The organism is Streptomyces diversicolor (assembly GCF_057537855.1).
Map to the genome: position 1 here is coordinate 1 of NZ_BAAJXA010000037.1, position 98773 is coordinate 98773.

70 protein-coding genes, 1 other RNA gene and 2 pseudogenes are annotated in these 98773 nt (G+C 71.9%); 36 read left to right on the top strand and 37 right to left on the bottom strand.

Annotation, left to right across the window (positions count from 1 at the left end; all coding sequences use genetic code 11):
- Nucleotides 1-55: 55 nt before the first annotated feature.
- The 5 genes from AC27LF_RS33920 to AC27LF_RS33940 are packed head-to-tail and all read right to left on the bottom strand — an operon-like array spanning nucleotide 56 to nucleotide 5705.
- On the bottom strand, nucleotides 56-1366 hold the full coding sequence (locus tag AC27LF_RS33920; RefSeq protein ID WP_479662392.1) for a DUF58 domain-containing protein: 1311 nt from the start codon (nucleotides 1364-1366) through the stop codon (nucleotides 56-58).
- Nucleotides 1366-2355 carry an AAA family ATPase gene (locus AC27LF_RS33925; protein WP_479662391.1) on the bottom strand — a complete coding sequence of 330 codons (990 nt, stop codon included), beginning with the start codon at nucleotides 2353-2355 and terminating at the stop codon, nucleotides 1366-1368. Before AC27LF_RS33925 ends, AC27LF_RS33920 begins: the two co-directional genes overlap by 1 nt.
- Complete coding sequence (locus AC27LF_RS33930) at nucleotides 2355-3551, bottom strand: DUF4350 domain-containing protein (protein ID WP_479662390.1); 1197 nt, start codon at nucleotides 3549-3551, stop codon at nucleotides 2355-2357. Before AC27LF_RS33930 ends, AC27LF_RS33925 begins: the two co-directional genes overlap by 1 nt.
- Nucleotides 3548-4330 (bottom strand): DUF4129 domain-containing protein, encoded by a 783-nt coding sequence (locus AC27LF_RS33935; protein WP_479662389.1) that lies wholly within the window; start codon nucleotides 4328-4330, stop codon nucleotides 3548-3550. The genes AC27LF_RS33930 and AC27LF_RS33935 overlap by 4 nt, the downstream gene beginning before the upstream one ends.
- A gap of 4 nt (nucleotides 4331-4334) precedes the next feature.
- Nucleotides 4335-5705: a hypothetical protein gene (locus tag AC27LF_RS33940; RefSeq protein WP_479662388.1), complete on the bottom strand. Its 1371-nt coding sequence runs from the start codon at nucleotides 5703-5705 to the stop codon at nucleotides 4335-4337.
- Nucleotides 5706-5845: 140 nt separating this feature from the next.
- Here AC27LF_RS33940 and mtnA point away from each other — a divergent pair.
- From mtnA to AC27LF_RS33975, 7 genes and pseudogenes are all read left to right on the top strand, one after another.
- Nucleotides 5846-7027 (top strand): annotated as a pseudogene (gene mtnA / locus AC27LF_RS33945) (S-methyl-5-thioribose-1-phosphate isomerase).
- A gap of 127 nt (nucleotides 7028-7154) precedes the next feature.
- The gene (gene mtrA / locus AC27LF_RS33950; RefSeq protein ID WP_191870552.1) at nucleotides 7155-7844 is read left to right on the top strand and encodes a two-component system response regulator MtrA; all 690 of its coding nucleotides are present in this window, start codon (nucleotides 7155-7157) and stop codon (nucleotides 7842-7844) included.
- 1 nt (nucleotide 7845) lies between these two features.
- Entirely contained in the window at nucleotides 7846-9912 is a 2067-nt protein-coding gene (gene mtrB / locus AC27LF_RS33955) for an MtrAB system histidine kinase MtrB (RefSeq protein ID WP_479660285.1), read from the top strand.
- On the top strand, nucleotides 9902-11734 hold the full coding sequence (locus AC27LF_RS33960; protein ID WP_479660286.1) for an LpqB family beta-propeller domain-containing protein: 1833 nt from the start codon (nucleotides 9902-9904) through the stop codon (nucleotides 11732-11734). Before mtrB ends, AC27LF_RS33960 begins: the two co-directional genes overlap by 11 nt.
- 339 nt (nucleotides 11735-12073) lie before the next feature.
- On the top strand, nucleotides 12074-12907 hold the full coding sequence (locus AC27LF_RS33965; protein WP_479660287.1) for a ComF family protein: 834 nt from the start codon (nucleotides 12074-12076) through the stop codon (nucleotides 12905-12907).
- A 311-nt stretch (nucleotides 12908-13218) separates the two neighbouring features.
- Nucleotides 13219-13911 carry a ribosome hibernation-promoting factor, HPF/YfiA family gene (gene hpf, locus AC27LF_RS33970; RefSeq protein WP_404038205.1) on the top strand — a complete coding sequence of 231 codons (693 nt, stop codon included), beginning with the start codon at nucleotides 13219-13221 and terminating at the stop codon, nucleotides 13909-13911.
- 203 nt (nucleotides 13912-14114) lie between these two features.
- The gene (locus tag AC27LF_RS33975; protein WP_479660288.1) at nucleotides 14115-14858 is read left to right on the top strand and encodes a response regulator; all 744 of its coding nucleotides are present in this window, start codon (nucleotides 14115-14117) and stop codon (nucleotides 14856-14858) included.
- 3 nt (nucleotides 14859-14861) lie between these two features.
- Here AC27LF_RS33975 and AC27LF_RS33980 read toward each other — a convergent pair whose 3' ends face one another.
- Both AC27LF_RS33980 and AC27LF_RS33985 read right to left on the bottom strand, forming a co-directional pair.
- Nucleotides 14862-16037: a winged helix-turn-helix domain-containing protein gene (locus tag AC27LF_RS33980; protein WP_479660289.1), complete on the bottom strand. Its 1176-nt coding sequence runs from the start codon at nucleotides 16035-16037 to the stop codon at nucleotides 14862-14864.
- A 130-nt stretch (nucleotides 16038-16167) separates the two neighbouring features.
- Nucleotides 16168-16749, bottom strand: a complete 582-nt coding sequence (locus AC27LF_RS33985; RefSeq protein ID WP_479660290.1) for a GNAT family N-acetyltransferase — start codon at nucleotides 16747-16749, stop codon at nucleotides 16168-16170.
- 372 nt (nucleotides 16750-17121) lie between these two features.
- Here AC27LF_RS33985 and secA point away from each other — a divergent pair, with 372 nt between their 5' ends.
- Nucleotides 17122-19938, top strand: a complete 2817-nt coding sequence (gene secA, locus AC27LF_RS33990) for a preprotein translocase subunit SecA (protein ID WP_479660291.1) — start codon at nucleotides 17122-17124, stop codon at nucleotides 19936-19938.
- Nucleotides 19939-20282: 344 nt separating this feature from the next.
- Here the strand turns inward: secA and AC27LF_RS33995 are convergent, their stop codons facing one another.
- Nucleotides 20283-20855 (bottom strand): Rv3235 family protein, encoded by a 573-nt coding sequence (locus AC27LF_RS33995; protein WP_479660292.1) that lies wholly within the window; start codon nucleotides 20853-20855, stop codon nucleotides 20283-20285.
- Nucleotides 20856-21184: 329 nt separating this feature from the next.
- Here AC27LF_RS33995 and AC27LF_RS34000 point away from each other — a divergent pair, with 329 nt between their 5' ends.
- Nucleotides 21185-21697: a DUF6912 family protein gene (locus AC27LF_RS34000; RefSeq protein ID WP_479660293.1), complete on the top strand. Its 513-nt coding sequence runs from the start codon at nucleotides 21185-21187 to the stop codon at nucleotides 21695-21697.
- Nucleotides 21698-21764: 67 nt separating this feature from the next.
- Complete coding sequence (locus AC27LF_RS34005; RefSeq protein ID WP_479660294.1) at nucleotides 21765-22430, top strand: HAD family hydrolase; 666 nt, start codon at nucleotides 21765-21767, stop codon at nucleotides 22428-22430.
- Between the two features lie 59 nt (nucleotides 22431-22489).
- On the opposite strand, the gene AC27LF_RS34010 is transcribed toward AC27LF_RS34005, so the two are convergent.
- Nucleotides 22490-23056, bottom strand: coding sequence for a DJ-1/PfpI family protein (locus AC27LF_RS34010; protein ID WP_479660295.1), 567 nt, complete (start codon nucleotides 23054-23056; stop codon nucleotides 22490-22492).
- Nucleotides 23057-24205: 1149 nt separating this feature from the next.
- On the opposite strand from AC27LF_RS34010, the gene AC27LF_RS34015 reads away from it, so the two are divergent.
- The 3 genes from AC27LF_RS34015 to AC27LF_RS34025 all read left to right on the top strand — a co-directional run bounded on the left by AC27LF_RS34015 (nucleotide 24206) and on the right by AC27LF_RS34025 (nucleotide 31239).
- Nucleotides 24206-29146, top strand: a complete 4941-nt coding sequence (locus tag AC27LF_RS34015) for an NAD-glutamate dehydrogenase (RefSeq protein WP_479660296.1) — start codon at nucleotides 24206-24208, stop codon at nucleotides 29144-29146.
- Between the two features lie 151 nt (nucleotides 29147-29297).
- Nucleotides 29298-29774: a GtrA family protein gene (locus AC27LF_RS34020; RefSeq protein WP_479660297.1), complete on the top strand. Its 477-nt coding sequence runs from the start codon at nucleotides 29298-29300 to the stop codon at nucleotides 29772-29774.
- Nucleotides 29755-31239, top strand: coding sequence for a hypothetical protein (locus AC27LF_RS34025; protein WP_479660298.1), 1485 nt, complete (start codon nucleotides 29755-29757; stop codon nucleotides 31237-31239). The genes AC27LF_RS34020 and AC27LF_RS34025 overlap by 20 nt, the downstream gene beginning before the upstream one ends.
- 22 nt (nucleotides 31240-31261) lie before the next feature.
- On the opposite strand, the gene AC27LF_RS34030 is transcribed toward AC27LF_RS34025, so the two are convergent.
- The 4 genes from AC27LF_RS34030 to AC27LF_RS34045 all read right to left on the bottom strand — a co-directional run bounded on the left by AC27LF_RS34030 (nucleotide 31262) and on the right by AC27LF_RS34045 (nucleotide 37118).
- Nucleotides 31262-32926, bottom strand: coding sequence for a glycosyltransferase family 2 protein (locus AC27LF_RS34030; RefSeq protein WP_479660299.1), 1665 nt, complete (start codon nucleotides 32924-32926; stop codon nucleotides 31262-31264).
- Nucleotides 32923-35118, bottom strand: a complete 2196-nt coding sequence (locus tag AC27LF_RS34035; protein ID WP_479660300.1) for a CDP-glycerol glycerophosphotransferase family protein — start codon at nucleotides 35116-35118, stop codon at nucleotides 32923-32925. Before AC27LF_RS34035 ends, AC27LF_RS34030 begins: the two co-directional genes overlap by 4 nt.
- A gap of 217 nt (nucleotides 35119-35335) precedes the next feature.
- On the bottom strand, nucleotides 35336-36211 hold the full coding sequence (locus AC27LF_RS34040; RefSeq protein WP_479660301.1) for an ABC transporter ATP-binding protein: 876 nt from the start codon (nucleotides 36209-36211) through the stop codon (nucleotides 35336-35338).
- The gene (locus AC27LF_RS34045) at nucleotides 36204-37118 is read right to left on the bottom strand and encodes an ABC transporter permease (protein ID WP_479660302.1); all 915 of its coding nucleotides are present in this window, start codon (nucleotides 37116-37118) and stop codon (nucleotides 36204-36206) included. The genes AC27LF_RS34040 and AC27LF_RS34045 overlap by 8 nt, the downstream gene beginning before the upstream one ends.
- A 188-nt stretch (nucleotides 37119-37306) precedes the next feature.
- Between AC27LF_RS34045 and AC27LF_RS34050 the strand changes: the two genes are divergently transcribed.
- Nucleotides 37307-37933 (top strand): TetR/AcrR family transcriptional regulator, encoded by a 627-nt coding sequence (locus AC27LF_RS34050; RefSeq protein WP_479660303.1) that lies wholly within the window; start codon nucleotides 37307-37309, stop codon nucleotides 37931-37933.
- Nucleotides 37934-38149: 216 nt separating this feature from the next.
- On the opposite strand, the gene AC27LF_RS34055 is transcribed toward AC27LF_RS34050, so the two are convergent.
- Both AC27LF_RS34055 and AC27LF_RS34060 read right to left on the bottom strand, forming a co-directional pair.
- Nucleotides 38150-39724 (bottom strand): glycosyltransferase family 2 protein, encoded by a 1575-nt coding sequence (locus AC27LF_RS34055; protein ID WP_479660304.1) that lies wholly within the window; start codon nucleotides 39722-39724, stop codon nucleotides 38150-38152.
- 42 nt (nucleotides 39725-39766) lie between these two features.
- On the bottom strand, nucleotides 39767-41029 hold the full coding sequence (locus AC27LF_RS34060) for a glycosyltransferase 87 family protein (protein ID WP_479660305.1): 1263 nt from the start codon (nucleotides 41027-41029) through the stop codon (nucleotides 39767-39769).
- Nucleotides 41030-41201: 172 nt separating this feature from the next.
- Here AC27LF_RS34060 and AC27LF_RS34065 point away from each other — a divergent pair, with 172 nt between their 5' ends.
- Entirely contained in the window at nucleotides 41202-42806 is a 1605-nt protein-coding gene (locus AC27LF_RS34065; protein ID WP_479660342.1) for a glycosyltransferase family 39 protein, read from the top strand.
- Nucleotides 42807-42981: 175 nt separating this feature from the next.
- Here AC27LF_RS34065 and AC27LF_RS34070 read toward each other — a convergent pair whose 3' ends face one another.
- Nucleotides 42982-43467 (bottom strand): MarR family winged helix-turn-helix transcriptional regulator, encoded by a 486-nt coding sequence (locus tag AC27LF_RS34070; RefSeq protein WP_479660306.1) that lies wholly within the window; start codon nucleotides 43465-43467, stop codon nucleotides 42982-42984.
- A gap of 128 nt (nucleotides 43468-43595) precedes the next feature.
- Here AC27LF_RS34070 and AC27LF_RS34075 point away from each other — a divergent pair, with 128 nt between their 5' ends.
- Nucleotides 43596-44009: an organic hydroperoxide resistance protein gene (locus tag AC27LF_RS34075; protein ID WP_479660307.1), complete on the top strand. Its 414-nt coding sequence runs from the start codon at nucleotides 43596-43598 to the stop codon at nucleotides 44007-44009.
- A 54-nt stretch (nucleotides 44010-44063) separates the two neighbouring features.
- Here AC27LF_RS34075 and AC27LF_RS34080 read toward each other — a convergent pair whose 3' ends face one another.
- The 9 genes from AC27LF_RS34080 to AC27LF_RS34120 form a co-directional block, all read right to left on the bottom strand.
- Nucleotides 44064-44195, bottom strand: a complete 132-nt coding sequence (locus AC27LF_RS34080) for a hypothetical protein (RefSeq protein WP_479660308.1) — start codon at nucleotides 44193-44195, stop codon at nucleotides 44064-44066.
- A gap of 71 nt (nucleotides 44196-44266) precedes the next feature.
- A complete protein-coding gene (locus AC27LF_RS34085; protein ID WP_479660309.1) occupies nucleotides 44267-45541 on the bottom strand; it encodes a hypothetical protein in 1275 nt (424 codons plus the stop codon).
- Complete coding sequence (locus AC27LF_RS34090) at nucleotides 45538-47775, bottom strand: bifunctional glycosyltransferase/CDP-glycerol:glycerophosphate glycerophosphotransferase (protein WP_479660310.1); 2238 nt, start codon at nucleotides 47773-47775, stop codon at nucleotides 45538-45540. Before AC27LF_RS34090 ends, AC27LF_RS34085 begins: the two co-directional genes overlap by 4 nt.
- A gap of 6 nt (nucleotides 47776-47781) precedes the next feature.
- Nucleotides 47782-49992, bottom strand: a complete 2211-nt coding sequence (locus AC27LF_RS34095) for a bifunctional glycosyltransferase/CDP-glycerol:glycerophosphate glycerophosphotransferase (RefSeq protein WP_479660311.1) — start codon at nucleotides 49990-49992, stop codon at nucleotides 47782-47784.
- 166 nt (nucleotides 49993-50158) lie between these two features.
- Nucleotides 50159-52420, bottom strand: coding sequence for a bifunctional glycosyltransferase/CDP-glycerol:glycerophosphate glycerophosphotransferase (locus AC27LF_RS34100; RefSeq protein ID WP_479660312.1), 2262 nt, complete (start codon nucleotides 52418-52420; stop codon nucleotides 50159-50161).
- Nucleotides 52421-52589: 169 nt separating this feature from the next.
- Nucleotides 52590-53498 carry a carbohydrate ABC transporter permease gene (locus AC27LF_RS34105; RefSeq protein WP_479660313.1) on the bottom strand — a complete coding sequence of 303 codons (909 nt, stop codon included), beginning with the start codon at nucleotides 53496-53498 and terminating at the stop codon, nucleotides 52590-52592.
- A complete protein-coding gene (locus AC27LF_RS34110; RefSeq protein ID WP_479660314.1) occupies nucleotides 53495-54838 on the bottom strand; it encodes a carbohydrate ABC transporter permease in 1344 nt (447 codons plus the stop codon). The genes AC27LF_RS34105 and AC27LF_RS34110 overlap by 4 nt, the downstream gene beginning before the upstream one ends.
- 7 nt (nucleotides 54839-54845) lie before the next feature.
- A complete protein-coding gene (locus tag AC27LF_RS34115) occupies nucleotides 54846-56231 on the bottom strand; it encodes an ABC transporter substrate-binding protein (RefSeq protein WP_479660315.1) in 1386 nt (461 codons plus the stop codon).
- A 155-nt stretch (nucleotides 56232-56386) separates the two neighbouring features.
- On the bottom strand, nucleotides 56387-60085 hold the full coding sequence (locus AC27LF_RS34120; protein ID WP_479660343.1) for an FHA domain-containing protein: 3699 nt from the start codon (nucleotides 60083-60085) through the stop codon (nucleotides 56387-56389).
- Nucleotides 60086-60489: 404 nt separating this feature from the next.
- Between AC27LF_RS34120 and AC27LF_RS34125 the strand changes: the two genes are divergently transcribed.
- The 4 genes from AC27LF_RS34125 to AC27LF_RS34140 all read left to right on the top strand — a co-directional run bounded on the left by AC27LF_RS34125 (nucleotide 60490) and on the right by AC27LF_RS34140 (nucleotide 66306).
- Nucleotides 60490-62163 carry a serine/threonine-protein kinase gene (locus AC27LF_RS34125; protein WP_479660316.1) on the top strand — a complete coding sequence of 558 codons (1674 nt, stop codon included), beginning with the start codon at nucleotides 60490-60492 and terminating at the stop codon, nucleotides 62161-62163.
- Nucleotides 62164-62426: 263 nt separating this feature from the next.
- Complete coding sequence (locus AC27LF_RS34130; RefSeq protein WP_479660317.1) at nucleotides 62427-63659, top strand: serine/threonine-protein kinase; 1233 nt, start codon at nucleotides 62427-62429, stop codon at nucleotides 63657-63659.
- A 628-nt stretch (nucleotides 63660-64287) separates the two neighbouring features.
- The gene (prfB, locus tag AC27LF_RS34135) at nucleotides 64288-65394 is read left to right on the top strand and encodes a peptide chain release factor 2 (RefSeq protein ID WP_479660318.1); all 1107 of its coding nucleotides are present in this window, start codon (nucleotides 64288-64290) and stop codon (nucleotides 65392-65394) included.
- 312 nt (nucleotides 65395-65706) lie between these two features.
- Nucleotides 65707-66306: a hypothetical protein gene (locus AC27LF_RS34140; RefSeq protein ID WP_479660319.1), complete on the top strand. Its 600-nt coding sequence runs from the start codon at nucleotides 65707-65709 to the stop codon at nucleotides 66304-66306.
- 113 nt (nucleotides 66307-66419) lie between these two features.
- Here the strand turns inward: AC27LF_RS34140 and AC27LF_RS34145 are convergent, their stop codons facing one another.
- Complete coding sequence (locus AC27LF_RS34145) at nucleotides 66420-66626, bottom strand: hypothetical protein (RefSeq protein WP_121893961.1); 207 nt, start codon at nucleotides 66624-66626, stop codon at nucleotides 66420-66422.
- Between the two features lie 291 nt (nucleotides 66627-66917).
- Here AC27LF_RS34145 and ftsE point away from each other — a divergent pair, with 291 nt between their 5' ends.
- From ftsE to ssrA, 5 genes are all read left to right on the top strand, one after another.
- A complete protein-coding gene (gene ftsE, locus AC27LF_RS34150; RefSeq protein ID WP_361289025.1) occupies nucleotides 66918-67607 on the top strand; it encodes a cell division ATP-binding protein FtsE in 690 nt (229 codons plus the stop codon).
- Nucleotides 67608-67645: 38 nt separating this feature from the next.
- A complete protein-coding gene (gene ftsX / locus AC27LF_RS34155) occupies nucleotides 67646-68563 on the top strand; it encodes a permease-like cell division protein FtsX (RefSeq protein WP_479660320.1) in 918 nt (305 codons plus the stop codon).
- Nucleotides 68564-68630: 67 nt separating this feature from the next.
- Nucleotides 68631-69803, top strand: coding sequence for a S41 family peptidase (locus tag AC27LF_RS34160; protein WP_479660321.1), 1173 nt, complete (start codon nucleotides 68631-68633; stop codon nucleotides 69801-69803).
- Between the two features lie 58 nt (nucleotides 69804-69861).
- The gene (smpB, locus tag AC27LF_RS34165; protein ID WP_479660322.1) at nucleotides 69862-70347 is read left to right on the top strand and encodes an SsrA-binding protein SmpB; all 486 of its coding nucleotides are present in this window, start codon (nucleotides 69862-69864) and stop codon (nucleotides 70345-70347) included.
- Between the two features lie 93 nt (nucleotides 70348-70440).
- Nucleotides 70441-70839: a transfer-messenger RNA gene (ssrA, locus tag AC27LF_RS34170) on the top strand.
- 113 nt (nucleotides 70840-70952) lie between these two features.
- Here the strand turns inward: ssrA and AC27LF_RS34175 are convergent.
- The 6 genes from AC27LF_RS34175 to AC27LF_RS34200 form a co-directional block, all read right to left on the bottom strand.
- The gene (locus tag AC27LF_RS34175; RefSeq protein WP_479660323.1) at nucleotides 70953-71963 is read right to left on the bottom strand and encodes a LacI family DNA-binding transcriptional regulator; all 1011 of its coding nucleotides are present in this window, start codon (nucleotides 71961-71963) and stop codon (nucleotides 70953-70955) included.
- Nucleotides 71963-74230, bottom strand: coding sequence for an alpha-xylosidase (gene yicI, locus AC27LF_RS34180; protein WP_479660324.1), 2268 nt, complete (start codon nucleotides 74228-74230; stop codon nucleotides 71963-71965). The genes AC27LF_RS34175 and yicI overlap by 1 nt, the downstream gene beginning before the upstream one ends.
- Nucleotides 74231-74239: 9 nt before the next feature.
- Nucleotides 74240-75064, bottom strand: coding sequence for a carbohydrate ABC transporter permease (locus tag AC27LF_RS34185; protein ID WP_479660325.1), 825 nt, complete (start codon nucleotides 75062-75064; stop codon nucleotides 74240-74242).
- A complete protein-coding gene (locus AC27LF_RS34190; RefSeq protein ID WP_479660326.1) occupies nucleotides 75061-76071 on the bottom strand; it encodes a carbohydrate ABC transporter permease in 1011 nt (336 codons plus the stop codon). Before AC27LF_RS34190 ends, AC27LF_RS34185 begins: the two co-directional genes overlap by 4 nt.
- Complete coding sequence (locus tag AC27LF_RS34195; protein ID WP_479660327.1) at nucleotides 76068-77360, bottom strand: ABC transporter substrate-binding protein; 1293 nt, start codon at nucleotides 77358-77360, stop codon at nucleotides 76068-76070. Before AC27LF_RS34195 ends, AC27LF_RS34190 begins: the two co-directional genes overlap by 4 nt.
- Before the next feature lie 153 nt (nucleotides 77361-77513).
- Nucleotides 77514-78809: an MFS transporter gene (locus AC27LF_RS34200; RefSeq protein WP_479664461.1), complete on the bottom strand. Its 1296-nt coding sequence runs from the start codon at nucleotides 78807-78809 to the stop codon at nucleotides 77514-77516.
- 407 nt (nucleotides 78810-79216) lie between these two features.
- Between AC27LF_RS34200 and AC27LF_RS34205 the strand changes: the two genes are divergently transcribed.
- The 4 genes from AC27LF_RS34205 (at nucleotide 79217) to AC27LF_RS34220 (ending at nucleotide 85556) form a co-directional block, all read left to right on the top strand.
- Nucleotides 79217-80188 (top strand): LysR family transcriptional regulator, encoded by a 972-nt coding sequence (locus tag AC27LF_RS34205; protein ID WP_479660328.1) that lies wholly within the window; start codon nucleotides 79217-79219, stop codon nucleotides 80186-80188.
- Nucleotides 80189-81310: 1122 nt separating this feature from the next.
- Nucleotides 81311-82042, top strand: a complete 732-nt coding sequence (locus AC27LF_RS34210; RefSeq protein WP_479660329.1) for a hypothetical protein — start codon at nucleotides 81311-81313, stop codon at nucleotides 82040-82042.
- A complete protein-coding gene (locus AC27LF_RS34215) occupies nucleotides 82042-84228 on the top strand; it encodes a bifunctional polysaccharide deacetylase/glycosyltransferase family 2 protein (RefSeq protein ID WP_479660330.1) in 2187 nt (728 codons plus the stop codon). Before AC27LF_RS34210 ends, AC27LF_RS34215 begins: the two co-directional genes overlap by 1 nt.
- Before the next feature lie 110 nt (nucleotides 84229-84338).
- Nucleotides 84339-85556: an acyltransferase family protein gene (locus tag AC27LF_RS34220; RefSeq protein ID WP_479660331.1), complete on the top strand. Its 1218-nt coding sequence runs from the start codon at nucleotides 84339-84341 to the stop codon at nucleotides 85554-85556.
- 76 nt (nucleotides 85557-85632) lie between these two features.
- On the opposite strand, the gene AC27LF_RS34225 is transcribed toward AC27LF_RS34220, so the two are convergent.
- On the bottom strand, nucleotides 85633-85914 hold the full coding sequence (locus tag AC27LF_RS34225) for a hypothetical protein (protein WP_479660332.1): 282 nt from the start codon (nucleotides 85912-85914) through the stop codon (nucleotides 85633-85635).
- 21 nt (nucleotides 85915-85935) lie between these two features.
- Nucleotides 85936-90735 carry an RHS repeat-associated core domain-containing protein gene (locus AC27LF_RS34230; RefSeq protein ID WP_479660333.1) on the bottom strand — a complete coding sequence of 1600 codons (4800 nt, stop codon included), beginning with the start codon at nucleotides 90733-90735 and terminating at the stop codon, nucleotides 85936-85938.
- Between the two features lie 313 nt (nucleotides 90736-91048).
- Here AC27LF_RS34230 and AC27LF_RS34235 point away from each other — a divergent pair.
- From AC27LF_RS34235 to AC27LF_RS34265, 7 genes and pseudogenes are all read left to right on the top strand, one after another.
- Nucleotides 91049-91279 (top strand): annotated as a pseudogene (locus AC27LF_RS34235) (acyltransferase family protein); the annotation flags it as partial.
- A gap of 205 nt (nucleotides 91280-91484) precedes the next feature.
- Nucleotides 91485-92132, top strand: a complete 648-nt coding sequence (locus tag AC27LF_RS34240; RefSeq protein ID WP_479660334.1) for a hypothetical protein — start codon at nucleotides 91485-91487, stop codon at nucleotides 92130-92132.
- Nucleotides 92120-93157, top strand: coding sequence for a hypothetical protein (locus tag AC27LF_RS34245; RefSeq protein WP_479660335.1), 1038 nt, complete (start codon nucleotides 92120-92122; stop codon nucleotides 93155-93157). Before AC27LF_RS34240 ends, AC27LF_RS34245 begins: the two co-directional genes overlap by 13 nt.
- A 126-nt stretch (nucleotides 93158-93283) precedes the next feature.
- On the top strand, nucleotides 93284-93601 hold the full coding sequence (locus AC27LF_RS34250; protein ID WP_479660336.1) for a hypothetical protein: 318 nt from the start codon (nucleotides 93284-93286) through the stop codon (nucleotides 93599-93601).
- Nucleotides 93602-93654: 53 nt separating this feature from the next.
- Entirely contained in the window at nucleotides 93655-94857 is a 1203-nt protein-coding gene (locus tag AC27LF_RS34255) for a hypothetical protein (protein ID WP_479660337.1), read from the top strand.
- 46 nt (nucleotides 94858-94903) lie between these two features.
- Nucleotides 94904-95581: a hypothetical protein gene (locus AC27LF_RS34260; protein ID WP_479660338.1), complete on the top strand. Its 678-nt coding sequence runs from the start codon at nucleotides 94904-94906 to the stop codon at nucleotides 95579-95581.
- A 31-nt stretch (nucleotides 95582-95612) separates the two neighbouring features.
- Nucleotides 95613-96275, top strand: a complete 663-nt coding sequence (locus AC27LF_RS34265) for a hypothetical protein (protein ID WP_479660339.1) — start codon at nucleotides 95613-95615, stop codon at nucleotides 96273-96275.
- A 59-nt stretch (nucleotides 96276-96334) separates the two neighbouring features.
- Here AC27LF_RS34265 and AC27LF_RS34270 read toward each other — a convergent pair whose 3' ends face one another.
- The 3 genes from AC27LF_RS34270 to AC27LF_RS34280 all read right to left on the bottom strand — a co-directional run bounded on the left by AC27LF_RS34270 (nucleotide 96335) and on the right by AC27LF_RS34280 (nucleotide 98769).
- The gene (locus AC27LF_RS34270; protein ID WP_479660340.1) at nucleotides 96335-96859 is read right to left on the bottom strand and encodes a hypothetical protein; all 525 of its coding nucleotides are present in this window, start codon (nucleotides 96857-96859) and stop codon (nucleotides 96335-96337) included.
- Between the two features lie 357 nt (nucleotides 96860-97216).
- Entirely contained in the window at nucleotides 97217-98137 is a 921-nt protein-coding gene (locus tag AC27LF_RS34275; protein ID WP_479660341.1) for a MauE/DoxX family redox-associated membrane protein, read from the bottom strand.
- 11 nt (nucleotides 98138-98148) lie between these two features.
- Entirely contained in the window at nucleotides 98149-98769 is a 621-nt protein-coding gene (locus tag AC27LF_RS34280; RefSeq protein WP_479660345.1) for a cell wall protein, read from the bottom strand.
- Nucleotides 98770-98773: the final 4 nt, after the last annotated feature.

The window sequence follows — 98773 nt, forward strand, 5'->3', positions numbered from 1 at the left end:
CAGGGCCCGACCCGTTCGGGCCCTTTCTTCTTTCCGTTCCTTTTCGGATTCCCTTTCAGAGTCGTCCGGCCGCCTTCAGAGCGAGATAGGCGTCCGCCAGAGCCGGCGCGAGGTCGTCCGGTGTCGCGTCGACGACCGTCACTCCATGGCGGCGAAGCTGCTCCGCCGTGCGATGCCGTTCGGTCTGTGCCTGGGCCGCGGCGGCGGCCTCGTAGACCGCATCGACGTTCCCACGGGCGGTCGCCATGCCGGCGATATGAGGATCGGCCACCGACGCCACCAGGACCGTATGGCGCTGGGTGAGCTGCGCGAGCACGGGAAGCAGGCCCTCCTCGACCGGCGCCGCGTCGAGAGTGGTGAGAAGGACGATCAGGGAGCGGCGCGGGGCCGTACGGAGCGCCATGGCGGTGAGGCCACGCGCGTCGGTCTCCACGAGTTCGGGCTCAAGCGTGGCCATCGCGTTGACCAGGGACGGCAGCACATCGCGTGCGGTACGTCCCTGGACCAGGGCGCGCGGTCGGCGGTCGTAGGCGAGGAGGTCCACCCGGTCGCCTGCGCGGGAGGCGAGCGCCGCCAGGAGCAGGGCGGCGTCCATGGAGGCGTCCAGGCGTGGGGCGTCGCCCACGCGGCCCGCCGAAGTGCGGCCGGTGTCCAGGACCAGCAGGATGTGCCGGTCGCGTTCCGGACGCCAGGTGCGTACGGCCACCGCGGTCTGGCGCGCCGTGGCCCGCCAGTCGATGGAACGGGTGTCGTCGCCGGGTACGTAGTCCCGCAGGCTGTCGAACTCCGTGCCCTGGCCCCTGATCAGCACGCTGGTGCGGCCGTCCAGTTCGCGCAGCCGGGCGAGCTTCGACGGGAGGTGCTTGCGGCTGGCGAACGGCGGCAGGACCCGTACCGTCCAGGGAACCCGGTGGGCTCCTTGACGGGAGAACAGGCCGAGGGGGCCGTAGGAGCGGATCGTCACACGGTCGGCGTGGCGGTCGCCGCGGCGCGTGGGGTGCAACCGGGTCGTGATGCGCCGGCGCTCGCCCGGGGGCACGGTGAAGCGGTGGCGGGAGGCATCGATCTCCGTGCCGGGCTGCCAACTGCTCGGTGGCCAGGCGTCCCGCAGTCGGGCCCGGAGCGGGCGGCGCGAGGGGTTGGTGACGGTCAGCGTCACGTCGGCGGTCTCGCCCAGTCGCGCGGATGTGTCGCCGGAACGGGCCAGGACCAGGCGTCGTACGGGCGCCGCGAGGGCGAAGTCGCAGGCGCAGGCCACGGCCAGCGGGCCGTTGACCGCGAGGATGCCCGTCCAGCCGGGATCCCAGATGCCGACGGGTACGGAGCCGAGGGCCGCCAGCAGGGCGGCGCGTCCGGTGAGCGGCATCAGCGGGGAACCGGGACGTGCGCGAGGATCGCGTTGATGACGGAGTCGGCCGTCACGCCCTCCATCTCGGCCTCGGGGCGCAGTTGCACGCGGTGCCGGAGGGTCGGCAGGGCCAGGGCCTTCACGTCGTCGGGGATGACGTAGTCGCGGCCGGTCAGCCAGGCCCAGGCGCGGGCGGTGGCGAGCAGGGCGGTGGCGCCGCGCGGGGACACGCCCAGGGCGAGGGACGGCGACTCGCGGGTCGCGCGGCAGATGTCCACGACGTAGGCGGTGATCTCGGGGGAGACGGTCGTCTTGGCGACCGAGGCGCGGGCGGCTTCCAGGTCGGCCGGGCCCGCGACGGGGCGCACGCCGGCGGCGCGCAGGTCGCGCGGGTTGAAGCCGGCGGCGTGCCGGGTGAGGACGTCGATCTCGTCCTGCCGGGCGGGCAGCGGGATCGTCAGTTTGAGCAGGAAGCGGTCGAGCTGCGCTTCGGGGAGCGGGTAGGTGCCCTCGTACTCGACCGGGTTCTGTGTCGCGGCGACCAGGAACGGTTCGGGCAGCGGCCGGGGAGTGCCGTCGACGGTGACCTGGCGTTCCTCCATGGCCTCCAGCAGGGAGGACTGGGTCTTCGGCGGGGTGCGGTTGATCTCGTCGGCGAGCAGGAGGTTGGTGAAGACCGGGCCGGGCTGGAAGGAGAACTCGGCGGTGCGGGTGTCGTAGACGAGGGAGCCGGTGACGTCGCTCGGCATGAGGTCGGGGGTGAACTGGACGCGTTTGGTCTCCAGTTCCAGGGCGGACGCGAGGGCGCGCACCAGCAGCGTCTTGGCGACGCCGGGGACGCCTTCGAGCAGGACGTGTCCGCGGCACAGCAGGGCGACGACGAGGCCGGTCACGGCGGGGTCCTGGCCGACCACGGCTTTGGCGATCTCGGCACGCAGGGCCTCCAGGGAGGCGCGGGCGCCGCCCGCATCCCCGGCGGTCGCGGCGTTGTCAGTGGTCGGGTCCATCATGGACGGCGTACCTCACTTTCGAGGGCGTCGAGTCGGTCGGTGAGCGTGATCAGGGCTGCGTCATCGGCGGGCGGAGGCCCGAAGAGGAGGGAGTGCAGGGCCCGTCCGTCGCCGTGGAGGTGGCTGGACAGGGCGGGCAGCAGGGCTTCGGGCGCGTGCGCCTGGGCGACGGGGACGCCGACCAGAGGGGCGAGGCGGGTGCGGGTGGTGGAGCGAAGAGCGGCGGCGGCGCGGTCTCGGGCGTCGGCCTTGCGGTAGAGGCGGGCGCGGCCTTCGACGGTCTCGGAGGCGCGGATCGCGACGGGGAGTCTTTCGGGCACGAGGGGACCGAGTCGGCGTGCCCGCCAGAAGGCGGCGAGGAGCGCGGCGACGAACAGTTGCAGCGTGCCCCACAGCCAGCCGGAGGGGAGCAGGTCGAGGAAGTCCTTCTGGTCACCGGTGTTGGTGGCCGAGGTGTCGGCGAGCGAGGGGAGGTACCAGACCAGATGGGGGCGGGAGCCGAGGAGTTGAAGCGCGAGCGAGGCGTTGCCCTGCTCGTCGAGGCGGTCGTTGTAGAGGATGTCGGGCGCGCCGAGGACGACGGTGTCGCCGTTCCCGGAGGCGTCGGGGACGTGGACCAGCGTGGCCAGGCGCTCGCTGGGGTAGCAGGAGTCGGCGTCGAGGCGGGTGGTGGTGTAGCGGATGCCGCCGGTGTCGGCCGCGCCCGCGCGTACGGCGGCGGGCAGGTCGCACCCGGGGGAGAGCGTCGACCCGAAGCTGGTGGCGGGGTCCGCGGTCACACCGGGCACGAGCCGTTCCACGGAGGAGCTGCCGGCGGCGACGAGGAGGGTGCGCCCGCCGGACCGGGCGGTCGCGGAGTGCAGTGCGCTCTGCTGGCCGGGCGTGAGCAGGTCGGGCACGGCGATCAGCAGGGTGGTGTCCGGGCCGGCCGCGGTGCGGGCCTCGTCCAGGGTGGTGACCACGCGGGTGGACACGCCGCGGTCGGCGAGCAGTTCGGCGACCGCGCGGCTTCCGTAGGGGTCGGCGGAGCGGGGGTCGAGGGCGCCGTGCCGGGCGTCGGAGCGGATGACGGCGATCGCGACGGCTCCGGCGAGCAGCAGCAGGAAGGCGAGGGCGATGCCTCGCGTGCGGGTCAACACCTGGCGGGCGGTGGGCGAGGCCGAGGTGGAGGGAAGGGTGGCCCCGGTGGTCATTCGGCGGCCCCCCGGCGGCTGTGGTGGGCCGTGCTGTGGCTGCTGACGGCGAGGGCGGGTTTGCTGCGCTCCAGGTCGCGGTCGAGTCCGGCGAGCCGGTCGTACGCCTGTCGGTCCGCTCGGCGGCCGCCGTACGTCACGTCGTCGAAGTCGCGGGCGGCGGCGTGCAGCCGGTCGGTGTGGGCGGGCAGGGCGCGGCCGGCTTCGGAGGCCGCCTCGTCGGCGGTGCGGCCGGGGCGGACGTCGAGCAGGGCCCGTTCTTCGAGGGCGCGGACGATGGCCCGCATGCGCTCCTGGACGGCCTGGTTCCAGTGGCCCTGGGCCGCGTGCGCTTCGGCGGCGGCGCGGTGTTCCGCGGCGCTGCGCGGGCGGTCGTCGAAGAGGGCGGGGGCGGTGGCCGGGCGCCGCCGCGGGGTGCCAAGGCGCCACCACAGGGCGGCCAGTACGGCGATGACGGCCAGGACGACGACGATCAGGCCGAGTGTTCCCCCGGGGGTTGCCGAGGCGGCGGTGTCGAGGACTTTGCCGAGCCAGTCCCAGACGGCGTCCATGGCCCGCTGGAGCAGGCTGGGGTCGTTCTCGTGGTACATCCGCTTGGCCAGCTCGCGTCGGGCGGCCTCCCGCGCGGGATCGCGTCCGACGGTCACCGGCGGCTCGTCGCCCGAACCGGCCACTGACAGTACGGCCGTGTCGGCCGCCCGGAGCAGGCCCCGGACGGCCGCGTCGGCCGCGCGCGGCAGGACCGGCGCCGTGCTGAGAAGGTCCCCCGCCCGGATCACCGCGTCAGCTCCCCGGGGTGGCGCCGGGCGCGGTCACGCCGTAGTCCTGGACACCGGCCGCGCGGGCCAGTTCGAGGTCGAGGGCTTCACGGCGGATGCGCTGGTCGATGTAGAGGAGCACGCTGACACCCGCGTTGATCGGGAAGGTGATCGTGGAGCCGATCACCGAGCCGATGCCGCTGACGATGAGGAACGTCCAGCCGACGTTGCCGGTGCCTTCGAGGAAGCTGGAGAAGCCGTCACCGCTGAGCGCCGCGGCGATCAGGGCGAAGGGGATGACGATGATCGACGCGACGATGTTCGCGATGATCGCGGCGAGCAGCTGGATGCCGAAGATGCGCCACCAGGAGCCGCGCACGAGCTTGGCGGAGCGGCCCATCGACTTCAGGATGCTCTGCCGTTCCAGCATCAGCGCGGGCGAGGCCAGAGAGTAGCGGACCATGAGCCAGACCACGACGACGGCCGCCCCGAGCAGGCCGAGGACGAGGAGCGCGGCGGTGGCGCCGCCCCCCGCGCCGGCCGCGGCCACGATGATGCCGGGCAGCGCGCCGCAGAGCAGGATGCCGGCGGCGATGAGCGGCAGCAGGAAGACCAGGCCGAACAGCCTCGGGACCTGCGGGCGGGCGTCGCGCCATGCCTCGCCGGTGGTCACGGCCCGGCCGAGGACGGCCCGGCTGGTCACGGTCGTCAGCAGGGCGGTGGCGATGATGGTGCCGATGGAGGAGATCAGCAGGACGGCGACCGAGCCGAGCATCGCCTCGCCCATGGCGCGGGAGACCTCGCCGAGGGTGGCGCTCGGGTCGTTGAGGGCGTCGGTGCTCGCGGTGTCGTTCAGGACGAGGCCCTGGAAGAGGATGACGACGATCTCCGTGATGACCGCGATGGTCAGCGAGATGCCCAGGACGGTGCGCCAGTAGGTGCGCATGGTGGAGACGGCGCCGTCGAGGATTTCGCCGACACCGAGCGGGCGCAGGGGGATCACTCCGGGCTTGGCCGCGGGCGGGGGGCCGCCCCAGCCGGCGCCCCAGGCTCCGTAGCCGCCGGGCCCCCCGTAGCCACCGCCCCCGTAGCCACCGTATCCGCCCTGGCCACCGGGGCCGCCGTAGCCTCCCTGACCGCCGCCCCAGCCCGGGCCGGGCGGCGGAGGCGGCGGGGCCTGGCCCGGGGCCGGGGCGCCCGTGGGCGCGGACCACTGGCCGGGTGGCGGCTGCTCCTTGGACCACTGCGCACCGGAATCCTGCGGGTCTGCGCCCGGCTGGTCGACGGGCTGTGCGGGCCCCGGCCGGTCGGCGGGGTCGGCAGGGCCGGACGCGCCGGGTTCCTGCCCGTCGGACGGGGCGGATCCGGGCGAGGCCCAGCCCGGAGTGTCGTTCATCGAAGCTCCTTCTCGGTGCCCGTCCGCGGGTGCGGCGGCAGGTTGGCAGCCATCGTGCCATGGGGCGGTGACCACGGGACCGGCCGCGGTGGGGGCTGCGCACCTTCAATTGTCCGTGGGGTACGGGGCAGACTGACCGCATGGCTGATCAGGACGCGCACACCGGCGAGGGCAGGCACGCGACCGGGATACCGGCGATCCGCTGGGAGGAGCCGCCCGAAGGTCCCGTACTGGTCCTTCTCGACCAGACCAGACTTCCGGCCGAGGAGGTCGAGTTCGTGTGCACGGACGCTTCGGCCCTGGTCGGCGCGATCCGGTCGCTCGCCGTGCGCGGGGCGCCGCTGCTCGGCATCGCGGGGGCGTACGGCGTCGCGCTCGCCGCCGCGCGGGGCTTCGACGTGGACGAGGCCGCGGACGCGCTCCAGGGTGCCCGGCCCACCGCGGTGAACCTGTCCGTCGGGGTGCGCAGGGCGCGGGCCGCTCACCGGGCCGCACTCGCCGCGGGCGCTGGCCTCGGCGTCCTCCCGGTGCAGGTCCCGGGCGGCGGCCAGCGCGGCGGCCGCCGCGCTGGCCGCCGCCCGGGACCTGCACCGGGAGGACGCCGAGGCCAGCGCCCGGATGGCCGGGCACGGGCTGGCGCTGCTGGACGAACTGCTGCCCGGCGGCGGGCACCGGATCCTCACGCACTGCAACACCGGGTCGCTGGTGTCGGGCGGGGAGGGCACCGCGTTCGCCGTGGCGCTCGCCGCGCACCGGGAGGGACGGCTGCGCCGGTTGTGGGTCGATGAGACCCGTCCCCTGTTGCAGGGGGCGCGGCTGACGGCGTACGAGGCGGCGCGCAGCGGCATGGCGTACACCTTGCTCACCGACAACGCGGCCGGTTCGCTGTTCGCGGCGGGCGAGGTGGACGCGGTGCTGATCGGGGCGGACCGCATCGCGGCCGACGGGTCGGTGGCGAACAAGGTGGGCAGCTATCCGCTGGCGGTGCTCGCCCGCTACCACCACGTGCCGTTCATCGTGGTGGCGCCGGTGACGACGGTGGACCTCGACACGTCCGACGGGGCGTCCATCGAGGTGGAGCAGCGCCCCGGGTACGAGGTGACCGAGATCACAGCGCCGCAGGTGCCGGTCGGGGGACCTGGCGGCGGGATGCCGGTGGCGCCGCTGGGGGCACAGGCGTACAACCCGGCGTTCGATGTGACGCCGCCGGAGCTGGTGACGGCGATCGTCACCGAGGCGGGCGTGGCCTCGCCGGTGACGGCCGCCTCGGTCGCGGAACTGCTCTCCGGTCACGTCGTGCAGCGGCTGGAGACATGAGGTAAGGGGCGGGCGCTCACCCGGCGGTAGTAGCCGCCCGTGACGAGGGCAGACAGTGACGGGCTGGTACGACTATCGTCACTGGCCGGTGACCTTGTTCACCTGCGCCGCCTTCGCCGTTATGAGAATGGGATGATGTCGTTTATGAAGGGACGTGTCCTTGTCGTCGACGACGACACCGCACTGGCCGAGATGCTCGGCATCGTGCTGCGTGGTGAAGGTTTTGAGCCGTCTTTCGTGGCCGACGGTGACAAGGCGCTCGCCGCTTTCCGTGAGACCAAGCCCGACCTGGTGCTGCTCGACCTGATGCTGCCCGGCAGGGACGGCATCGAGGTGTGCCGGCTGATCCGGGCGGAGTCCGGCGTGCCGATCGTGATGCTCACCGCGAAGAGCGACACCGTCGACGTGGTCGTGGGGCTGGAGTCGGGCGCCGACGACTACATCGTCAAGCCGTTCAAGCCGAAGGAACTGGTGGCCCGGATCCGGGCCCGGCTGCGCAGGTCGGAGGAGCCGGCGCCGGAGCAGCTCACCATAGGCGACCTCGTCATCGACGTGGCCGGGCACTCCGTGAAGCGGGACGGGCAGTCGATCGCGCTGACGCCGCTGGAGTTCGATCTGCTGGTCGCGCTGGCCCGCAAGCCGTGGCAGGTGTTCACCCGCGAGGTCCTGCTGGAGCAGGTGTGGGGCTACCGGCACGCGGCGGACACGCGGCTGGTGAACGTGCACGTGCAGCGGCTGCGGTCCAAGGTCGAGAAGGATCCGGAGCGGCCGGAGATCGTGGTGACCGTCCGTGGTGTCGGTTACAAGGCCGGACCGAGCTGACGTGTCCGGGGGCGGTGCCGCTTCGGCTCCCGGCCGGCCCGGGAACCGTCCGGGGCGGCCTGCCGGCCGCAAGACGGCCGGGTCGCGCTGGGGGCGCCTCCTTGAGGGCGGGCTGTTGCAGGGCGGGGTGCAGGGCAGCCCGGTGCTGCGGCTGTTCATGCGCTGGGTGCGCCGGCCGCTGTTGCCGGTCATGCGGCTGTGGCGGCGCAACATCCAGCTCAAGGTCGTCGTCACGACGCTGCTGATGTCGCTGGGTGTCGTTCTGCTGCTCGGCTTCGTCGTCATCGGGCAGGTGCGCAACGGCCTTCTGGACGCGAAGGTGAAGGCGTCGCAGAGCCAGGCCACCGGCGGGTTCGCGGTGGCCAAGCAGAAGGCCGACGAGGCCGCCAGCAGCACCGGTGACGACGCCTCGGCGGTCGACAGCCGGCAGTCGCAGAACGTCATCCAGTGGATGAGCGACCTCGTCGAGTCGCTGTCCAGCGGCGGCCAGGGCGCCTTCGACGTGGTGACACTCCCGGCGGGCGACGAGAGCGGCGGCGGACGCAGCCCGCGCGGCTCCGGATACGTCGACCCGTCCGCCAGCGTGCCCGTGGACCTGCGCACACGGGTCCACACCAGTACGACCGCGGCCCAGAGCTACACCCGCATCGTCTACAGCAACGGCAAGAACTCCCAGCCCGCGCTCGTCATCGGCAAGCAGGTCAACGACCCGAACGGGGACCCGTACGAGCTGTACTACCTCTTCCCGCTGTCGCAGGAGGAGAAGTCGCTGAGCCTGGTCAAGGGCACGCTCGCGACCGCCGGGCTCTTCGTCGTCGTACTCCTCGGGGCGATCGCGTGGCTGGTGGTGCGGCAGGTCGTGACGCCCGTGCGGATGGCGGCCGGGATCGCGGAGCGGCTGTCGGCCGGGCGTCTTCAGGAGCGGATGAAGGTCACCGGCGAGGACGACATCGCGCGCCTCGGCGAAGCCTTCAACAAGATGGCGCAGAACCTGCAACTGAAGATCCAGCAGCTGGAGGACCTGTCGCGGATGCAGCGGCGGTTCGTCTCCGACGTGTCGCACGAACTGCGCACCCCGCTGACGACCGTGCGCATGGCCGCCGACGTGATCCACGAGGCGCGCGAGGACTTCGACCCGGTGACCGCCCGGTCGGCGGAACTGCTCGCCGACCAGCTGGACCGTTTCGAGTCGCTGCTCGCCGATCTGCTGGAGATCAGCCGATTCGACGCGGGCGCGGCGGCGCTGGAAGCCGAGGCGATAGACCTGCGCGAGGTCGTACGGCGGGTCGTCAGCGGGGCCGAGCCGCTTGCCGAGCGCAAGGGCAGCCGGATACGCGTCGTCGGCGACCAGCAGCCCGTGGTCGCGGAGGCGGACGCCCGGCGTGTGGAGCGGGTGCTGCGCAATCTCGTCGTCAACGCCGTGGAGCACGGTGAGGGCAAGGACGTCGTCGTCAAGCTGGCGGCGGCCGGCGGAGCGGTCGCGGTCGCGGTGCGCGACTACGGCGTGGGGCTCAAGCCCGGCGAGGCGACCCGGGTCTTCAGCCGCTTCTGGCGCGCCGATCCCGCACGCGCGCGTACCACCGGCGGCACGGGCCTTGGCCTGTCCATCGCCCTGGAGGACGCACGGCTGCACGGCGGCTGGTTGCAGGCGTGGGGCGAGCCGGGCGGCGGATCGCAGTTCCGGCTGACGCTGCCGCGTACCGCCGACGAGCCGCTGCGGGGCTCGCCCATACCCCTGGAGCCGAAGGACTCGCGGCGCAACGCGGGACAGGGCGAGGCCGGCCCGCCGAGCGACGACGACAAACGGGCCACGGTGCCGGCCCAGTCCACGGGCGGCCAGGTGCCGCCGCTGCCCCCGCACGCCCCGCTCCCGCAGCGGCTGGCCACGGTGGCACCGACCGCCGACCCGACGGCGCTGCCCGGCAGCGGCGCGCGCGTCGTCTCCCGGCCCGGCGCAACCCTGCGGCACCGGGACGAGGTGCCGGCCGCGGACGCGGAGCCGGACACGAACCGCGCGACGGCCGCGGAGGATTCGAACACCGCAGGGGAGGCATTTCGTGGGCGCTGACCGTGAAGGGGGCGGCCGGCGTCGGCCGGGGCGCGCGGTGGTGTACGCCGCCTGTGGTGCCGTACTGCTGGCGGGGTGCGCCTCGATGCCGGACGGCGGTGATCTGCGGGACGTCGAGTCGACGCCCCGGCAGGACACGCAGGTGCGCGTGTTCGCCATGCCGCCCCAGGAGAACGCGGCGCCGGGGGAGATCGTGCAGGGCTTCCTGGAGGCGCTGACCAGCGACGACCCGGGATACGACACGGCCCGCAAGTATCTGACCCCCACCGTCGCGCGCAAGTGGCGGCCCGAGCAGTCCACCACGGTGCTCGCCGACGCGCCGAGCACCGTCGTCGACCACGGCGGCGGCGGGCGGGAGGACCCGAGCAGCCTCACCTACACGCTGGCCGGGAGCAGGGTCGCCACCGTCGACGCGCAGCAGGCGTACGCGCCCGCCGAGGGGGCGTACGCCAAGCGGCTGCACCTGACGCGGGACGCCAAGAGCGGGCAGTGGCGCATCGACGCGCTGCCGCAGGGCGTCGTGATGGGCAAGTCCGACTTCCAGCGGAACTACACCTCGGTCAACAAGTACTACTTCGCCGCGCACACCACGGTCGGGGCCGACGGGCAGCCGGTGGCCGTCGCCGACCCGGTCTATCTGCGCAAGCGGGTGGACCCGATGACGCAGGTGGTGCGCTCGCTGCTGAACGGGCCCACGACGTGGCTCGGGCCCGGGGTCCGGTCGAGTTTCCCGGCCGGTACGGCGCTGCAGAAGGGCGCCGGCGCGCTGACGCCCGACGACCAGAACCGGCTGACGGTGCCGCTGAACGCGACGGCAGCCCGGGCCGGGGCGGCCGAGTGCCGGGAAATGGCGACCCAACTGCTGTTCACCCTGCAGAACCTGACGCCCACTGTGGACACGGTCGAGTTGCAGGGGCCGGATGAGCGGACGCTGTGCGACCTCACCGAGGAGCGGGCCGAGTCCGTCGCCTGGCACGGCGCCGTGAAGGGACCCGACTACCTGTACTTCCTCGACGACAAGCACCGGCTGGTCCGGATAGCGGGCACCAGCACGAGCACCACCGCCGTGCCGGTGCCGGGGCCGCTCGGCGACGGCAGCAAGCAGTTCGCGTCCGTCGCGGTCTCGCGGGACGAACACACCGCGGCCGGGGTCGGCAACGACGGGAAGTCGCTGTACGTGGCCTCGCTGACGCCGGACGGTTCGCTCGGCGAACCCCTGGTGACCAGCAGCGGCGCCGGCGAGACCGACCGGCTGGCCACGCCGAGCTGGGACGCCCGCGGTGACCTCTGGGTGGTCGACCGCAATCCCCGCGACCCGCGGCTGCTCCTGCTGGAGCAGGGCTCGGGGAAGCCGCAGTCGGTGCGGACCCCGGGGCTGTCCGGCCACATCGAGGACGTCCGGGTGGCCGCGGACGGGGTGCGGATGGCGCTCGTCGTGGAGGAGGGCGACAAGCAGTCACTGCTGGTCGGGCGGATCCAACGGGACGACGGCTCCGGGCAGGGGCCCGCCGTCCTCGAACTGCGCTCCGCTGCACCCGGGTTGGAACAGGTCACCGCCATGTCGTGGGCCGGGGACGGCAGGCTCGTCGTGGTCGGGCGCGAGCAGGGGGGCGTGCAGCAGATGCGGTACGTGCAGGTCGACGGGTCGGCGCCGGGGAGCCAGGCGCCCGCGGCCCTGACCGGGGTGAAGGCGATCACCGCGTCCGAGGACGACCGGGTGCCGCTGGTGGCTTACTCGGAGGACGGAATCGTGCGGCTGCCGTCCGGCGCGCAGTGGCAGAAGGTGGTCAAGGACGGATCGGCGCCGATCTATCCGGGGTGAGGCTCCTCGGGGATGCGGTCTGTACCGGATGCGGGGTGAGGTCTGTCGGGGGTGAGGCCCGTCGGGGTGAGGTCTGAACTGGGGTGAGGTCTGAACTGGGGTGCGGTCCGTACTGGGTGCCGTGTGCAGCGGCCGGCTCGGTCTGCTGTCTCGGACCGTCCGTGCTCGCACTCGTCCCCGACGGGTCGGCCACCTCGCCCCGGCCGCGTTGGGCTGTTCCCTGGTCCCATGGGCTGTTCGCTTGTGTGGGTGACGGCCGTGATGACCTGCGGGGAGTTGTCCACAGGGAGTTTTCCACAGGGGTGGCCGGTCGGCCCGGTCGTTGGCACAGTGGTGGCCATGCGGGGGTGGTGGCAGGACCTCACCGACCTGGTGCTGCCGGCCGAGTGCTCCGGCTGCGGCAGGCCCCGCACGGTGCTCTGCGAGCAGTGCCGTGCCGCCCTGAGCGGGGCCGCGCCGAGCCGGGTGCGGCCGCAGCCGGAACCGCCCGGGCTGCCGGTGGTGCACGCGGCGGCTCCGTACGCGGACGAGGTGCGGGCGACCCTCCTCGCCCACAAGGAACGCGGCGCGCTGGCACTGGCGCGCCCCCTGGGCGCCGCTCTCGCCCGAGCGGTGCGCGCGGGGTCCGGGCGGCGGGATGTCCCCCTGCTGCTCGTGCCGGTGCCGTCCGCGCGGTGGGCGGTGCGGGCGCGGGGTCACGATCCGGTACGGCGGATCGCCCTCGCGGCGGCCGGTGAGCTGCGGCGCGGCGGACGGCGTGCGCGCGTGGTCGGGGTGCTGCGGCAGCGGCGGGCCGTGGCCGACCAGTCGGGACTCAGCTCCCGTCAGCGGCTCGGCAATGTCGCGGGCGCGCTGGAGGTGACGGCGGGCGGTGCCCGGCTGCTCGCCGGGGGCCATCTCGTTCTGGTCGACGATCTGATGACGACCGGTGCCTCCCTGGCGGAGGCGGCGCGTGCCGTACGGGAGGCGGTCGGCGAAGCCGGCGGGAGAAGGATTGTGTACGGGCGTGCAGGTCGGGAAGGAAGGGAGGAACAGATCGGCGGATCAACGGAAGAGAGCCGCAACGCGGGAAACGGAGGAGCGGGAATGGCGAGCCGGAACGATGCCGGGCGGTTGATCCGTGCGGCAGTGGTCGCGGCCCCGCCGGATTCCTTCGAAATGAGCCGGAACTGACCGCGGATGTGCGTCGTTGCAGGTAGTGAGAGGGTCTATTCACCTGAACGGAGGTACGCCGCAGTAGAGGGTGACGACATCCGTCCGGGCGAGATATGTTCGGTTGTGAGGGAAAGCCGCAGGCCATACCTCCCATATCCGAATGCCGTGCTGCGGTGGACCGTAATGACCCGCGCCGGCGTGGTGGAGATCTTGCCCATGGGGGAGGAGGTGGACGTCACCGAGTCCGAGGCTCCGGGGTTCACCGGGGCCTGGTGCAAAAGGGAGATGCTCCGCCACCGCAGCGGAGCGATCCGGGAACGGAGTTCTGCGTGGACATCGTCGTCAAGGGCCGCAAGACCGAGGTGCCCGAGCGGTTCCGCAAGCACGTGGCCGAGAAGCTGAAGCTGGAGAAGATCCAGAAGCTCGACGGCAAGGTGATCAGCCTCGACGTCGAGGTGTCCAAGGAGCCCAACCCCCGACAGGCCGACCGTTGCGACCGAGTGGAGATCACGCTCCGCTCCCGCGGTCCGGTGATCCGGGCGGAGGCAGCGGCCAGCGACCCGTACGCGGCACTGGACCTGGCGGCGGAGAAGCTGGACGCCCGGCTGCGCAAGCAGCACGACAAGCGGTTCTCCCGCCGCGGCGCGCGCCGTATTTCGGCCGCCGAGGTCCCCGACCATGTCCCGGGAGCGGCGACGCTCAACGGGAACGGCCACCCCGTCCAGGAGGAAGAGACGGACGGAGTGCCCACGAAGAAGGTCGGCTCCCTCGAAGTACAGGGCGAAGGCCCGCTCATCGTCCGCGAGAAGACCCACGTCGCCTCCCCGATGACCCTCGACCAGGCCCTCTACGAGATGGAACTGGTCGGCCATGACTTCTATCTGTTCGTCGACTCCGAGACCAAGGAACCCAGTGTCGTCTACCGGCGGCACGCCTACGACTACGGCGTCATCCACCTGAACACGGACCCGATGGTCACTCGGGCGGAATCCCCCGCGGCAGGGGGCACGCTGGGCGGCTGACGCACCCGGCCGGCGGTTGAGCGGGTGCCCCTGGAGCGCGTGTGCGCCCCCAGGGGCACCGGTGTGCGACCACTTCGCGCCCCGCGTGTCACCGCGGTGTCGTCCCGGCATGAAATCATGGCCGCATCGGCCCAACCGGTGGGCCGTTGCCTTGGGTTGGCGATGGCACAGGACCACAGCCACAGCCTTCAGGGGGAGGAACGATGGCGGACAGCTTCGGACCGATGCGGGAGGGGGATGCCGACGACGTCGTCGGCATGGGCCCGGACGCGGGCTCTCCACGCAAGGAGCCGATCAGAGTCCTGGTCGTCGACGATCACGCCCTGTTCCGCCGTGGCCTGGAGATCGTGCTCGCCGCCGAGGAGGACATCCAGGTCGTGGGGGAGGCGGGCGACGGCGCCGAGGCCGTCGACAAGGCCGCCGATCTGCTGCCCGACATCGTGCTGATGGATGTGCGGATGCCCAAGCGCGGCGGGATCGAGGCATGCACCTCCATCAAGGAAGTGGCACCCAGCGCCAAGATCATCATGCTGACGATCAGCGATGAGGAGGCCGACCTCTACGACGCGATCAAGGCGGGCGCCACCGGATATCTGCTCAAGGAGATCTCCACGGACGAGGTGGCCACGGCCATTCGCGCCGTCGCGGACGGACAGTCGCAGATCAGCCCGTCCATGGCGTCGAAACTGCTCACCGAGTTCAAGTCGATGATCCAGCGCACCGACGAGCGCCGGCTGGTGCCGGCGCCGCGGCTCACCGACCGCGAACTCGAAGTGCTCAAACTCGTGGCCACGGGGATGAACAACCGTGATATCGCCAAGGAGTTGTTCATCTCCGAGAACACCGTGAAGAACCATGTGCGCAACATCCTGGAGAAGCTGCAGCTGCATTCCAGGATGGAGGCCGTGGTCTACGCGATGCGGGAGAAGATCCTGGAGATCCGCTGAGGCTCAGCCGAGCAGACGGGCGAGTTCGCCGGCCAGCGCCTCGCGGAGACCGGGTGCGTCCACCCGTACCACCCGTACGTCCGTGCAGCTCACCCAGCTCGCCGCCTCGACCAGGGCCTGGGCGACGGCCGGGACCGCCTTCGCGCCGTCCAGGGTGACCTGCTTGGCGACCAGGGTGCGTCCCTCGCGGGCCGGGTCGACGCGCCCGACGAGCCGGCCACCGGCCAGCACCGGCATGGCGAAGTAGCCGTACACCCGCTTCGGCTTCGGGACGTAGGCCTCAAGGCGGTGGGTGAAGCCGAAGATCCGTTCTGTGCGGGCGCGCTCCCAGATCAGGGAGTCGAACGGGGACAGCAGCGTGGTGCGGTGCCGGCCCCGCGGGGGCGTCTCCAGGGCCGCCGGGTCCGCCCAGGCCGGCTTGCCCCAGCCCTCCACCGTGACCGGGACCAGGCCCGAGTCCGCGATCACCGCGTCGACCTGCTCGCCCTTGAGCCGGTGGTAGTCGGCGATGTCCGCGCGCGTGCCGACGCCGAGGGACTGGCCCGCGAGGCGGACCAGGCGGCGCAGGCACTCGGTGTCGTCCAGCTCGTCGTGCAGCAGGGTGTCCGGGATCGCGCGCTCCGCCAGGTCGTACACCCGCTTCCAGCCGCGGCGCGCCACGCACACGACCTCCCCGTACATCAGCGCGCGTTCGACGGCGACCTTCGAGCCGGACCAGTCCCACCACTCGCTGGTGCGCTTCGCGCCGCCCAACTCCGTGGCGGTGAGCGGCCCTTCGGCCCGGATCTGCTTGATGACCTGCTCGTAGGTGCCGTCGGGCAGTTCGTGGTTCCAGTGCGGGCGGTTGCGGTAGGCGCGGCGGCGGAAGGCGAAGTGGGGCCACTCCTCCACGGGGAGGATGCAGGCGGCGTGGGACCAGTACTCGAATGCGTGGGTGTCCGTCCAGTAGGCGTTCTCCACGGCCTTGCGGCCGACCGCGCCGAGCCGGGCGTAGGGGATCAGTTCGTGCGAGCGGGCGAGGACCGAGATGGTGTCGAGCTGGACCGCGCCGAGGTGGCGGAGGACACCGCGGACCCCGGCCCGGCGGTCGGGAGTGCCGAGGAAGCCCTGGGCCCGCAGGGCGATACGGCGGGCTTCGTCGGCCGAGAGGTCGGTGGTGGGGCGCGGAAGGGTCGTCATGGGTTCGCAGCGTATGGGGTGGGTCTGACAATGGGCCCGGGACGGGGGTGGGCCGCGTCCGGGGCACGCCGTCGGCAGAGGCGGGAGCCGTGGGCTGGGGCTGGGCCGGGTGGCGTGCGGCGGTCGGCTGTCAGCGGGTCCGTTGCGGAGCGGGCAGGTACGGCGCGGCCGACGGCAGTCCCAGGTCGGACGGGAGCAGCGAGCCCACCCAGCAGTCCCGGCGTACGCCCTTGTTGTTCGTCGCCGAGCGCAGCGTGCCCTCGACGGTGAAACCCGCCCGCTCGGCGACCGCGCGCGAGGCGTGGTTGCCGACCTCGGCACGCCACTCCACGCGGTCGATGGCCAGGCGGGTGAAGGCCCAGCGGGCGACGGCGAGGGTGGCCTCGGTGACGTAGCCCTGGCCGCGGTGCTCCTTCGTGGACCAGAAACCCACCTCGGCGACGCCCAGGGCGCGCATCGTCAGGGCGAGCATGCCCGCCAGCTCCCCTTCGGCAAGGAAGAGGCCGAAGGTGAACATCGAGTCGTTCGCCCAGCCGTCGGGGACCGTCCGCTCGGTGAAGCCGCGGGCGTGCTCGGGCAGATAGGGCGAGGGGAACTGGGAGATCCAGCGCTGGAGGTCGGGGTCCTGCGCGGCGGTGAGCACCGCGTCGGTGTCGGGCGGGCCGGGGGAGCGCAGGACGAGCCGGTCGGTGGTGAGGGTGACGGGGTCCATCGGGAGATTCTGCTCGGGCGCCCGCGCCGGCGCCATCCCTGTGGCGCGCGCCGTGCAATCCCCGAGGTCCGCGCCCGCGCCGTCCCGGTGGCCCGCGCGGTGTGACCGTGTGCCCGGGGTGTCGTCGCTGCCGTGGGTGAGCAGGTGATCACAGTTCGCACAAATCCCCGGTCGGACGCGGCACTATCCGCGCATCCCGGCCGTTGTCCTCTATGAAAAGAGCCTGTGAAGGCGTCGGCCGATCAGCAGCGGACGACCGTAGCCCCGCCGGGCCTCCCGGCGTGGGCGGGTCCTCGCATACGATGGCCGTTGCTCAGTACGTCAAACGGAAACCGACCGTCCCAGGCCCGACCGGCAAGGAGACCAGCCCCCGTGTCCGTCCTCTCGAAGATCATGCGTGCAGGCGAAGGCAAGATCCTGCGCAAGCTGCACCGCATCGCGGACCAGGTCAACTCCATCGAAGAGGACTTCGTCGACCTCTCCGACGCCGAGCTGCGGGCCCTCACCGATGAATACAAGCAGCGGTACGCCGACGGGGAACCCCTGGACGACCTGCTCCCCGAGGCGTTCGCCACGGTGCGCGAGGCCGCCAAGCGCGTCCTCGGCCAGCGGCACTACGACGTGCAGCTGATGGGTGGCGCCGCCCTCCATCTCGGCTACGTGGCCGAGATGAAGACCGGTGAGGGCAAGACGCTCGTCGGCACGCTGCCCGCGTACCTCAACGCCCTCTCCGGAGACGGCGTCCACCTCATCACGGTCAACGACTACCTGGCCGAGCGTGACTCCGAGATGATGGGCCGCGTTCACAAGTTCCTCGGCCTGACCGTCGGCTGCATCCTGGCCAACATGACGCCGGCCCAGCGCCGCGAGCAGTACGGCTGCGACATCACGTACGGCACGAACAACGAGTTCGGCTTCGACTATCTGCGCGACAACATGGCCTGGGCCAAGGACGAGCTGGTCCAGCGCGGCCACAACTTCGCCATCGTGGACGAGGTCGACTCCATCCTCATCGACGAGGCCCGTACGCCGCTGATCATCTCCGGCCCCGCCGACCAGGCCACCAAGTGGTACGGCGACTTCGCCAAGCTGGTCACGCGCCTCAAGCGCGGCGAGGCGGGCAACCCCCTCAAGGGCGTCGAGGAGACCGGTGACTACGACGTCGACGAGAAGAAGCGTACGGTCGCCATCCACGAGCCCGGCGTCTCCAAGGTCGAGGACTGGCTGGGCATCGACAACCTCTACGAGTCGGTGAACACCCCGCTCGTCGGCTATCTGAACAACGCCATCAAGGCGAAGGAACTGTTCAAGAAGGACAAGGACTACGTCGTCATCGACGGCGAGGTCATGATCGTCGACGAGCACACCGGCCGTATCCTCGCCGGCCGCCGCTACAACGAGGGCATGCACCAGGCGATCGAGGCGAAGGAAGGGGTGGACATCAAGGACGAGAACCAGACGCTCGCCACGATCACCCTGCAGAACTTCTTCCGCCTCTACAAGAAGCTCTCCGGCATGACCGGTACGGCGATGACCGAGGCCGCCGAGTTCCACCAGATCTACAAGCTCGGCGTGGTCCCGATCCCGACCAACAGGCCGATGATCCGCAAGGACCAGTCGGACCTGATCTACCGCACCGAGGTCGCCAAGTTCGAGGCGGTCGTGGACGACATCGCCGAGAAGCACGAGAAGGGCCAGCCGATCCTCGTCGGCACGACGTCCGTCGAGAAGTCGGAGTACCTTTCGCAGCAGCTCAGCAAGCGCGGCATCCAGCACGAGGTGCTGAACGCGAAGCAGCACGACCGCGAGGCCACCATCGTCGCCCAGGCCGGCCGCAAGGGCGCCGTCACCGTGGCGACGAACATGGCCGGCCGTGGTACGGACATCAAGCTCGGCGGCAACCCCGAGGACCTGGCCGACGCGGAGCTGCGGCAGCGCGGCCTCGACCCCGAGGAGCACATCGAGGAGTGGGCCGCCGCGCTGCCCACCGCCCTGGCCAAGGCCGAGCAGGCCGTCAAGGCCGAGAAGGAAGAGGTCGAGGAGATCGGCGGCCTGTATGTGCTGGGCACCGAGCGGCACGAGTCCCGCCGCATCGACAACCAGCTGCGCGGTCGTAGCGGCCGTCAGGGCGACCCGGGCGAGTCCCGTTTCTACCTGTCCCTCGGCGACGACCTGATGCGTCTGTTCAAGGCCCAGATGGTCGAGCGCGTGATGTCGATGGCGAACGTGCCCGACGACGTGCCGATCGAGAACAAGATGGTCACGCGCGCGATCGCGTCGGCCCAGTCGCAGGTCGAGCAGCAGAACTTCGAAACCCGTAAGAACGTTCTGAAGTACGACGAAGTCCTCAACCGCCAGCGCGAGGTCATCTACGGCGAGCGGCGCCGCGTCCTGGAGGGCGAGGACCTGCGCGAGCAGGTGCAGCACTTCATGGACGACACGATCGACGCCTATGTCGGAGCGGAGACCGCAGAGGGCTTCCCCGAGGACTGGGACCTGGACCGGCTGTGGGGCGCCTTCAAGCAGCTCTACCCGGTGAAGGTCAGCATCGACGAACTGGAGGAGGCGGCCGGCGACCGGGCCGGGCTGACCGCCGAGTTCATCGCCGAGTCCATCAAGGACGACATCCACGAGCAGTACGAGGCCCGCGAGGCGCAGCTCGGCTCCGACATCATGCGTGAGCTGGAGCGCCGGGTCGTGCTGTCGGTGCTCGACCGCAAGTGGCGTGAACACCTCTACGAGATGGACTACCTCCAGGAGGGCATCGGCCTGCGCGCGATGGCGCAGAAGGACCCGCTGGTCGAGTACCAGCGCGAGGGCTTCGACATGTTCACCGCGATGATGGAGGGCATCAAGGAGGAGTCCGTCGGCTACCTGTTCAACCTGGAGGTCCAGGTCGAGCAGCAGGTCGAGGAGGTTCCGGTCGAGGACGCCGAGCCGGTGGCCGAGGGCGTCCAGGACGCGGTGCCGGCCCAGGCGGGCTCCCGCCCGGAGATCCGCGCCAAGGGGCTCGACGCCCCGCAGCGCCGCGGCCTGCACTTCTCCGCGGCGACCGTGGACGGCGAGGGCGGCATCGTCGAGGGCGACTTCACCTACGACGAAGACGAGCCGGTGCGCTCCGAGTCCGACGGTCTGACGCGGGCCGAGCGCCGCAGGCAGGCCAAGGGCGGTCGACGCCGCAAGAAGTGACGGCGCCCAGGACGCCGTAGCGTCCCGACGGGCCGGCCCATCCCCGGATGGGCCGGCCCGTCGGCGTTCCCCCGAACCCCGTCCCGGTTCGGCAGGGTCCCGATGGGCGCGGGGCTGTGTCGGCATACGGCTCCGCCGCGAGGCGAGCGACGCCTGTCGCGGAGCGCGTTCCGCACCCAACCACACGACCGCGCCCCCTCAGGGGTGCGGGGAACTGCGCGCCCAACCACAGACCGCCCTGCACTCGACAACGCGTCTGCACCCGGACGGGGTGCGGAGAGCTGGGCAAACCGTCACAAACGCTCTCGCATCCGACGACACCGCACCGTACGTCCAGCGGAGCGTCAGTCGGCGGTGTGCGGGGTGCGGGGGCCGCCCAGTTCCACCGCTGTGCAGCGCCAGCGCAGGTCCGGGCCCTGTTCCAGGCGGAACGCCATGGCGCGCAGCTGGTCGCCTGCGCCGATGCGTGCGAACGCCTCGATGGCGCCCCGGCGGGGGACGTAGTAGCCGATGTCCCGGACGACCGGGCGGGTGCCGCGGGTGCGCAGGGGCCCGCGCTCCGCGAGCCGGGCCAGCTCGTCGTAGGCGCGCCCGGCGGTGTGCCGGAGCATCCAGTGCACGGGGCGCTGACCGCTCAGGACGGCGAGCAGCCGGTCGGCGAAGAGGTCCGTGGGACGCGGCGGCAGGGGCGCGCCGGGTGCCACAGGGCCGGTGGGGGCGTCGGGTACGGCGGCGGGCGGGACGGCGGCGGGCGTGGCCGTGCGGTGGTGGGTCGCACGGGGTGCCGGGGTACGTGTCGTAGAAGTGCGTGTCGTGGGAGTTCGGGGCGGGGTGGTGCCGGGGCGGCGGGGGTCGCGGCGGCCCGGCGGGCGGGTGCCCGGGCGGCGCTGGGCGGTCCTGGTCATGACCTTGTTCATGGGGTCCCCGTTCGGCGGGCCCGGCGGATACCGGGCGGTAACTTGCTGGTGGGGACCTTGTACGGGGCCGTGGGCGGCCCGGGCAAGCAAGCGCGGGCCCGCGTCGAGGGCGTGCGAAATTCACCTATCCGAGTGAGAAAAGGGGCGAAAACCCGGCAAATTTCGAGGCGGGGCCGGGTGACCCCACGGGCGCCGGGTGGACGGGTCCGCGCGCCCGGGCAGGGACCCGAAAGGGGACGCGCGCACGTATCCTGAAGGCCGCCCGGGAGCGCGGGACCGCCCTCGCCGGGCCCCAGCGGAGCCTTTGACCACGAAAAGAGCGGCCAGCCATGCGCGTCTACGTCCCCCTGACCCTCCCCGGTCTCGCCGAGGCGCACAGGACGGGCGAGCTGGGGGCCGAACAGCTCGTCGCGTACGCCGTCACGCCCGCGCTGCGCGAGTGGTACCTCTCCGACGACATCGAGGAACTGGAGTACGCGGCGCTGAACCGGGCCGCGCTGGCCTCGCTGCGGCAGCTGGCGGCGGACCCGGGCGCGTCGCGCCGCCGGGTCGTGGTCGCCGTCGACGTGCCCGACGGCGCCGCGATGCCCGACCCGGACCGCGGGCTCGACCCGGCCGCGCTGGGCGAGGTGCTGGTGACCGGTCCTGTGCCGCTGGCCAAGGCCGCGGCGGTGCACGCCGACGCGGCCGACGCCGAGGACGACGTGGCCGCGGCGGTCACGGCGCTCCCGGCGGCGGACGACGGTGACGACGACGCGCAGTTCGTCGTCGACGGGGCCGAGGACCACGAGCTGCTGTGGTACGCGACGCAGGAGATCCCCGCCCTCGTGGGCCTCGCGTAGCGCACTGTATCCGGCTGTGACCTCGCTGTTCGCCCGATTGTCAGTGGCGGCGGGTACGTTCTTCGGCATGGGGATGCACGCAGGCGCCCACATCGTGTGGGACTGGAACGGGACGTTGTTCCACGACAACGAGGCGATCGTCGGGGCGACGAACGCCGCTGCCGCCGAGCTGGGGCTCGCGCCGATCACGCTGGAGCAGTACCGGGCGATGTACTGCGTTCCGGTGCCGAAGTTCTATGAGCGGCTGATGGGACGGCTGCCCACCGAGGCGGAGTGGGAGGTCATGGACGTGGTCTTCCATCAGTACTACAGCGAGCACCGGGTCCGGTGCTCGCTCACCGAAGGGGCGGCGGACCTGCTGACGCAGTGGCGGTCGGCGGGCCGCAGCCAGTCGCTGCTGAGCATGTACGGGCACGATGAACTGATACCGCTGGTGCGCGGGTTCGGGATCGAGACGCACTTCCTACGGGTCGAGGGGCGGACCGGCCCGTCCGGGGGCAGCAAGGCGGAGCACATGGTCCGGCACCTGGAGGCGCTGAGCGGTGTGGACCCGGAGCGCACGGTGGTGATCGGGGACGCCGCCGACGACGCGGTGGCGGCACGGCACGTGGGGGCGCGGGCCGTGCTGTACACCGGGGGCTCGCACAGCCGCGCCAGCCTGGAGGCCATGGGCGTGCCCGTGGTGGACACGCTGGACCAGGCCGTGGCGGAGGCGGAGCGGCTGGCGGCCTGACCCGGTGCGGGTGCGCCTCCGCGGGTTCCGCCGTCGGGGCCGGGTTCTGCGGACGGGGCTCAGCTCACCGGGGCCTTCGTGCGCAGTACGGTCAGGAACTCGCGCATCCAGCGGGAGTGGTCGGGCCAGGCGCGGGCGGAGACCAGCGTGCCGTCCACGACCGTCTCGGCGTCCTGGAAGGTGGCCCCGGCCGCCTGCATGTCGAGTTCGAGTGCGGGGTAGGCGGTGACGCGCCTGCCGCGGAGGGTGTCGATCGCGGCGGTCAGCAGGGGGCCGTGGCAGATCTGGGCGACGGGCTTGTCGGCGTCGAAGAACGACTTGAGGATCTTGCGGAGTTCGGGGTCGTTGCGGAGATATTCGGGTGCCCGGCCGCCGGGGATGACGAGGGCCGCGTACCGGCCGGGGTCGACGTCGGCGAAGGCAAGGTCGGCGGGCCAGGTGTAGCCGGGCTTCTCGGTGTAGGTGTCGAAGCCGGGTTCGAAGTCGTGCACGACGAACTGGAGCTGCTTGCGGCTGGGGGCCGCGATGTCGACGTCGTAACCCTCCTCGCGCAGGCGCTGGTAGGGGTACATGACCTCCAGTGACTCCGCTGCGTCGCCGGTCACGATGAGGATCTTCGGGGGCATGGCGGGCGGCTCCTCTCGGGCGTGCGCCGGCCCCGCGGGCGCTTTCCGTGGGCGGCGGCGCGCTGTTCCTGAGCAACGTGCCTCCAGCGTGCCGCGCCACCAAGGCATCCCGCCAGTTCCCGGCCCCAACGGCACCGCGGCGGCGGGGCGGCCGGACGGCGCGCGGCGGGGCCGGGCGGCGGATCGCAGCGGCGCGGAGTGCTCGGCGCGGGGCCCGGTGAGGCGGGTCCGGGGCAGATGCACCCGGGCGGGGCGGGGCGGGACCGGGGCAGCGCGGGTGCGCGGTGTGGGGCGCGCGGCGCGGGGCGGCGGGGCCGGGGCAGATGCACCCGGGCGGGGCGGGGTGGGGGCTGAGGCGGGCAGGGGGCCGGTCTCAGGGAAGGGGGCGCTCGGGTTCGGGGGCTCGGGTCCGGGGCGAGGGCTTCGTTCCGCCATCGTGGCCGGAACTCGGCCCCCGGATGCGGTTTCCCGCGGCCGCACCGGCGGGCCGCACCGGCCGGGGAGCGGGCGGTTGCCCACCGGTCGGCGGCGCCGGTCCGAGTCCACCCGGTCCGGCGCGGTCCGTCAGGTCCCGTCTGTGCCGGCGCCGGGGCGAGCCCGTCAGGTCCGGTTGCGGTGCCTTCCGAGCGCCGTGGGGTGTCGGGGGTGTGGGTGGGCCGTGGGGGCCGGGGCTCTGTGAGGCGAGGGAGGCGTGAATACGTTGATTGTGGCGGGTTTGGGCTGTGCAGAACGTCAAAGATTGGTGCTTGGTTTTGTACACATACGGCTCATGACGAGCCCGGGGTGAGGAGCGATAGCCTTGTGGCGTGATCAGCGCGATAGCTCGCGGGGGCACAGTTGTCGCCCCTGCCCTGCGCCCGAAGAGCACGGACGACATCCGTGACCGGGCGGCGGTCGCTGGTCCTCACGGGCGGGAGCGGGGCACAAGGCCCCCCGAGGCCCCACGCACATCCCGGGTCACGACGCGACAGAGAGCAGCGTCACACTGGTCGGGTGCGTGGATATTGGCCGAATACCCCCCCTTCTTCTCACCTTGCGGCATAGCGTCGGAGACAACCGGACACCCCGGGCCGTGGCGTTACGCCGGAGGGGAAGAGACCGTACTTCCTTCTACGTCACGCAACGGCGCGCGACAGGAGCCAGAGGACAATGCAGACCAAGCTGGACGAAGCCAAGGCCGAGCTGCTCGAACGGGCCGCCCGGGTAGCTGAGAACAGCCCGGTCGGGGGGCACCTACCGACTGGGACGACGGACGAGGGCACCTGGGACCACGAGTCCGTGCTCGCGTTCCTCCAGCGCTACTACCTGCACACCGCCCCGGAGGACCTCGGCGACCGCGACCCGGTCGATGTCTTCGGAGCCGCGGTCTCCCACCACCGACTCGCCGAGAACCGCCCGCAGGGCACGGCCAACGTCCGGGTCCACACCCCCACCGTCGAGGAGAACGGGTGGACCTGCAGCCACACCGTCGTGGAGGTCGTCACCGACGACATGCCCTTCCTCGTCGACTCCGTCACCAATGAGCTGACCCGCCAGGGACGCGGCATCCATGTCGTCATCCACCCGCAGTTCGTCGTCCGGCGGGACCTCACGGGCAAGCTCATCGAGGTCCTGGCCGCACCGCCCACCGGCGACCTCCCGCACGACGCGCACATCGAGTCCTGGATCCACGTCGAGATCGACCGTGAGACCGACCGTGCCGACCTGAAGCAGATCACCGCCGATCTGCTGCGTGTCCTGTCCGACGTCCGCGAGGCCGTCGAGGACTGGGAGAAGATGCGGGAAGCGGCGCTGCGCATCGCCGAGGGCCTGACCGAGGAGCCGGTCCCCGCGGATCTGCCCGGCCCCGAGGCGCAGGAGGCCCGCGAGCTGCTGCGCTGGCTGGCCGCCGATCACTTCACCTTCCTCGGGTACCGCGAGTACCAGTTGCACGGGGACGACTCCCTGGCCGCCGTGCCGGGCACCGGCCTCGGCATTCTGCGCTCCGACCCGCACCACTCCGCCGAGGAGGGCCATCCGGTCAGCCCGTCCTTCGAGCGGCTTCCGGCCGACGCCCGGGCCAAGGCCCGCGAGCACAAGCTGCTGGTGCTGACCAAGGCCAACAGCCGGGCCACGGTGCACCGGCCGTCGTACCTGGACTACGTCGGCGTCAAGAAGTTCGACAAGGCCGGCAACGTGGTGGGCGAGCGCCGCTTCCTCGGCCTGTTCTCCTCGGCCGCCTACACCGAGTCGGTGCGCCGCGTGCCCGTCATCCGGCGCAAGGTGGACGAGGTGCTGAGGGGCGCCGGGTTCTCGCCCAACAGCCACGACGGCCGCGATCTGCTCCAGATCCTGGAGACCTACCCGCGCGACGAACTGTTCCAGACGCCCGTCGACGAGCTGCGCTCCATCGCCACCTCGGTGCTGTATCTGCAGGAGCGCCGGCGGCTGCGCCTGTACCTCCGCCAGGACGAGTACGGGCGCTACTACTCCGCGCTGGTCTACCTGCCCCGCGACCGCTACACCACCGGCGTCCGGCTGCGGATCATCGACATCCTCAAGGAGGAGCTGGGCGGCACCAGCGTCGACTTCACCGCCTGGAACACCGAATCGATTCTCTCCAGGCTGCACTTCGTCGTCCGGGTCCCGCCCGGCACCGAGCTGCCCGAGCTGTCGTACGCGGACCGGGAGCGGATCGAGGCCCGGCTGGTCGAGGCCGCCCGCTCCTGGGCCGACGGGTTCGCCGAGGCGCTGAACGCCGAGTGCGGCGAGGAGCGCGCCGCCGAGCTGCTGCGCCGCTACAACAACGCCTTCCCCGAGGGCTACAAGGCCGACCACACTCCGCGCGCGGCGGTCGCCGACCTGGTCCACCTGGAGCGGCTGAGCGACGAGGCGGGCAACGACTTCTCGCTCAGCCTCTACGAGCCGGTCGGGGCGGCACCCGACGAGCGCCGGTTCAAGATCTACCGCAAGGGCGCCGCGATCTCGCTGTCCGCGGTGCTGCCGGTGCTCAACCGGCTCGGCGTCGACGTCATCGACGAGCGGCCCTACGAGCTGCGCTGCGCGGACCGCACCGCCTCCTGGATCTACGACTTCGGCCTGCGCATCCCCAAGTCCCTGGGCGGTGTCAACGGCGACTACCTGGGTGACGACGGCCGCGAGCGCTTCCAGGAGGCGTTCGCCGCGACCTGGACGGGCAAGGCGGAGAACGACGGCTTCAACGCCCTCGTCCTCGGCGCCGGGCTGACCTGGCGGCAGGCGACGGTGCTGCGCGCGTACGCCAAGTACCTGCGGCAGGCCGGCTCCACCTTCAGCCAGGACTACATGGAGGACACCCTCCGCACGAACGTCCACACCACGCGGCTGCTCGTCTCGCTCTTCGAGGCGCGGATGGCGCCGGAGCGCCAGCGCGCCGGGCACGAACTGGTCGATGCCCTGCTGGAAGAGGTCGAGGCCGCCCTCGACCAGGTGGCGAGCCTCGACGAGGACCGCATCCTGCGCTCGTTCCTCACCGTCATCAAGGCGACGCTGCGCACCAACTTCTTCCAGGACGCGGGCCGTGGCCGGCCGCACGACTACGTGTCCATGAAGTTCGACCCGCAGGCCATCCCGGATCTGCCGGCGCCGCGCCCGGCGTACGAGATCTGGGTGTACTCGCCGCGGGTCGAGGGCGTGCACCTGCGTTTCGGCAAGGTCGCGCGTGGTGGTCTGCGCTGGTCCGACCGGCGTGAGGACTTCCGTACCGAGATCCTCGGCCTGGTCAAGGCGCAGATGGTGAAGAACACTGTCATCGTGCCGGTGGGCGCCAAGGGCGGCTTCGTCGCCAAGCAGCTGCCGGACCCGAGCGTGGACCGGGACGCGTGGCTGGCCGAGGGCATCGCCAGCTACAAGACGTTCATCTCGGCGCTGCTCGACATCACCGACAACATGGTCGCGGGCGAGGTCGTGCCCCCGGAGGACGTCGTCCGGCACGACGAGGACGACACCTATCTGGTGGTCGCGGCCGACAAGGGCACGGCGACGTTCTCCGACATCGCCAACGAGGTCGCCCAGTCCTACCACTTCTGGCTCGGTGACGCCTTCGCCTCCGGCGGCAGCGCGGGCTACGACCACAAGGGCATGGGCATCACCGCCCGCGGCGCCTGGGAGTCGGTGAAACGGCACTTCCGCGAGCTGGGTGTGAACACGCAGGCGGAGGACTTCACGGTCGTCGGCATCGGCGACATGTCCGGTGACGTGTTCGGCAACGGCATGCTGCTGAGCGAGCACATCCGGCTGGTCGCCGCCTTCGACCACCGGCACATCTTCATCGACCCGGAGCCGGACGCGGCCGTCTCCTACGCCGAGCGCCGCCGGCTGTTCGAGCTGCCCCGCTCCAGCTGGGCCGACTACAACACCGGGCTGCTGTCGGCGGGCGGCGGGATCTTCCCGCGTACCGCGAAGGCGATCCCGGTGAACGCGCACATCCGCGAGGCCCTGGGCATCGAGCCCGGCGTCACCAAGCTGACCCCGGCCGACCTGATGAAGGCGGTCCTGAAGGCGCCGGTCGACCTGCTGTGGAACGGCGGCATCGGTACGTACGTCAAGTCGAGCGGCGAGTCCAACGGCGATGTCGGCGACAAGGCCAACGACGCCATCCGCGTGGACGGCCGGGACCTGCGGGTCAAGGTCGTCGGCGAGGGCGGCAACCTGGGCCTGACCCAGCTGGGCCGCATCGAGTTCGCCGCGCACGGCGGGAAGATCAACACCGACGCGATCGACAACAGCGCGGGCGTCGACACCTCGGACCACGAGGTGAACATCAAGATCCTGCTCAACGGCCTGGTCACGGACGGCGACATGACGGTCAAGCAGCGCAACAAGCTGCTCGCCGAGATGACCGACGAGGTCGGCGCCCTGGTGCTGCGCAACAACTACGCGCAGAACACGGCGATCGCCAACGCGTTGGCCCAGTCCAAGGACATGCTCCACGCCCAGCAGCGGTTCATCCGCCATCTGGTGCGCGCGGGCCATCTCGACCGGGCGCTGGAGTTCCTGCCGACCGACCGGCAGATCCGCGAGCGGCTGGGCCAGGGGCAGGGCCTGACCGGCCCGGAGACGGCCGTCCTGCTGGCCTACACGAAGATCACGGTCGCCGAGGAGCTGCTGCACACCTCGCTGCCGGACGACCCGTATCTGCGCGGCCTGCTGGACGCCTACTTCCCGAAGGCGCTGCGCGAGCGGTTCCCGGAGCGGATCGGCAGCCACCCGCTGCGCCGTGAGATCACCACGACCGTGCTGGTCAACGACACGGTGAACACGGGCGGTACGACCTATCTGCACCGGCTGCGGGAGGAGACCGGCGCCTCGCTTGAGGAGATCGTCCGGGCGCAGACCGCGGCCCGTACGATCTTCCGTTCGGCGCCCGTGTGGGACGCGGTGGAGGACCTGGACAACCAGGTCGAGGCGGCCGTGCAGACCCGGATCCGGCTGCACTCGCGCCGTCTCGTCGAGCGCGGCACGCGCTGGCTGCTGAACAACCGGCCGCAGCCGCTGGAACTCGCCGAGACCGTCGCCTTCTTCGCGGAGCGGGTCGAGCAGGTCTGGCAGCAGCTGCCGAAGCTGCTGCGCGGCGCGGACCTGGAGTGGTACCAGCACATCTACGACGAGCTGACCGGCGCCGGCGTCCCCGACGAACTGGCGACCCGGGTGGCCGGGTTCTCCTCCGCGTTCCCGACGCTCGACATCGTCTCCGTGGCCGACCGCATGGGCCGCAAGCCGCTGGACGTCGCCGAGGTGTACTACGACCTCGCCGACCGCCTCGCCATCACCCAGCTGATGGACCGGATCATCGAACTGCCCCGTGCGGACCGCTGGCAGTCCATGGCCCGCGCCTCCATCCGCGAGGACCTGTACGCGGCGCACGCGGCGCTCACCGCGGACGTCCTGGCCGTCGGCAACGGCACCTCCACGCCCGAGCAGCGGTTCAAGGCGTGGGAGCAGAAGAACTCGGCGATCCTGAGCCGGGCCCGCACCACCCTGGAGGAGATCCGCGGTTCGGACTCCTTCGACCTCGCCAACCTGTCGGTGGCGATGCGGACGATGCGGACGCTGCTGCGCACGCACTCGTAGGCCGCGCGGCGGGCACCGCCGTACGGCGCGCAGGGCGCCCCGGGTCGTACACGACCCGGGGCGCCGCGTTTTCTTGCCGACACCTGGTCAAAAACCTGCGGTGAATTTACCGTTTCCTGCTAATCGGGATGTGTCGGATATGGTCTGCGGTGTGACAGCGAATCTCACCACAGTCCATCCGGCCACGGCCCTGCCCGCCGCCCCCGCCCGGCCGGTCGCGCGCGTCGTGCTGGAAGTCGTGAAATTCGGGATCGTCGGCGGCAGCGGTGTCCTGGTCAATTTCCTGGTCTTCAATCTGCTGCTGCACGGCCTGCGTTGGCCGGCGATGACCGCGACGGTGCTGGCCAGCTGTATCGCCATGGCCACGAATTACATCGGCTTCCGCTATTTCGCCTATCGGGACCGGGCGCGGCGCACCCGCCGGCAAATCGCACTGTTCTTCGTTTTCAGCGGGCTCGGCGTGGTCATGGAAAGCGGCCTGTTCTGGCTCGGATATCACGGCCTCGGGCTGCACGGTCCGTTCGAATCCAACGCCGTCAAGGCGCTGTCGATCGTCCTCGCCTCCGCCTTCCGCTTCCTCGTCTACCGCACCTGGGTGTTCCAGCAGGATGCGCGCCGCGCGGCCTGACGCCGGTACGGTGACGGCCGGCCGGGCCCTGCCGGGAGCCGCCGCCGCGCTCGTCCTCGTCCTGCTGCTCCTCGTGATCGTCCGTCTGCCCTGGGCGGGCGATCTCGGCATGCACGCGGCGACCGTGGAACGGCTCAGGCACAGTCTGCTGCACCCCGGCAATCCGCTGGTCGACGCGGATACGCCGAGCCCCTACTACTCGCCGTGGGCGCTGGTGCTGGGCGCCCTCGCCAAGGCCAGCGGTCTTTCGGTGTTCGTCGTGCTGCGCGTCGGCGCGCTCGCCGGCCTTGCCCTGCTGGTCACGGGGGTGTGGCGGTATGTGCGCACGCTGAGCGGCCATCCGGCGGCGCCCGCCCTCGCGGTGCTGTGCCTGCTGTTCCTGTGGGGGCCGCTGCCACTCAACTGGAGCGGCTTCCTAGGGCTGAACTCCCTCGCGCTGACGGTGTCCTACCCGAGTGTGTTCGCGCTCGGGCTGTCCTTCCACTTCTGGGCGTGGCTGGCGCGGGCGCTGCGCGCGGACGCCGGGTGGGGGACATGGCTGGGGCTCGGGGCGCTGTGGGCGCTGATCCTGCTGGTCCACCAGTTCTCCGGGGTCGTGGCGTCGCTCGGGGCGCTCGCCGCGGTCGTCGCCGCACGGCCGGGCCTGCGTGCGCTGTCGCGGCTGGGCGCGGGGCTGCTGCTGGGGCTGGCGGTGCTGTGGGCGTGGCCGTACTACGACTTCTTCGCGCTGTTCTCGGCCGGCGCCGACCTGGAGGCGGTGCACCGGCCGCTCTACCGGCATCTGCCGGGCCGGTTCGCTCTGCTGCCGCTCGGTCTTGTGGCGCTGGGGCTGCGTGCGCGGCGGGACCGGTGGGACCCCCTGGTGATCTTCTTCGTGCTGGGGGCGGTGGTGTTCGCGGCGGGCGGGGTGAGCGGTCACTACTCGTGGGGCCGGGCGCTGCCGGCGGCGCTGATCCCGGCGCAGCTCGCGGCGGCCCTCGAAGCGGTCTCGGCCGGGCGGCGGGCGGTGCGGACGGCGTGGGCGTGCGGGCTCGGCGCCGCGCTGCTCGTGGGGGCCTGGGCCCAGGCGGGCACCGTGGGGTATGTGGTGGGGCGGGCGGCGCTGCCCGGGGTGGTCGCGGCGAAGTACCGGGCGCCCTGGACGGGTTACCGGTGGATCACCCCCTGGGTGAGATACGGGGATGTCGTCATGGCGCGCACCTTCCCGGCGCGGCAGATCCCGGCGTACGGGGCGTACACGGTCGCGCCGGGCTACCCGGATGTGTTCCTGGCCGACGCCGGCCGGCGGGACGAGGCCGTGCGCCGCTATTTCGCCGCCGGGACGACGGACGGGGTGCGCGAGCAGATCGTGCGGGAGTACGGGGTGCGCTGGGTGGTGGACCGGGCGCCCGGCGGGGTACGGGACCCCAGGCTGCGCAGAGTGGCCGAGGGCCCGGCCGGGCAGGCACTGTACGCCGTGCGCTGACAAGCCGCACGGGGTGTGCGGGTCAGTGCAGGGCGCCGGCCAGCAGGCGGGCCGCGCGGCGCAGTGGTGGGCGGTTCAGCCGTCGTACCAGCGGGCGGGTCAGGCGGTCCGTCACGCCCGCGGGACGCCAGCGGATCTGCAGCCGGCCGGGGTTGCGGCCCTCCGGTTCGACGGTGAGGTCGTGCGGGGCGGCGCCGGAGTGGTAGCCGACGCGGGTGGTCAGGGCGGGGAAGGCCGGCGGGGCCAGCAGGAGCGACGTGTGGGCCAGCCCCTGGTGCTCGATGCGCAGCAACGGGTGGCGTACGCCGGCGAATCCACGCAGCGGGACGGGGGCCGTCGCCAGGTCGAGCCGGACCTGGCCTTCGAAGACGCCCGGGCGGACGGGGGTGAGCCGGAACGGCGCGGTGAGGCGGCGCCGGCCGGGGGCCAGCAGCAGGGCCGCCCGCTGCGGGCCGACGGGAAGCCGCAGCCCGGGGTCGTAGGTGCGGATCCGCAGGCTCAGACCGGCACCGGGTTCGGGCGTCAACTCCGTTATCTCGTGCCGGAACTGGGCGCTCGGGAACGGGCGTGAGTCCAACTCCAGGTCGGTCACGTCCAGTTCGCGCCGGGACCGGTCGGCCGTCGGTATCCGGTCGCCCCAGTAGGTGCCGCCGCCTTCCGGGTCCGTCGTCACCCGCCGCGGGGCGACCGGGTGTCCCAGGCCGTGTGCGGCGAGCCGGGCCTCGGACAGCCGTCCCTCGCGGACCAGTTGGAGGACGACCCGTTCCGGGCGGGGCAGGCGGGCGAACGCGCCGGGCGCGAGCGTCGAGACGTACGGGACGGTGATCTCCGCGAAGGCCCGCAGCCAGTCATCGTCCCGGTAGGGCAGGTCTCCGGCGTACATCCGGAAGTCGTGTTTGAGGAACTTGTAGTCCTTGTCCTCCCGCAGGGCCGCGTGGCCGCTGTCCGTGAGGAAGGCGTCGATGAGGCGCTGCACGTGGATGCGGTCGCGGACGTTGTCCAGCTTGTGCCGCTGGTTGGAGATGGACGCCGCGTCGGCTGCCGCGTACGGCGCTATGTACCAGAGGTACACCGGTTCCGGAATGATCGTGAACGCCTTCGCCAGGCAGTACGCCTGCGCCGAGAACAGCTGGTCCTCGTAGTGGATGCCCTCGGGGAAGCGCAGATCGTGCCGGTCCAGGAAGGCCCGGGCGTACATCTTGCTCGTCGACAGGTGCTCGAAGAACAGGCGCGGGTCGTCCTCGATGCCCTCCAGGGTGCGGCGTTCGGCCACCAGGTGCGGCATCCACGTCGAGCGGCGGCCCCCGTCGACCCGTATCCGGCGCACCGCGCCCATCGCGAAGTCGATCTCCCGTTCGCGGTGCGCGGCCAGCAGCAACTCGACCGCGTCGTCCGGGAGTTCGTCGTCGCTGTCGAGGAACATCAGATACGGCGCCCGGGCGGTCTCCAGGGCCCGGTTGCGCGGGGCGCTGCATCCGCCGCTGTTGCGGGGCAGCCGCAGCCAGCGGACGCGGTCGTCCTGCGCGGCGAGCGCGCGTGCCACGAACGGGGTCTCGTCGGTGGAGTGGTCGTCGCTGATGATGATCTCGATGTTCGCGTGGGTCTGCCGGCGCAGCGAGGCCACCGCTCTCGGCAGTCGTGCGGCGTCGTTGTAGACGATCACCGTCACCGTGACGTCGGGGGTCATGCCGTTGCCTCCTCGGGGCTCGGTGCGGGGGTGCGGTCCGCGAGCGGGACCACCGGCGGCAGCGCCTGCTCGTTCTCGCCGAGGAACACCCGGCGGACGACCCGTTCGGCGGCGTGCCCGTCGTCGTACTCGCAGAAGCGGCGCCGGAACGCGGCCCGCGCCTTCGCCGCGGCCTCGTCCCGCCACGCGCCCGAGGCGAACACCTCCGCCAGGTCCTCCTGGGTGCGGGTCACCTGGCCCGGTGCCTCGGCCATCAGGTCGAAGTAGACCCCGCGGGTGGTCGCGTAGGTCTCCCAGTCGTCGGCGTAGATCACGATGGGGCGGTCGAGGTTGGCGTAGTCGAACATGATCGACGAGTAGTCCGTGACGAGGGCGTCGGCGGCCAGGCACAGCTCCTCGACGGGGTCGTAGGAGGAGACGTCGATGATCCGGCCGGTGCGGCGCAGCCCGGTCAGGGCGGCGGCCGTGTCGTAGAAGTAGTGGGCGCGCACCAGCAGCACCGTGTCGTCGCCGAGCCGGTCGGCGAGGGCGGCGAGGTCGAGGCGGGGGGTCCAGCCGGCCTCGTAGTCGCGGTGCGTGGGGGCGTACAGGACGGCGGTCCGGCCCGGGGCGATGCCCAGGCGGTCGCGGACCGCGCGGACGTCGGCGGCGCCGGCGCGGTAGTAGACGTCGTTGCGCGGATAGCCGTAGTCCAGGGAGGTGTAGCGGGACGGGTAGGCGCGCTCCCACATCCGGGTGGAGTGGCTGTTCGCCGAGACGCTGTAGTCCCACTTGTCGACGCGGGCGAGCAGGGCGGCGAAGTCCATGCCCTGGGCGGCGGTCGGGTGCCGCATCTGGTCCAGGCCCATCCGCTTGAGCGGGGTGCCGTGGTGGGTCTGGAGGTGGATCGCGTCCGGGCGTTTGACCACCGCGTCGGGGAAGTTGACGTTGCTGGTCAGGTACTTGGCCGTGGCCAGCACCTCCCAGTAGCGGCGGGTGCCGGGGACCACGTGGTCCGTACCGGGCGGCAGCAGCGGGGCGTTGTCCCTCGTCACCACCCACACCGGGTGGATCCACGGGGCGTGCCGGGCCAGTTCGGCGGCGACGGCGGCCGGGTTGCAGGCGACTCCGCGGGCCCAGTAGGCGGAGAAGACCGCGAGATCGGGGTCCACCCGGCGGCCGAGGGCCCGGCGGTACTGCTGGTCGCGGAGTTTCGCGCCCAGTCGGCGCCGCTGGGTCCGCACCGCGGTCCGGGCCGCCCGGCGGGTGCGGTTGGCGGCCTGGAAGGCGCGGTACTTGGTGTACGCGCCCTCTTCGAGGAGGCCGCGGCGTACGCCTTCGAGGCCGCCCGGGCGGCGGTGGCCCGGCGGGCGGCGGCGGACGGCCGCCAGGGAGGCCCGGCGGAAGAACTCGCGGGCCACGGGCTCGGGCATGCCCTCGCGGGCGAAGGTGCGCAGCAGGTCGCGGACCATGACGTCGTAGAGGACCGCGCGGGTGGTGGCGGGGCGGTCCTGGGCGAGCGTGAGCAGCGTCTCGTAGCGGTCCACGAGGGCGTAGCGCTGCTCGGCGGTGACGGGCGGCAGGCTCTCGGGGCGCGGCACGCGGTGCTCGTACCCGACCTGGTTCAGGCAGGCGACACGGCGCGCGGCCAGCAGGGCGGCGTACGCGGTGTACGCCTCGTCGCCCGCGGTGAGCCGTTCCTCGTGGGCCCGCCAGAAGTCGGCGCGCAGCACGCGGGTGCCGAGCAGCGGGGTGAGCCGCAGCAGGTCCGCGGCGTCGTCGAGGGCCAGCTCGGCGCGGCCGGCCCGGGCCAGCAGCCGGCCGTCCGCCGGGCGGGTGCCGGCGGTGTGCCAGGTGCTGCGGACGTGGTCGAGGAGCAGCACGTCCACGGTGTCCGGGAGTTCCGCGGCGCGTTCGGCGACCGTGCGTACGGCGCCCGCGGGCAGGCCGTCCTCGGCGCGTACGAAGTGCAGCCAGCGGCCGGTCGCCCGCGCGGCCCCCACCGCCCGGGCCGCCGCGTCGCCGGTGCCGTCCGGCAGGGGCACCACCACCGTCTCCGGGGTGTGTCCCTCGGCCGTCTGACGGGCCCAGTCGCCGACCGCGGCCACGATCACCTCGGCGTCCGGCAGGGGGCGCGCGGCCAGGGAGTCGAGCAGTTCGGCCAAGCGGCCCCGGGTGTCGGGGCCGTGGACGATGACGCTCAGCTCGGGCATCGGGTGGACTCCTTCGCCTCGTCGTCTCCAGGCCGCACCTTTCAGGTCATAGTGTCACCGATCGGAAGAAGGGGGCGGCCCGAGTTGCGCCGGCCGTGGGTCGGCGGGGTGTGCCGGCCGTGGGTCGGCGGGGTGTGCCGGCCGTGGGGCGGCAGGGTGTGCCGGCCGTGGGTCAGGAGGTGCGTCGGCTGTGGGTCGGGAGTCCTCCGGCCGTGGGTCAGGAGGGCAGGGCGATCTTCGTGTCCTGCGCCGGTACCGGTGCCTTCTTCTGCGGCTTCGGCGCGGCCTTGGCCGGCTTCTTGGGCGTCTTGTCGCCGGTGAACGCCTCGTACTCCTTCATGACCTCCTCCGTCGGCCCGTCCATCCGCAGCTCGCCGCGCTCCAGCCACAGAACCCGCTCGCAGGTGTCGCGGATCGACTTGTTGTTGTGGCTGACCAGGAACACCGTGCCCGCGTGCCGGCGCAGCTCGCGGATGCGGGCCTCGGAGCGCTTCTGGAAGGACCGGTCGCCGGTGGCCAGCGCCTCGTCGATCAGCAGGACGTCGTGGTCCTTGGCGGCGGCGATGGAGAAGCGCAGCCGGGCCGCCATGCCGGAGGAGTAGGTGCGCATCGGGAGGGTGATGAAGTCGCCCTTCTCGTTGATGCCGGAGAAGTCGACGATCTCCTGGTAGCGCTCCTTGATCTGCTCGCGCGACATGCCCATGGCGAGGCCGCCGAGGAAGATGTTGCGCTCGCCCGTCAGGTCGTTCATCAGGGCCGCGTTGACGCCGAGCAGCGAGGGCTGGCCGTCGGTGTAGATGTGGCCGTTCTCCACCGGGAGCAGGCCCGCGACGGCCTTCAGCAGCGTCGACTTGCCGGAGCCGTTGGTGCCGATCAGGCCGATGGCCTCGCCCTTGTACGCGACGAACGACACGCTCTTGACCGCGTGCACCTTGCGCACACCGGCCGCCTTCTCGGTCTGCTTGCGGCGCAGGATGCGGTTGAGTGCGGCGGTCGCGGTGCCGCGGCCCGCGCCGGTGCCGTTGACCCGGTAGACGATGTCGACGCGGTCGGCGACGACGGTGGGGATGCCGGAGTTCTCGTTCTCAGCCACGGCCGTAGGTCTCCTCAGCCTTCCAGAAGTAGATGAAGCCGCCGACGCCGACGAGCAGCGACCAGCCGGCCGCCACCGCCCACACGTGCGGGGGCAGCTGGCTCGCGTGGAAGCTGTCGATCAGCGCGAACCGCATGAGGTCGATGTAGACGGCGGCCGGGTTGGCCTCCAGCAGGGTGGTCACCGCGCGCGGCAGGTCGTTCTTGGCGGCCAGCTTGTCGATGCTCCACATGACGCCGGAGATGTACATCCAGGTCCGCAGCACGAACGGCATCAGCTGGGCGATGTCCGGGGTCTTCGCGCCCATCCTGGCCATGATCATCGCCATGCCGGCGTTGAAGGTGAACTGAAGGACCAGCGCGGGCACCGCCAGCACCCAGGAGGCGGCGACCGGCACGCCGAAGCACAGCAGGATGACGACCAGCGCGGCCATCGAGAACAGCAGCTGCTGGAGCTGCTGGAGGCAGAAGGAGATCGGCAGCGCGGCCCGCGGGAAGTGCAGGGCGCGCACGAGGCCGAGGTTGCCGGAGATCGCCCGGGTGCCCGACATGATCGAACTCTGGGTGAAGGTCCAGATGAACACGCCCGTGACCAGGAACGGGATGTAGTCCGGGACACCGTGCTTGGTGCCGAGCAGCACACCGAAGATGAAGTAGTAGACCGCCGCGTTCAGCAGCGGGGTCATGACCTGCCAGAGCTGGCCGAGCTTCGCCTGGCTGTACTGCGCGGTGAGCTTGGCGGTGGAGAAGGCGGCGATGAAGTGGCGCCGTGCCCACAGCTGGCGGATGTACTCGGGCAGGGTGGGGCGGGCGCCGCTGACCGAGAGCCCGTACCGGGCGGCGAGCGCCGCTGGGTCGTCGTCGGCCGGGGCCGTCGTCGGGGGCGGTGTGTGGAGGACCTGGCTCACATCCGCTGCTTTCGCTCGGGGGGGGGTGGGGGTGGTGCGTCCGGGCGGTGGTCCGGCCCTCCGTGTTTCCTTGCAGTTCTCTTCACGTTCTCTTACGTCGGGACGGCACCGTATCGTCGCAACGTGAGCGTAGGACGTGTGGACGTCGGAACGCAACCGTTTCGTCGTAACGCCCTATGCTGGACGCCATGACGACGAATGCCGACGAGCCCGGCGCGCGGCCCCGCCGACGGACGCCCGCAGGCGCCGCCGTCCTGCGCGAGGACGTGACCGAGGCCATCCGCGCCGCCGTCTTCGAAGAACTCGCGTCCGTCGGGTACGCCCGGATGTCCATCGAGGGCATCGCGCGCCGTGCGGGCGTCGGCAAGACCGCCGTCTACCGCCGCTGGCGGTCCAAGCTGCACCTGGTCCTCGACGTGGTCTCGGCGGTCGCGGTGATGGGGCTGCCGGCGCCGGACACGGGCTCCCTGGAGGGTGACCTGCGGCTGCTCTACGAAGTGACGTCCCGCGCCCTGCGCCACCCCGTGGCCTCGCAGATCATCCCGGACCTTCAGGCCGAAGCCGCGCGCAACCCGGAGATCGCCGAGGCCATGCAGAAGGCTCTGCGGGACGGGCAGGAGGGGGTTGCCAGCACGATCATTTCGGCGGCGGAGCGGCGGGGGGAGATCCGGAGCGGGGTCGATCGCGAGCTGGCGCTCGATCTGATCTCCGGGCCGCTGTACTGGCGGTCGGTGGTGATTCGCGCTCCGAAGCTGCCCAAGGGGTATCTGGCGTCGCTCACTCGTGCCACTGTGGGGGCTCTGCGCGCGCTTTGACGTTGCTCTGGCTCGGCCGTTGTCTGTCTGCGGCTGGGTTGTGGTTTTTGCGCAGTTCCCCGCGCCCCTGGGTGCGTCTTGGGTGCGGCCCCTCTTTTGTCTGCGGGAGCGTAGGGCTTTGTCGCGCAGTTCCCCGCGCCCCTATCGGGGCGTCTTGGGGGTGGCCGTCGTTTGTCTGCGGCTGGGTTGGGGCTTGTCGCGCAGTTCATCGCGCCACTAAGTCTGAAGGGCGCGGTGTAGGCGGGCTTGGGCGAGGGAGAGGGCTCCTCGGGCGCCTGGTGCGATGCGTAGGGACAGGGCGCCGGAGTGGGTGGCGTATGGGTGGATCAGCAGGATGCCGTGGCGGGCGCTCGGCAGGGCGCGGCGGCGCAGCAGCCCGGCGCCCGTCGCCGCGTGCGCCGTCATGTCGCGGTGCGTGCCGTCGGCGAAGCGGACGCGCAGCCGCAGATCCCAGGTGCCCGCGCCGAGCCCGGCCGGCTCGACGCGCACGGCGGCCGACCAACCGCCGTCCGGCGCGGGCGTGAACGCGGCGGTGCGGCGCTGGGCCGGGCGCCCGTCCGTCCGGGACCGCCACTCCACCGCCACCTCCGTGGGGCCCGCCCGCGCCACCCGCCCGTACAGCTCGTGCAGGCGCAGCCGCAGCAGCGTGGTACGCGCGCGTGGCCGCAGTTCCGCGTCCACGGCGAGCGGCAGGAGGCCCATGGGCCGGGTCAGCAGCGGGGCGAGGCCGACTTCGGGCAGATCGTCGGACCAGACGGGCGTGCCGTCAGGGCCGCGGGCGTACGGCGGGCACAGCCGAGCCGGACGGGCGGCGAGCTCCTTGATGCGGCCCAGGTCCCGCGGCTGCGGGGACGCCAGGACGACCCGGGCGAGCAGCCGGCCGGGCGCGGTCGTCTCGCGCTCCCAGTCGGCCGGCTCGTACTGCTCCAGATACGCCCGGGTGTGCGCCCACCATGCGCGCCGGTAGGCCGGGTCGCGCAGCTCCAGATCGCGCGCGTACATGCGCAGTTCGTGGTCGAGGAACTTGGCCCGTGCCGCCCGTGCCAGCTCCTTGTGCCCGGCGCCCAGCAGGATGTCGTGGGCCAGTGCGCAGGCACGGGTGCGTGCCCGCCAGTTGCCGATGTCCGCCCGGTCGAGGGAGAGCGACAGCCGGTCGGCCGCGCGCCGCACGTGCCACACGTACACCGGGTCGGGCACCAGGGCGATGCGCGGCGCGGCGGCCAGCACGCGCGCGGTGAACACGAAGTCCTCGTAGAGGAAGCGGCCTTCGGGGAACCGGATGCCGTGCTCGCGCAGGAAACCGGTGCGGTAGAGCTTGTTGACGCAGAGCGTGTCGTGGACCAGCCGGGGGCGCAGCAAGGGGTGCGCGACGACGGCGTGCGCCGCGTACAGGGACTCCTGCCAGGGGCGTTCGCGTCCGGACGGCAGTTCGCGGCGCACGCACAGGCCGCCCGCCACCTCGGCGCCCGCCCCGGTCGCCGCCCCGAGCAGCGCGGCCACCGCGCCCGCGGGCAGTACGTCGTCGCTGTCCAGGAACATCACGTACGGGGACGTCACCGCGTCCAGGCCGTCGTTGCGGGGGCTGCCGCAGCCCCCGCTGTTGACCGTCCGGCGCACCACCGTCAGCCGGGGATCGTCCGCGGCCAGCCGCGCCAGCAGCTGCGGGCTGTCGTCGGTGGAGCAGTCGTCCACGGCGACGACCTGCCGGACGGCGGGCCCCTGCGCGAGTGCCGACCGGACCGCGTCCGACACATGGGCCGCGTCGTTGTAACCGATGACGACGACGCTCACCCCCGTGGGCCGCGGAGTCGTGGGAATGTCCGTGATCTCTCCTCAGGGGGTGCTCAGTGCCCGGTGCGGAACACGCTCGCGGCCGGTCGGGGAGCCGACGGCGGTCGCGGCGGGCGCGGGCAGTGGCCGGGTGGCGCGCCACAGCCGGACGAGGGAGAGCCCGGCGGCGGCCACCAGCAGGCCGTTGCGCAGCAGCATCAGCAGGGAGCCGGTCCAGGTGCAGTGGATGACCTCGCCGTACAGCGTGGGATACACGACGGCGCTGACCGCGCTCGCCGCCACCACCAGCGCGGCGACCGGGCGCTGGGCGGTGTGCCGTGAGGTCAGGCAGACGGCGGCCAGGCCGAGCAGCCAGACCATGTACTGCGGGCTGATGACCCGGCTGGTGATCGTGAACAGCAGCACGGCGCACAGGGCGGCGTCGAACGCGGTCGCCTCGTTCCAGCGCCGGGCCCGCACCCGCCACAGCAGCAGGACGCAGCAGGCGGCGGCCGTGAGCGCGAGGCAGACCCCGGCGACCGCGGAGACGTGCGGGCCGGTGAACTCCATCGCGCCGTACCGGTACCGGACCCGGCCGGACCAGCCGGCGTGCCGGGCCAGGCTGAGCGCCGTACCGCCCAGGGACTCGATCTGCACGCCCCGGCCGCTCTGCTGCCGCAGGAAGGACAGCGGCTCGGCGAACAGGAGCGCGAACAGTCCCAGGGCGACGGCGCCGGTCCCGGCGGCCCATGTCCAGGCGGACCGCGTCGGCCGTTTCCGGGGGGTGCCCAGCAGCACCAGCACCGGCCACACCTTCACCAGCGCGCCCAGCGCCGCGAACACCCCGCACATGCGTGTGGAGCGTGACAGCGACAGCAGGGAGATGACGGCGAGGGCGGTGACCTGGACGTCGTACCGGGCCAGCGGGAGGTGCAGCAGCAGCGGCAGGCCGGCGGTCCACAGTCCCGCCCCGAGCAGGCTGCGGCCCGGCCGCGTGCCCGCGCGGGCCAACGCCAGCACGATCACCGCGTCGGCGGCGAGCGTGAGGGCCACGAACGCCTGGAAGTACGTCAGTCCCGGCAGCAGCCCAGGGGACAGCAGCACCGCGCCCGCGCCCGGCGGGTACTGCCACAGCGTGTCGTGCGCCGGGAAGGCGCCGTGCGACAGGAGCCCGTACCAGTGGAAGTACAGGCGCCACACCTCGCGGGCCACCGCGCCCCGGCCGAGCAGCGGCGTGGTGTCGTGCGCGAGCAGCCACAGCATCAGCGCGCGGGTGGTCAGCCAGAGTGCGGCGAGGGACACGAGGGGGAACTGACGGCGGTTCATCACCAGGGAGCGTAAGCCGCGCGGATGGTGTATTCATGCCGATACGCCGTCATTGACCGGCAAAGGTTGGCTAATCGCAAAAGATCGGACCGTGGTGAACATCGGGCGTCTGCTGATCCGGCCGTCGAGCCGTGTCCGTCGTGCCGCGGTCGTGGCCGTCCCCGCGACTGTCATGCTCGTGCTCGGGCTGTGGGGGCTGGACCGCGGCGGCATGTGGCGTGACGAGGCCGTCACCTTCCAGGTGGCGCGCCGCTCGATACCGCAGATCTGGCGGCTGCTGCACGACGTGGACGCGGTGCACGGGCTGTACTACCTGGTGATGCACGCCGTCATCGCGCCCCGGCCCGGCGAGGTGCTGCTGCGGCTGCCCTCGGTGTGCGGCGCGGCGGCGGCCGCGGCGCTGGTCGCCGCGCTCGGCGCCCGGCTGATCAGACCGCGGGTCGGACTGTGGGCCGGGCTGCTGTACGCCGTCACGCCGATGGTCGGCCACTACGCCCAGGAGGGCCGCTCGTACGCGCTGGTCGCGGCCGGCGCCGCGGGCGCGACGCTGCTGCTCGTACGGGCGGTCGGCGCGCCCCCCGGTCCGGGTGAACCCGGCGGGCGAGGACGGGACGCCGACGGGCGAGGGCGGGACGTCGGCGGGCGGGGGCGGGACGTCGGCTGGCGGGGACGGGGCGGCCGGGTCTGGTGGGCGTACGGCGCCGTCCTGGGCGTCACCTGTCTGCTGCACGAGTTCGCTGTCCTGCTGCTGCTCGCCCACGCCGTGACGCTGGCGCTGGCACGCGTGGCGCGCGGGGTGTGGTGCCGCTGGGCGTGTGCGGCCGGGGCCGTCGTCCTCGCGCTGCTGCCGCTGGTGGTCGTCTCGCACGCGCAGTCCGCGCAGGTCGCCTGGTTGCGGGAGCCCGGTCTGGGCAGCGCGCTGGCCCTGCTGCGGGCGTTCGCGGGGCCGACGCCCGCGGTGTACTGGACGTGCCTGGCGCTCGCGGCGGTGGCGCTGACCCGGCTGGTCGGCCGGCGCGGCGAGCTCACCTGCGCGGCGGTCGCGCTGCCGCTCGCGGTGGTGCCGCCGGTGACGCTGATGCTCGTCTCCCGGTTCTCCCCGCTGTACGTCGACCGCTATGTGCTGTACGCGCTGGCCGGGGCGCCGCTGCTGGTGGCGGCCGGGGCGGACCGGGTGGCCGGCTGGCTGGGGCGCGCGGGGTCCGGGTGGCTGGGGCGCGCGCGGGCCGGCTCACCGCTGCTCGCGCTCGCCGGCGCCCTCGCCGTCGCCGTGGCGCTCGTCCATCAGCTCCCGTTGCTGCGCGCGGACCGCTCCGCGGACCACCGCCCCGACAACCTGGCGGCCGTCTCGCGCGTCGCGGCCCGCGAACTGCGGCCCGGTGACCCGGTGTTGTTCGTGCCGGGGCAGGCGCGGGCCACCGCGCTTGCGTATCCGGCGGGCTTTCGCGGAGTGCGGGACGTGGCCCTCGCGACGGGGGCGCCCGCGTCGGGCACGCTGTACGGCACGGAGGTGGACGCGAAGGCCCTGCGGCGCAGGCTCGCGGGGCTTGACCGGGTGTGGGTGGTCGCCGACCGGTACGCCGTGGAACGGCCGGGTCACCCGCGCAACTCCCTCGACCGGCTCAAACTCTCCGTCGTCACACAGGAGTTCGCGTTGCGCGAGCAGTTGGTGCGGGGCCGGGTGCTGTTGCGGCTCTACGTCCGCCGCACGCTCGCCACCGAGCCGCCGGTGGCACCGGCGGGCCCTCAAGTGCCGCAGCGTCCGGAGCGCTGGTGAGCGGGTGAGGGCGGTTCGCCAGCGCCCCGAAGGGGGCGCGGGGCCGTATCGATATGCGGCTTAGCCGCGATGGGGGTCCCCCCTGTTCGAGCGAAGCCGAGAACGTGGGGGAACGACCAGCCACGACGGTGCCGCGGACAACCGACGGCACAGCGCGGCACATCCGGCCGAGCGCTCAGCGGGGCTCCGGTGGCGCCTTCAGGACCGCGGCGTCCAGCGCGCTGGTGAGGCGGTCCAGACGCTCGCGCAGCTCGCTGATCTCGGCGGGGTCGAAACCGGTCGCGGCGGCGATGCCGCGCGGCACCCGGAGCGCCTGCTCGCGCAGCGCCGCGCCCTGTTCGGTCAGCCGCACATCCACCGACCGCTCGTCGCGCGAGCTGCGCTCCCGCCGGACGAGACCGGCCGCCTCCAGCCGCTTGACCAGGGGTGACAGCGTCCCGGAGTCGAGCCGCAGCAGTTCGCCCAGCTTCTTGACGGGCAGGTCGCCCCGCTCCCACAGCACCAGCATCACCAGGTACTGCGGATAGGTGAGTCCGAGGTCCTTCAGGAGCACGCGGTAGAGGCCGTTGAAGGCGCGGGACGCGGCGTGCAGGGAGAAGCAGATCTGCTGGTCCAGTCGGAGCCAGTCCGCCTCGGCGGCGGGGGTCTCGGTGGCGGTCATGGCTCCAGGATAGCCCGACGCGCCATTTAGTTGTGCACAATTTAATTGTGTGCTCTACTTGTGGTCGTGAGGGCGGCAGGAAAAGGAGCCGCCGGACCACGAACGCGACTTCAAGAGGGATGGTTTCCATGGACGCGCTCTACACCGCCGTCGCCACCGCCACCCACGGCCGCGAGGGCCGCGCCGTCTCCTCCGACGGCCGGATCGACCTCGCCCTGGCCCTGCCGGCGGAGATGGGCGGCAACGGCCAGGGCAGCAACCCGGAACAGCTCTTCGCCGCCGGCTACGCGGCCTGCTTCGGCAGCGCTCTCGGCGTCGTCGGCCGCCAGGCCAAGGTGGACGTCAGCGACGCCGCGGTGACCGCCGAGGTCGGCATCGGCAAGCAGGGTGAGGGCTTCGCCCTGAAGGTGACCCTGCGGGTCGAACTGCCCGACACCGTCGACGCGGACACCGGCCGCAAGCTGGTCGAGCAGGCCCACCAGGTGTGCCCCTACTCCAACGCCACCCGCGGCAACGTCCCGGTGGAGCTGGTCATCGAGTGAACCGGGGGAACCGGGCGGGCCTGCACGGTCAGCAGGCCGGCACGGTGGCACCCGTCAGTAGGTCAGCGTCATCGCCAGCCAGAACAGCAGGACGAAGGGCTGGTAGGGGCTCGGCCGCCGGAGACGGCCTGCGCGTAGCGCGGTGGTCCCGCGCACGGGGCGCGGGACCAGGACGCCGAGGGTCACCGGAGGGCCGGGACACGAACGAGGCGGGGCATTTGCCGAGTGATCGCCCGGGTGAGCGGCCGTGCCGCTGCTCACCTCATCGAGTGAGCCGGCCGCCGGCCGGGCCCCTGCGCGGGCAGCGGCAGCGTCCGCCTGAGCACCGGCTCCAGCAGCAGCGGCACCCCGACCACCGGCAGCAGCCAGGCCAGCACGATCAGCCGTTCGCCCCAGATGTTGATGTCCGGATGGCCCGCCTGGGTGAGGAACCCGGTGGCCGCCGCGGCCAGCAGGAAGCAGCCGAACGCGGGCCGGCGCAGCGCGCCCCACAGCCCGGCCGCCAGCGCCGCCACGAACAGCGGCTGCTGCGCCTGCCGCCGCGCCCACTCCAGCCAGAAGTTGCCCTGAAGATGCAGGAACTCCGGCCACGGGCGGGCCCGGTCCGGCCGGGCGAAGTGATCGGTGAGCAGGTCCTGCATGCTCTCGGACTCGGCCGGATAGTGCAGCAGCCGCGCCAGCAGCATGGTGCCCAGCGCCGCACAGCACCCCACCACGGTGATCGCCACGGCCCCGCGCCCCGGTGCCCGCCCGCGTCGCCGCCGCAACACGACGACCGTGGTGCCCGCGACGGCGAGGGTCAGCCCGAGGAACAGCGACTGGGAGTGCTTGACCGTGAACAGTGCGAGCAGCCCGCCACCGGCCAGGGCCGTGGCCGCCCGGACCCGGCCGGTCAGCGCCAGCGCACACCCCCACACCGCGGCCAGGGTCAGCGCCAGCATCAGGCCCTCGGTCATCGGCCGCATCGCCGTCGTGCCGCAGGGCAGGACGTAGTACAGCGCCTGCCCGGTCAGCGCGAGCGGCACGGACACCGCCAGGGTGCGCAGGATCAGAAAGACGAGGACACCGCCCGCCGCCGCGACGAGCACGCTCGCCGTCCACACGCCCCAGGTCACGCCCAGCGTCGTGACGAACGGCAGCAGGAACACCGGGTAGCCGGGCCGCACCTCGAAGATCCGCTTGAGCCGGGGCTTCATGAACGGCGGGATGTGCCCGTCCGTCTGCCCGGCCGCGAGCCGCCGCTCGACCCGCCCCAGCGCGTCGGCCCGGCACTCGGCGACCACCCGGGAGGTGGGGTCAGGCCGGTGGAAGCGCACCACGTCCACGCTCTGCCCGCGCCGGGCGAGCGAGGCCCGGCCCGCGCAGGCCCAGTCGATGGCCGCCGCAGCGGCCTCCCGCTTGTCCGCGCCGCCCAGCGTCAGCGCGTACGCCACGTAGTTCTTCGAGTCGGGGGTGTCCCGGCCGGTGACGGAGGCGAGTTGGAGCAGCGCGAACACGGCGGCCAGGAGCAGCACCCAGGTGCGCGCCCTCATGTCGACGCCAGCAGGCCGCGGCCGGCGGCCGGGCCGGGCACCCGGACGGCATCGGGCTCCGGCGTCCAGCCCGTCTCGCCGAGCATCAGGGTCCGTACGACGCGTTCGGCGGCCCGTCCGTCGTCGAACTCACAGAAGCGGGACCGGAATCGGTCCCGGAGCCGGGCCGACTCGGCGTCCCGCCAGCGCCCGGAGGCGAACAGCGCGGCCAACTCCTCGTAGGAACAAGAGACATGGCCGGGCGCTTCGGTGGTGATGTCGAAGTAGGCGCCGCGGCTCGCGGTGTGGGCCGGCCAGTCGTCGGCGTGGACGACGATGGGCCGGTCGAGGTTGGCGTAGTCGAACATCAGGGCGGAGTAGTCGGTGATCAGTGCGTCGGCGGCGAGCATCACCTCCTCGACGTGCGGTTCGTCCGTGGCGTCCACGACCACTCCGCGCCGGTGCAGTTCGGTGAGGCCCATCCCGCGGGCGGGGCCGGTGGCCAGGGTGGGGTGCAGTCGTACGACGAGGGTGTGGTCGTCGCCGAGGTCGGCGGCGAGGCGGGCGAGGTCGATGCGGTCGACGTGGCCGCCGCGGCGGTAGTCGCGGCGGGTGGGCGCGTAGAGCACGACGCGGTGGTGGGCGGGGATGCCGTGCCGTGTGCGGAAGGCGTCCCCGGCCAGGGTGCTGGTGGGGTCGAGGGCGGCGCGGACGAGGATGTCGTTGCGTGGGCTGCCGGTGCGTGCCGAGGCGAAGTGGCAGGGGTAGGCGCGCTCCCACACGCGTTCGGAGTGGCGGTTGGCGACGAGGCTGTGGTCCCAGCGGTCGGCCCGGCGCAGCATCTGCGGCACGTCGACGCCGAGCCGGGCGCCGGGCTTGTCGAGCAGGTCGGCGCCCATGTACTTGAGCGGGGTGCCCTGATGGGTGTGGATGTGCACGCTGCCGGGCCGTTTGACCAGCGTGCCGGGCCAGTTGACGTTGTTCACGAAGAACGTGGCCCGGGCGGCCAGCCGGTGGTGGGCGGGGGAGTCGAGCAGCACATGCTCCACGTCGTCCGGGACCAGCGCGCGGTCCGTGGCGTCCCGCACCACCCACACGCCCCGCAGCCGCGGGGCGATCTCCCGCGCCTTGTAGTACACGGCGGCCGGATCGCCGAGCACCCCGCGGTGCGAGAACGCCGAGTACAGCACCAGGTGCGGGTCCAGCGGCCGGCCGGCGTGCACCGCGAAGACGCCCCGCTTGACCCGCCCGGCCGCGGCCCGCCTGACCTGGAGCCCGCGCCGCGCCAGCTCCCGGCCGGCCCGCCCCGCCTGCCGCCGCGCCACATAGACCGGGTACGGGCCGGTCAGCACGGAGACCTCCCCGTCGACGCGGGCCCCCTCGGGGGTGTGACGGCGGAACAGTTCGGCCGTGCGCCGGAAGAACTCGGCTTTGTCGGCGGGGGGCAGCCGGTCGGGTTTGGCGAGGATGTCGAGGCAGTGTTCGCCCATCTTGCGGTGCAGGAACGGCCGCCAGGCGGTGAGTTCGGGGTGCTGGTCGACGTAGGCGAAGACCCGCTCGTACTGGTCGTGGACGTCGAAGTGCTTGCGGCTGGTGGTGGACAGGATGTTGCCCTGGCGGCGCTGGCGGTAGTTCAGGCAGATCCGGTCGAGCACCGCGATGCGCCGGGCGCTGAGCATCACGGGGAAGGTCCAGGGGGTGTCCTCGTAGTAGCCGGGCGGGAAGCGGAAGTCGTGCTGGGCCACGTATGCGCGGCGGTACGCCTTGTTCCAGACCACCATCAGCAGGTCCAGGATGCGGGGGTGTTCGGCCGCCGTGAAGGTGCCGTCACCGGCCTCGGTCAGCACGTGGGCGAGGACGTTGCGGCGGGTGCCGCCCCACCAGTAGGTGCGGGCGTAGTCGAAGACCAGGACGTCCGGGTCGTCGGCTTCGGCGAGCCGGTCGGCCATGGCGCCGAGGGCGCCGGGTGTGAGGGTGTCGTCGCTGTCGAGGAACAGCAGGTAGTCGCCGGTGGCGTGGGGCAGTCCGGCGTTGCGGGCGCGGCCGAGGCCGACGTTCTCGGGCAGGTGCAGCACGGTCACGCGTGGGTCGCGGTCCGCGTACTCGTCCAGGATCGCGCCGCAGCCGTCCGGCGAGCGGTCGTCCACGGCGATCACCTCGAAGTCGGCGAAGGACTGCTCCAGGACCGAGTCGAGGCACTCGCGCAGGAAGCCCTGCACCTTGAAGACGGGGACGATGACGCTGAAGCGGGGCACTGCGGGTCAGCTCCTTGCGGGGGTCACGGCGGCCGGGGCGGGGACGCGCTCCGCGAGCGGCGTCACGGGCGGGATCGCCTCCGGTGACTCGCCGAGCAGCACCCGCCGCACCACCCGCTCGGCGGCCCGCCCGTCGTCGAACTCGCAGAACCGCTCGCGGAACGCGGCCCGCAGCGCCCGCGACTCGGCCCCCGCGTAGGTGCCGTCGCAGAAGACGCGTGCCAGCTCTTCCGGTGTGCGCGCCACCGGTCCCGGCGGCGCCGCCATCAGATCGAAGTAGACACCCCGCGTCTCCCGGTAGACGTCCCAGTCGTCCGCGTACACCACGATCGGCCGGTCCAGGTTGGCGTAGTCGAACATGATCGACGAGTAGTCGGTGATCAGCGCGTCCGCGGCCAGGCAGACGTCCTCGGAGGAGCGGTGCGCGGACACGTCGATGATCCGGCCGGCCGGGCCGCCGGCCCCGGCCCGGCCGCGGTCGTAGAAGTAGTGGGCGCGCAGCAGCACGACCACGTCCTCGCCGGCCGCCTCGCAGAACGCCTCCAGGTCGAGGCCCGACTCGAAACCGGTGTGGTGGTCGCGGTGGGTGGGCGCGTACAGGACGGCCGTGCGGCCCTCGGGCACGCCGAGTTCCCGGCGGATACGGGCCACGTCCCGCGCGGTGGCCGTGTAGTACACGTCGTTGCGCGGATAGCCGTACTCCAGTGCCTCGTACGAGCCGGGGAAGGCACGCTCCCACATCTGGGTGGAGTGCCGGTTGGAGGACAGGTTGAAGTCCCAGCGGTCGACCCGGCCGAGCAGCTTGGCGAAGCTGCCGGACTGCGCGGCCACCACCGGGTACGTCGACTGGTCCACGCCCATCGTCTTCAGCGGGGTGCCGTGCTGGGTCTGCACATGCACGCTGCCCGGCCGCTTGACCACGCCCTCGGCGAAGTTGGCGTTGTTGACCAGGTACTTGGCGCGGGCCAGCACCTCCCAGTAGCGGCGGGAGCCGATCACGACATGGTCCACGTCCTGCGGCACGGCGTGCTCCTTGCCCGCCTCCACCAGGAACACCGAGCGGATGTGCGGGGCGAGTTCGCGGGCCTTGGCGTGGATCGCGGCCGGGTTGCACGCGTAGCCGCGGCCCCAGTAGGCGCAGTACACGGCGAGCCGCGGGTCGATCGGGCGGCGCAGCTGCGCCCGGTAGCGCAGCCGGGTGCGCAGCCCGCGGGGACGCGGGACGCGCTCGGCCGCCCGCGTTGCCGACCGGTTGGCGGCGCGCAGCGCGCTGAACGCCGTGTAGGCGCCCGCCGCGAGCAGCCGGTGCTGGACGCCCAGGCTGCCGGCCGGCACCCGGAAACCGGCCGGGCGGTGCCGGCGGTACAGCCGGTGGGCGCGGCGGAAGAAGGCCCGGTGCCCGGAGGGCAGCCGCTCGGGCCGGGAAGCCGTCTTCAGGACGGCCGCGAAGAGCTGTGCGAACAGCGGCCTGGCCCGGTCACCGGCCAGCCCCCGCTCGGCTGCCCGGGTCAGCACCAGGTCCACCTGGTCGAGCAGGTCGCGCTGGTGCGCGCCGGGCAGATTGAGCCGGTTGCCCTGCCGGCGCAGCCGGTGCCGGACCACGGCCCGGCGCAGCACCGCGACCCGCTCGGCGGCGAGGGTCGTCAGGCCGCCCCAGCCCACATCCGTGAAGTGGCCGTCGGGAAAGGCGAGTCGGTGCTCGGCGACGAAGGAGCGGCGGTAGGCGGCGCTGAACGCCGGGAGCGGTACGCCGGTGAGCCGCGGGGCGCGGGCGGGCGCGAACGCGCCGCCGGGGGCGGCGGCCAGCAGTGGGGCGGCCGGATTGCTCGGCTCGCCCTCCCACCAGGGGGCCCGCTCGTGCTCGAAGTACAGCACGTCCACGTCGCCCGTCGCACTGAGCCGGGCGTCCAGCGCCGCCAGCGCGCCCGGCAGGAGGAGGTCGTCGCCGTCCAGGAACAGCAGATAGCCGCCGGACGCCGCCCGCATCCCGGCGTTGCGGGCCCCGCTCAGCCCGGCGGACGGCGGTGAGTGCACCGGGGTCACCCGGGAGTCCCGCTCGGCGTGCTCCCCGGCGACGTCCGCCGCCGGGGAGTCGGGGGAGTCGCAGACCGGGATCAGCTCCAGGTCGGTGAAGGACTGTGCGAGGACCGAGTCCAGCGCCTGGGACAGCCGGCCCGCGACCCCGTGGGACGGAACGATGATGCTGAAGCGGGGCATTGCGCTCTTTCTGTTGTGTTACCTGCCTCCCGGGTCGCCAAGGTCCCGGGACTCAGGCCGTACGGACGCGGCCGGGCCGCCCGGTCGGCCGCCAGGTGGCCGGCCGGGTCGGGGTGGGCCGCGAGGTGCTGCAGGGCATGGGAACTCCCGAGAGGGCCAACGGTGTTCAGCGGCAGTCGGTGACGGTGAGCGGGCCGGAAGATTGCGGAAGGGTGACCAACGGGGGACCGGCGAGCGCCGAGGACGCCGACGGCACCGGATGACGTTCGGCGAGCGGCGTGACCGGCGGCAGCAGCACGGCCTCGCCCAGCACCACATGCCGGACGACCCGCTCGGCGGCCCGGCCGTCGTCGAACGGGCAGAACCGCTCCCGGAACGCGGCCCGCAGCTGGGTCGAGCGCGAGCCGCGCCAGTGGCCGGTCGCGAAGATGTCGATCAGCTCGTCCTCGCTGCGCGCGTACGCGCCCGGCGGACAGGAGCGCAGATCGAAGTAGGTGCCGCGGGCCGCTTCGTACGCCTCGCGGTCCGGGGCGTACACGACGATCGGCCGGTCCAGGTTGGCGTAGTCGAACATGATCGACGAGTAGTCGGTGACCAGCGCGTCCGACGCCAGGCACAGGGACTCCACGCTCGGATGGCCGCTGACGTCGAGGACGCGCTCGCCGTCCACCGGCGGCCCGTCGTGCCCGGGGTGGGCGCGGAACAGCAGCACATAGCGCGGGCCAAGCCGGCGCAGCAGGCGCTCCGGGTCGAGCAGCAGGTGCTGGTCGCGCCGGTGGTCGCGGTGGGTCGGCGCGTACAGGATCGCCACGGTGCCCCGGGGGATGCCGAGCTGTTCGCGCAGCCGGGACACGTCCGCCGAGGTCGCCTTCTGGAAGACGTCGTTGCGCGGGTAGCCGTACTCCAGGGTCGTGTAGCGGCCCGGGCACACCCGCTCCCAGGTCACGGTGGAGTGGCGGTTGGCGGACAGGACGTAGTCCCATTTGTCGACGTCGTTCAGATACGCCCTGAAGTCCGTGGCGCCGGCGGCGGCCGGGCGGTCCTGCAGATCGAGGCCCATCCGTTTGAGCGGGGTGCCGTACCGGGTCTGCACACAGACCTGGCCGCGCCGCTTGACCAGCCGCGGGTCCAGGTCGGCGTTGACCACCAGGTACTTGGCGCGGGCCAGCGCCGTCCAGTAGGCCGCCGTGTCCGGCCGCAGCCGGCGGGTGGCCGGCGGCACGGTGTGCTGGTGCTCGGGCCGGGCGATCCACGCCGTGCGGATGTGCGGGGCGTACCTGCGGAACGCGGCCTCCAGGGCGCCCGGGTTGCAGCCGTGGCCGCGGCCCCCGTGAGCGGTGAACACCGCACGGTCGGGGCGCACGGGCAGGCAGAGCTGGATCCGGTAGTGCAGCCACAGCACGGCGGCGCGCACCACCCGGCGCAGGCCCGCGGCGTACCTTCGTGCGCGCCGGCGCAGGGCCGCCGCCAGATACAGCGCGCGGTAGGTGCGGTGCGCGCCCAGCCGGATCAGGGTGTGCCGCAGACGCGAGCGCGGCGGGACGCGGGTGCCCGGCGTGCGGTGGCGCAGGTACTGGGCGCGGGCGCGGCGCAGGAACTCGGCCCGGCTGCCGGGCGGCAGCCGGTCGGGCTTGCCGTACACGGTCGCCAGGTGGTCGACCATGCGCTGGAACAACGCCGGCTGCCAGCGGGCGAGTTCGGGCCGCTCGGCGAGGAACGCGAAGACCCGGTCGTACTGCTCGAAGATGTCGAAGTGCTTGCGGCTCGTGGTGCCGAGGATGTTGCCGCTGCGGCGCTGCCGGTAGTGCACGCACACCCGGTCCAGGGTCGCCAGGGACCGCGCCGCCATCAGGGCCGGGAAGGTCCAGGGGGTGTCCTCGTAGTAGCCCGGCGGGAACGACAGCCGCTCGGCCTCGACGAACTCCCTGCGATACGCCTTGTTCCAGGCGACCATCAGGACGTTCAGCAGCCCCGGCCGGTCCGCGAGCCGGAAGGGGGCCTGGCCCTCCTCGGTGAGCTGGGCGGCGACCTGGTTGCGGACCGCCTCGCCCGTCCAGTAGGTGCGCGCGTAGTCGTAGACCAGGACGTCCGGTTCGTCGGTCTCCTTGATCCGGTCGGCGATCCACTCCAGGGCGCGCGGGGTGAGCGTGTCGTCGCCGTCGAGGAAGACCAGGTAGTCGCCGGTCGCGTACGTCATGCCCGCGTTGCGGGCCCGGCCGAGGCCCCGGTTCTCGGGCAGGTGCACCGGCCGCACCCGTGGGTCACGGGCCGCGTACTCGTCGATGATCGCTCCACTCGCGTCCGGCGAGCGGTCGTCGACGACGATCAGTTCGAGATCCGGGTACGACTGCTCCAGCACCGAGTCCAGGCATGCGTGCAGATATGCCTGGACCTGGTACGCGGGGACAATGACACTGAACCTGGGCACGGCACATCCATGGGTCGGTCGTCGCGGGCGTTCTGCCCGGGAACGGCCGGTGGAGTGAAGTGGTTACGGTTCTGTGCGGCAAGTGGGGGACCCCCGGTGCACGCCGCCGGGGGGCGGGCCGTTGCCGACCCGCCCCCAACCGCCGTGCTTTTTTGGTTGTTTGGCCGTGTCACTTGACCGCGCCCGCCATGACCCCGGAGACGAACTGCCGCTGGAACGCGAAGAACACGGCCAGTGGGATCACCATCGAGATGAACGCGCCCGGCGCCAGCACATCGATGTTGTTGCCGAACTGGCGGACCTGCGTCTGCAGGGCGACCGTGATCGGCTGCGCACCCGACTTGGTGAACACCAGAGCGATCAGCATGTCGTTCCACACCCACAGGAACTGGAAGATGCCCAGGCTGGCGATGGCGGGCCCGCCGAGCGGCATCACCACCCGGGCGAACAGCCGCAGTTCGCCCGCGCCGTCGAGCCGGGCCGCCTCCAGCAGCTCCCTCGGGATCTCCGCGAAGAAGTTCCGCAGCAGGAACACCGCGAACGGCAGGCCGAAACCGACGTGGAACAGGACCACCCCGAGGATCGACCCGAACAGCCCGATGGTGCCGAACAGTTCGGCGATCGGGATCAGCGCCACCTGCACCGGTACCACCAGCAGTCCGACCACGGCGAGGAACAGCCAGTCGCGGCCCGGGAACTCCATCCACGCGAAGGCGTAGCCCGCCAGCGAGCCGATGACGACGACCAGCACCGTCGCCGGGACCGTGATCAGCACCGTGTTCACCAGGGAGTTGGTGATGTCGCTGTTCTCCAGCAGCTTCTGGTAGCTGTCGAAGGTGAGTTGGGACGGCTCGGTGAACACCTTCCACCAGCCGTCCGCGCTCATGTCCTCGGGCGCGCGCAGCGAGGAGACGAGCAGCCCGATCGTCGGCACCAGCCAGAACAGGCCGACGACGAGCAGGACCGCGCGGACCAGTCCGCCGCTCAGCCGCTCCGCGATCCGCGCGCCGAGCGGCCGCCGGGCCGTCACCACCGGGCCCGGGGCCGTCTCACCGATGCCTTCGGCATGCGTCGTCATCGCCGCCCCTCCCGCCTCAACCGGCGAATGTTGAACCACATCACGGGGATCACCAGCAGCAGCAGAAGCACCGCGATGGCGCTCGCGACACCGGGCCGGCCCTCCGAGAAGCCCTTCCGGTACAGCTCAAGGGCCAGCACGTTCGCGTCGTCCTGCGAGGAGCCGGGCGCGATGATGAAGACCAGGTCGAACACCTTCAGCACATTGATCATCAGGGTGACGGTGACGACCGCGAGGACCGGCGCGAGCAGCGGCACGGTGACCCTCCGGAACACCTGCCACTCGTTCGCCCCGTCGACCCGCGCCGCCTCCAGGAGTTCCCGGGGCACCCCCGCGAGCCCGGCCGCGATCAGCACCATCGCGAAACCCGCCCACATCCATACGTACGACCCGATGATGGCCGGCGTCACCAGCGACGGGCCCAGCCAGTCGACGCCGTTGTAGGGCGCCTTGAAGTTGTCCGCAGGGAGCCGCAGCCGGGCCCCGTCGGCCGCCGCGGGCAGCGTGAACGTGCCGTCGGCGGCGGCCTTCGTGGCGGCCACCACCTTGCCGTCCTTCACCGCCTCGATCTTCATGCCCGCATAGCCGAGTTCGGACGGGTCGGGGGCGCCCAGCGTGCCGACGCCCTTGCCGCGGGTGAAGTCCTGCCAGGTGGTGCCGGTGACCTTCCCCGGCTCGGGCCGCGCGGCCCGAGCCGGGCGGGCGTCGCCGGGCATCTGGTCGGGGGCGACACCGACCAGCGGCAGGGCGACCGGGGTGCCGGCGCGGACGGTCGCCGCCGTGAGGAAGCCGCCGCCGTCCGCCCGCAGCGGCGACTCGCGGCCAGGGTGCGCCTTCGGGAACGCGGACGACTGGGCGAACGTGTCGTGGATCCCCACCCACACCGCGTTGGCGACGCCCTTGTCCGGGTCCTGGTCGTACACCAGCCGGAAGATGATCCCGGCGGCCAGCATCGAGATCGCCATCGGCATGAAGACGACCAGCTTGAACGCCGTTCCCCAGCGCACCCGTTCGGTCAGCACCGCGAAGACCAGGCCGAGGGCGGTGGACACGGTCGGCGCGAACACCACCCAGATGATGTTGTTCTTCAGCGCGGTGCGGATGCCGTCGTCGGTGAACAGGGCACGGTAGTTGTCGAATCCGGCGAATCCGTCGCCCGAGGAGTCGTAGAAGCTGCGGACGAGCGAGTACCCGATCGGGTAGACCACGAGCGCGCCGAGCAGCACCAGGGCGGGCAGCAGAAAGAGCGCTGCCACCGCCCTGCGGGTGCCGGTCACGCTCTTGCGGTTGCGGGGCGCGGCGGGGGACGGTGGGCCCCCCGCCGCCGTGGCCGACGCCATCGCCGGCTCAGCCGCCGTTCCCGTACGCCGCCGCCGCGTCCTTCTCCAGCCGCGCCTGGGCGCCCGCGACGTCCGACGGGTTCATCAGGAAGTCCTGAAGGGCCTTCCACTCGCCCTTGCCGGGCGTGCCGCCGAAGGACTGCGGGGCCTGGTCGGACATGTCGAAACGGAAGTCGTCGCCCGCGGCGATCAGCGCCTTGGCGATCGTGCGCTGCACGTCGTTCGGGTACGCCGAGTTCGGCACGTTCTTGTTCGGCGAGAGATAGCCGCCGAGCTTCGCCTGGATCGTCGCCGCGTCCGCCGAGGCGAGGAAGGCGACCAGCGCCTGGGCCGCCTCGGAGTCCTTCAGGACGACCGCCGCGTCACCGCCGGAGACCACCGGCGCGGCGGAGCCCACCGCCGGGAACGGGAACACCTTCGCGTCGGTGCCCACCTTCGCCTTGGTCTCACCGATGTTGACCTGCGCGAAGTCGCCCTCGTAGACCATCGCCGCCTTGGGCTGGTCGCCGCCGGTGAAGGTCTGGGTGACGGAGGCCGGGAACTCGGTCTGGAGCGCGCCCTTCGCGCCGCCCGCGACATAGTCCTTCTTGCCCCAGACCTGGGCCAACGTGGTCAGCGCCTCCTTGACGGAGGGATCCGTCCACTTGATCTTGTGCTGGGCGAGCTGGTCGTACTTCTCGGGGCCCGCCTGGGAGAGGTAGATGTTCTCGAACCAGTCGGTGAGGGTCCAGCCGTCGGCGCCGCCGACCGAGAACGGCGTGACCCCCGAGTCGTACACGGCCTGCGCGGTCGTCAGCAGTTCCTGCCAGGTCGTGGGCTCCTTGGCGCCGGCGTTCTCGAACGCCTTGGCGTTGTACCAGATCAGCGACTTGTTGGCGGCCTTGTAGTAGGCGCCGTACTGCTTGCCGTCGACCTTGCCGATGTCCTGCCAGCCCTGCGCGTAGTTCTTGGCCAGCTGGGCCTGCGCCTCGGCGCCCAGCGGCTTGGCCCACTTCTTGTCGACCGCCTGCTTGATCGCACCGGGCTGCGGCAGCAGCGCGACGTCCGGCGGCTGGCCGCCCGCGATCTTCGAGCCGAGGAAGTTGATGATCGGGTCCTGCGCGGGGACGAAGGTGACCTTGGCGCCCGTGCGCTTCTCGAACTCCGCGAGGACCTGCTTGAAGTTCTTCTGCTCGCCGCCGGTCCACACGGCGGCGACCTCCAGGCTCGCGCCGTCCAGCTTCGGCAGGGTGACGCCGCCGCCCGTCCCTGCGGCGCCGCTGCTCTCGCCGCCGCCGGTCTTCTTGTCGTCGTCGCCGCCTCCGCAGGCGCTGAGCGCGAGCGCCCCCGCGAGGAGAGCGGCGAGCGTGGTGACGGCCCTGTGTGTCCGGATGGTGCTGCTCCTGCTGCGCATCACTGCCCCGTTCTTCGTTCGCCGTTGAACGTCCGAGCGCTGTACCGTGCCGTACGGTCTACGCCCGGCCCCTCGAACGCGGCAAGAGCGCCTGCGGTGTCAACCCGCCGATCGTGACCGGCTCGTGATCGGCCGCGTATGCATGGCGCCTGCGACTACAGCAGGGACGGGACCTGTGTGGCCGACACCTGTTGGGCGGCGCGTTCCACCGCGCTGGCCAGGAGCGCCAAGTCCGTGGGCCCATTGCCCAGTTCGCGTACCGGGCGGCGGGCCGGCGGGTCGCCCATGCGGTGCCAGTCCAGCGGGACGACCGTGGGCCGCTGGGTCGCCGTACGCGGAATCCGCCCGGTGACCCGTCCGGCCTGGAACGCGGTGACACGACCGTCCGCCGCGGCCAACCGGCCGCGGCCCGGCGCCGGTTCGTCCGGTCCCGAGGACGGCGCGTCCAGCGTGACCCGGAGCGCGGCCCGCCGCGCCGGCTCCGTCTCGGCCGTACGGCCGCCCGGTCCGGCCGCCGCCACCAGATGGACGCCGAGCCGTTCGCCGTCCCGGGCCACCGCCTCAAGCGCCCGCACCACCGAACCCGCCGCGGGCCGGCCCGGCGAACCGAGCGCCGGGGAGACCAGCGCGTCCAGGTCGTCCACGACCACCACCAGCCGGGGCAGCGGCGGCGGCGCCTCCGTCCGACCCTGCCGGGCCGCGGCGGGGCGCAGCCGCAGCGTCGTGCTGGGCGGGGATTCGAGGTCGTCGCCGCCGGCCGGTGCGGGCCGTCCCGGCGCGGTGCGCTGCGCGACCATCCGGCCCGAGACCTCGCGGTGCGCGTGCCACTCGGCGAAGCCCGCCCGTCCCAGCAACTCGGCCCGCCGCTTCAGCTCGGCGCTCAGGGACTGCGCGAACTCCCGCATGCGCACCGGGTCGTTGGCGGCCAGATGGGTGGTGACATGCGGTATGTCCGTGCACACGCGCAGCCCTTCGCCGCCCGCGCCCACGCCGTCCCGCCCGTCGATCAGCACCACGCCCAGCCGGTCGGGGCGCTCGGCGGCGGCCAGCGAGGCGACGACGGCCCGCAGCAGCTCCGTACGGCCGCTGCCCGGCGGGCCCTCGACCAGCAGATGCGGCCCCTCGGCGACCAGGTCGGCGCCGAGCGGGCCGTGCGGGCCCGCGCCGAGCACCGCCCAGGCCCGCCCGCCCGGCGACTCGGTGTCGTCCGCCGCGTCCGCCCAACGCGCCATCAGCGACGCAGGCGTGGCCCGGGCGAGCCCCAACTCGTCCAGCAGCCGCGCCGACTGGGGCAGCGGCGCGGCCACGCGCGCGTGCCGCCCGTCGACCGCGCCGTCCGTGCGCAGCGGCGCCAGCGCCCGCGCGAACCGCTCCGCCCAGGCGGGCGAGACCGCGTCGACCGCGGCCGGTGTGCCGGGGCCGAGCGGACCGGCCGGGGCGGCGTGCGCGCCGGGCCCGGGGACGTGCAGCAGGTGCAGCGCCGTGGCGACGTCACCGCCGAGCAGCGCGACGGCGCCGCACGCACGGAACGTCGGCGCGACCGCACACGCGGCCTCGTAGGCCGCCTCGTAGGTGCCCGGCGCGGCGGCCGGGGCGGGCGGTGTCTCCGCCAGGCACACCACGTGTGTGCCGGCCCGCGGCCCCTCCAGGGCCAGCCGCGCCACCGCCTCGCGCAGGCCAGCCCCGCCCGGATCGCCGTCCACGACGACGACCGTGTAGGGGCCGGGGAAGCCGCCCGTCGTCCCGCCGTCCGTCGTCCCGCCGTCCGTCGGTCGGCCGCCGGTCGGCCGGCCGCCGGTCGTGGCCGAGGAGAGCCGCGGCGGTGCCGAGCCGTCGGCCGGCCGGCTCTCCAGGCGGCGCAGCAGCTCCTCGGTGCGGGCCGCGGCCTGTTCGCGGTCGTAGGCCAGCAGCAGACGGCAGTCCTGGCCATGGCCCGGGCGCACATGCGGCAGCCAGCCGAGCCAGGACCACTCGGCGGTGCGCTCCTCCAGGGGGCGCGCCCGGTCCGCGCTGATCAGGACGATTTCCAGACAGTCGGGGGAGTGCAGCGCGGCGAGCTGGGCCAGGACCGCGCGGGCCAGCCCGGACAGCCGCGGGCGCGGCCCGGCCAGGCCCAGCGCCCCGGCCCCGCGCAGGCCGACGGTGACCGGCGTGCCGCTGAGCGGGGCCGGGCCGCCCGGTGCCGGCCCGTCGGCCGTGCCCAGCCGGACCGTGAGCGTCTGCGGGTGTCCCGGACCGCGCTCCCACAGCCGGGGGCCCGGGCCCAGCGCGGTCAGCAGCAGGGCCGCCGGGTCCGGCCAGGTCTCCGGCCGCAGCGGGCCGCCCGGCGCGGCACCGCCGGACGCGCCGGCGCCCCGCGGGTCGTACGGCCCCGGGCCGCCGTCCGCCGGGTCCGTGCGCCCCCCGGCCAGCCGCCGCGCCCACGCGCCGAGGCCGCCGCGCCTGCGCAGACCGGGCGGCAGGTCGATGCCGCGCACCGGAGTGCCCTTGCGTCCCCCGGCCGGCGGGGCGTCCGTCTCCGGGCCACCGCCGACCGCGTACGTCCCGTACGCCCCGGCCGGGCCGTCCGTGCTGTCCGTGCCGTGGTGTCCGCGCGGGCGCGCGCCCGAGGTGTCCTCGGTGTGACCGCCCCGCGCGTGCGGGACCGGGGCGGTGCCGTCCGCCCCGCTGCCGTAGGCCGTCGGCCGGGCGTCCGAGGGTCCGGGCGCGCGCGTGCCCGGCGGTGTGCCCGGTGCCCCGCCCGCGTGGCCGGGGCCGCCGAAGGCCATGCCGGGGCCGCCGGCCCCGAAGCGGCCGGCGTGGGTGTCCGCGCCCCGCGCCCCGGAGCGCTGGCCGTGCGTGTCCCGCGCGCCGTCCCGTCTCTCCATCCCCGGCGCGCCGCCCTGTCCGGGCACGACCGGTGGCTGCGCCGGGGGGTGCGCCGGGGGGTGCTCCTGGACTCGCGGTGCCGTGCCCGGGGCGCCCCAGCCCGCCGTGCCGTGGGTGTGCCGGGCGGACCCGGACGGAGCGGCCCGCCCGCTCCGCGGGCCCGCGGCGCGTTCGACACGCCCGGCGCCCTCGGCGTACCCGGTCTCTCCCGCGTACCCGGTCTGCCCGGTCTCTTCGGCGTACCCGGCGAGGCCCGTGTCCCCGGCGCCGTCGGCGTATCCCATCTGCCCGGCGTCCGTCGCGTGCCCGGTGCGCGGGATCACCCGCACGCAGCCCTCGCCGTCGGGAGCCGTCCGCGTCAGGGCACCCGGCCCCCCGGACGGAGCAAGCCGCAGGGTGGACTCGCCGATGCGCAGCAGCGCGCCCGGCGGAAAGCGGACCGGGCGGTCGGCCACCCGCACGCCGTCCAGCGCCGTGCCGTTCGTGGAGCCGAGGTCCGCGACCGAGACACGGCCGTCGGCGGCGACCGTGACGGCGCAGTGCAGACGGGAGACGTCGGGGTCGTCTATCGGGATGTCGGCGTCGGCGGAGCGGCCCACGGTGATCCGGCCGCCGTGCAGCAGATGGACCCCGCCCGCGTCCGGCCCCGCGACCACGTGCAGCTGCGTCGGGGCGTCGTCCAGCTCCGGGTGGGGCGCGGGCTCGGCGGGCGCGCCCAGGGCCAGCACGGCGCCGTCCACCAGCGGGGGCTCACCGAGGGTGCAGCGCCGTACGTCCAGCCGCTCGGCGCCGGCGTACAGCACGACCGGCGCGTTCGCGGTGTCACGGACCGTGCCCCCGTCGCCGGCGACCGTCGAGGCGAGCGCCGACGTCACCGCCGCCAGGGCGGTGCCGGCGGGCGCCGTGACCAGCACGTCGCGGCGCGCGGCGCGGCCCCCCTGCGGGGACGGGCCCAGCGGGTCTACGACGGTCAGCCGGATCTGCATCGCCGTCAGCGGTCCCTTCTGCACGGGCGCGGGCTCCCCCACCCCACACGAGCACGTCGGCCAGTACTGCACGCATCCTCGCACCTGTCACCGACAACGCGCCCGCGGCCCGGTGGTAAGTGATCTTGATTGGTCGGCTCTGCCCCCAAAAGTGCCCGACCGGTACCCCAAAAGTGCCTGACCGGTACCGCAAAAGTGGCTGAACGGTGCCGCAGAAGTGGCTGACCGATACCCCACCGCTGATCATTTGAGACCGGCCCTGTCCCGGTTCGGCAGCCTTTCGGCAACCAGGACAACGAGGGGAGCGTCTTTCCTTCGAACAGGGATGGGAACGCTCATGTGGCGCCCCCGCGGGCGGCACTACAGTGGATCGGAACACCAGCAAGCAGCAGGGAGCGCATGACGTGCGGCCGGTAGGCAGCAAGTACTTGCTTGAGGAGCCGCTCGGACGCGGCGCCACGGGCACCGTCTGGCGAGCCCGCCAGAGGGAGACGGCGGGCGCCGAGGCGGCCGTGCCCGGCCAGCCGGGTGAGACCGTCGCGATCAAGGTCCTCAAGGAGGAACTGGCGAGCGACGCCGACGTCGTCATGCGGTTTCTGCGGGAGCGGTCCGTCCTGCTCCGGCTCACCCACCCGAACATCGTCCGGGTGCGCGACCTCGTCGTCGAGGGCGATCTGCTCGCCCTCGTCATGGACCTCGTCGAGGGCCCCGACCTGCACCGCTACCTGCGCGAGAACGGCCCGTTCACGCCCGTGGCCGCCGCGCTGCTGACCGCCCAGATCGCCGACGCGCTCGCGGCCAGCCACGCCGACGGCGTCGTCCACCGCGACCTGAAGCCCGCCAACGTGCTGCTCCAGCAGCACGACGGCCGGATGAACCCGCTGCTGACGGACTTCGGCATCGCCCGCCTGGCCGACTCCCCGGGCCTGACCCGCACACACGAGTTCGTCGGCACGCCCGCGTACGTCGCGCCGGAGTCCGCCGAGGGCCGCCCGCAGACCTCCGCCGTCGACATCTACGGCGCCGGCATCCTGCTGTACGAGCTGGTCACCGGCCGCCCGCCGTTCTCCGGCGGCTCCGCCCTGGAAGTCCTGCACCAGCACCTGAGCGCCGAGCCGCGCCGCCCGTCCACCGTGCCCGACCCGCTGTGGACGGTCCTAGAGCGCTGCCTGCGCAAGAACCCCGACGAGCGCCCCAGCGCCGAGAACCTGGCGCGCGGCCTGCGGGTCGTGGCCGAGGGCATCGGCGTGCACGCCAACTCCGCCCAGATCGCCGCCGCCGAGGGCGTCGGCGCCCTGCTGGCCCCCGACCCGGCGCCCACCGCCGTACCGGGCGTGCCCGGGGCCGCCGACCCGACCCAGGTGCTGCCGACGGGCGGCTCCCCGGGGGCGTACGACCCCAATGCCGCGACCAGCGTGCTGCCGCACTCCGGTGGCCCGCCGGGCGCCGCCGATCCGACCGCGGTGCTGCCGAACACCGGGGCGGCCGACCCGACCGCCGTCATGCCGCCGATGCCCCCGGGTCGGCCGGACCAGCCAGGACCGCAGGGGCAGCAGCCCGAGCAGCCGCACCCCTGGCAGACCCAGCTGCGCGCCGCCCGCGACCGCAACGAGCAGACCCAGGTCCAGTACCTCGACCCGGACCAGGACCCGCTGCGCCGCCGCCCCCAGCGCCAGGTGGCCCGGCCGCAGCAGCAGCCCGCGCCCCAGCACCAGCAGCGGCCCCCGGACGGCTACGGGCGCCGGCCGCAGCCTCAGCAGTACCAGCCGCAGCCGTACGCGGCGCCGCGGCCCGAGCGGTACGCGCCGCCCGCACCGGCGGAGCCGCGGCGGCCGGCGCCCGAGCCGCGGCAGCCGCGGCAGCGCGGCGCCAACCCGATGAAGATCCCCGGTCTCGGCTGTCTGAAGGGCTGCCTGTTCACGATCGTCATCCTGTTCGTTGCGGGCTGGCTGGTGTGGGAGCTGAGCCCCCTCCAGGACTGGATCGGGACCGGCAAGAGCTACTGGGGACAGCTCAGCGACTGGTTCGGCACGGTGACCGGCTGGATCAAGGACCTGGGCGGTTCCGGCGGCGACTAGGCGCTCCGCTGGGAATGCCGCGCTGTGCGGTCGGTCGTCTGCGGCGCCGTTGTGGCCGGTCGCGCCCGCGCGGCGGAGCCGCATATCGATACAGCCTCGCGCCCCTTCGGGGCGCTGTCTGACCGCAGCGGACTTCAACTGGACCTGCTGAGGGCTCGGTCTGGGGATTTGTCGACACCTGGCGGGTGATTTCGGCCGCCGCGGTGAAGGTTGGCTCCTCGGACGCGTAGTTTTAGCGGCAACACGCGTCTGTAGGAGCAGTCTTGGCACGGAAGATCGGCAGCCGGTACACCGCGAACCAGATCCTGGGACGGGGCAGCGCCGGCACGGTGTGGCTGGGCGAGGGACCGGACGGGCCCGTCGCCATCAAGCTGCTGCGCGAAGACCTCGCGTCCGACCAGGAGCTCGTCGGACGCTTCGTGCAGGAGCGCACGGCACTGCTCGGTCTGGAACACCCGCACATCGTCTCGGTGCGCGACCTCGTCGTCGACGGCAACGACCTGGCCCTCGTCATGGACCTGGTCCGCGGCACCGACCTGCGCACCCGTCTGGAGCGGGAGCGGCGGCTCGCCCCCGAGGCCGCGGTGGCCATCGTCGCGGACGTCGCTGAGGCGCTGGCGGCGGCGCACGCGGCCGGGGTGGTGCACCGGGACGTCAAGCCCGAGAACGTGCTGCTGGACATGCAGGGGCCGCTCGGCCCCGGCGGTGCGCATCCCGCGCTGCTGACCGACTTCGGCGTCGCGAAGCTGATCGACACCCCCAAGCGGACCCGCGCCACGAAGATCATCGGTACCCCGGACTATCTGGCGCCGGAGATCGTGGAGGGTCTGCCGCCGCGGGCCGCCGTCGACATCTACGCCCTCGCGACCGTGCTGTACGAGCTGCTGGCCGGGTTCACCCCGTTCGGCGGCGGCCATCCGGGCGCGGTGCTGCGCCGGCATGTGACCGAGACGGTCGCGCCGCTGCCGGGCATCCCGGACGAGCTGTGGCAGCTGGTCGTGCAGTGCCTGGCGAAGGCGCCCGCCTCGCGGCTGCGGGCCTCCGAGCTGGCGGCGCGGCTGCGGGAGCAGCTGCCCCAGCTGGCCGGGATGCCGCCGCTGGACGTGGACGAGCCGGATGCGGAGCCGGCGCCGCAGGCCGCGGAGCCCTCGGCGGCGGCACCGGTGCCCGGGGAGCGGGCGCGCCGGCGTGGCTCGGTGCCGCTGGTCCCGGGCGCGCAGCCGGACTCCAACCGGGACACGCACACCTCGATGCGGGTGCCGGGGCCGGACGAGCTGGCCGGCGGCGCCCGCGGCACCGCGCGGGTACCCCGGGCCTCGGGCGCCCCGCGCCCCGGTTCGGCCCGGCACCGCGCGGCGGCCCGGCGCCGGCGGGTGACGCTGGCAGTGGCGGGCACGCTGCTCGCGGCGGCGATCGGCGTCGGCGCCTGGCTGGCGACCTCGGGCGACGACGCGGGCGCCACCCCACAGCCCACGCACCCCACCACAACCCCCTGACGAAGCACTCCGCAGGCCGAGCCAGGCCCTGCGACGAGCCGTCCGGCACCGGGCTCGGCGCTGTGATCAGGCGCACGCACCTCGGGCCCGCTGCCGCGCCGCGACGGCTGTTCCCCCAGGGGCCGCTTTGCCGGTCGGGCCGAGTGGTGCCGCCGGTCATTCGGGGCGGGGCTGTGGTCGGGCGGGTGTTTCGGCCTACGTCGGGGCGGGTGCCGTGCGTCGGTCCGGGCAGGGCGCATGCGCGTCGCCGACAACGTGACGGCCCTCGCAGGGTGCGCCGTCGGTCGGTCCGGGTCGTGCCGCCGGCCGTTCGGGGCGGGTCTGTGATCGCTCGTGCGGTCCGGCGCACCTCGGGCCCGCTGCCGCACCGCGACGGCTGGGGGCAGCAGACGTCCACGACCGGGTGACGTTCCCCACGTGGAGCTCCGCCGGTCCGGCCGCGCCGTGTCGCCGTCCCCGCCAGCCGCGGCGGCAGATCACGCGGCTCCACCACACCCCCGGCCCGCTGCCGCGTACCGCGATGGCCTCAGATGCAGGTGCGTGGCGTGGTGACGTTCCCCACGGGCCGCTTTGCCGGCGGACCCGGCGGGCGGGCGAGGTCGGTTGCCATTGCCGTTAGTCTGGAGGCGTGGCAGTCGTCGATGTATCCGAAGAGCTCAAGTCCCTCTCCTCGACCATGGAGTCGATCGAGGCCGTCCTGGACCTCGACAGGATGAGGGCCGACATCGCCGTGCTTGAGGAGCAGGCGGCGGCGCCGTCCCTGTGGGACAACCCGGACGAGGCGCAGAAGATCACCAGCAAGCTCTCCCACCTCCAGGCCGAGGTCAGGAAGGCGGAGGCGCTGCGCGGCCGGATCGACGATCTCGGCGTGCTCTTCGAGCTGGCCGAGGCCGAGGACGACACCGACACCCGCGCCGAGGCCGAGGCCGAGCTGGCCGCGGTCAGGAAGGCGCTGGACGAGATGGAGGTCCGCACGCTGCTCAGCGGGGAGTACGACGCGCGCGAGGCGCTCGTCAACATCCGCGCCGAGGCCGGCGGCGTCGACGCGGCCGACTTCGCCGAGAAGCTGCAGCGCATGTATCTGCGCTGGGCCGAGCAGCACGGGTACAAGACCGAGGTCTACGAGACGTCGTACGCGGAGGAGGCCGGCATCAAGTCGACCACGTTCGCCGTGCAGGTGCCCTACGCCTACGGCACCCTCTCCGTGGAGCAGGGCACGCACCGGCTGGTGCGCATCTCGCCCTTCGACAACCAGGGCCGCCGCCAGACCTCCTTCGCCGGTGTCGAGGTCCTGCCCGTCGTCGAGCAGTCCGACCATGTCGAGATCGACGAGTCCGACCTGCGCATCGACGTGTACCGGTCCTCCGGCCCGGGCGGTCAGGGCGTCAACACCACCGACTCCGCGGTCCGCATCACCCACCTTCCCACCGGCATCGTGGTCTCCTGCCAGAACGAGCGGTCGCAGATCCAGAACAAGGCCACCGCGATGAACGTCCTTCAGGCCAAGCTGCTGGAGCGGCGCCGGCAGGAGGAGCAGGCCAAGATGGACGCCCTCAAGGGCGACGGCGGCAACTCCTGGGGCAACCAGATGCGTTCGTACGTGCTGCACCCGTACCAGATGGTCAAGGACCTGCGCACGGAGTTCGAGGTCGGCAACCCGGAGGCCGTGTTCAACGGCGAGATCGACGGCTTCCTGGAGGCCGGGATTCGCTGGCGCAAGCAGCAGGAGAAGTAACCGAAGCAGCCAAGTCGACCATGACAACTGCCGCCCCGAGGGCGGCAGTTGTCATTTGTCCGGGTTTTACATCACCGTCACAGGCGCCAACTCCCCGTAAATGCCCTGCCGCTGGACATTGCGCACGCAACGGCCTTGACGATCCCTTGGAAAATGGGAAGGGTGAAGCGTGCCATGCGTATCTCTGGGGCGCATGTGAACCGGGGGGCGTGAAGGACCTGATGGAACACGGACTTCACCGGCTACCCCCGTCGATCACGGCCGGCCCCATGCGCCGCACACTGACCATCAGCTACTGGGGGTAGCAACCAGATGACCAAGAAGACGCGGATCCGGATCGCGCGGATCGCGGCCGGTGCCGTGATCGCGGCCGGCGCCTCGCTGACGGCGGCCGGCGCCGCCTCCGCCAGCGAGTCGGAGGAGTGCCTGCTCGGCATCCTCTGCGCCGCCGACGAGTCGCCGAGCCCGGACCCCACCGACACCGGCATCCCGACCACCCCGGAGTCGCCGACGGAGTCCTCGGGCCCCTCGGACGAGCCGACGGAGCCGACGGAGGAGCCCACCGAGCCCACGGAGGAGCCCACCGAGCCGACCGAGGAGCCCACCTCCGACCCGACCCACGGCGGCGGCAACGGCAATGGGAACGGCAACGGCGGTGGCAACAGCAACACCGACCCCAAGGGCGGCTCCGGCAGCTCGGCCCAGGAGGGCGGCTCCTCCGCCCTGACCGGCACCGGCCCGGACACCCCGGCCGCTGGCGCCCAGGCCCAGGGCAGCGGCGACGAGCTCGCCGAGACGGGTGCCGGACAGACCGCGTTCCTGATCGCGGGCGCCGCCACCATGATCGCTGGTGGTGTCGCCTTCCGTGTCCTGCCGCGCCTCGCGGGCGGCCGGGGTGGCGCCGCCGCCTGAGCGTGACGGAACGTAGTCGCGTTCGTACGGTCCGTACGTGTGACGCGGTGACGAAGGGCCCGGAGCCTGCCGCTCCGGGCCCTTCGGCCGTCCTCAGCCGCTCTGTGGTCCGCTCACGCGGTCTGGTGCGCCAGCAGCGCCACCGCGGCGATCAGCACCGCAAGCAGCGCGATCAGCGCCATCGGGTTCAGGCCGGCGAAGAAGCCGTCCTGGAAGAAGCCCTGCTGCTGCAGCCGCTCGCGGTTGGCCCGGCACACGGGACACCGGCCCTCGCTCACAGGCGCCGCGCAGTTCGCGCACACCAACCGGTCGTACGTCATGCGCTCGCCCTCCTTGCACCGGCCGTCATCCGAACAACGCCTACGGGAACGCGAACGTTCCCCTCACCACTGTGCCAGGTTCCCGCGGAGCGCGCGCGGGTCACCGGCACCCGGCGGTCCCGGCGGACGAGCCGGCGGTTCCCGCGTACAAGCCCGATACCCGGTGGGTGCACCCCCGATACCCGGCACAAAAATGTACAAGCTCCGCACAACCCCGGTCGGCGACTGCGCTCGCCCGCCCGGTTCGCGTATGGTCACGCACATCTACCCCCGGCGACCCGTGGTGCATCCGTGATCCGATTCGACAATGTCTCCAAGGTCTACCCCAAGCAGACCCGCCCCGCGCTCAGGGATGTGTCCCTGGAAGTGGAGAAGGGCGAGTTCGTGTTCCTCGTGGGGTCCTCCGGCTCCGGAAAGTCCACCTTCCTGCGGCTGATCCTCCGCGAGGAGCGGTGCAGCCACGGCCAGGTGCACGTCCTGGGCAAGGACCTCGCGCGCGTCTCCAACTGGAAGGTGCCCCAGATCCGGCGCCAGCTCGGTACGGTCTTCCAGGACTTCCGGCTCCTGCCGAACAAGACGGTCGCGGAGAACGTGGCCTTCGCCCAGGAGGTCATCGGCAAGTCGCGCGGAGAGATCCGCAAGTCCGTGCCGCAGGTGCTCGACCTCGTCGGGCTCGGCGGCAAGGAGGAGCGCATGCCCGGCGAGCTGTCCGGTGGTGAGCAGCAGCGCGTGGCCATCGCGCGCGCCTTCGTCAACCGGCCCAAGCTGCTCATCTGCGACGAGCCCACCGGCAACCTCGACCCGCAGACCTCCGTCGGCATCATGAAGCTGCTCGACCGGATCAACCGGACCGGCACGACCGTGGTGATGGCGACGCACGACCAGAACATCGTGGACCAGATGCGCAAGCGCGTCATCGAGCTGGAGAAGGGACGCCTCGTCCGCGACCAGGCCCGCGGCGTCTACGGCTACCAGCACTGACACCGCACGAGATCCACGGAAAGGCTTGATCCGACGCCATGCGCGCCCAGTTCGTACTGTCGGAGATCGGTGTAGGTCTCCGCCGCAATCTGACGATGACCTTCGCCGTCATCGTCTCCGTCGCCCTGTCCCTGGCCCTGTTCGGCGGCTCGCTGCTGATGAGCGACCAGGTGACCACCATGAAGGGCTACTGGTACGACAAGGTCAACGTCTCGATCTTCCTCTGCAACAAGAGCGACGCCGAGTCGGACCCCAACTGCGCCAAGGGCGCGGCCACCGAGGACCAGAAGAAGCAGATCCTCGCCGACCTGGAGAAGATGCCGGTCGTCCAGAAGGTCACCTACGAGTCGCAGGACGAGGCGTACAAGCACTACAAGCAGCAGTTCGGCGACTCCCCGCTGGCCAGTTCGCTCACCCCGGACCAGATGCAGGAGTCGTACCGGATCAAGCTGAAGGACCCGGAGAAGTACCAGGTCATCGCGACCGCCTTCAACGGGCGTGACGGCGTGCAGTCGGTGCAGGACCAAAAGGGCATCCTGGACAATCTGTTCGGTCTGCTCAATCTGATGAACAGTGCGGCCCTCGGCGTCATGGCGCTGATGCTGATCGTCGCCCTGCTGCTGATCGTCAACACCGTGCGCGTCTCGGCGTTCAGCCGTCGGCGTGAGACCGGGATCATGCGTCTGGTCGGCGCGTCCGGCTTCTACATCCAGGCACCGTTCATCATGGAGGCCGCGGTCGCCGGGCTCATCGGCGGCGGTCTCGCCTGCGTCTTCCTCGTGCTCGGGCGGTACTTCACCATCGACCACGGCATGGCCTTGTCGTCCAAGCTGAACCTCATCAACTTCATCGGCTGGGACGCCGTGTTCACCAAGCTCCCGCTGATCCTCGCAGCGAGCCTGCTGATGCCCGCGCTTGCCGCGTTCTTCGCGTTGCGCAAGTACCTGAAGGTGTGACGCACGCCAAGAGGGCCGTGCGGTCAACCGGCCGTACGGCCCTTCGCGTTGTCCTAGACTCACCGGCATGTCAGGCCGCGACCCCCTCTGTCAGTCCCGCCGCTTCCGCCGCGGGGCGGCCCTGACGTTGGTCTTCGCCGGTGCGCTCGTCACCGGCGCCGCGACCGGTTCCTTCCCCGACCCCGCCGGCTCCGGCCGCGGGGCCGCCCCCCAGGACGCGGCCCGCGCGACCGTCCGGCCCGATGCCGTCCAGAAGGCCGCCGCCGAGGCCATGGCCGACGGCAAGTCCCCCATGGAGGCGGCCGAACGGGCGGTGAGCCGCAGCGGGGACCGCTGGGGCGCCGTCTACTCCCGGGGCGAGTACCAGGAGTTCGAGGAAGCCCTCGACGGCCAGTACACCGGCGTCGGCCTGTGGGCGCGGCGCGCGGGTGACGGCCGTATCGAGGTGACCCGGGTGCAGCCCGGCTCGCCCGCCGACGCCGCCCGGATCCGCAAGGGCGACCGGCTGCGCAGCGTCGACGGCACCGCGGTCGACGGGCGGCCGGTCACCGAGGTGGTCGCCCTGCTGCGCGGCGACGCGCTGGACGCCCCCGCGGGCACCGCCGTCCGGCTCGGCCTGGAGCGCGGCGCGCGCACCTGGAGCGAGACCCTGCGCCGGGCCCGGCTGTCCACCGACTCCGTGACCGTCCGCAGGCCCTCCGCGGACGTCACCGTCATCAAGGTCGACGCCTTCACCAAGGGCGCGGGCGACGTCGTGCGCAGCGCCGTGCGGCGGACCCCGGCCGGCGCCGGGATCGTCCTCGACCTGCGCGGCAACTCCGGCGGCCTGGTCACCGAGGCCGTCACCGCGGCCTCCGCCTTCCTCGACGGCGGACTCGTGGCCACCTACGACGTCGACGGCGAGCAGCGCGCCCTGCACGCCGAGAACGGCGGCGACACCACCAGACCCCTGGTCGCGCTCGTCGACGGCGGCACGATGAGCGCGGCCGAACTGCTCACCGGCGCACTCCAGGACCGGGGCCGCGCGGTCGTCGTCGGCTCCCGCACCTTCGGCAAGGGCGCGATCCAGATGCCGACCCGGCTGCCCGACGGCTCCGTCGCCGAGCTGACCGTCGGCCACTACCGCACCCCCTCCGGGCACACCGTCGACGGCCGGGGCATCACCCCCGACCTGGTGGCCGGCCAGCGGGCGCTGGAGCGGGCCGAGACCGTGCTCGGCGGGCTCGGCGACCCCTCGTAGCGCCACCGTTTATCGGCTTCCCCCGCACCCCCTCCATGGTGCGAAAATGGTCGGCACTATGGCTAAGGAAAAAGGGCGCAAGCTGATCGCGCAGAACAAGAAGGCGCGGCACGACTACCACATCCTCGACACCTTTGAGGCCGGTCTGGTCCTCACCGGGACCGAGGTGAAGTCGCTGCGCCAGGGACGGGCCTCGCTGGTCGACGGCTTCGTACAGCTCGACGCGCGCGAGGCATGGCTGTACAACGTGCATGTGCCGGAGTACACCCAGGGCACCTGGACCAACCACAGCGCCCGCCGCAAGCGGAAGCTGCTGCTGCACCGCGCGGAGATCGAGAAGCTGGAGTCCAAGGCCCAGGAGACGGGTCACACGATCGTGCCGCTCGCGCTGTACTTCAAGGACGGCCGGGCCAAGATCGAGATCGCGCTCGCCAAGGGCAAGAAGGAGTACGACAAGCGCCAGACGCTGCGCGAGAAGCAGGACCGGCGCGAGGCGGACCGCGCGATGGCGGCGGCCCGGCGCAGGCAGCGCGGCCAGTCCTGACCGGCCGGCGGGAATACGCTGGCACGCGGGTGCGTTGGTCACGTACGATGGCAGCGCACCCCGGGGCGGGTGCGCGGTTTGAAAAATGAACATGGGGATGATCGGTTTCGACAGCGGCTGTCGAAGCAGGGGAAGCGTGTCGAGGAAGCGGCCATGATCTCGTAAACCACAGGCCGAAAAAAATAATCGCCAATACCAAGCGCGATTCCTCCCAGCAGGCCTTCGCCCTCGCTGCCTGATAGGCAGCAAGAGCGAGCCTCCTACTAAAGGGAGTGTCAGCCCGGGGCTGTTCCCGACCCGGATCCTGGCATCAGCTAGGGGACTAAACCTCGATCCCGGTCACGGGGTGAAGAGGGAAACCACACAGTGACTGAGCCCGTCGGAGACTTGTCCGCGTGATCTCCGGGGCTGAGAAAAGCGCAGCGGACTGCACACGGAGAAGCCCTGGTTCCGCACCGTTGGACGCGGGTTCGATTCCCGCCATCTCCACGGACACGACAGGCGGCGTGCGCCCACAGGCGCACGCCGCCTTCGTCGTTGTCACCCGACTGCGCCGCGCGAGCGGGGGCTTGGCCACGACGGGCCGTCGCCACGGCGCGCCGCGCTCAGGGCGCCGCGCGGGGCCGGGTGGTGGCGCGTTCGGTCAGCCGGGGCGCCAGCAGCGTCGCCTCCGGTACCTCGGCGCCGGCCAGCTTCCCCATCAGCAACTCCACCGCCCGCTCGCCGAGTTCGGCGGACGGCACGGCCACCGACGTGACCGGGACGCGCAGCGACCCGGCGAGTTCGTCGGGGCAGATCGCGGTGACGGACAGATCGCCGGGAACCCGCAGCCCGAGCCGTCCGAAGGCATCGACCAGCGGTTCCAGCACCGCCTCGTTGTGCACGACGACCCCGGTCAGCGCGGGCTGCTCGCGCAGCAGCCGCTCGGCGACCCGGCGGGCCGCGGCGGGCGTGGCCTCGCACGGATGGACGGCCGAGACGAGCCCGCGCCGGTCGGCCGCCGCGGTGAAGCCCCGTACCACCCGCTCGGCGAACCCCGTCCGGCGCACATACACCTCGGGCGGCGAGCCGACCAGCGCCACCACCCGGTGCCCGAGCCCCGCCAGCCGTTCCACGCACAGCTCACCGGCCGCCTGGAAATCGAGGTCCACGCAGGTCAGGCCCGCGGGCTCGGCGGGAAACCCGATCAGCACGGACGGCCGGCCCCACGAGCGCAGCAGCGGCAGCCGGGGGTCGTGCAGCTCGACATCCATCACGATCAGCGCGTCCACCAGCCCGGTGTCCGCGACCCGCCGCAGCCCCTCCTCGCCCTCCTCCTGGGTGAGCAGCAGCACATCGTGGCCGTGGCGCCGGGCCGTGGTCACCACCGACACCGCGCACCGCATGACCACCGGCACATGGATGCCCGGGCGCAGCGGGACCACCAGAGCGAGAACGCCCGAGCGGCTGCCGGCCAGGGCGCGGGCGCCGGCGTGCGGGCGGTAGCCCAGCTCACGGATGGACGCCGCGATGCGCCGTCGGGTCTCCTCGGAGATGGGGCGCTTGCCGCTCAGGGCGTAGGAGACGGTGCTCGGGGAGACCCCGGCGTGCCGCGCCACATCGGTGATCTTGACCATCAGCCCAGCTCCACCGTGAGGAAACCGGTACCGGCCCGGGCCCGCGCGGTCCGCTCCCCGGCCGCGAGCGCCCAGGGCCGCGAGGGATCGCCGGCCGAGGCCCGCAGCGTGTCGCCCTCCCGTACGACGGTGAAGGTCACCTCCCCGGCCCGCACCGTCACCTGTGCGCCGCGGGCCGGCCGGAACGCGCGCAGCGTGACCCCGTCGGCGTGGTCGTAGTCCGGCCGGTCGTCCACCGCGCCCACCGGGATCACCGCGCCCGGCCGCACGAGCAGCGGCACGCTCAGAAAACCGTGCCGCTCACGCACCCAGCGCGGCCCGGTCACCGTCCGCCCGTCGGCGAAGCGCGTCCAGGTGCCCTCGGGCACGTAGTACGTCACGTCCCCCTCGTCGCTGAACACCGGCGCGACCAGCAGATCCGGGCCGAGCATGTACTGCCGCTCCAGATGCGCGCACCCGGGGTCGTCCGGGAACTCCAGGACCATCGCCCGCATCACCGGCACACCCTCCTCATGAGCGGTGCGCGCCGCCTCGTAGAGGTAGGGCATCAGACGCAGCTTGAGCCGGGTGAAGTGCCGCAGCACGTCGACGCACTCCTCGTCGAACAGCCACGGCACCCGGTACGACGACGACCCGTGCAGCCGGCTGTGCGAGGACAGCAGACCGAAGGCGATCCACCGTTTGAACAGCGCGGGCGTCGGGGTGCCCTCGAAGCCGCCGATGTCATGGCTCCAGAAGCCGAACCCGGACAGCCCCAGCGACAGCCCGCCGCGCAGCGACTCGGCCATCGACTCGTACGTCGCCTCGCAGTCGCCGCCCCAGTGCACCGGGAACCGCTGGCTCCCGGTGGTCGCCGACCGCGCGAACACCACCGCCTCGCCCTCGCCCCGGTGCTTGCGCAGCACGTCGAAGACTGTGCGGTTGTAGAGGTAGGCGTAGTAGTTGTGCATCCGCTCCGGGTCGGAGCCGTCGGCCCAGGCCACGTCGAGCGGGACGCGCTCGCCGAAGTCGGTCTTGAAGCAGTCGACGCCCTGCGCGAGCAGCGCCTCCAGCTTCGCCGCGTACCAGTCGCGGGCGGCCGGGCTGGTGAAGTCCACCAGCGCCATGCCGGGCTGCCACAGGTCCCACTGCCACACGGCGCCGTCCGGCCGCCTCAGCAGATGCCCGAGGGCCTTGCCCTCCGCGAACAGCGCGGAGCGCTGGGCGATATACGGGTTGATCCACACGCAGATCCGCAGGCCGCGCTCCTTCAGCCGCGCCAGCATGCCCTCCGGGTCCGGGAAGACCCGCGGATCCCAGCGGAAGTCGCACCAGTGGAACTCGCGCATCCAGAAACAGTCGAAGTGGAAGACGGACAGCGGCAGTTCGCGCTCCCGCATGCCCTCGATGAAGGACGTCACCGTCTCCTCGTCGTACGACGTGGTGAACGACGTCGACAGCCACAGCCCGAACGACCAGGCGGGCGGCAGGGCAGGGCGGCCGGTGAGGGCGGTGTACTTGCGCAGGATGTCCTTCGGGTCCGGGCCGTGGATGACGTAGTACGTCAACTGCTGTGACTCGACGCTGAACTGGACCCGGGACACGGACTCCGAACCGACCTCGAAGGACACCTTGCCGGGATGGTCGACGAAGACGCCGTAGCCGGCGTCGGTGAGATAGAACGGGGCGTTCTTGTAAGCCTGTTCGGTGGCCGTGCCACCGTCGGCGTTCCAGATGTCGACGACCTGGCCGTTCTTGACGAGCGGCCCGAAACGCTCGCCCAGACCGTAGACGCCGGTCCCGACGCCGAGGTCCAGCTGCTCGCGCAGATAGTGCGCGCCGGTCGCGTCCCGCATGATGCCCATGCCCTTGGGGCCGCTGCCGGTCAGGGTGCGCCCACCGGCCACAAAGTCGATGCGCCAGGGGCCGGTGCGGGCCACCCGGACCGACAGCGCGCCGCAGGTGAGCATCGCGTGCTCGTCGTCGTACGAGACCTGCGCCGCGCACTCCTGCCGTCGCACCTCGAAACGGGGGGTGCGCGGCTGCTCGCCCTCGAAGTGGGTGAACGTGATGCCGATGACGTCGGCCATCGGGGCATGGACACTGATCGTCACGACCGGTCCCTTCAGCAGGTCGCCGCGGTGGCGGACGGGCCGGGTCGGCGCGTGGATCTCCAGCGTGCCTTGCCCGGAGGGGGCGTCCCCGGCGGCGGTGACGTCCAGCACCTCGACCGGGTGGGCGGCGGTGACGCCCTCGCGCAACAGCCAGTAGCCGTCGGTGAACTTCACAGGGGCTCCCTACTTGACGGCACCCGCGGCGAGCCCGCGGATGAGCGTGCGCTGGAAGACGAGGAAGAAGACGACCGCCGGCAGCACACCGAGCAGGGCCGCCGCGCTGGTCATGGTGGCGTCCATCAGACGCTGGCCCTGGAGGACGCCGAGCGCCACCGACACGGTCTGGTTGTCGTTGGAGACCAGCATGACCAGCGGCAGCAGGAACTCGTTCCAGGTCCAGACGAAGAAGAACACCAGGAGCACACCGAGGGTGGGGCGGCTGACCGGGACCACGATCCGCCACAGCACCTGCCACGTGTCCGCCCCGTCGATGCGGGCCGCCTCGATGATCTCCCGCGGGAACCGGCCCAGCACCGAGGAGAGGAGATACGTGCCGAAGGCCGCCTGGATCACCGTGAACACGATGATCACGCCGATCCGGGTGTCGTACAGGCCCGCCTGCTTGCTCAGGTAGTAGAGCGGATAGACCAGCGCCTCCTGCGGCAGCGTGTTCGCGAGCACGAAGAACGCCAGCACCCAGGTGCGGCCCTTGATCCGGCCGATGCCGATCGCATACGCGTTGAGCACCGACACGACGACCGCGAGGATGGCCACCGAGCCGCTGATCAGCACGGAATTGAGGAGCTTTCGGCCGTAGTCCACGCGCTGCCAGAAGTCCTTCAGACCGTCCAGGTGGACGCCGTCGGGCAGGCTGAGCGGGCCGTGCTGGGAGTACTCCGCCGGTGACTTGACCGCGTTGACGGCGACGATCACGAACGGCACCACCATGAACAGGGCCGCCACGCACAGGGCGATCAGCACCGGGTAGCGGCGCAGCGCTCCGGTCATGCCCGACTCCCTTCCCTGGCGTCCCTGGCGTCCCTGGCGTCCCCGGCGTCCCCGGCGTCCTCGGCGTCCTCGGCGCGGCTCTGGAGCCTCAGCCCGAGCAGACTGAGGGCCAGGATGAGGACCGTGAGCACGGTGGAGATCGCCGCGCCGTAGCCGACCTGGGTCTTCTCGAAGAACGTGGTGAAGGAGAAGTAGGAGGGCACGTCGGTCGCCCCGCCGGGCCCGCCCTTCGTCAGCACGTACACCGCGCCGAACACCTTGAGCGCGGCCACGGTGCACCAGGTCAGCACCACATGGATCTCCGGGCGGAGCTGCGGCAGCGTGATGTGCCGGAAGCGGCGCCACCAGCCGGCGCCGTCCAGTTCGGCCGCCTCGTACAGCTGCGGGTCGACCCGTTGCAGACCCGCCATGAAGACGACCAGCGGGAAGCCGAGCTGCACCCACACCATCACGCCCATCACGCTGTACAGCGCGAGGTCCGGGTCGCCGAGCCAGTCCTGCCGCCAGGAGCCGAGCCCGACGGCCTTCAGCAGGGCGTTGAGCGTGCCGTCGTCCGGGGCGAGGATCCAGCTCCAGACGATGCCGGCGACCGCGATCGGCAGCACCTGCGGCAGATAGAAGCAGGCCCGCAGCACGACCACGATGCGGGAGCCGAAATGCTTGCCGATGTAGTCGAACAGCGCGGCGGCCAGGACGAGTCCGAGCGCCGTCGGCACCAGCGCCATGGCGACGACCATGAACAGGCTGTGCCGGAACGAGGCCCAGAACTCGGCGTCGCCCAGCAGCTCGCGGTAGTTGGCGAGCCCGGACCAGTCGGGGGTGCCCACCCCCTGCCAGTCGGTGAAGCTCACGCCGGTGTTCATCAGGAACGGGACGACGATCACCACGAGGAACGCCAGCGCTCCCGGCAGCAGGAACGGCGCGTAGGAGTCGCGGCGCCGGGGCGGGGGCCCGGCGCGGTGCCGGGCCTTCGCCGGCCGCCCGCCGCGTGCGACGGTGACGGTCATCGGCCCGGTACGCCCTTGTCGTACGCCGTCTGCAGATGGCTCAGACAGGCGTCCGGCCGTTCGCTGTCCGTGATCAGCTTCTGGGTCTCGGAGACCAGGGTGTCGTAGAAGCCGGGGACCGGCCAGTCCGGGTAGAAGGCCAGGCCGTCCCGGGCGGTCAGGGTGTTGAAGTCGGAGATGAGGGCCTTGGCCCTCGGCTCGGTGATGGCCGAGGCGTCGGCCGCGACCGGGACGGCGCCCTTGTTGCCGAGCAGGTTCTGGATCTTCTTCGACAGGGTGATGTCGATGAAATCGTAGGCGAGTTCCTTGTTCTTCGCGCCCTTGGGGACGACCCACAGATTGCCGCCGGAGCCGAGGGTCAGTTCCGAGCCCGGCCACAGCGAGGTGTCCCAGTCGAACGTCGCCTCGTCCTCGAAGCGGCCGAACCACCAGCTGCCGGAGAACAGGATCGGCGCCTTGCCGCGGATCCAGGACACGCCCGCGTCCTCGGCCTTCGCACCGCTGGACGTCCTGCTGATGTAGCCCTTCTTCACCCAGTCCGCGAACGTGGTGGCCGCGTAGGTCCAGGCGGCGTCGTGGAAGTCGTTCTCACCCTTGTACAGCTCGTACGCGTCGACCCAGGAGCGGTCGGCCTTGGACAGGGCCAGCTGGTACAGATACTGCTGGGCCGGGTACTCGGCGCCCGCGTTGGCGAGCGGGGTGACGCCCTTGCGTACGAACGCGTCCATGGCGGCGGTCAGTTCGTCGAACGTCTTCGGCTCGGCGATGCCGTACTTCGCGAACAGGTCCTTGTTGTAGAAGACCATCGTGTACTCGGCGTAGTTGGGCACGCCGTACCACGCGCCGGAGCCCATCACGCCGTTCGTGTCGTACCGGCTGGTCGTGCGCACGCCCGCGCTCAGCTTCTTGTCCCAGCCGCGGTCGGTGGCCTGGGCGGTCAGATCGGTGAGCAGGCCCTGCTTGGAGAGCAGGCCCGCCGTCGCGTTGCCCTTGTTGTACTCCATGAGATCGGGCGCGTCGGAGGAGTTGAGCACCATCGGCGCCGTCTTCTGGATCTGTTCGAACCCCTTCTCCTCGAACTTCACCGTGACCCCGGGGTGCCGGGCCTCGAACTCCTTGATGGCCTCCTTCCAGGCCAGGCCCATCGCGCTGTTGGGCGCCTCGTAGTGCCACAGCCGCAGCGTCCCGCCGTCGGAGGAGCCACCGTCCGAGCCGCCGCAGGCGGTCGACAGCAGGGACCCGGAGAGGATCACCGCAGCGGCCGCCACACGCCTTCGTGCCGTCAACATCCTGTGCCTCCAGGGGAGTCGGATGGTTCTGGGGTCGCCATGCAGCGGGGCACCGGTCCCGTCGAACCAGTTCGCCACCCGGCGTCGAAGCGCTTCGACGGGGGAAGGTAGGTGGGGCCGTGAGGTGCGTCAATGGGTGCGGCGGTAATTGATTCAAGCGATTCGACGGAGGCGTCGTGACGATCGTGGCCGTGCGCTGGCCGAGGCGATCAGCAGCGCGGTGCCGGCCGCCGCGGCCGGCACCGCGAAGCCCGTCGTCGGCGAGGCGTGCTGTGCGGCCCAGCCGCCGCCCGCGGAGCCGCAGGCGATGCCGAGGAGCAGCCCGGTGACCACGAGGCTCATCCCCTCGTTCAGCCGGCCCTCGGGGGTCTGCCGCTGCACCAGCGTCATCGCGGTGACCATCGTCGGCGCGGTCGCCATGCCCGCCACCAGCAGGGCCGCCGCCAGCGCCCACAGCGATCCCGAGACGCCGGCCGCGAGCAGCGGCAGCGGCATCAGCGCGGTCATCGCGAGCAGACACCTGGGCAGCCGCGGGCGGGCCGGGCCGCGCGCCCCGTACCACAGCCCGGCCGCGCACGAGCCCGCCGCCTGGAGGGCGAGGACCGCCCCGGCCGCGGACCGGTGGCCCTGCCCGTCCGCGTAGGCGATCGTGACGACCTCCATCGAGCCGAAGACGGCGCCGGTGGCGACGAAACAGACCAGCAGCGGCGGGAAACCCGGGGCGCGCAGCGGCGAACGGCCCCGGCGCACCGCCCGCGGCGGCGGCTCGGTCGCCCGCTGCGCCGCGAACACCAGCATGCCCGCGAGCAGCAGTACCGCCCCGGTGAGCGTGCCCGCCTCGGGGAAGAACGTCCCGGTCAGGAAGGACGCCAGCACCGGGCCTAGCATGAAACACAGCTCGTCCGCGGCCTGTTCGAAGGAGTTCGCGGTGTGCAGGGCGCCGGGGTCGTCCCGCAGCAGGTGCGCCCAGCGGGCCCGGGACAGTCCGCCGATGTTGGGGGTGGCGGCGGTGGCCGCGTACGCGGCGAACAGGGTCCAGTCCGGGGCGTCGTAGCGCACGCACAGCAGCAGGGCGAGGCTGCCCAGCACCGCGCACACCGTGGCCGGTACGGCGATACGGGCCTGCCCGTGCCGGTCGACGAGCCGCGCGAGCCACGGCCCGGCCACCGCCGTCGCTCCGAGACCGGCCGCGGTGACGGCGCCGGCGAGCGCGTACGAGCCCCGGGCGCCGGCGATCATCACCACCGCGCTCACGCTGAACATGCCCATCGGCAGCCGGGCGACCAGATTCCCGACGGTGAAGGCCCGGACCCCGGGGCGGGCGAAGAGCCGACGGTAGGGGGCAAGGGGGGTTGCCCTGGCGGGAGTTGGGCCGGTCTGTCGAGGGGATGCCTCGGTGCGGGGCGTGGCGGGGGCTGGGGTGGCTGTTCGGCCGGGGGTGTGGGGCAGGGGCTCGTGGGGTGTTCCGGCCGGTGGTGCGGCGGGTGCCGTGCGGGGTGCTGCGCGGTGCGATGCCGAGGGTGACTCGGGGAGGAGTTCCGAGGGCGTGGCGGATCGGGGGGCCGAGGCTGTCTCGGGCCGGGGGGCTGCGGGTGTCTCGGGCCGGGGGTCGGCGGGTGTGTCGCGGGCCGCTTCCGGCTGCTGCCGAGGCGGCGGCGCGGCAGCCCGCTGTGCGGGCGCCTTCGGTGATGCTTCGGGGGACGGCGGTGCGGGCGCCTTCGACGGCGCTCGGGGGGACGGCTCGGTCTCGGGTTCGGCGGGGGTCGCGGGCATGGGGCCACCGTCGTCCGGGGGCGGCCTTGGGGTCCAACACCTGTTCGATGCGGATTCACGCACATCCGTTGTAGATTCCGGATGTGCCCGCTCCCGCTCATCCCGACCCCCGCCTCCTGCGCGCCTTCGTCACCGTCGCCGAGGAACTGCACTTCACCCGGGCCGCCGCCCGTCTGTACGTCGCCCAGCAGGCGCTGAGCCGGGACGTACGGCGGCTGGAGCGGGAGCTGGGCGCCGAACTGTTCCTGCGGACGACCCGGCAGGTGACGCTGACCGCCGACGGCGCGCGCCTGCTGCCGTACGCCCGCCGGGTGCTCGCCGCCCAGGACGACCTGCTCGCGGCCGCCGGCCGGGCCCGGCCCCTGCTGGTCGACCTGAACTCGCCTGGCCTGGCCACCGGCCGCCGGGTGCTGCACCGGGCCCGCGAACTCGCCCCGGAACACGAGCTGATGGCCCGCTACGAGAGCGGGCTGACCGGGGCGGCGGCCGAACTCCTCGCGGGCCGGCTCGACGCGTCCTTCGGCCGGTTCGCGGGCCTCGACCCGGTGCTGCGGGCCGGACTCGAACAGCAGCCGGTCCGCTACGAACCCATGGCCCTGGTGCTGCCCGACGACCATCCGCTGGCCTCCCTGGAGGCGGTGCCGACGGCCGCGCTCGCGGGCGAGACCGTGTACGCCGGGGCCGGCAATCCGCGCACCCCCGAGTGGACCGATCTCGCGCGCCGCCTCTTCGAGGAGTGGGACATCCGGCTCGCGCCGCCCCTTCCGCTGGCCGTCGGGGACGAGGAGTTCGAGCGGATGATGGCGAAGACGGGGCACCCGATTCTCGCCGTGGTGGACTTTCCGGCCATGCCACGCACGGTTTTGCGCCGACTGGTCGGTCCGGTGCCGCTCTCGCCCGTCTCACTCGTGTGGCGAAAGGGGCTGGTCCATCCCGGGTTCGACGCGCTGCGGCGGGCGGCGGCCGAGGTCGCCGCCGCGCACGGATGGCTGCGGCGGCCCGCCGGGGGATGGATTCCGGCCATGGATGAGGATGTGATGTGTGCCGGGAACTGATACGCGGTGACCACACATCCTCCGCGTGCGCTACATTCGTGGCCCGAGCACGCTGTGGTAAAGGGGGCGCTCGGGCCGGGTGGGGGCTCGGTTCGATCGACGGGTGCTCGGTGTCGTGAGCGCACCCGGAACTGTCCCGTGGGGGGATGTGCGCGCGTGAAGAAGTGGCGAGAAGACGCCCAACCAGAACGGTCCGACGTCGCAGCGACGACCCGGAACCTTCCCCTGGCGGGGGGCGACACCCGAGCGTTCCCGGAGACCGGAAGCACGACCGCCCTCCACGCGGACCGGGGTCCGCGGAGCGGGCCCGACGACGCGTTCGACGGCTGGTTCGACAGCGGGTCCCTCCGGGGGTCAGGCGGCCGATCCGTCGGTGACCCCGGCGGGCGGTCCGTCAGTGAACCTGGCGGCCGGTCTGTGAGTGAGTCCGGTGGGCGGTCTGTGAGTGAGTCCGGTGGGCGGTCTGTGAGTGAGTCCGGTGGGCGGTCTGTGAGTGAGTCCGGTGGGCGGTCCGTTCGTGACCCCGGCGGCCGGTCCGTGAGTGAGCCCGGTGGCCGTTCCGTGAGTGAGTCCGGTGGGCGGTCCGTCAGTGAGTCCGGTGGGCGGTCCGTGAGTGAGTCCGGTGGGCGGTTCGGCGCGGGCCCGGATGGTGGATCCGACGGTGGGGCGGCGCGGGAGCGTCAGGTTGCGGAGACCGGTGTCTGGACCGGGCCCGGTCCCAGGCCCGTTTCGGGGGTGGGGCGCGGGCGTCTCATATCCGACGCCGAACAGACAGCGGTGCTGCCCGTGACCGGAGCGGGCGGCCCGGCCATCGGCTCCGCCGGTTCCGCCATTGGCTCCGCCGGTTCCGCGGGGCTCGGGCGGGAACCCGGTCCGGGCGGTTCTGCCGGGGTCGGGCGGGAGCGTGGTCCAGGCGGTTCCGCGGGGCTCGCGCGGGAACCTGGTCCGGGCGGTTCTGCCGGGGTTGGGCGGGGTGTCGGTTCCGCCGGGGGTGCCCGTGCCGGCGGGGTCGCCGCGGGCTCGGGGAGGGTGCGTGATCCCTGGGACACGTCCCTCTCGGTTCTTTCGACCGGGGGCGCCGGCGGCGGGCCGACCGCGGACCCGGCCCACGATCCGCACGAGGTGACGGTCCAGCTCGACGCCGTACAGCTGGGCGAGGCCCGGCTCCACCGGGTCGAGGGCGCCCGTGCCACCGGCGGCCAGGACGGCGCCGACCGCCCGGTCTTCGTCGACGAGTCGGGACGCCGCAGCCGCCGCTTCCGCCGCCTCGGCATACTCGTCGGCGTCGCCTGCGCGGTCTACGCCGTCGTCATCGTCGTCACCCTCCTGTCCGGCAGCTCCGACGCCCCCTGGCTGCCCGTACCGGGCGAGAACGTCGACCGCCCGGCGGGCAAGGTGGACACCTCCCCGCTGCCCGCCGAGTCCGTCCGCCCCTCCGGCACCGGCAGTGCCACCCCCGAATCCACCCCCACGGCGAGCGACGGCACCACCCGGGAACCGGGCACGGGCGCCGCCCAGCCCGGCGCCACCACCAGCTCCGGCAGCCTCGGCACGGCCACCGACCCGCAGCCGACGGCGAGCAGGTCCACGTCCGGTTCGGGCGCCGGCGGCAGCGGCGGCGGCTCGACCGCGGGCCCCAAGCCCACCACGGAGCCGCCCCCGTCGGCCTCGCCCGACCCGAGCGACCCCGCCGACCCCGGCGGCCCCTCACCCGACCCCTCCGAGTCCGCGGCCGGAGGCAGCGCCGGCACCGGCGCGTTGGCCGGCGACTCGTCCACCCCGGCGCCGATCGCCGAGGAGCACGGCTCCACGGCATCGTCCGCCACCGACCCGTCCCCGGAGCACAACCTCTGATGGCACCCCGCACCCGCCGTCACCGGGCCGCGCTCGGAGCCCGTGACGGCTCCCGGCGCCGCCTGCCCATGCGCCTGCTGCTGCCCGTGCTCCTCCTCGTCGCCCTGATCGCGATGCTGATGCTGCGCGGCTACGTCCACAGCGAGATCCTCGCCGACCACCGCATCCAGCCCGAGGCCGCCGCCGACCGGGTGCCGGAGAAGATCATCGACGGCGGCCCGGTCATCGACACCCGCGGCGGCCGCACGGGCAGCCTGGGCGTCCCCGACCACCACCTGGTCCTCACCTTCGACGACGGCCCCGACCCGACCTGGACCCCGAAGGTCCTCGACGTACTGAAGAAGCACCACGCGCACGCCGTCTTCTTCGTCACCGGCACCATGACCTCCCGCTACCCGGAACTGGTCAAGCGCATGGTCGACGAGGGCCACGAGGTCGGCCTGCACACCTTCAACCACCCCGACCTGTCGTATCAGTCGAAGAAGCGCATCGACTGGGAGCTGTCCCAGAACCAGCTGGCGATCACCGGGGCCGCCGGGGTCCGCACCTCGCTGTTCCGGCCGCCGTACTCCTCCTTCGCCGACGCCATGGACAACAAGTCCTGGCCGGTCACCGAGTACATCGGCAGCCGCGGCTACATCACCGTCGTCAACAACACGGACAGCGAGGACTGGAAGAAGCCCGGTGTCGACGAGATCATCCGCCGGGCCACCCCGCACCACGGCAAGGGCGCCATCGTCCTGATGCACGACTCCGGCGGCGACCGCCACCAGACCGTGCAGGCCCTGGACCGTTTCCTGCCCGAACTCCAGGAACGCGGCTACCGGTTCGACAACCTGACCGAAGCACTCGGCGCGCCCAGCGCGCTCACCCCGGTCAGCGGCGTCGACCTGTGGAAGGGCAAGGCGTGGATCCTCCTGGTGCGCGCCGCGGACGACATCACCGGCGTGCTCGTCGTCGGTCTCGCGGTGATCGGCACCCTGGTCATCGGGCGCTTCGTGCTGATGCTGCTGCTGTCCGGCGCGCACGCCCGCCGGGTGCGCCGCAAGGGCTTCAGCTGGGGTGCGCCGGTGACCGAGCCCGTCTCGGTGATCGTCCCGGCGTACAACGAGGCGAAGTGCATAGAGAACACCGTCAACTCGCTGATGGCGAGCCGACATCCCATCGAGGTCATCGTCGTCGACGACGGTTCGACGGACGGCACGGCCCGGATCGTGGAGGCGATGGGCCTGCCGAACGTGCGCGTCGTACGGCAGTTGAACGCGGGCAAGCCGGCCGCGCTCAACCGCGGCCTGGCGAACGCCCGTTACGACCTGGTCGTGATGATGGACGGCGACACCGTCTTCGAACCGGCCACGGTGGGCGAGCTGGTGCAGCCCTTCGCCGACCCGCGCGTCGGCGCCGTCGCGGGCAACGCCAAGGTCGGCAACCGCGACTCGCTGATCGGCGCCTGGCAGCACATCGAGTACGTGATGGGCTTCAACCTCGACCGGCGCATGTACGACATCCTGCGCTGCATGCCGACGATCCCCGGCGCGGTGGGCGCGTTCCGCCGGTCGGCCCTGGAACGCATCGGCGGCATGAGCGACGACACGCTGGCCGAGGACACCGACGTCACCATGGCACTGCACCGGGACGGCTGGCGCGTCGTCTACGCCGAGAACGCGCGCGCCTGGACGGAGGCCCCGGAGTCGGTCCAGCAGCTGTGGTCGCAGCGCTACCGCTGGTCGTACGGCACCATGCAGGCGATCTGGAAGCACCGCCGCGCCCTGGTGGAACGGGGCCCCTCGGGCCGCTTCGGCCGGGTGGGCCTGCCGTTCGTGTCGCTGTTCATGGTCGTGGCCCCGCTGCTGGCGCCCCTGATCGACGTCTTCCTCCTGTACGGGGTGGTCTTCGGCCCGACGCAGAAGACGGTCGTGGCCTGGCTGGGCGTCCTCGCGATCCAGGCCGTGTGCGCGGCGTACGCGTTCCGCCTGGACCGCGAACGCATGACCCACCTCATCTCGCTGCCCCTGCAGCAGATCCTCTACCGCCAACTCATGTACGTCGTGCTGCTCCAGTCCTGGATCACGGCACTCACCGGCGGCCGCCTGCGCTGGCAGAAACTACGCCGCACGGGCGGAGTGCCCCTGCCGCCGACCACATCCACCGGGCACCGGCCCGTCATGGACGGGAGGCCGGCCTGATGTCGAACCCGCCCTATGAGCCGCCGACCAGACCTTCACGGCTGACGCCACTTCCGATGAACTCCCTGACATCGCCCTCCTGGACGTCGACAACTGAGGAAACCCCGCACGTGACCGCACCCATCCTGTCGTCCGGGACGGCCGACCACACTCAGTCGACACCGGCGGAGCAGCCCCGTCGCACGCCCATCCGTGACCGCTACTTCGACCTGCTGCGGGCGGTCGCACTGTTCCGCGTCGTCTTCTATCACCTGATGGGCTGGGCCTGGCTACCGGTGGTCTTCCCGTCCATGGGCGTGATGTTCGCCCTCGCGGGCAACCTCATGGCCCGCTCTCTCAAGCGTCCACCACTGCAGGTCGTACGCAGCCGGATGCGTCGCCTTCTGCCGCCACTGTGGCTGCTCGGCGCGATCGGCGTGAGCGGCATGGTGCTGCAAGGCTGGAGTCCGAGCAGCGACGGACACCCCGGCTGGTGGTGGCTCCATCTCGCCTTCTGGATCGTTCCGTTGAGCGATCCTCCGTACGCCGAGGGTCTGCACGGGATCCACGGCATCCTCGGCGACGACTGGGCTTCCGAACTCGCCGGACCGCTGTGGTATATCCGCGCCTACCTTTGGTACGTCCTGCTGTCCCCGTTCATCCTGAAGGCCCTGCGCGCGCTGCCCTGGGCCACGATCCTGTCACCGATCGCTCTGTCGGCAGCCTTCGAGTTCGGCTACCTGAATCTGCCCGGTGAGCGCATCCCTTCCGCTCTCACCGACTTCAGCACGTTCGGTGCCTGCTGGATCCTGGGCATGGCGCACCAGGAAGGTGTGCTGAAGCGCATCCCCCGCTATGTCGTCCCCTCCGTGACTCCGGTGATCGCATATCTGGGTCTGTGGTATGCGCTGTCGCACGGTTTCAAGGAGGGCCACGATCTGGACGACATTCCGTTCGCCCAGTCCCTCTGGTCCTTCGCGACGGTGCTGATTCTGCTGCACATCAGCCCGTCCTGGTCGGAGTGGCCCCGCTGGCTGCGCCCCTTCGACCGACTGATCACCCTGCTCAACTCCCGTGCAGTGACGATCTACCTCTGGCACAACTTGTGCATTCTCGTCGCCGCCACCCTGTGGGACCAGCTATGGGACGTCGACGTGATGTGGCAGCACTTCTCCTGGCTGTTGGAGAGCCCGTGGCCGGTGCTGGCCATCACCTGGGTGTTGATCGGGAGTTGCATCGTCTGGTTCGGCTGGATGGAGGACGTGGCGGCACAACGCAAGCCACAACTGTGGCCGGACGGTTCGTCCGGCAGCCGGGGCAAGCCTCGTGCGGGCGCGCACCGCGGATAGAAACGACCGGGGCCGGTCCCGTGGAGGGAGCCGGCCCCGGCAGCCGATCAGGTCAGCCGGATCGGGCGAGGCGACATCATCGTCGGATCAACCGGCCCCCGGACAGGCCCAGGGCGACCAGTCCCACGATGAGCACGCCGTACCGGAGAGCCGGCGCGGCCCACCCCATGCCCTCGATGTGGGCACGCAGCGACGCTATCTGTGTGGTGACGAAGAGCCCGAAGCCCAGCATGCCGAGCCCCCAGAGCCTGGGATGCTCGACGTAACCGGACAGCCAGAAAGGCAACCAGGCGAAGAGCAAGGCGGCCAGCCCAGGGACGGTGGTGGCCACGCTCACCACGATCAACAGTGGGGCCATGATGTCACTCGCAATCCTGTGTCACTGGGTTTGGGCCTTGGGGAAGCCGAAGTAGATCTTCAGACGGACTCCTCGTTTCGGCCGTAGGTACTCACTGATGAGGTCCGAGACGTACCAGTAGTACGCGGAGATGCAGCCGGCGATCACGGCCAACAGCTGACCGCCCGGCAGGTACCCCAGGATCGCCGTCACCGCTGCTCCCACAGCAGCGTGCCTGTTGAGCACGTGCACCGCGTGGGAAGCCCGGTTGTTGGTCATATTGATCTCCAGGCCCCACCAGTGCCACTTGTGGCCGTTGTAGTTGTGCTTGCTGCGTCCGTCCAGATCCAGGCAGTTGACCGGGTCGCCCGAGCAGTATTCGTAGGCGTTGGAACTGCCTCCGAACACCGGGTCGGTGGACAGGAAGCGGCCGGTCTGGGTGTTGTAGAGCCGGACGCCCATGAGGAGCAGCCCGGAGGGAGTCTCCGCCGAGCGCTGGTAGCCGCCCAGCCAGCCGTAGCGTGCCACCGAACCGGAGGTGACGCTGCCGTACTCGTCCGTATTGAGGACCGTCGCCGTGGCACCGGCCGTCAGCGGTTGCACCATGCCGACGTCACCGTGGATGGTGGTGAACTGGAGCTTCACGTCCCCCGACTTGCCGGTGGTCGCCGCCAGTCCGACGCCGATCCCCAGGACGTTGCGGGTGAGATCGCCGCTGGAGCCCTCGACGGTCCACTTGGGCGAGTCGCCCTCGCTTGCGTAGTGGTTCACCTTGGTGGCGGTGGTCGACCAGGTGCCCGAGGACTGCGACTCCTCGGTCCAGGAGCGGAACCGATAGGCGGAGTCCAAGGTCCAGGTCTGGCGCTTGGTGCCGGTCGTCTGCTGGTGGACCAGGTCAGTCGAGTAATAGTCGATCGTGGATCCGGGCAGGCTGGTGGTGCGGCCGAAGTCGTCATAGACGTAACCGGAGTCGACCAACCGGTCTCCGCTGTCATAGGCGTGCGTGGTGCCCGACCCGGTGGACGGGCAGGCGGCGTACGCGGCAGCGGAGGCGGTGGCCTGGGCCACACGGTTGGCCCGCTTGTCCAGCGTGTAGGTGCGCGTGGTGCACACCCCGTCGTTGCTGGTGTCGTTGACCGTGTTCAGTCGGCCCGCACCGTCGTAAGCGTAGTGCTGTGTGCCCGTGGTGTTGGAGGCCCGGCTGGTGACCTGCTCATGGACGGAGCGGACGACGGACTCGGCGAACACGGACGTGCTGTCGCTGTCCCGGGTATAGGTGCGCTTGGTGAGCGCGCCGGTCGGGTCGCCGGCCTGGTCGAGCGTGTAGCCACCGGGCAGTTTCTCGCTGGTGAGCGCGCCGTCCGCGTCATAGGCCGCCGTGAAGGAGCCCGCCACGGAGTCGGCCAGCTTGGTCACCAGGCCACGCGGGTCCACGGAGGTGTCGTAGGTGAAGGTGGTGGTGGACGGCGCGGTGTCCGTGCTCTTCACCGGCCGGTTCAGGTCGTCATACTGCGTGGTGGTCGTGCCACCGTCGGCGTCGGTGTAGGAGATGAGACGGCCGAGCTTGTCGTAGCCGCGGGTGATGGTCCCGCCGTCGGACGACGTGGTCTTCACCAGTTGGCCCGTGTCGGCGTCGTAGGTGTTGGTGATCGCGGGCACGGACCGGCCGAGGTTGCCGGTGACCTGGGAGGTGGCCAGGCGGCCCGCCGCGTCATAGGTGCGAGTGGTGGTCCGGTAGCTGTTGCCGGAGGTGTCGACCGTCTTCAGCGCCTGGCCGAACAGGTCGTACGTGATGGTGGAGTCGACCGAGGTCTTCGGGTTGCTCCCGCCCCCGGTGATGTCACCGGCCGGACCCATCCAGCACAGCAGACCCTCCCACTCGGGGTGGCCCTGGCAGGATCCGGTGCCGGTCGCCTTCCAGTACGAGTAGACCTTGCTGGACGCGTCATTGCCGTTGCCGCCCGGCAGAATGACACCGGTGACCCGGCCACTGGAGTCGTAGCCCTTGTTGGTGTTCAGTGCCAGCCCGCCGGCGTCCTCGGTCACGAGAGTGGGCAGGCCCTTGGCCCAGTCGTACTGGGTGACGGTGGCCCGCTTGTCGGCCAGGATCGAGTCGTAGCCGTCGACGCGCAGGCCGGAGGTGACGATGGTGAGCTGGTCCTTGACCTTGGCGGAACCGTCGGTGGGACGCCCCTTGTCGTACTCGTTGACCTTCCAGGAGCGGGCCGACACGGTGGTACCCGCCGGGAGAAGGACCTTGGTGCCGTTCTGGAAGTCCTTCGTCAGCTCCACACGGTGCAGCGGACCGAACTCCTCCAGCAGACGCAGGCCGTTGTCGCTGTAGTAGTTGTACGACGAGAGCAGTTCTGCGCGCTGCTCATTGCTGAGCCCGGTGATGCCCAGTTCGGCGAGTTCCTTCTCGTCGGCCGGGGTCAGGCCGAGCGCGAGGGAGCGGTTGGCCGGGGTGAGCTTGCGGACGACGTTGCCGAAGCGGTCGTACTGGGTGGTGCCGATGTTCCCGCCGGGCTCGGCCGTGTCGACCTCACGTCCGGATTCGTCCAGGTACACGATGGTCGCGCGCTTGTAGTCGCCGGAGGACAGGGAGCCGCCGTCGTGGGACGAGGGCACCTGGTCGGCGGGGAAAATGGCCGTGGCGTCCGCCGGGCTCTGGCGCTGACCCCACGCTTCGGTGTCACCGGGCGCCATCGCATAGGGCGCCCCGCTTCCGCCGAGCGGTACGTCGTACACGAGGCTGGTCTTCGCCGTTCCGTTCACTGTCGACGTGGTGCCCGGAGCCAGCGTGGAGCGGGATACGGACAGGAGCATGCCCGCGCCGGCCGTGGCGCTGCTGCCGGCCTTGCCGTACTCGAAGGTCCACGGCAGCTCTCCGGGCGGGGTGAGGGTGGTGACGCGCCCGGCGCTGTCGTAGCTGTACGCGGTCTTCAGCGGGGCGCTCAGTCGCGCGTCCCATGCCTCACGCAGTCGGCCCGAGTTGTCGTAGAGGTACTTGACGACAATGGTCGCGGTCGATGCGGTCTCGCCGGGGGCGGTGGCCCACAGCTTGATCTGTGAGACGCGGCCCGTGTAGTCGCCGAGCGCCGAGGACGTGGCCGTGGTGGACGTCGCGTAGACGAACTCCAGGACCCGGCAGCCTTGCGCGGACGGGGTCGCCTTGCAGGTGGCGGCGGAGACCGCACCGGTCGGCGCGATCAGGTACTTGGGGCGGGCCAGAGTCGTGCCACCGCTGGTCACCGTCTCCGAGACGGTGGTCGTGGCGGAATCCTCGGTCGGCAGGGATGCGGTGGTCACGTTCCAGGCCGAAGAAGAACTGTCCGCCTTCGCGAAGGTCGTCACGGTGCCGTTGGTCTCCGACAGCGTGAACGTGCCGGTCAGCGAGCCCGTAAGGGCCAGGGAACCCGATCCGGTCTCCGGGGACCAGCCGCCGTCCGAGGTCGCGGTGAACCCGGTCGCCGTGCCGTCGGCATCGACGACCGCCACGGAGGCGCCGGACGTCCGCTGCAGGTATTTCCAGGTCGAGCCGCTCTTCTCGGCGACGACACCGGACACCCACTCAGGGCCGAAGATCGGGACCTGACCCTCCTGCTGGGCGCCCTCGTCCGGGCGGCGCGACGACGCGGTGCGGGAGACGCTCAACCCGAACAGCGAGACGTCACCGGCGGAAAGGGAGTAGTCGCCCGTCAGCAGATTCACCGTGCCGGGGCCGACCTCCTCCCCGGGGGCGTCACCCGCGATACGGTCCACCGTGACGGCGACGGTCTGGCTGTAGCCGCTCGTGGTGCTGTTGCTGAACTTGGCCCGTACTTCGACCGGTCCGTCCGTGCTCAGGGTGTCGGTGGCCTTCCAGGCCAGTGTCGGGGGCTTGCCGCTGGTGACCGGCACGGGCCAGGTGACGGCGGCGCCGCTGGAGGCGACCGTGACGTCGGACGACGGGATCGTCTTCCACGTGTCGGTCTCGCCGCGCCGGTACTCGTAGACAGCGCCGGTGTAGGTCGATTTGCCGACGGCCGCGAGCGGGACGCGGCGCGCGGAGCGCTGTCCGTCCGCGGGCGACATCAGGGCGACGCCGTCGCTGCCGACGCCGAAGCTGTAGGCGGTGGCCTTCGCCGAGTGGTTTCCGGCCTTGTCGACGGTCCGCACGTAAAGGGTGTGCCAGCCGCGGTCGGCGGTCACGGTGACGGACTTGGTGGCACCACCGGTCCCGGTGGTCTCGTCGTCCAGCCGTTCCGGCGTGTTCGGGTCGTCCAGGCCCCAGACGTAGCCCTGGCCGTCGGCGGCGGAAGTGGTGAACGTACAGGTGGCCCCGTTCAGCAGAGGAGCGTTCCAGTCGCCCTCTGTGTACCCGGCGCAACTGACACCCGGCGCGGCGGGCAGGGTGGTGTCGACCGCGAAGACGGAGTACCCGGTCCAGCTGCTGTAGGCCGTGCCGTCGTAGGCACGCACCCGGAGCCGCAAGTGCTTGCCGTCCGGCAGTGCCTTGTCCGAGGGAACGGAGAGCAGCGCGTTCACACCGGAGGCAGTGCTTGCTGACATGCCCGTGTAGGAGTAGGTCGTGTCCCCGATGGCGGGATCGGCCGTCAGCTCGAACTCGGCCTTGTAGGTGCCGCCATTACTGCCGACAGCCTTGGCCCACAGGGTGGGCGTACCTCGGGTGGTGAAGCGGTCTCCGCTGTATGCGTTGACAGAGCTCGGGCTCAGGCCCCAACTACTCGGAATCTGAACCGCGACGTCCGCCGCTGACTGCCGGTGCTCGACAGCGAACGCCTGGCCGGTGGTCAGGGCGATCGTTGCTGTTTCGGCGGCGATCGCCAACGACAGCAGCACGGATACGCGCCTTGGTCTGGACCACCACTTTGTACGTGAGGACCTGCGAACCATGGTGCTCCTCTGTCTTGGTCCCTCGCGGATCGAAGGATCACACGGCGGCTTACCCCGGACACGTCAACTGTGAAGATTCTTTGAGGGTTCTGTGTCTTGATCTCCGGTGAGATTGACTGAAACGCTCCGATTCGGCGTCGAGTCCAACGGGGCGGCGGCACTGACGGACGCGCGGAGGGGCGACGACCTCGTGACGGCGCTGTTCGCGACCGCCGGACTGCCATGGGCTTCCGGTCACCTGGACGCTGCCTTCGGTTTTGTCGTCGTTCTCCCGATCATCGACCAGGCGTACAACCTGCCGTTCATGCAGAGCGAACGGGCCACCGCGGCGCTCGACTCCACCTACATGCTGTGGATGTTCTTCCTGGTCTGGCCGCTGATCGGGCTGGCGATCCTCGCCTTCGGGTGGATCGAGGACTTCGCGGCGAAGCGGAGCCCGAGGCTGTGGCCCAACGGCGCGAAGCGCTCCGCAAAGCGCCGCACGACCTGACCGCCCGCCGCGGCCACCCTCGGCGCCGGCCGTGTCACGGAACGGTCATCAACGCCCTTGCCGACGGCGCCGATTGGCTCCCCTTGCCCTGCTTCGCGCAGTCCGCGCGGGCGGGGCTCGCCATGTCGGCCTGGTGTCCCCGCGCCCGATCCGGCTACCGTGTCCGCTGCTCGGCCCACCCCGCCCGCCCCACCAGGAGCCCACCGTGACCCGCCGCCCCCGCCTGCTCACGACAGCCGCCGCCGGAGTAACGGCCGCACTGCTCCTCGCCGGGTGCGGCGGCAACGACGACGACACCAAGGCGAACGACAAGATCGCCGGCGCCGACACCACCCCCACGACCCCAACCCCCACCCGGTCAACGCCCCCAGCCCGCCCGAAGATCGACCTCCCGTCGGACCTGACGTACACCTTCGACTGGCCGAAGACGGGCGACCCGGACAAGGACGCGGTCCTGTCGGACAGCGAACAGTCCATCAAGGCGGTCGACCTGGCGATCGTCAACCAGAACGCGCTCGACAACGCCTACAGGTTCTATTACGAGGGCGAAGCAGCGGCTCAGACGCAACAGTTCATTGAGGCGTACGTCAAGGCACACGCCCGTACGACGGGCAGCTACCGCTACTACAACCCCGTGGTGAACGTGAGCACTGGCAGCACGGCGTCGCTCGTCTACTGCGAGGATCAAGGTAAGGCGTACGACCTCTATTTGAAGACGAAGAAGGTCGACAAGACCCCAGTCACCAAGAACAGCTACGTCCTCTACAGCAGCCAGTTGAAGAAGAACGACAAGGGTGTCTGGGCCGTCGAGAAGCTCATGTCGCAGAGGGGGAGCGCCAAGTGCCAGCCTTGAGCGTCGCGGCACGGTCGCTGGCCGCGCTGTCGTTGTTCGGCTCGGTTGTGGTGGGTGCCGGCCCTGCCATGGCCGACAACAAGATCGGCGGTGGCGCCCAGGCGCCCGCGCCCAGTGGGGAGACGTCGGGTGGTGTTGACGGCGACACCATCAGCTCCCAGGCCGGAGTCATCGTCTACGACCGTTCCAAGAACGGGGTCGGGAAGTCTGTGGGGCCACTGACGTCGACCACCAACTGGGCCCCGCCTGCCTGTTGGTATGCGCCGAAGTACACGCCCGATCAGCTCAAGGCGTACTTGGAGCCGATCTGGGCCGCCGACTCGACGGGGTACGAGTGGGACGCCCAGCAGCGCGACCGCTACGTCGAGGGCCACCCCTACACGGACTTCAACAAGGACAAGGCCGGCGAGGGCTATTGGTGGGACTCGTACGTCAACAAGGACTTCCCGCCGGGCTGGGACAAGTGCAAGGAGCCGTACTTCTGGGTGGACAAGGGCGACCCCCCACCGGCCGACATCCAGAACGCGGTGACACCTGAGCTCCTTGCCGAGTTGGCGTACAACGAGATCCGGGTGCCGAGCACAACGGTGGACCTGGCCCCCGCGGACACGACGAAGGTCAACCTCCCCACCTGGGCCTGGCTGGACGACGCCACGTTCAGGCCGGTATCGGTGACCGCGTCCGTTCCGGTCCTCGACATCACGGCCACGACCACGGCGGAACCGGTCTCGCTGAGGATCGACCCCGGTACCGCGGACGCGGTGACCTACCCCGCGTCCGGCGTCTGTGAGATCAACGGCCAACGCATCGGCGAGCCGTACGCCAGGGGCAAGGCCGACCGGACACCCCCGTGTGGAGTGAAGTACCTGCGTTCGTCGGGCAACGGCACGTACCCGCTGAAGGCGACCGTCACCTGGCACATCCACTGGACCGGCACCGGCGGCGCGGGCGGTGACCTTGGGGAGGGCACGTTCGGCGGCACCCAGGACGTCGTCGTCCAGGAAATCCAGGCCGTCAACCGGTGAGGCCCGTCGCCGTCAAGGCGTAGCCGGCCCGTTGCCGCCACTCGGGGGAACGGGCGGGCCGGTGTGCCGCGATGGCGGATAGCGTGATTCCGCTTCGTCCGAGGGCACACCAGGGGAGCGGACCGCATGGCAGACCGACTGGCCGTCGACGGCGACGAGTTGAAGCACTTCATGAGGCTGCTGAACAAGTCGAGCGATGCGCTGAAGGGCCTGCGCGGGGCGCTGGCCGGCGCGACGGTCAGCGGCCTCGGCACCGATGACCTCGACGCCGCGTGCGAGGACTTCCAGGCGGACTGGAAGTACGGCACCGAGCGGATCGGCGAGCAGACCGAGTCCCTGGCGAGGATCATCGGCGCGAGCAAGGAGGGTTACCGGGAGGTCGACAAGGCGCTGGAAGCGGCGGTGAGGAGGGGCGCGCGCGGTACGGGCGGGGCCGTACGGTGACCAGGGCTGACGGCGCCACGGCGAACCCGTACCCCCACCTCGGTTTCGACCCGGTGCCCGGCGACATCCACTCCGTGCGTGACCTCCACACGAAGCTGGCCTCGTGCGCCGAGGTACTGGAGGAGACGCACGGCCTGGTGACGCAGTTGATGGACGGCAGCCACTGGAAGGGGGACGCGGCGGTCGCCTTCCGGGAGGAACTGCGGGCCGGACCGCTGGCCCTCAGCCTGAGGAACGCCGCGCGCTCGATCGGCAAGGCCGCCGGGCAACTGGTCCGCTGGGAGGGTGAACTCGACGACTTCCAGCGGCGGGCGGGCCGAATGGACGCGGAGGCGCGGGACGCCCGGGACGTCCTGGACAAGGCGAGGGGCCGGGCGTCCAGGGCGCAGAGGGAAACCGTCACCGGCCATGACGACGCCCAAAAGAGTCTGAGTGAGGCGAACGCGGCCGTCGCGCATGCCGAGGCCGATCTGGACGCCGTCATCCGCCGGGCGCGGAGGCTCGCCGAGGAACACGAGGAGAAGGCCCGCCACCGGGCCACCAAGATCCAAGCAGCAACCAAAAACCTGGCCCCCCAAAAACCAGGCCCCCTCCAAACCACCCTCAACTGGCTAACCGACAACCTCCCAGACATCCTCAGCTGGACGGCGGCCGTTATCGGCATCGTCGCCCTCACCATGGCGACCGGAGGCACTGCCGCGGCCGTACTGCTGCTGTCTGCCTCCGCCCTGAGCGCCGGTGCCGCGGCGGGAAGACTGGCCGACCCGGCAGTGCGTGCCTCGCTCTGGGACGGCTTTCGGCGCCAGGAATTCGATGCGGATTTCTGGAGCAACGCGGTCGCAGTCACCGCGGATGGCCTGGGGATGCTGCCCGGACTGGGCGCCGTCGCGAGGGGCACACCTGTTCTGATGAGAGGGGTCGGGGAAGCAGGTGAGGCGCTCACGGCCGGACAGAGACTCGTCGCAGCGGGGGACCAGACGATGGCGAGTGCGCGAGAGTTCACGGAGCTGCACAACCCGATCACCACATGGGTCGTGGAGAAGGCGCCACGGCTGAGGCCGGCGGTCGAGGCAACCGAAGCCGCCGCTCCCTGGGCCGGTTTCGCCACTGCGTCCTACGGACTGGCGGCGAGCAACTTCGACGCGTTGAACAACGAGGCTACGGCGAACATCGGTACCGGGATGGACGGCTACTTTCTCGGGCCGGTCAATGTGGGAGAAACAATCGATCTCGCTCGCCGGGTCTTTCGTCCCTGAGCCTGTAACGCTGATCACCTTGGATCGAACGTAAGGCGACACTCCTATGAATTCCACCGACTGCACCCAGGCTTGGGGTCATGCCCCTACCCGCCGCGCCTGGGTGAAGCACATGGCCGGCAACGTGGTGGGGCTCATCGGATGGCCCGCGGGTTGGATCACGTTGCTCGGTGCTTCGATGCACACGCCGAACTGGGTCGTTTGGCTCTTCATGCCGTTTTTTCTCTACGGTTTCTACCGATTCTGCAACCAGTTGACGTATTTCCGCTGGGCCGACCGTATGCGACGCGTCCTGCGTGAGTACCCCTGGCAATCATTGGAAGGGGTACCGAGCGGTCTCGGAAAGCATCCAGCCGCTCAAGACGACGGCATGTGGTTCGAGTTCCGGAACCCGGACGACGTCGAGGAGAAGATTCCCTTGGTTTTCCTCAGGCATCAGCGATCGTACTGGTGGCTGCGACGCATGGACGGCCCTCGCGCCAAGCCCAGGCGCAGGGCTCAGATCGAACCCCTCTGGTTTGCCGGTGATCCGCGCTTCCTTGCAGTTGTTGCGGCGCCGACCAGGGACGGCAAGGCTCCCAAACGCCTCCATCTTCTCTATCAGCGCTCAGTTTTCGACAGCGGCCGCACTCCTCAGGCATGGGAGGTCGGCATCGTCGACAGTGAGCGTGCCTGCCGGGCCGGCGCCACGTACGTGGCCCGTGTCTCGCGCCCGCGCGTTTAGCATGGACCTCAACCGAAATCCTGATGCATCCGTGACGGCAACAGATCAGAATCTCTGCGTCCCACCCGGCGCGGGAGTTGAAGAGGACGGCATCTGGTTCGCCATGCCTCCGGGATTCATCTCGCTGCCGGTCACTTCACTTCTCGCTTCATCGGGTTCACTTGGGACACAAGAACTGAGTGCTGTCATAGCGCCTCTCCTTTGCTCGGTGCCGGACGAGGCGACGCGCCGGAGGTTTTTCACAAGCCTGACGGCCGCTCACCGGATGCTCTGCGCCTTGCGGTCGGAAGGAACGGTCCACTGTTCGCTCGGACTGCACCGCGATGACACGGCAAGTGACGACGGAGGCGTTCTGCTCTCCTTTTTCACGATCACTTGGATGAACACCTCGTGGGCCCCACGAGGTGTCACCGCGGCCAGGGCCGTCACCACGGCTGAAGGCCATGGGAATATCGAGTACGACGAACTCGACTGTGGCCCGGTCACATTCAGCGAGACGCTACGCACGCCGAGGCCAGGCTCGGGTCTGCCGCAGTTGCCGCTCCTCCAGATCTATGCCCACGTGCCGCCCCCCGATGGCAGGAGCCTGGTCCTGCTCACCCTGAGCACCACGGCGACATCTCACCGCGACGTCTACCGCACACTGCTCCGCCGGATCACGGAATGGGTCACCTTCGACGTTCCAGGGGGCTGATGGCCCGTCGGTCACCGGAGCTGGTTGGGCCCGCCTGTTGGGGCGGGCCCGGGGGTGGGTTAGCAGCCGCCGCAGTTGTAGTAGAGGACGTCCCAGTGGTTGCCCTCGTCGGCGTAGATGTTGCCGGCGCCGGACTGGTACTGGGGTGCGCCGTCGCCGCGGAGGCCGATGTAGGTGAAGTTGCCCTTGATGTAGTTAGTGATGCAGGTGTTCTTGCCGTAGTCGAGCTTGTAGCCGTTCCAGTGCGAGTACGTGCCGCTGGCGTGCCCGGTCTCCGTGCCGCCGGTGATGTTCAGCCCGCAGCCGGAGGAACCCTTGAGGGTCTGGGCGCCCTGCGCGGTGGCCAGGTTGAGCTGTTCGAAGGACGTACACGTCGGGTTGTTGCGGTCGGAGCAGTTCCCGGACGACGACCAGGTGATGCCGGACGAGCGGAACATCGAGGTGGCGGTCGCGTGGGAGATCTTGGTGACGGCGGCCACCTGGGCACCGTCCTGGGCGGCCAGGGCGTCCCCGGCGCCGGCGAGGACGGCGAGCCCGGGGGCGACGGTGAGGGCGAGGGCCGTGAGGGCGGAACGGATCTTCATGGGGGACCTTTCCTGCGGTCGGGCCGTGCTTCCTATGGGGCGGCTGTGCAGGTGGTGCAGTGAGATGGTGCCCGAGGTCTACGCGTGTCCGCCAGGGGTGAGGGCCAGATGGGCGCCCTGTCATGTCAGCGACATCCTGACGTCGATGCCTCGATGCCTCGATGCCTCGATGGAATCGGGGGCTTGATGGATTTGGGGGCCTTGACGGATTCGGGGGCCCTGAGGGATTCGGGGTCGCGGCGCGCCGACAGGCTCTACGCCTCGACGGACTCGACGCCTCGGCGGACGTAGGGCCCGCGCTCCGTGCGCCCGCGCTGCCGCAGGCGTACGGCGCGTCGGCGGCCCCGCGGCGCAGCCTCAGGTGGCCATCGGCAGCGGCGTACGCCGGGGCACGGGAGCAAGCGCCTCGGCCGGAAGGATCTCCTCCGTCTCCTCGTCGACCAGGGAGACGCGGATCGCCGGCTGGGGCGCGGAGGTGATGTCCGCCGTGATGTCCAGGGCGAACAGCACGCTCACCGGACGGGAACCGCGGGCGTCCGCGTACACGCCGGCGTAGCGCAGCACCCGCCAGCCGTCGTCGTCCCAGTGGTCGAGCAGCGCCGAGCGGACCACCGGGCGCGCGGTCTCCCAGGCCACGGAGCGCTCCAGCAACTGCACCGTCGCGTCGACCGGTACGCGCTCACCGCCCGCCGACGGCAGCGGACTGCCGAACACCCGCAGCCGGGCCCGGCGCAGCGGCACCAGCCACAGGTGGTCCAGGTCCGAGGAGACGGCAAGCAGCAGTGCCGCCGCGGCCAGGAGCAGGACCGCCCCGGCGCCGGGGCGCCCGGCGAGCGTCGACCACCAGGCGGTGTCCGCGCCGGCCGCCACCAGGCCGCCCGCCACGACGAGCCCGGCCCGGATGAACGACCGTACGCCGATGGGGCCTTCGGAGCGGGCGCTGCATCCGCAGGACGACTCGGGCGCGGTCGCCCTGGCGTACGCCAGGTAGCCGGTGAAGCCGAGGCCGAGCGCCGCCGTGGCCAGCCCGGGAACGGCCGCGCCGAGACCGGGAACGGCACCGGCGGGTACGGCCGACAGCGCGGCGGCCAGGACGAGTTCGACCCCGCCCACGGTCCGCAGCGCCAGCGTGGCCCGCCGGCCGTCGTTGAGTACCCGTACCAGCACGGTGTTCGCGGCCAGTTGGGCGGTGCGCCGGCCGAACAGCTTGGCCGCGCCGGTCAGTGCCAACAGCACTCCGCACACCAGCGGCGCCAGGTCGGACAGGAGCGGGATCATGGCACCGCCCCTCAGTGCCCGAGCGCGACGCGGGCGATGTCGATGTGGTTGTCCGCGGGCCGCCAGGCGCCGAGTACCTGCGCGCTCTGGCCGATCCGCATCCGCGACAGGTCGGAGGTGAGCGCGCCGCCCTGGTAGGAGGCGGTGGTGGTCTCGGGTACGACCCGGCCGACCAGCTCGTGGTCGTTGTGGGCGAGGTGCACCCGGTCCTTGGCGATGCCGCGGATGGTGCAGTAGACGTTCACGATGTTGACCCACACCGCGTCCGCCGCGATGGTGCCGTCGGGCATGGTCACCCCGCGGGCGTAGAGGCCGTCGCCGGTCTCGATGGCCTCCGCGGTGGTGGTGCGCAGCTTCCATACGCTGGTGGCGTTGGTCAGCTGGACGAGGTGCCGCTCCCCGTGCGAGCCGGCGACGTCCAGCACGCTCCGGTTGACGGCGACGACGCGGCCCTCCGCGAACGCGGCGGAGACCGCCGGGTCCAGCGAGGGCGTCGGCGCCGCGAAGGCGGCCTCGGCGTCGAGGCCGCCGAGCGCGGAGGCGCCGACGATGGTGGCGCCGCCGACGGCGGCCGTGGTGAGGAAGCGTCTGCGGTCCAGCCGGCGCCCGCCGGCTGTCTGGCTGTGGCTCATGTCG

Bases quoted from the DNA above. Each gene is read 5' to 3' on its own strand.
- AC27LF_RS34095 (WP_479660311.1), bottom strand. From the start codon at position 49,992: ATGCCCCGCTTCAGCATCATCGTTCCGTCCCACGGGGTCGCGGGCCGG.
- AC27LF_RS34275 (WP_479660341.1), bottom strand. From the start codon at position 98,137: ATGATCCCGCTCCTGTCCGACCTGGCGCCGCTGGTGTGCGGAGTGCTG.
- AC27LF_RS34035 (WP_479660300.1), bottom strand. From the start codon at position 35,118: ATGCCCGAGCTGAGCGTCATCGTCCACGGCCCCGACACCCGGGGCCGC.
- AC27LF_RS34145 (WP_121893961.1), bottom strand. From the start codon at position 66,626: ATGACGTACGACCGGTTGGTGTGCGCGAACTGCGCGGCGCCTGTGAGC.
- AC27LF_RS34140 (WP_479660319.1), top strand. From the start codon at position 65,707: ATGACCAAGAAGACGCGGATCCGGATCGCGCGGATCGCGGCCGGTGCC.
- AC27LF_RS33975 (WP_479660288.1), top strand. From the start codon at position 14,115: ATGGCGGACAGCTTCGGACCGATGCGGGAGGGGGATGCCGACGACGTC.
- AC27LF_RS33925 (WP_479662391.1), bottom strand. From the start codon at position 2,355: ATGGACCCGACCACTGACAACGCCGCGACCGCCGGGGATGCGGGCGGC.
- ftsX (WP_479660320.1), top strand. From the start codon at position 67,646: ATGCGCGCCCAGTTCGTACTGTCGGAGATCGGTGTAGGTCTCCGCCGC.
- AC27LF_RS34120 (WP_479660343.1), bottom strand. From the start codon at position 60,085: ATGCAGATCCGGCTGACCGTCGTAGACCCGCTGGGCCCGTCCCCGCAG.
- AC27LF_RS34105 (WP_479660313.1), bottom strand. From the start codon at position 53,498: ATGACGACGCATGCCGAAGGCATCGGTGAGACGGCCCCGGGCCCGGTG.
- AC27LF_RS34160 (WP_479660321.1), top strand. From the start codon at position 68,631: ATGTCAGGCCGCGACCCCCTCTGTCAGTCCCGCCGCTTCCGCCGCGGG.
- AC27LF_RS34215 (WP_479660330.1), top strand. From the start codon at position 82,042: ATGGCACCCCGCACCCGCCGTCACCGGGCCGCGCTCGGAGCCCGTGAC.
- AC27LF_RS34050 (WP_479660303.1), top strand. From the start codon at position 37,307: ATGACGACGAATGCCGACGAGCCCGGCGCGCGGCCCCGCCGACGGACG.
- AC27LF_RS34070 (WP_479660306.1), bottom strand. From the start codon at position 43,467: ATGACCGCCACCGAGACCCCCGCCGCCGAGGCGGACTGGCTCCGACTG.
- AC27LF_RS34225 (WP_479660332.1), bottom strand. From the start codon at position 85,914: ATGGCCCCACTGTTGATCGTGGTGAGCGTGGCCACCACCGTCCCTGGG.
- AC27LF_RS33985 (WP_479660290.1), bottom strand. From the start codon at position 16,749: ATGGACCCCGTCACCCTCACCACCGACCGGCTCGTCCTGCGCTCCCCC.
- AC27LF_RS34065 (WP_479660342.1), top strand. From the start codon at position 41,202: ATGCTCGTGCTCGGGCTGTGGGGGCTGGACCGCGGCGGCATGTGGCGT.
- mtrA (WP_191870552.1), top strand. From the start codon at position 7,155: ATGATGTCGTTTATGAAGGGACGTGTCCTTGTCGTCGACGACGACACC.
- AC27LF_RS34085 (WP_479660309.1), bottom strand. From the start codon at position 45,541: ATGAGGGCGCGCACCTGGGTGCTGCTCCTGGCCGCCGTGTTCGCGCTG.
- AC27LF_RS34025 (WP_479660298.1), top strand. From the start codon at position 29,755: ATGCGCGCCGCGCGGCCTGACGCCGGTACGGTGACGGCCGGCCGGGCC.
- AC27LF_RS33940 (WP_479662388.1), bottom strand. From the start codon at position 5,705: ATGAACGACACTCCGGGCTGGGCCTCGCCCGGATCCGCCCCGTCCGAC.
- AC27LF_RS34175 (WP_479660323.1), bottom strand. From the start codon at position 71,963: ATGGTCAAGATCACCGATGTGGCGCGGCACGCCGGGGTCTCCCCGAGC.
- AC27LF_RS33965 (WP_479660287.1), top strand. From the start codon at position 12,074: ATGCGGGGGTGGTGGCAGGACCTCACCGACCTGGTGCTGCCGGCCGAG.
- AC27LF_RS34000 (WP_479660293.1), top strand. From the start codon at position 21,185: ATGCGCGTCTACGTCCCCCTGACCCTCCCCGGTCTCGCCGAGGCGCAC.
- AC27LF_RS34010 (WP_479660295.1), bottom strand. From the start codon at position 23,056: ATGCCCCCGAAGATCCTCATCGTGACCGGCGACGCAGCGGAGTCACTG.
- AC27LF_RS34075 (WP_479660307.1), top strand. From the start codon at position 43,596: ATGGACGCGCTCTACACCGCCGTCGCCACCGCCACCCACGGCCGCGAG.
- AC27LF_RS34005 (WP_479660294.1), top strand. From the start codon at position 21,765: ATGGGGATGCACGCAGGCGCCCACATCGTGTGGGACTGGAACGGGACG.
- AC27LF_RS34030 (WP_479660299.1), bottom strand. From the start codon at position 32,926: ATGACCCCCGACGTCACGGTGACGGTGATCGTCTACAACGACGCCGCA.
- AC27LF_RS34060 (WP_479660305.1), bottom strand. From the start codon at position 41,029: ATGAACCGCCGTCAGTTCCCCCTCGTGTCCCTCGCCGCACTCTGGCTG.
- AC27LF_RS34115 (WP_479660315.1), bottom strand. From the start codon at position 56,231: ATGCGCAGCAGGAGCAGCACCATCCGGACACACAGGGCCGTCACCACG.
- AC27LF_RS33920 (WP_479662392.1), bottom strand. From the start codon at position 1,366: ATGCCGCTCACCGGACGCGCCGCCCTGCTGGCGGCCCTCGGCTCCGTA.
- AC27LF_RS34190 (WP_479660326.1), bottom strand. From the start codon at position 76,071: ATGACCGTCACCGTCGCACGCGGCGGGCGGCCGGCGAAGGCCCGGCAC.
- AC27LF_RS34015 (WP_479660296.1), top strand. From the start codon at position 24,206: ATGCAGACCAAGCTGGACGAAGCCAAGGCCGAGCTGCTCGAACGGGCC.
- smpB (WP_479660322.1), top strand. From the start codon at position 69,862: ATGGCTAAGGAAAAAGGGCGCAAGCTGATCGCGCAGAACAAGAAGGCG.
- AC27LF_RS34250 (WP_479660336.1), top strand. From the start codon at position 93,284: ATGGCAGACCGACTGGCCGTCGACGGCGACGAGTTGAAGCACTTCATG.
- AC27LF_RS34260 (WP_479660338.1), top strand. From the start codon at position 94,904: ATGAATTCCACCGACTGCACCCAGGCTTGGGGTCATGCCCCTACCCGC.
- AC27LF_RS34280 (WP_479660345.1), bottom strand. From the start codon at position 98,769: ATGAGCCACAGCCAGACAGCCGGCGGGCGCCGGCTGGACCGCAGACGC.
- AC27LF_RS34185 (WP_479660325.1), bottom strand. From the start codon at position 75,064: ATGACCGGAGCGCTGCGCCGCTACCCGGTGCTGATCGCCCTGTGCGTG.
- AC27LF_RS33980 (WP_479660289.1), bottom strand. From the start codon at position 16,037: ATGACGACCCTTCCGCGCCCCACCACCGACCTCTCGGCCGACGAAGCC.
- AC27LF_RS33930 (WP_479662390.1), bottom strand. From the start codon at position 3,551: ATGACCACCGGGGCCACCCTTCCCTCCACCTCGGCCTCGCCCACCGCC.
- AC27LF_RS34195 (WP_479660327.1), bottom strand. From the start codon at position 77,360: ATGTTGACGGCACGAAGGCGTGTGGCGGCCGCTGCGGTGATCCTCTCC.
- AC27LF_RS33995 (WP_479660292.1), bottom strand. From the start codon at position 20,855: ATGAACAAGGTCATGACCAGGACCGCCCAGCGCCGCCCGGGCACCCGC.
- AC27LF_RS34270 (WP_479660340.1), bottom strand. From the start codon at position 96,859: ATGAAGATCCGTTCCGCCCTCACGGCCCTCGCCCTCACCGTCGCCCCC.
- AC27LF_RS34110 (WP_479660314.1), bottom strand. From the start codon at position 54,838: ATGGCGTCGGCCACGGCGGCGGGGGGCCCACCGTCCCCCGCCGCGCCC.